Genomic DNA, 113,380 nt, shown 5'->3' on the forward strand with positions numbered 1-113,380 from the left:
ACACCAGCTTAACCCGCGAACAGGCTATCGAAGTGCTTACCGCTCTGAAAGATGACCTGATCCCTTGCGCGAAAATCCATTACTGAGGCAATCATGAACGCATTCCTCACTTACGACCGCATCGAAGATCGGCGATGGGTTGAGCAGAAACTCACCGAAGAGAAAGAGAAGTGGATCGACGACCGGGCGCAGCAAATCATTGACATGATGCCAAAAGAGCCGTCCGGCCTCTTCCACTTCACGGTCCCGATTGATTCCAGCCCATACGAAGGACTTCGCAGCGATAAAGCTGGCGAGGTCTACAACGATTTCATTTCGGCAGTTGCTTACGCCCAGGCGGAGCACGACTGGGAACACCGTACCGGCTGCCCGTTTTAATTTTTGAGGGGATTAACAATGAGCACTGCACTTTCCACCATGGCCGGGAAACTGGCAGCACGCCTCGGAATGGATGCCGGTACAGACCTGATGAATACGCTGAAGAATACAGCGTTTAAAGGTGGCAACGTAACGGACGAACAGTTTACAGCCCTGCTGATCGTCGCCAACCAGTACGGTCTGAACCCATGGACCAAAGAGATTTACGCCTTCCCCGATAAAGGCGGGATTGTCCCGGTAGTCGGCGTCGATGGATGGGCGCGTATTATCAACGAGCACCCGCAGTTTGACGGCATGGAATTCTCTTACGACAAAGAAGAAGGCGCATGCACCTGCAAGATTTACCGCAAAGACCGTAAGCACCCGACCATCGTCACCGAGTACATGGGCGAATGTAAACGTAATACTCAACCCTGGCAGTCCCACCCTACCCGCATGCTTCGCCACAAGACGCTTATCCAGTGCGCGCGCCTGGCCTTTGGTTTCGCTGGCATCTTCGATCAGGACGAGGCAGAGAGAGTTATTGAAGGAACAACGGCAGAGGTTCACGTGGGCCATGAATCAGATAGCCGTCGCCCGGAACTAATCGCAAAAGGTGAGTCTGCCGCGCGTCTTGGTACCGTCAAGTATCAGGAGTTCTGGGTGGCGTTAAGCGGAGAAGAGAAACAGGTGATCGGCGCAGTTGAGAAGCGCCGCATGTATGACATGAGTCTTGCAGTCGACAGTGCCGAACCTGTCAATGTCGCAGAGATGGAGGCTGAATGATGGAACAACGCACCCCTGAATGGTTTGCTGCGCGCTGCGGCAAGGTCACAGCCAGTCGCCTGGCTGATGTCATGGCCCGTACTAAGTCTGGCTACTCCGCCAGCCGCCAGAACTACATGGCAGATCTGATTTGCCAACGGCTGACCGGGAAGATGGAGGAAGGGTTTTCGAATGCCGCGATGATGCGAGGTACCGAACTGGAGCCAGTAGCCCGTGAGATGTATGCGCTAAATGAGTTCGATGCTGAAATCACTGAAGTTGGACTCATCGATCACCCAGCCATCTATGGATTCGCAGCCAGCCCGGACGGACTTGTTAACGACGACGGGCTTATCGAAATCAAATGCCCCAACACTTGGACCCATCTTGAAACGCTGAAAACAGGTGAGCCAAAGCGCCAGTACATGCTGCAAATGCATGCACAGATGATGTGCACCGGGCGGAAATGGTGTGATTTCGTTAGTTTCGATGATCGCTTGCCGCCTGATCTCGCGTATTTCAAGAAGCGTATTAATTTCGATGAAGAACTTGCGCGAGAAATCGAATCTGAAGTTAAGAGCTTTCTTGCGGATCTGGAATCTGAGATCCAGAAAATAAAATGCCATGGTAAAGCGGCATGAGCAGCGTCGCATGGCAACCGTGGGAAAACCTGTTCCTACATGAAGTTGGCAGAACAATGCCGGTTCAGGTTATCGCAGAAAAGCTTGAGCGTTCCGAATCGGCAATCACTCGCCAGGCGTCACGTATTGGCGCACCACTCATCAGCAAGATGACCGGTAAGCCATGGACGGCGGCAGAGCTTCATCTCTTTGGTCGGTTCTCAGAGGAAGAGATAGCCACGGCAACCGGTCGCTCAATTTACTCAGTCAGAAGCAAGCGTAACGCGCTGGCCCGCTCCGGAGGATTAACTATGCGTGAATGGTCAGCTGAAGAGTTAGCGATTCTCATGCGCTACACCAACGCAGAAGTAGCAGAGATTACCGGTAGGAGTATCGAAGAGGTCGGAGATAAGCGGCTTGCTGTGAATATTGAGCGGAATGGATGGGATAACATGGATCCGGAGCGTGAATCATGAAATACGGAAGCGTGTGCAGCGGTATCGAAGCTGCCAGCAAAGCATGGGAGCCTATCGGCTGGAAGCCCGCCTGGTTCTCTGAAATCGAACCATTCCCCTCTGCTGTCCTCGCCCATCACTGGCCGGAAGTAACAAACCTCGGCGACATGACAAAAATCGCGGATGCGGTGCGAGCTGGTGAAGTAGAAGCGCCTGATGTTCTGGTCGGCGGTACGCCTTGCCAGGCATTCAGCATCGCCGGCTTACGTGAAGGCTTGTCTGACGACCGTGGCCAGTTAACCCTCTCTTACGTGGAATTAGCCAATGCAATCGACGCAAATCGCCGCGAACGCGGTGAACCAGAATCAATCATCGTCTGGGAAAACGTCCCCGGCGTACTCAGTAGCAAAGACAATGCCTTCGGGTTCTTTCTGGCAGGACTTGCCGGAGAAAGCAGTGAATTGCAGCCAGCAGGGGGAAAATGGACGCACGCAGGTTGTGTGTCTGGACCAGAAAGGGTTATTGCCTGGCGCGTCCTTGATGCTCAATTTTTCGGAGTGGCCCAACGACGCCGCCGTGTGTTCGTTGTCGCAAGTGCTCGAAAAGGATTCGATCCCGCAGCGGTACTTTTTGAGCTCGACAGCGTGCGCCGGGATTCTGCGCCGCGCCGAGAATCGCAACCGGAAATTGCCAGAAATGCTGGAGAGCGCACTAAAGTCGGTAGTCACTGGGATAACCCAGCAAACCCTCACCCAACCCTAAATCAGTCCAACAATATTGGCGGAATCGGCGCTAGTAATCAGGAATTGTTTAGCCAGCGCGGCTCCGGGCTCGTATCAGATTCTTACTCTGATGTTTCCCGAACTCTTCTTGCAAAAGAAAACGACAGCACTGCCGAGGATTTGGAAACTTATGTCGTTCATGGAACTCAAGATCCAGACATTAACCGAGAACTTGCGCACACACTCGGGCGCAACAACGGGCAAGAAAACGCCTGCATTGCATTTAGCTACAAAGATAATGGAGCTGATGCGACGTCAGATCTGTCACCAACGGTTCGATCAGGCAACCACGATAAAAGCCATGCTAACAGCGGCCAACCCCCTGCCATCTGTATCCAACATGCTTCTATCGGTCGTCACGATGCAGCTGGCCCTCAGGGCAAAGGTTATCAGGAAGATGTGGCTTTCACTCAGGATTCTCTCTCATCCGCTGACGTCGTTCAGTACGGAATGCAGGTTCGCCGCCTAACACCGATTGAGTGCGAGCGCCTTCAGGGCTTTCCTGATAATCACACTCTGATCGGCTGGCGCGGGAAGGATGCTGCTGAATGCCCGGACGGGCCGCGCTACAAAGCGATCGGCAATAGCATGGCAGTACCTGTAATGCGCTGGATAGGTGAGCGCATCGCCGCAACTCTGCCAACTGAGAAGTTGAACGGTGATTATGGCGGAAGTAAAACACCGCTAGACCAGCGAGACCTCTGGCGCACACCACCGGCACTGTTCGCGGCGCTTGATGCTGAATTCTGTTTTCAACTTGACGCAGCCGCCGCACCGCATAACGCGCTGTGTAGGAAGTTCATCACCGCCGAGCAGAACACGCTGGAAACATCCTGGGCTGATTATCTGAATGTACCTGGCTACGTCTGGCTAAATCCACCTTACAGCGACATCACACCTTTCGTGAAAAAGGCGGCCGCCGAGAGCAGAAATCAGATCGGTACGGTGATGCTTGTTCCGGCAGACACTTCGGTTGGCTGGTTCAAGGAAGCTATCCAGACCGCCAGCGAGGTTCGCTTCATCACCGCCGGGCGGCTGGCATTTATCAACCCGGTCACCGGTAAGCCGGTAAGCGGCAACAACAAAGGCTCGATGCTCATCATCTGGCATCCGTACCCGCGTACACACTGCCACTTCGCAACTGTGGAACGGGACGAACTAATGACTTTCGGAGCGAAACTTCTCGCTCGACGGGAGGCCGCATGACGCTAACCAAACGAATCACAAGGTCGCTATGTCGGCCTTTTTATTTTCTCGCGTTCACCTTCAACCGAATTAACCGACATTTCATGGAGCACTGACTATGACACCAGATACCCTTGACGCTGCAAGCGAGCTTACTCAGCAGCGAATAGAAATGGCAGTAGCCGCTCACAGACTCAACCACTCAGCAGTATCAGCAACGCACTGTGAGGAATGCGGAGACAAGTTACTTGATGCGTATCCGGGATGCACGATGTGCGTCAGTTGTCAGCAGGATGAAGAAAATAGGAATAGGAGGATGTGATGTGTGATATGCCAGCAGTATTTGGGCAAGAGCAGCGCAAAGCCCGAAAGCAACACAAGTGCTGCGAGTGTGGATGCAACATTACGCCTGGTGAGAATTACGCCTATTCACACGGCGTGTGGGACGGTTCAGGTCAAAGTTTCAAGCAATGCTTAGACTGCTCTGAGGTATCAAACGCCTCGGCGGCATTTGTTGAAGACCCGGAAGATGGGCCAGCGTTTACTGGCTTGCGTGAATGGTTCATGGGCTATTCATGCCGGGAATTTAAAGGAGAAGAATTGGTTAAAAGCTTCGCCGCCGATCTGAACGTGGAAGAAAACAAAATCCGCAAAGTTTTGCGTATGGAGCCTGCCAATGTTCCAGCTAATTCAACGGGGTCAGATATACGCTGACAGCGCCGGGTGGCCGGTGATAATCCATTCCGTCACATCAGAAATAGTCCGCTACTGGCGACAGGGCCGGATCAACACTGCTTCAATCGACCGATTCAACAATGACTTTGAGCACCTCGCCCCACACGAGGCGGCACAGATACGCGCCGAACTTGAAACGGCAGAACACTTAAAACGCCTCCGCGCTATGCGGGCGGCATGAGGATAGATATGAGCACCATTCAGGATATTCGCAACAAGTTAGCCGAGCTAGTTCCAGAAGCTCATCAGGTAGCTTGCTCTCTCGAAATAGGTGATGAGAGAACTGAAGCCTTCGAATTATATGAGGCGCTACGACGACTTCAACGCCGTGGAGCAGCCAGTGACATGCTATCTGCAACCAATCCGCTTCTCTCTGATTGTCACGAAGGTGATGACGAAGATTGGTGGGACGATGAAGACGACTGACGCAACTTATAGCCAGTTATGAGCTGGCTATTGGGTGCGAATGCACTGCCACGTTATCCCCCATTTTCCCGGTTCACCCGGGATTCTTTTTGCCTGGAGAAAAGCATGCAAACAACAATCAGCATTCAGCCGGTTCTGGTTAACCGTGAGCGAGTTCAGGAGATGCTTGGTGGTATCTCCAGAACCACGTTTTATCGCAAGCGCAAACAGTGGGAAGAATCTGGCACACCATTTCCGCAGGAAGTGGAAGAAATCCACCCTCCGAAAGGTGGCGCTCTCTTCCGCTACGTAGAAGTCATTCAGTTCTGCAAAGATAAAGGGCTATTGGCTGCACACGCCTGAATCTTATCAGCCCACAATTCCGCTGCTGCCTGCTGCTCGGGGATGTAATCATACTGGTCATAAACAGCCAGCATCCCCGTTAACTTATGCCCGAGTATCTTCTCTGATACGTGAGGCGCAACACCAAGCTCAGCCATCTTTGTTTTGCACGTTCTTCGCAGGTCGTGCAGGGACCAGTGTTCCCCACCCATAACCTCTTCCACCTGCCCCGCAATGGAAATCAATGTACTGGCTGACATAGGCCTGTCCACCTGCAGCTTAGCCGGTGGAAACACGATTGACTGATCGGGGTATACATCAAAAACCTTCTGCAGATAATCGGCTGCCAGTTGAGAAATCCCTCGCACAAAGCGCTTGCGCGTTTTAGAGTTCTCTTTCGGTATAACCCATTCCCTCGCCTTCAGGTCAAAGTCACCCTTCCTTGCTAATCTCAATTCAACGCCGCGGCAGCCGGTAAGAGCAACAATGCGGATCAGCATTTTGTTTTGCCATGACATCTTTGTTTTATCGATAGCATTCCAGAACGCGCCTATCTCATCATCATTAAGAAATCTCTCCCCGTCATCCGGGCGGCTACCGACATCATTAATTTCGAGTAACATAAGCGAATTTGAAGTTATACGCTTTCGGCGCAGAGCATAGCGGATCACCTGCTTCATCTTCACCAGAACATTACCGGCCTGAACTGGCGAACCACCTTTCGTTATGCGCAGGAATATCTGCTCCCATTCAACAGGGCTCATCTCATCTGCTATCAGTCGGCCGTAATTGTCGGTAACGTGAAGCTTCAGCATCCGCTTCCAGTATTCGTATTTAACCATCTCTTTTACTGATGGGGTTTCCAGCCACTCATCAACGAGAGTGCTGATGCTCGGCGAACTGGATACGATGTCCCTGGCTTTCTTCCGCTGCATTGCCGGGTCGCGCCCCTCTTCCAGCCAACCTTTGCATTCTTCCATCGCGTCACGGGCTTCTTTGATCGACATCTTGCCGTAGGTGCCAAGTTTTAGCCTGGCCGGTTTACCGTTGAAACGATAGCGGTACTGAAAGGTGATTAGTCCCTTTGGGCTGATCCTGGCAGAAAGTCCACCACCATCAGCAATCTCCTCTGGTCCATCATATGGCTTGCCAGCTATACGTCTGAGCTTGGTATCGTTGAGAGGCATGCTTGTCCCTATTCAGCTTTGTCGGAATTGGTACACGATTTGGTACACAGATTCTACGACACGAACAAGGACAAGATGAACTAAATTGAAACGGGTAAATTAAAGAAAGTGAGATGTAGTGCGGAATTGGTGAAACAGGAAGGAACAGATAGGAATGAGGTGAAATTCCGGATGGTACTTACACGTAAGATCACATACAAAGATTCAATATTTAAAATCATCAAAAAGGTGTGGGCTGATTCCCGCTTCACTCTGCGAAATATGTCACTGGTCGCCTTAATGGCTACACTGGACCTACACCCGCTTTTTGATAACACCGTTTGACAGTGTACACGGCATTACGAGCCGATCAAAGCAACAATCAACGCGCACTCTATGATGTAAATCAATTCACTGACACCCTGACGTTTTTGTTACACTTGTATAAAGTCATCTAACCTGAGCAGGAAAAGGACAATGCCAACAAATCGCTTTGCGAAGAAACACTGGAAGATGGTTGTGATACTGCTCGTTATTTGTGCGGCAATGCTGATGCTACGTTGGGCTGCGATGATCTGGGGTTAAAATACTGGCACACGCTGTCCCGGTTCCGTTGTATTTATCAATTAAATCGAATTCGTCTGAAAATAGCGCGTTATTGATAAGTATTAAAAATAAAACACAGATTTAATATTAAATAAATTTAACGTTAATTGAGAAAAGCCGGGCCAATTATTTGACCCGGCTTGTCATTACATACGATAGCCGAGTGACACAGTAGTACGACGATCGGTATGCTCCGGCGCTGTTGCCGGTGGTTCAGAGTTCCAGGTAACGTTGTAAGCCACCTTTAACCCAAAGTGTTCGTTGATGGCAACGTTCAAGGCCGTTTCAGAATTGAGCGTTGTATCGTCAGCACCAAATACCGACACACCTTGCGTAAACTTAGTATTGTCCGTCATCTGCCACGCATAGGCCCCGGACGCATAGCCCAGCGGCTGTGTTTCGGTGGTGCCATCCGTGTGCTCGTCATAGCGCACACCTGGACCGAATTCAAAACGGAAGCTGTGCACCGGTCCGTTGAGGAACTGACGACCATAACCTGCGGTTAGCACGTCACGCTCGCGATAGCCGTTGTAACGGTCGGTCAGCCAGCTTGCCTGACCAAAGAGATAGTCATAGTCGGTCATGTTGTAACGACTACGGCCACCTACGGCATATTTCTCTGATGAACGCTCATCATTTGAGGAGGTATTGCTGGCATTTCCCCACAAAGACCACGCCGTATTTTGACCGTACCAGGTCATGGTGGTGTCTGCAGTTAAAGAAGAACTTTTTGTGTTGCCTGACTGGGCGAGATATCCCGCGTTCAGGTTACCTTCAAAGGGTTTTTTCGCGCTGGAAGGGTCATCCATGACAGTAAAAACGGAATCATCGGCGGCAGCCTGCATTGACGCAAGCAGGCCACCCGTCAGCAGTAACGCTGCGGGCACTGTCTTCAAAAGCTTCATTTATTAAGAGTCCGTACAACAAAAAAAGAGACCATAACGGTCTCGGAAACTTTCATATGGATCAATGACAAAAGACCCTTGAAAGGTAACAAATTATAAAAAGACTCGAATAACATAGCAATAAATTCTTATTTCATTTTTTGAATAAGAGCGTTCCTAAACCGTTTTTTTATTTATATATCTTTAACGCGATTATTTTAAATAAAGATATGAAAAATCATGTTGTTAATTACTTCACTTTCGGGGGGTTAAGTGCCAGACTGAGGACAGCCTAACAGGAGGTAAAGATGGTACGTATCTATACGTTAACACTTGCGCCCTCTCTCGATAGCGCAACAATCACGCCGCAAATCTACCCGGAAGGTAAGCTTCGCTGTACCTCGCCGGTTTTTGAACCCGGCGGCGGCGGTATCAACGTCGCTCGCGCAATTGCCCATCTTGGCGGCACCGCTACGGCCATCTTCCCTGCGGGTGGCGCCACCGGAGAGCATCTTGTTGCTTTGCTCGCCGACGAAAATGTTCCCGTGTCCACCGTCGAAGCTAAAGACTGGACCCGACAAAATCTCCATGTCCACGTTGAGTCCAGCGGCGAACAGTATCGTTTCGTCATGCCAGGCGCTGCGCTCACCGATGATGAGTTCTACCAACTTCAGGATCAGGTGCTGGAAATTGAGTCTGGCGCACTGCTGGTTATTAGCGGCAGTTTGCCGCCTGGTGTACAGCTTGAGAAGCTGACCCGGCTCATTACCACAGCACAAAAACAAGGGATTCGCTGTATCGTCGATAGTTCTGGCGAAGCGCTGGCAGCAGCATTAACCATCGGCAATATCGAACTGGTCAAACCCAACCTCAAAGAACTGAGCGCGCTGGTGAATCGCGAACTCACGCAGCCCGATGATGTGCGCAACGCCGCGCAGGAAATCGTGCAAAGCGGAAAAGCGCATCGCGTAGTGGTCTCGCTTGGACCACAAGGAGCGCTTGGCGTTGATCGTGAAACCTGTGTCCAGGTGGTTCCGCCACCGGTGAAGAGTCAAAGTACCGTAGGTGCGGGCGACAGTATGGTCGGGGCCATGACGCTTAAACTGGCGGAGAGCGCACCTTTTGCAGATATTGTTCGTTACGGTGTCGCCGCAGGTAGCGCCGCCACCCTGAATCAGGGTACGCGTCTGTGCGCTTTAGACGATACGCAAAAAATATACGCGTATCTGGCTCAGTAATGACGGCTTCCCCTTGTCTAGATACAAGGGGATTTCCCCGTAAAACTGTCGGCATGGGTGTTATACGTCTATGATAAAAAATCACATGATTACAAAGCAGTGAATCATGTGCGACCAGGCGTCTTCACAACGATGCGAGGTGAAGAAGAACGACACACATTAAGTGCCTTTCCAGCGATGACGCGTCCGTGGTGTGCGTCAGTTCGTGTTTTTTAACCGCATTCTTGCGCTAACCTTATGATCTGGCAGACAACATGGGGAGAGACATCATGTGGCAGGCTATCAGTCGTCTTTTAAGCGAGCAATTAGGTGAAGGCGAAATCGAACTGCGTAACGAACTGCCCGGCGGAGAGATCCACGCCGCATGGCATTTACGCTATGCGGGGCGCGATTTTTTCGTTAAATGCGATGAAAGAGAGCTGTTAACCGGCTTTACGGCGGAAGCCGATCAGCTGGAGCTACTTTCTCGCAGTCAAACCGTATCTGTACCGAAAGTCTGGGCGGTAGGCGCAGACAGAGATTACAGCTTTCTGGTGATGGATTTCCTCCCTCCCCGTCCGCTTGATGCGCACAACGCGTTTATCCTCGGCCAACAGTTGGCGCATTTGCATGAATGGAGCGATCAGCCGCAGTTTGGGCTCGACTTCGATAATGCGCTCTCTACCACGCCGCAGCCCAACACCTGGCAACGTCGCTGGTCAACCTTTTTTGCCGAGCAGCGTATTGGCTGGCAGCTGGAACTCGCCGCTGAAAAAGGCATTGCGTTTGGCAATATCGACGCCATTGTCGAGCATGTTCAGCAGCGTCTCTCTTCCCATCAGCCGCAGCCATCTCTTCTGCATGGTGATTTGTGGTCCGGGAACTGCGCCCTCGGCCCGAACGGCCCGTACATCTTTGACCCTGCCTGCTACTGGGGGGACAGAGAGTGTGACCTGGCAATGCTGCCGTTACATACCGATCAGCCGCCGCAACTCTATGACGGTTATCAGTCTGTTTCTCCGCTACCATTGGATTTTCTCGACAGACAGCCTGTCTACCAGCTCTATACGCTGCTGAACAGGGCTATTCTGTTCGGGGGACAGCATCTGGTCGTGGCGCAGAAAGCGCTGGACCGGTTACTGGCGGCTTAGCAAAGTCGCACGTTGCTTATCTGGCCTGGCGTTTCACAACGCGTCAGGCCTGATAGTGCAGCAGTTACAAAAAACCCAGTAATGAAAAGAAGAAGTAGCCAATCACGATAACGATCACCGGCAAAATATAGAGCGGGAAAATTTGTAAAAAGATCGTATGGTGCGGTACCACAATACGCGACTCAAGTTGCTCGCGTGATAACCCTTCACTGCCCTTTGCCTGTTCCAGAATCAACTGGTCCTCAACGCCCTCGCGTAAATAACGCGCCTGACGGCTCATTCTGGCGCCTGAATCCTGCAACGCCAGACCGATAAAAATCAGAATGAAAATCAGCCAAAAAACGAGATTCAGTCCACTTTGAAAATCGGGCGTCGGCGAGTTATACCAAAACACGTTAAGAAAAGGTGTGTTCACACGCATCATGTCGATCATCACATGAGCAAAATCGAGCATGACCGCGTTAATCCCTTCCTGCTTTTCGCTGTGCGCATACATAAACTTCAGTACTGAAACCAGGGTTGAAATCAGCGCGGGAATGAAAATCACCCATCCCACCAGCCTTTTCAAGATGGCAATGCGTCCAGCTTGTTGATACGTCATGAGTTCCCCTTGATTAAGACGTGTCATTTTGGCCTAAGTTTACCCGTTGATTATCGTTTTCGCCTGATCTTTAAAGGCGGTATACTGCTGAATTAGCCATAATGAACGCTCAGAGCCCGTCCAGGCTGGCTCTTAATCCCTTTTATCACCCGTAAAGGAGAGGTTGTGATGTCAACCCCGCGTCAAATTCTTGCTGCAATTTTCGATATGGATGGATTACTGGTCGATTCTGAACCGCTTTGGGATCAGGCCGAACTGGATGTGATAGCAAGTTTAGGCGTTGATATCTCCCGCCGCCATGAACTTCCCGATACACTTGGCTTACGCATCGACATGGTGGTTGATTTGTGGTTTGCACAGCAACCGTGGAACGGTCCCTCACGTCAGGAAGTAACCGAGCGCATCATTACCCGGGCAATTGCGTTAGTTGAAGAAACAAAACCACTGCTGCCGGGCGTGCGTGAGGCCGTGGCATTGTGCAAATCTCAGGGGTTGAAAGTAGGACTGGCATCCGCCTCGCCGCTGCATATGCTGGAAAAAGTGCTAACCATGTTTGATCTGCGCAGCAGCTTCGATGCACTGGCTTCTGCGGAAAAACTGCCCTACAGCAAACCGCATCCGCAGGTTTATCTCGATTGCGCGGCAAAACTGGGCATTGACCCTATAAACTGCGTAGCACTGGAAGACTCGGTGAACGGCATGATTGCTTCGAAAGCCGCCCGTATGCGTTCCATCGTAGTACCTGCGCATGAAAATCAGGACGATCCTCGCTTCGTTCTGGCCGACGTCAAACTGGCCTCGCTCACCGAACTCACTGCCGCTCACCTGCGCGGCTAATCCTGCGACGGGCAATGATCGCATTGCCCGCCTGCCGGACGCTGGGCACGCCTGATGACCTGAAAGGCCCGGTCGTGTTCCTCGCAAGTGCTGCCTCGGACTATATACATGGTTATACGCTAGCCGTGGATGGCAGTTGGCTGGCGCGGTAAAGGCGCACTTGTGACAAAGGGTTACAACGTCACCTCTTCCGCCTACTGTATAAAACCCCTATACTGTATGAATCGACAGTTTATTGGGTTTTATCATGACGGCGGAAGGTCACCTTCTTTTTTCTATTGCCTGTGCGGTATTTGCCAAGAATGCCGAGCTAACGCCCGTTCTTGCGCAGGGTGACTGGTGGCATATTGTTCCTTCAGCCATTTTAACGTGCTTGCTGCCGGATATCGATCATCCCAAATCCCTGCTGGGGCAGCGTCTGAAGTGGGTATCAAAGCCCATTGCCCGGGCATTTGGTCATCGCGGGTTTACGCATAGCCTGCTGGCGGTTTTTGCCCTGCTGGCCACGTTTTACCTGAAAGTCCCTGATACCTGGATAATTCCAGCGGATGCCTTACAAGGTATGGTTCTCGGTTATCTCAGCCACATTCTGGCCGACATGTTGACCCCGGCGGGCGTCCCCCTGCTTTGGCCCTGCCGCTGGCGTTTTCGTCTGCCTATCCTCGTGCCGCAAAAAGGCAACCAACTGGAGCGGTTTCTGTGCATGGCGCTGTTCGCGTGGGCAATCTGGATGCCGCAGACCGTACAAGAGAACAGTGCGGTGCGCTGGTCATCACAAATGATAAATACGCTGCAAATGCAGTTTAATCGTTTTATAACGCACCAGGTTGACTAATAAATCAGCCAAAAAGTTATTTTTGGCATAAACAATTCCATTTGAATATAAGAGGCAAGTCACAGTTCTGCTAATCTTGCGCCAACAGAATCACCGTCACACGGTGATACGCATAATAAGATCAGGAGAACGGGGATGAACTATCCATTAATCGCGAACATTATCGTGTTCGTAGTGCTGCTGTTCGTGCTGGCGCAAGCCCGTCACAAGCAGTGGAGTCTGGCAAAAAAAGTACTGGTCGGTCTGGTCATGGGTGTGGTGTTTGGCCTCGCCCTGCACACCATTTATGGTTCCGACAGCCAGGTTCTTAAAGATTCCGTACAGTGGTTCAACATTGTCGGCAACGGTTACGTCCAACTGCTGCAGATGATTGTCATGCCGCTGGTGTTTGCATCTATTCTCAGCGCCGTTGCGCGTCTGCACAACGCCTCTCAGTTAGGTAAAATCAGCTTCCTGACCATCGGTACACTGCTGTTTACTACGCTGATTGCCGCGCTGGTAGGGGTTCTGGTGACCAACCTGTTCGGCCTGACCGCAGAAGGTCTGGTGCAAGGTGGGGCCGAAACCGCTCGTCTGAACGCGATTGAAACCAACTATGTTGGCAAAGTAGCTGACCTCAGCGTTCCACAGCTGGTGTTGTCGTTTATACCGAAAAACCCGTTTGCCGATCTGACCGGAGCTAACCCGACGTCAATTATCAGCGTGGTTATCTTCGCGGCATTCCTCGGTGTTGCCGCACTGAAGCTGCTGAAAGATGATGCGCCGAAAGGCGAGCGTGTGCTGGTTGCTATCGATACCCTGCAAAGCTGGGTGATGAAGCTGGTTCGTTTGGTGATGCAGTTGACACCATACGGTGTTCTGGCGCTGATGACCAAAGTGGTTGCGGGCTCCAACCTGCAGGACATCATCAAGCTGGGTAGCTTCGTCGTGGCCTCTTATCTCGGTCTGGGCATTATGTTCGTGGTACACGGGATCCTGTTGGGTATTAACGGCGTTAGCCCGCTGAAATACTTCCGCAAGGTGTGGCCGGTGCTGACTTTCGCCTTCACCAGCCGTTCCAGCGCAGCCTCAATTCCGCTGAACGTTGAAGCGCAAACCCGTCGTCTGGGCGTGCCTGAATCCATCGCCTCTTTTGCCGCCTCCTTTGGCGCCACCATTGGCCAGAACGGTTGTGCAGGGCTGTACCCGGCAATGCTGGCAGTAATGGTCGCCCCGACCGTCGGGATCAACCCGCTGGACCCGATGTGGATTGCCACGCTGGTTGGTATCGTAACCGTCAGTTCCGCAGGGGTTGCGGGTGTGGGTGGCGGTGCAACGTTTGCCGCGCTGATCGTCCTGCCAGCTATGGGTCTGCCGGTCACGCTGGTTGCGCTGCTGATTTCCGTTGAGCCGCTGATCGATATGGGTCGTACCGCGCTGAACGTGAGCGGTTCTATGACAGCCGGTACGCTGACCAGCCAATGGCTGAAACAGACCGATAAAACAATTCTGGACAGCGACGATAACGCCGAACTGGCGCATCGCTAAATCTGTTAGATCTGAAAAACAAAAAACCGCCGGAGTGTCATGCTCCGGCGGTTTTTTATATCCATTAATCGCTCAGTTCATTTTCCTGGCGAACCTGATTAGCCCAGCGTTGCGCTGATTCCGGGACCGTAAATGCAGGCGAACGCTGAAACGCCTCCCCTATTAAGACAAAAGCGACATATTTTCCGCGCAGTATCCATACGTCACGATACGCATCCATTTTAACTGCATGCTCTGGTGGGGCTGGCTCCACGCGAGGAACATAGCTAATTACCGGACGATTTTGTTGGCGAAGAGGTTTCATAATCAGTTGCTTCACTAAAGACTAATTCTAAAAATCAGAAAACGGCTATCTTAGCCGATTTTGCCTCCTGACGTCCTGCCTTGCGTGCGCTGTTTGCCTGGTTCATCGCGCTTTACGTCCTCGGTCAGTTCCTGCACCACTGAGCAAGTGGTCTATAGTTAAAGCTTTTGACGGCAACAACGACCTTTAAGCGATGAAAACAGGAGACGAGTTTAATGTCACAGAATGATAAGCACCCACTCCATCACTCAGCGCCGGTTCATGATGCCAGCGAATCCCAACCAGGACTTGACTCACTGGCGCCAGCAGACGGTTCACATCGGCCAACACCTGAACCCACGCCACCAGGCATGCAGCCCACTACGTCCGGCAGCTTAAAAGCGCCTGACACCAGAAGTGACAAACTCAACGCGCTGGAAAGTTTTCGCAAAGGCAGCGAAGATTTTGCTCTGACAACCAATCAGGGAGTGCGCATCGCGGACGATCAAAACTCTCTGCGTGCAGGAAACCGTGGGCCAACTCTGCTGGAAGACTTTATCCTGCGGGAAAAAATCACCCATTTTGATCACGAACGCATCCCGGAGCGGATCGTACATGCCCGAGGTTCGGCCGTTCATGGTTACTTTCAGCCCTATGCCAGTCTCAGCGCGACGACGAAAGCGGACTTTCTGAGTGATGAAAATAAAATCACCCCGGTTTTTGTCCGTTTCTCTACGGTTCAGGGCGGCGCAGGCTCAGCGGATACGGTCAGAGATATTCGAGGATTTGCGACCAAATTTTATACTGAAGAGGGCGTTTTCGATCTGGTGGGAAACAACACGCCAGTCTTCTTCATTCAGGATGCCCATAAATTCCCGGATTTCGTTCATGCGGTAAAACCGGAGCCGCATTGGGCTATCCCACAGGGTCAAAGCGCCCACGATACCTTTTGGGATTATGTCTCGTTACAGCCAGAAACGTTGCACAACGTTATATGGGCAATGTCCGACCGGGGTATTCCACGCAGCTATCGCACGATGGAAGGCTTTGGCATCCACACGTTCCGGTTGATAAATGCGCAAGGGAAAGCCACCTTTGTCCGTTTTCACTGGAAACCGCTGGCGGGCAAAGCTTCGCTGGTATGGGATGAAGCGCAAAAACTTACCGGTCGTGATCCCGATTTTCATCGCCGCGATCTGTGGGAAGCTATTGAAGCAGGCGATTATCCGGAATACGAACTGGGGCTGCAGCTCATTCCTGAAGAAGACGAATTCAAGTTCGATTTTGACCTGCTCGACCCGACCAAGCTGATCCCGGAAGAGCTGGTTCCGGTACAACGCGTTGGTAAAATGGTGCTGAACCGTAATCCGGATAATTTCTTCGCCGAAAATGAACAAGTCGCTTTTCATCCCGGACATATCGTCCCTGGTATCGATTTTACCAACGATCCCTTGCTGCAAGGCCGCTTGTTTTCGTATACCGATACCCAAATCAGCCGCCTGGGCGGGCCCAACTTCCATGAAATCCCGATTAATCGCCCGACCTGCCCGTACCATAACTTCCAGCGTGACGGCATGCATCGTATGGACATCGATACCAACCCGGCCAACTATGAACCTAATTCCATCAATGATAACTGGCCGCGTGAAACGCCGCCGGGGCCAAAACGCGGTGGATTTGAATCGTATCAGGAACGGATTGAAGGAAACAAAATCCGCGAACGTAGCCCCTCTTTTGGCGAATACTATGCGCACCCTCGCCTGTTCTGGCTAAGTCAGATGCCAATTGAACAGCAGCATATTATCGGCGGATTCAGCTTCGAACTCAGCAAAGTTACGCGCCCCTATATTCGGGAAAGAGTGGTCGAACAGTTAGCCCATATTGATACAGCCCTCGCCGAGGCGGTTGCCGATAATCTCGGTTTTGAGCTAACCGAGGAACAGGCCAAAATCGCCCCACCGGCTAACGTGAATGGTTTGAAAAGTGCGCCGTCACTCAGTTTATATGCGGGTGCGCAAGGTGAGATTAAGGGCCGCGTGGTCGCCATTCTACTTAATGACCAGGTGAAATCGGGCGACCTGCTTGCCATCATGCAAGCCTTACAGGCCAAAGGCGTTCACGCCAAACTGCTCTATTCCCGAATGGGTAATGTGGTTGCCGATGATGGTTCCGTCCTGACAATCGCCGGTACCTTTGCGGGTTCACCATCGCTGACCGTCGATGCGGTTATCGTTCCGTGTGGCAATATCGCAGATATCGCTATGAACGGTGATGCCCGATATTACTTACTCGAAGCGTATAAGCACTTAAAACCTATCGCACTGGCAGGCGATGCGCGTCAGTTTAAAGCAACGTTGAATATCAAAAATGAAGGAGAAGAAGGCGTGGTGGAGGCAGACAGTGCAGACGCACAGTTTATGGATACCCTGCTGACGCTAATGACTGCGCACCGCGTCTGGTCACGCGCCGGAAAAATCGACACGATACCTGCCTAAAAAAATGCGGCGCATTATGCGCCGCAAACTCAGGAGTTACACGTTCAGAAAACTGCCAAGACGATAACCGCGCTCCGCAATAGCATATTTCAGTGACGGAGACGTCAGCACGTCAAGCTCAGTTAAGCGGGGGTAACAGTAGGCACTTTGACGAATAATGTCATCGATAAAGGCCGGATGACACATCACTTCCAGCGAGGACTCTCCCCGGTCTGCTGACGCGTCAAGCGTTTGCAAAAACAGGGCTTCAGAAATCGCTTCGCCATAAAACTCGCTGCTGAATCCCTGGGAAGTCCGTAACGTCTGCGGAAAGTCAGACGCCTGGAATACCGCCTGACGATCGATCCGTAACGCAATCCCCCGTTGGGCAGCAAACCCGGCCACGATAGGGAAAATCTGCGGGAACATATGCACATGGTGATGGCTATCCAGATGCGTTGGCTCCCGCCCGAACAGGTCAATAAAACGCTGATACTGCGCGGCCAGTTCCTGAGAAATTTCATCCAACGGCAAGGTGTCTTCTTCAGCCATCTGCCAGATCCATTTTCCCAGTAACCCGTCACGAGTAAGGCCTGGCATTGCCGTCAACGGCCTGCCCAGCGTCAGAACAAAATGCATCCCAACGGCAAGTTCAGGTATGTCGCGACTCAGCTGTACCGCATGGTCAATGGCTGCGCCATTAACCAGTGCAGTTGTCGAGGTGACCACGCCATTGCGACAGGCTTCAACAATGCCGTAGTTTTGTCCTTTACTCAGGCCAAAATCATCCGCATTTACAATCAGTACGCGTTCCATAGCCGACCTCAGTTAGTGTTGTTCGCTTTTGAGTTTCTCGATACACCCGGCGAAGTTTGGCAGCCATTTTTCATGCGCCAGAATTAGCTCACGCGCCAGAATCTCGGCATCGCTGTCAGAATGCACCAGCGGACTCAGGTTCAACGCCAGCAGCACATCATTCAGCTCGCCGCTCAGTGCCGCATTGCTCGCCGCGACTTCAAAGCCTTTAATGGTATAGATAAGGCCGAGCACTTTCTCATCAAAATGGGTAATACGTGGGTGCGGCGTGGCGCCGTTGCGTCCCAGTGTACAGGTCATCTCAACCGCCCAGTCCGCCGGGATATTGTCAACATGCCCATGGTGCGGAACGTTGACATAGTGCTCGGTCTGTTTGTCGTTGTAGATGGCGTTGATCACTTCACAGGCCGCATCGGAGTAATAGGCTCCACCACGCTGTTCCAGCTCTTTCGGTTTCACGTTCAAATCCGGGTTTTTGTAGAGATCAAACAGTTGTTTCTCCACTTTCTGTACCACCTGAGCGCGAGCGCCGCCCTTATAGTATTCACCCATTTCAATCGCCAGCATCTCTTTTGGCTTGAAGTAATAGAGCAAATATGAGCACGGCAGCAGCTTCAGCGAGCGAATCAACCCTTCACTGAACGGCAGATCGAAGATGTTCTTCACGGTGGAGGCTTTCAGTTGACCTGAAGCCACGCCATCCAACAGTTCATCAAAGCGTGATTTACCATTCACCAGTACGTCTTTAATAAAGACCATATGGTTCAGACCGAACAGATCGATGGATAAGTCATCGCTCTCTTTCAGCGCCAGCACATCGCTAATGAACATTTTCATGCCGACGGGGATATTACATACACCGATGAATTTCTTAAAATTCGTATGGCGATAGACCGCTTCCGTCACCATCCCGGCCGGGTTAGTAAAGTTAATCACCCACGCATTCGGGCACAGTTCTTCCACATCTTTGACAATATCAAAGATAACCGGAATAGTACGCAGACCTTTGAACAGCCCACCAGCGCCGTTAGTTTCCTGCCCCAGATACCCGTGGCTCAGCGGAATGCGTTCATCCTTTTCGCGGGCTTTCAGTTGCCCTACGCGCAGCTGGGTGGTAACGAAATCAGCATCTTTCAGCGCTTCACGGCGGTCCAGCGTTTTAAACAACTTCATCGGCACGCCAGCTTTATCGATCATGCGCTGGCAAAGGTCAAAAATAATGTCCAGCTTCTCTTTTCCATCGTCGACATCAACCAGCCACAATTCAGAAACCGGTAATTCATGATAGCGCTTAATAAAGCCTTCAAGTAACTCAGGGGTGTAGCTGCTCCCGCCACCGATAGTGACGACTTTTAATTTCTGGCTCATACTTTCTCCCTTCAGTGTCAAAACACTGACGTGTATTATGCTCAACCCGTTTGTCAGGTATAGCGTGGCTGTCCCGACGCTATTTTGGGCAAGCTATAAAAAATGGGTTATTGGCAAATAATATCTACTGATTAAATTCAGTTAATTTCTTACGATAGCTATTAGGTGTAAATGACGTCAGCTTTTTAAACGTTTTAATAAACAGACTTGGACTACTGTAGCCAGATTCGTAAGCAATATCCGTTACAGAATAGTTAGTCATTTCCAGCTGTTTTTTAGCAAAGTTAATGCGGATTTCATTAATGATCTGCATCGGCGTTTTGCTGTAATAACGCTGGGTTGCGCGGGTCAGATACTCCTGGGATTTCGCGGACAGGTGTACCATGTTTTCCAGCGCATTCTCGCTAAACTGCCGTTTGTCATGCATGGTCTCCACGGTGGTTTTAAGCCACTGCGGAATATCATCCAGCACCTGCTCTTCGCGATGATGGCGCAACCGGTTAATAATATAGAAGGTGACCACTTCTACAAATTCATCCAGTCCGCTCTCGCGAAAGTTTAGTGATGCAATAACCGTTTCAATGTAAGTGAGAAACGAATTATTCGCCCGATAGACCTGCGATGCAACGAAACAAAATGGCAGCAGCGGGTGGTAGTGCTGTTCAAAAAAGCGTTTACTGATACCGACGTTCAGGATCCTTGTCGCCCCAAAATCATAAAAACTCTGGTGGTGCGATCCCAATGGAATAAAAACAAAGTCCCCGCGTTCGAGCAATACGCGTTTACCGTTGATTTCCTGATAATAGCGCCCGGTTAAAACCAGGGTAAATTCGTAGTAGTCATGCTGATGCAGCCCGCTGATGCTCTCAGTTTTGTTATAGATGAACACATGGAAATTTTTGCCATTAAACAGCTGCTGTTCATAGACGGTTTTGATTTCCGGTGCGTTAATCTGTAGCTGCATTATGCACTCCTCGCTATTTCAGCTTTTCGTGAAGCTCAATCAGTTCAGTCACCAGCTCACGCGCCAGCATTGATGTCATCAGATGGTCCTGAGCATGAACCAGCACCAGGCTAACTTTCATTTTACCTTCGCCCTGATCGCCTTCAATCAGTTTCGTTTGCACGAGGTGCGCTTCGTTCAGCGCCAGACGGGACTGGTCCATCATAGCCTTAGCTGACTCGAAATCGCCTTGCTTGGCCATTTTGAGCGCGCCGTACGCCAGGCTACGCGCCTGACCGGAGTTGATGATGAGACCCATCACCACTTCTTCGAGTTCTTCTGCTTCTGACTGCGTGTCGACGATGTTCTCGATATCCAACATACTTTTTTCCTCTGGTTCAGTCCGGCATGACCGTGAAGCCATGCCGGATTAAATTTAGAATTTCAATGCGTTAGCGATATCTTCTTCGCTTTCTTCTTGATCAATAACGTTCTGCGCTTTGTTGGCTACCACCACGAACGGCAGGTAAACCAGCGTGGCGATACCGAGGTTGAACAGCGCGACCAGCAGAGCAGCGACGCTACCGTTGGTGTTAAAGAACGCGCCCAAACCGGTTGGCATGGTCCACGGTGCGATGTTGGTAATCGGTGGAATAATGCCGGAGTAATAAGCTGCCAGCGTAATCGCCGCCAGAATCGGCTGCACCAGAATGAACGGGATAAACATCACCGGGTTCATGATGATCGGCAGACCGAACAGGATAGGTTCGTTAATCTGGAACAGGCCTGACGGCAGTGCCAGTTTAGCAACCTGACGATAATCCGGACGACGCGATGCCAGGAAGATAGCGATAATCAGACCCAGCGTAGCCCCGCTACCCCCGAGGAAAATATAGGAGTCGAGCATCGGTTTAGCCCAGACGTGGAAGGTCTTTCCAGCTTCCAGCGCGGCGTCTACGGAACCAAACTGTTGGTAAATGGAGATGTTTTCCAGCGCCCATGGCGTCATGATACCGCTGTCCAGCGCGGTCAGCGCCAGTGAACCGTGAATACCGAAGAACCACAGCAGCGGAACAAAAATCACGTAGGCCCAACCCACCACGCTGCCCAGCGATGCCAGCGGAGTTGAAATGGAATCCATGATGATCTGGTGGAAGTTCGTACCCCAGGTGTTCAATGCCCAGGCGATGATCCCCATAATGGAGAGGATAAGGAAGCCAGGAATCAGCGCAGAGAAAGAGCGCGACACGGATGTCGGTACGCTATCGGGTAATTTAATTACCCAATTGCGACGGACCACAAAGGTGAACATTTCCGCGACCGCGAGGCCGATAATAATACCGGAAATAATATTGGCACCGCCGAGCCAGTTCGCGCCAACGGCATAGGCTTCACCCACGCTATATGGCGTTACGGTCATAAATGCGGCGACGGATAACAGCCCGGCAGCCAGTGAGTCGACTTTGCGTTCTTCTGCCAGCGCCATACCGATAAAGAACGGCGCCATCAATGACATGATACCCAGCGTACCGTTATAGACGTTTCCACCAATGCCTTTCAAACTATTCAGCGTTTCAATAGTTGAAGCATCAAGTCGAATGCCCATTGAATAAAAAAACGACCCCTCCCCAAAGCTCAGGAAAACGTTATTGATTAATACAAACATGGCCCCTGCGAGGGTTAACGGCATTAAACGAATAAAACCGTTTTTGATTGCATTAACGTGTGGCTGCTTTCCAATTTTTACAGCAAAAGGAAGGAGTACCTTTTCAAGTGAAGCAATAGCGTTACTCATAGAAAAATACCCTTAAATACCGCAATTAATAATTACGGTGAATGTTAATGAAATAACTCTTTGACGGGAAAATTAAAATAAAATAATTAATTTGCTGCGGCTTTTTTAATTGCTGCAACCGCAGCCTTAAGCACGCCTAAACCATCGACTTTGCCATACAGCAGCGAGTCAATCACTTCCACAGGCTTGTTGGGTAACAAACGCTGAATTTCGGGCAACATATAAGCAATTTGTGGACCTAATAATACAACATCGGCCACTGGACCTTTTTCTCCGGCCAGCGTTTCAGGAAACGCTTCAATAATAACCGGTACTTCGTATTTTTCGGCCTGAGCACGCATCTTCGAAACCAACAATGAAGTCGACATGCCCGCAGAACAAAACAGATAAATGTGTTTCTTTTCCATTAAAACGATCCTCATGTGCGATTATCTGTCACCAGACACTCCGCAAGCCCTAACCTGCATCCATGCTCTGGGTAACTTGCGTCAGCTAAATTACTTTTTTAGGTGGCTGAAATGAGTATACGGGATTGCACCAGCGGATGGTATTTCCTTGACCAACTAAATTGTCTCTCCTTGACCTGGCGTTATGACCACCCTCACACTTCAGGTAAATAATTCGCGTCAATAATTAAGATCGTGTGACATAAAAAAACCGGCGCAGTGGCCGGTTTTCCCGAGTGCTCAGGCAATAAACAGTTGTTACTTCTTCGCTGCCTGCGGGTCGGTGTCGTACTCTGCGCAGGTCTGGTAGCCAGAGTTAATCACGTGTCCGGTGTCATCTAAAGCAACAAAATAGGTCTCAGCTTTACCATCTCGTTGACCCAGGATGTAGGTCTGACACGTCCCACGCGCATGGATCATACTGACTTCGGAAGACGGTTTACCGGCAATCTGCGCTACCTGCGCCCGGCTCATCCCTTTCTTCACATCTTTCACCACGGGCTGAACAAATTGGTCTTTCGTACGATCGTAGGCCGTACACCCTGCCAGCATAGTCAAAACAGCCGCTGCGCTCAGAATTCCTGTTAGATTCTTGTTCATATTCCGTCCTCTTGTATTTCAGCGTGTTATATAAGCCTGGAGCACAACAACGCATTTTTCAAGCAATCAGAGGATACTTAGGTGGTTTCGGAAAATTCTATTAAAACAAAATGATGCTATATCAGGCTCGCATCCCTTGTCGTTTGGGCCTCAACGCGTTAGCTTTAACACATCATTTTTTTGATCATTTTATTTTTCGGAGGGGGTTAAATGACTCTGCAGCAAGAGATAATCCAGGCGCTTGGCGCAAAACCGCACATCGATGCAGAAGAAGAAATTCGCCGCAGCGTGGATTTCCTGAAATCGTATCTGCAGACCTACCCCTTTCTGAAATCGCTGGTGTTGGGAATTAGCGGCGGACAGGACTCAACGCTCGCGGGAAAACTGTGCCAGATGGCAATCACCGAGCTGCGAAAAGAAACGGGTAATGACGCACTGCAGTTTATTGCCGTACGCCTACCGTATGGCGTTCAGGCCGATGAGCAGGACTGCCAGGATGCCATCGCCTTTATTCAACCGGACCGCGTACTGACCGTCAATATTAAGGGCGCGGTGCTGGCCAGCGAGCAGGCCCTGCGTGAAGCGGGTATTGAACTGAGCGATTTTGTGCGTGGCAATGAAAAAGCCCGTGAACGTATGAAGGCACAATACAGTATCGCCGGCATGACCAGCGGGGTTGTCGTGGGTACCGATCATGCTGCAGAAGCCATCACCGGATTTTTCACTAAGTACGGCGATGGCGGTACCGACATTAACCCACTATTTCGTCTGAACAAGCGCCAGGGCAAACAACTGCTCGCCGCGCTGGGGTGCCCGGAGCACTTATATAAGAAAGCACCAACTGCTGACCTCGAGGACGATCGCCCTTCTCTGCCGGATGAAGCCGCACTCGGCGTCACTTACGACAACATCGACGACTATCTGGAAGGAAAAACGCTGGATGCCGACGTCGCAAAAAAAATTGAAGGCTGGTACGTGAAAACTGAGCATAAACGTCGCACACCGATCACCGTGTTTGATGATTTCTGGAAAAAAGCGTAATCCTTTTCCCTTCAAAATGCCGGGTAGCGCCAGGATTGGCCCTATCTGGCATTAGCCTGCTGAATCTCATGCCGCTTTTTTAATCGCCCTCAAACTGCTACACTGGATGAATAACCAGCATCTGGAGTCAACAGTGGTACAGCGTCAATCAGCCCCTCGTATGACATTTGAGGCAGCGGCAATCTATGAATATCCCGAGCACCTGCGCCCGTTTTTGAGTGCGCTTCCCACCGCGCCAGGCGTCTATCTGTTTCACAGTGATAGCGACACCATGCCGCTTTATATTGGTAAAAGTGTCAATATTCGCAGCCGTGTGCTGGCGCATCTGCGTACCGCAGACGAAGCGAGTATGCTGCGTCAGGCCAGGCGCATTAGCTGGATTTGTACGGCCGGAGAAATTGGCGCCCTGCTGCTGGAAGCGCGGCTTATCAAAGAACAGCAGCCCCTGTTTAACAAACGGCTGCGACGCAATCGCCAGCTGTGTGCCTTGCAGCTTACCGACCGAACGGTTCAGGTGGTTTACGCACGAGATATTGATTTCTCCCACGCCCCCAATCTGTTTGGCCTGTTTGCCAACCGCCGCGCAGCGCTACAGACGCTGCAAAGCCTCGCCGATGAACAACAGCTATGCTACGGCCTGTTGGGGCTGGAACCCCTGAGCCACGGGCGCGCCTGTTTTCGCTCCGCGCTTAAACGCTGCGCCGGAGCCTGCTGTGGGAAAGAAAGCCCTGAAGCGCATCATGTGCGTCTGGTAGAAGCCCTGGAAAGAGTGCGCGTAATCTGCTGGCCGTGGAGCAATGCCATTGCGCTGCAGGAAACCCGCACTGAAATGACGCAGTACCATATCATCAATAACTGGCTGTGGCTGGGAGCCGTTTCAACGCTGGATGAGGCAGCTACACTGGCGCGAATGCCGGCCGGCTTTGATCAAGATGGCTACAAAATTCTCTGCCGGCCTATTCTGTCTGGTCAATATGACATTATTGAACTGAGTCCGGAGAATGCCCCGGCATCCAGTTGATCTCGCTGAACAGCAGTTTCCCCTCGCGCTCCAGCAGTCGTAACGTGTGTTTACCGTCGTGCCAGCTTGCACCCTGATCGACGGTCAACAACTTATCACCCAGTTGCCAGGCTCCGCTGATAACAAACACTACGCCGCCGCGCGAACCAAAGGTCGTAAAGGTGCGATCGGCAACTCTGACTTTTGCCTGGCAGACATCACGTCGGGTCATGATATTAAAATCCATCGACATCTGCCCTTCCGTCAGCTTCGCTTTTACCACCTTGTCACCGGCAAAGGTAAAAGGCTGATGCTGTTTCAGGGTATGCGTGAAGGTGTTCGGCTCTTCCAGCGTCACTTCTCCACCTTCCAGCAGGGTAATCACGCGTTCTACGCCGGGAAAAAGAGAAAACTCTCCATTCGCTGCGATGGAGGCGATACTCGCCCGCCAGTGAAAATCTCGTGTTGCTGGCGGAAAACAGCAAATCTCACGCGTTTCTCCCGCACCATTTCGCCACAGATTGACCGGCATTTTGCGGATATCAAAGTATTCCATCATCCCTCCAGAAAGGCGCAGCACGGCAGCCCACCGTAAACAGGCAGCCATAAATCATCATTGTTATGTTCACCCTGCAGATTATTGTTATCGGCAGCAGAGTTGATTTGCCTTAGCGATGAACCCGGTGTTTTGCAAAAAAGAACAACGCGCCCTCCAGGTGGAATTTTCGCGGGCTTCAGGAGAATAACGTGTCACAAGCGCGGTGCAAGAGGCAGCAAAGAAAAAACCGCCGATCCTGCCCACCTCGTTAAACGTGTTGTGGACAAGAGCGGCGGTCTTGAGTTTGGTTTCACACTGTGCGGCAATCAGCACACACAGCGTGAATGATATAGTGTAGACGCTGAACGATTACTCAGCAGCTTGCGGCATTTTACCCTTCTGCGCGGCACGTTCTGTCAGACGCTTCTCAAAATTGGCATTAAACTGCTTTTTCTGTTCCGGGGTCAGAATGTTGTAAATCTTGTTCTGGGTTTCCATATGCGCCAGCATGTTGGCTTTGCGCTGTTCTTCCATCTTCGCAATCTGCGCTTCCGCTTTCGCTTTATCGAAGCTATCGCTGGCGATGATGTCGTGCATTGCGCGGCGCTCTTCCAGCGGCGGACGTTTCATCTGATCACGCTGACCTTTCATGATCTCGCGAATCTGCTGTTTCTGCGCATCGGTCAGGTTCAGGTCTTTAAACATCATGTCGTGATGCGGGGCAAACTTACCGTTGTGGTGCATCATTGGTTTGGCATCAGCTGGCGCAGCTGTTGTCGTGTCAGCGGCGTGGGCCAGGTTAGCAGCGCCCAGCGCCAGGGTAGAGGCAACAAACAGAGCAGTCAGTTTACGCATAATTTCTATCCTTTCTTTCAGTTATTTTTACGACACTCATGCGACTCTTATGCAATGTGATGTCGTGTTGACGAGATTAACTTTACCGGCTTAAGCGTCAATTAATCAGAGCAACGGTAAAACAATGAAAGTGTAAAAAACAAACTTTCATCAATTATGGAGAAAAAAAGAATAAATTGCGCAGAGTTGCAATAAAAAATTACAACGGGATGATTTTGAAGGGATTATGAAGAACTATACCTCATCCCTGATTATTAAGAAAGCAATTCACCAGGAATAATCCGTAATAAATAAAAACAGCACGTAAAAATAAGCCCTTAGGGATAAACCAAAAGGGCATATATATTTGTCACAATTTTTCGAGCATCAATCCGGCACGTAAACCACAGGCCACGTTTGGATTTGGAAAGAGAACGTATTCAACATCATGGGTGACGGTAAAACGTTCATCACCGTCCTGCGCCAGCAAGGTGCCCTCTGTAAAAGGGGTAAAGTTGAGCGTCTGGTTATCCATGTGAAGAATGAAATCGTCGCTACGCCGCGTGATTTGCGACACCACGCGGTAACGCAGCGGAGATGTTTCTCCCAGTGACATTCGCTCGCCCTTTAGCAGCTTCGCCAGCGCATCTGCCGTCTGCGCAAACTGAGTCAGATCGTTTTGTCCAAACGGCAGCGCTTTACCCAGTTCCAGCGTGCAGGCCAGCGCGCCAAAATGTTCAGCGCTAAAATGGGTGAACGTGCCGCCAGGTGTCTGATGGAAAACCAGCGCCTCCAGCCCTGCCTCTCCCAGCCATCCCAAAAAATCTTCGTCCCAGGCAACGTTGCGTTGTGGCAACACGCCAAAGCGCAGATGCTGCGAGCCGCGAATCGCGGTGTGCAGATCCAGATGCCAGCGGACTGGCTCTTTCGCCCGCGAATAAAAATCCTCCAGACACAGCTCAAGCTGATGGGCTCGGTGCGTTTCTTCACTCGCGGCAAAAATCTGCCAACGGCCGCCAAACATACGGTTCAGGTCGCTATGACAATAACGTTGTCCCGCCGCCAGCGCCTGCGGGTTCCCCAGAATCACCAGCAGCCGCCATGTCAACGTTAGTTCACCGCTAAACAGCCTGGAGAGAATTGAATCAAGTATCTCTACCGGGGCCGTTTCATTGCCGTGGATCCCCGCAGACAGCACCAGCGAATATTCCGCCGGAGTGTCCGGCGTCAGCTCCAGAATCCCATGACCAATCCACTGCCAGGAAAAGCCGCGAGCTGTGCCCTCGGTTGTCTCGGGGGTTATCCCTGCCAGCGTCTGGGCCAGAAAATTATCCATGGCTGGTCCTCTCCTGCTGGAAGGGATACACAGAGCCGAGGTTGAGCAATTGCGTCAACGTATCCAGCGCTTCACGCCCCTCACGCAACAGCTGCGGGTCGGCAAGGTCGGCGGCGGTAAGACGATCGCGATAGTAACGGTCGACCCAATTATTCAGCGTGTTAAACAGCGTATCGTTCATGATAACCGCCGGATTTACGGCCTGCAGCTCCTGTGGCGTAAGCACCACTCTCAGGCGCAGACATGCCGGACCGCCGCCGTTGGACATACTTTCACGCAGATCGAATACCTGCAGGTCATCGATCGGATTGTCTTCCTCGAGCAGACGGTTCAAATACCGCCACACGCCCGCATGCTCCCGACACTCCTGCGGCAGGACCAGCATCATCGAACCGTCATCACGGCTCAGTAACTGGCTGTTAAACAGATAGGTAGTCACCGCATCCTGCACCGACACTTCCGCAGCCGGGACTTCCAGCGGGGTAAAACCTGCCACCTGACTGCGTAACTGCTCGAACAACGCCTGCTGTCTGACAAACGCCAGCTGATGACAAAACAGTACCTGGCGATTCGACACCGCAATCACATCGTTATGAAACACGCCAAGATCGATAACGTCCGGGTTTTGTTGGGCAAAAATGCGCTGATGCGGGTTAACCTGATTCAGTCGGGCGACCGCCTCGCTGGCCTCACGGGATTGCCTCGCCGGATAGCGCTTCGGATGGGACGCATTCCCTTCTTCACGACCGTAAACAAACAGCTGTACGCCAGGGTCGCCGTAATCCCCGCCGAGGCGGTTATGGTTTGCCGCACCTTCATCACCGAATAGCGCAACCTGGGGTAACGCACCGTGGACCGTAAAACTATTCTCATCACGGAAAATCGCCCGTAGCAACGCTTCGGTGGTCGGCGCTTCCAGCGAACGGTGAAACTTATTATTCAGATTCGCCACCGTCAGATGCACTTTCCCGTCCAGCGCATCGGCTGAAGGGCAGACCGTTGCCGCATTCGCCACCCACATAGACGATGCGGAGCTGGCGCTGGAGAGCCAGTGAGGCGCCTGACGCGCCACGTTCTCCAGTATCTGTTCGTCGCGGCCGGTAAAGCCCAACTGACGCAGCACCGGAATATACGGCCGCTCATGAGGCGGGATCACCGCTTGGGGAAATCCCGCATCCGCCAGCGCTTTCATCTTTAGCAGACCCTGCTTCGCCGCCAGACGCGGGTTCGATACCTGAAAACGATGTTTGGTTGAGGCCTCATTACCAAATGACAGCCCCGCATAGTGGTGGGTCAGCCCCACCAGACCATCAAAATTTACCTCACGGGCTTTCATAGCTTATCCTCGCGAGAAAAATCCAGGCCGGGGCTAAGCGTCGTTGGCAGCGTTAAGGCCGGTGATTCCAGACTTGCCATCGGCCAGGCGCAATAATCTGCGGCATACCACGCGCTGGCGCGATGGTTCCCGGAAGCGCCAACGCCGCCAAACGGCGCTGTACTCGCCGCGCCGGTTAACGGCTTATTCCAGTTGACGATCCCGGCCCGCGCCTCAAGCAGCAGTTGATCAAACTGGCTGCGATCGGGGGAAACCAACCCACACGACAATCCAAAGCGGGTGTTGTTCGCCATACGAATTGCGTCATCAAAGCTGTCATAACGCCAGACGCCAAGCAGCGGTCCAAAGACCTCTTCATCGGGTACGTTCGCCGCCCCGGTCAGTTCGATGATCCCTGGGGTGAGCAGTGACGTTCCGGCTTGCACCAGACGTGGCGCTAACAGCGTCCGGCCCCCTAACGATTCCAGACGCTGCCAGGCATCATAGACATGCCGCGCGGCTTGTTCGGAAATCAGCCCGCCAATAAATGGCTGCGGTTCTGCGTCCCAGTTGCCGGGCATTAAACGCTGGCTGACGTCCACCAGGCGCGTCAGGAACGCATCCCCCTGCGCGCCTTTTTTAACTAACAGGCGACGGGCGCAGGTACAACGCTGTCCGGCGGTGACAAACGCGGACTGAATAGTCAGATGCACTGCGGCATCAATATCTTCCGGGTTCTCAATAATCAGCGGGTTGTTGCCCCCCATCTCCAGAGCGAGGATTTTTTCCGGCTGGCCGGATAGCTGTCGATGCAGTTGATAACCAGTATTGGCACTGCCGGTAAACAGCAGGCCATCGAGATCGTCCTGCCCGCTCAGCGCCTGCCCCGTATCGCGACCGCCCTGCACCAGGTTCAGCACACCCGGCGGCAATCCCGCCTGCTCCCACAGCTTTGTCACGGCTTCACCGGTCCACGGCGTCAGCTCGCTGGGTTTGAAAATCAATGTGTTGCCTGCCAGCAGTGCCGGAACAATATGACCATTGGGTAAATGGCCAGGGAAGTTATACGGGCCAAAAACTGCCAGCACGCCGTGCGGGCGATGGCGCAACGTCGCTGCGCCATCCGGTAATTCGCTGTGATGCTCTCCGGTACGCGCATGCCAGGCTTTCACGGAGATGGCAATTTTATTGATCATCGCCGTCAGTTCTGTAGCGGCTTCCCAACGGGGTTTGCCGGTTTCCCGGGCGATAATCTGTGTGAGTTCGGCTTTATTGCTTTCCAGCAATGAGGCAAATTTTTCAACAATGGCCTGGCGTGCGCCAAAGGGCTGTTTAGCCCAACTGGCAAAGGCTGCGCGCGCGGCCCGGCACGCCTGCGCCACCTGGGCTGCATCTGCATCATTCCCCTGCCACAGTACATCACCGCTTACGGGATTGGTTTTCACCCGACGCTCGCCCAGCCCCGTCAACCAGTCGCCGTTTATCCATAATGTCATGCTGTTTTCTCCTCTGCACAAAGACGCACAAAACGTACATGGTCGCCCGCGTGACATTTCAGGGCGTCCAGTTGCGCCGCCGTCAGTACCAGACGCTGAGTATCCGGGTCGGCACGAACCAACATGACGCGGAAATTTTGATAATTTTCATTGGCAACCAGACAAGCAGGATAGTCGCCCGGCGCAGGCTGCCCTTCAGCCACCTCCACCAGCCTGCTTTTACGGATAGCCCGTACCCGGTCAATATCGCATTCCAGGGTCGGTCCGCCGTCGAAAATATCGACGTAGTTGCGGTAGCGAAATCCTTCTTTCTCCAGCACCGCCCGCGCAGGAGCCGTTTGCGGATGCACCTGACCAATCACGCTCTGCGCTTCGTCAGACAGGAAATGGGTATAAATCGGATGCTTAGGCATCAGTTCAGCAATAAAGGCTTTTTGCCCGGTTCCGCAGAGAAAATCCGCCCGGCTGAACTCCATTGAGAAAAAACGTTTGCCGAGGCTTTGCCAAAACGGAGAGTAGCCGTGTTCATCGATCACGCCGCGCATCTCGGCCACGACCTTCTCATTGAACCGGTCACGAAAGGCCGCCATAAACATAAAGCGCGACTTCGACAACAAATAGCCGTTGCCTTCTTTACGCCAGTCCGGATCGAGAAACAGAGAACAAAGTTCGCTACTGCCCGTGTGATCGTTGCTCAGAAACAGCGTCGGCAGCGCGTTATACACGTTCAGCTCTTTCGAGGCGTGCACCAGAGTACCGACCCGGTAGTTGTACCAGGGATCGTTAAGCCCTACCGCCACCTCAATGGCGCAAATCCCTGCCACGGTTCCGCTGGCGCTGTCTTCAAGCACAAACACATATCCCTGCTCACTTTTGGGCAACTCACCGCGCCAGGTTTGTAGCGAACGTTCGATACGCGCCATCAGCGTAGCTTCATTCGCCGGTAGCGAGGTCAACCCGCCGCCGGTCTTACTGGCAAGCTGCATCAGCGCGGTGATATCAGCGCGTTCAATGGGACGAATCACCATCATGATGAACCTCCTGCTTTAATGCGTTCGCAGGCCAGCGCAAAGCGATCCAGTCCGGTGGCGATTTCTTCTTCGCTGACGTTTAACGCTGGCGCAAACCGCACCACATTAGCGCCAGCAATCAGCACCATCACTCCGGCAACGGCCGCTTCTTGCGAGATGAGTTTTGCTTTCCCGGCAAATTCCGCGTTTAGCACACAGCCAATCAGCAGTCCGAGTCCACGAATTTCACTAAACAGTCCAAAACGTTCGTTAATGGCGTTAATACGCTCCACAAACCAGTCGTGGCGCTGTTTCACTCCGTTAAGCACTTCCGGCGTGTTAACAATTTCCAGCAGTTTTCCCGCCACCGCAGTGGCCAGCGGGTTTCCGCCGTAGGTTGTACCGTGCGTACCGACCGTCATCACACTGGCGCAACGCTCTGTCACCAGCAGTGCGCCGATGGGGAAACCACCGCCCAGCGCTTTTGCTGTCGTCAGCAGGTCCGGCGTAACGCCGTAGTGCATGTAGGCATACAGTTCGCCGGTACGACCAACTCCGGTCTGAACTTCATCAAAAATCAACAGCGCATTATGGCGATCGCATAATTCACGCAGCCCCTGCAAAAAGGCGTTTGTTGCCGGCACTACGCCGCCTTCCCCCTGCACCGGCTCCACAATAACCGCACAGGTGTTGTCATCAATCAGTTGGCTGGCAGAGTCGAGATCGTTATACACGGCATGGCAGATATCCGGCGGCAGCGGCGCGAAGTCCTGTGAATAGGCGGGCTGTCCTCCGGCGCTGACGGTAAACAGCGTGCGACCATGGAAAGCATTTTTAAACGCCACAATGCCGCTCTTCTGGCTACCAAAACTATCGTGGGCATATTTACGTGCCAGTTTTAATGCCGCTTCGTTAGCTTCTGCGCCAGAGTTACAGAAGAAAATACGCTCGGCAAAAGTGGCATCAATCAGCTTTTTCGCCAGGCGCAGCACCGGCTCATTGGTGTAGCCATTTCCCGTATGCCAGAATTTGCTCGCCTGGTCGTTTAATGCCTCGCGCAATGCCGGATGTGCATGACCCAGCGCGTTAACCGCAATGCCTCCCGCGAAATCGATATACTCTTTACCCTGCTGATCCCACAGACGTGAACCTTCGCCACGCACCGGAATAAAAGGGGCCGGAGCGTATACGGGCATCATCCATTCATCAAAATTTTCACGCGTAATTGACAGAGACATAGCGACCTCAACGGTAAATAAAAAGTTATTTATATGTTAATAAATATAGTGTTTGCGGTGTAAATGTAGATTGCAGGCTTCGTGCCAGCCAGCGAAAAAAGTGCATAAACGGAGGGCGGTGACGGAATATCAACGAGTTACAACCTGACGATATTCACTGTATGTGCATATAAAGTGAATATGTTTGCGTACCAGATGACTAAACAGAGGAAAAAACGCAATTTTATTCAGTCGCCAAATATAATTCTGGAATTGTGATCGTATACGAAATTTATCGGAAATTATTGCTCTATTCCGACGCGCTACGCGCCAAAACGGTGCAGTTTTTGCTCCATCGTTAACACCATTAGCAATCATTGTTGGAATCAGGTGACAAGAAGGAGTCAGCCTGCAGAAATTCTGCTACCATCCTTGCACTATTCATCTTGCAAAGTGGCAGCGACTATGAAATTTGTCTCTTTTAATATCAACGGCCTGCGTGCCCGTCCCCATCAACTGGCAGCCATTGTCGAAAAACACCAACCGGATGTTATTGGCTTACAGGAGACAAAAGTCCACGACGATATGTTCCCTCTCGAAGAGGTAGCAAAGCTGGGTTATAACGTCTTTTATCACGGTCAGAAAGGCCACTACGGCGTAGCACTATTAACGAAAGAAACGCCGATTGCGGTGCGTCGTGGCTTCCCGGGTGATGACGAAGAAGCGCAGCGTCGTATCATCATGGCGGAAATTCCGTCCCCTCTGGGCAGCATCACGGTGATCAACGGCTATTTCCCGCAGGGCGAAAGCCGAGACCATGAAACTAAGTTCCCGGCCAAAGCCGCGTTTTATCAGAACCTACAAAACTACCTGGAGACTGAACTGAAGCGCGACAATCCGGTATTGATCATGGGCGATATGAATATCAGCCCAACCGACCTCGATATTGGTATTGGCGAAGAGAACCGTAAACGCTGGCTGCGTACCGGCAAATGTTCCTTCCTGCCAGAAGAGCGCGAGTGGATGGAACGTCTGCTGGGCTGGGGCCTGGTAGATACCTACCGTCACGCCTGGCCTGAAAAGAACGACCAGTTCTCGTGGTTTGATTATCGCTCAAAAGGTTTTGACGATAACCGTGGCCTGCGTATCGATCTGCTGCTGGCGAGCAAACCGCTGGCGGAGCGCTGCGAAGAAACCGGCATCGACTATGAAATCCGCAGCATGGAAAAGCCGTCCGACCATGCGCCTGTATGGGCTAAATTCCGCGTCTGATCGTCTGCGTATTTTCACTCTCCGGGCCTGGCCTGGAGAGTCTGTTTATTCTGTGCAAAATCAATAAAGCCACGGTAATACATTGTTGCGGCCGGAAATTTATTATATCTTCGCGCGCACTTTTCGCTGACGAAAACGCTACATTGCACTCGGTTTTACAGGAGAACCCCCATGAAAAAGAAGTTCGCATAACGCAGAATACCGGCTGCTAATTGTTGCGGTATTGTTCTGCGTTCTGGCGGGAGTTTTCCATCATTACGGTCTGACCGATCTGATCACCAATTTCCATCATTTACAAGATGTCATCGGCCAAAGCGGCCTGTTCGGCTATACCCTTTATATCCTGCTGTTTATAGTTGCCGCGCTGTGTCTGATCCCTGGCAGCATCCTGGTGATCGTCGGCGGTGTGCTGTTTGGCCCGGTGACAGGGACGCTTATCTCGTTAGTGGCGGCAACCATGGCTTCGGCGCTGTCGTTTATGCTGGCTCGCTGGCTTGGCCGGGAATTACTGCTGAAATACGTTGGCCATACGGCAACGTTTCAGGCTATCGAAAAAGGCATTGCCCATAGTGGAGTAGACTTTCTGATCCTGACCCGGCTCGTGCCACTGTTCCCCTATAACATTCAAAACTATGCCTATGGGCTGACGGCCATTCCGTTCTGGTCATTTACCGTGATATCTGCGCTAACCACCTTGCCCGGCATCTTTATCTATACGCTGATGTCGCACGAACTGGCCAGCGAAGGGATTAGCTGGGCATTTATCGGTAAGCTCAGCGTTGCGGGGCTGGCGCTATTCGTCCTCGTTCAGGCCGCCAAAGCCTGGGCGCGACATAAACATGTCGATCCGGCGCCCGGTCACGAGTACGCGGGTAAATGATCAAGATGAATAAAGCGCGGCGGACACGCTATTACCGTATAAGCTTGCTTGCCCTGCTGCTGCTCGCCCTGATGGCGTGGGCGTGGATACCTGGCGTGAGTGATTTTCTTCACGCCAGCCTGGCGGCATTTACCACGCTCGATCAGCATGCTCTTGAGAACTTCATTCGTTCTTACGGAACCCAGGCGGCGGTCGTGTCGTTCTTCCTGATGATCTTACAGGCCATCGTCGCGCCGCTTCCCGCCTTTGTGATCACCTTTGCCAACGCCTCGCTGTTTGGCGCATTTTGGGGCGGCGTACTGTCCTGGAGCAGCGCGATGGCTGGCGCGGCGCTGTGCTTTTTTATTGCCCGCGTTTTAGGTCGCAGCGCGGTGGAAAAACTGACCGGAAAAACGGTGCTGAACAACATGGACTCTTTTTTCGAGCGCTATGGCAAGCACACAATTCTTGTCTGTCGCCTGTTACCTTTTGTGCCGTTCGACCCGGTAAGCTACGCAGCAGGCCTGACCTCGATTCGTTTTCGCCATTTCTTCATCGCCACCGGCATCGGTCAGTTACCGGCCACTATCGTCTATTCATGGGCTGGTAGCCTGTTAACCGGCGGCACATTTTGGTTTGTTACCGGCCTGTTCATCCTGTTCGCTCTGAGCGTGGTGATTGCCGTGGCCAGAAGCCTTTATCTTGAGCATCAACGGAAAAAGACCTGAGTCTTTCCCCCATTTTTAGCAAGGGAGATATTATGCGTTACTGCTTATTGTGCCTGAGTTTGCTGCTCTCTCCGCTGGCGGCTTTCGCCGAGGACGCCAGTTGGCAGCAAATCAAAAATGACGCCCGCGGTCAGACGGTGTGGTTCAACGCCTGGGGTGGCGACAACGCAGTTAACCAGTATCTCGACTGGGTTAGCGGCGAGATGAAAACACACTATGCCATTAACCTGAAAATCGTACGCCTGGCGGATGCCGCCGACGCCGTAAAACGTATCCAGACGGAAGCGGCATCCGGGCGAAAAGCCGGTGGCTCGGTCGATTTACTGTGGGTGAACGGCGAAAATTTCCGCACGCTGAAAGAAGCCGGGCTGCTACAGACCCAGTGGGCACAAACGCTGCCTAACTGGCGCTATGTTGATACCCAGAAACCGGTGAATGAAGACTTTTCCATTCCAACGGAGGGGGCTGAATCACCGTGGGGCGGCGCACAGCTTACATTTATTGCCAGGCACGATCTCACCGCGCAGCCGCCGCAATCCCCGCAGGCACTGCTTGAGTTTGCCCAGGCGCACCCTGGCACGGTGACCTATCCGCGTCCGCCAGACTTTACCGGAACGGCTTTTCTTGAGCAGTTGTTAATTTCGCTCACCAACAAGCCGCAGGCGCTGAAAATAGCGCCAGATGCGTCCACATTCGCCGACGTTACCGCTCCATTGTGGCATTACCTTGATGCTTTGCATCCTGCCCTGTGGCGCGAAGGTAAAGATTTTCCGCCCACGCCCGCGCGAATGGATGCGCTGCTCAACGGTGGCACCCTGCGTTTATCAATGACCTTTAATCCTGCCCACGCGCAGCAAAAAGTGGCCAGCGGTGAATTACCCAAAAGCAGCTATAGTTTTGGTTTCTCACAGGGCATGCTCGGCAACGTGCATTTTGTCACCATTCCAGCGAATGCGCGTGCCAGCGCCGGAGCGAAAGTTGTGGCAAATTTCCTGCTTTCACCCAAAGCGCAGTTGCGTAAAGCCGACCCGTCTGTCTGGGGAGATCCTTCGGTGCTTGATCCACAAAAATTGCCTGTCGACCAGCGTAATGCGCTGCTGGCGCGGATCCCACAAGGGCTCCCTGCCATGCTGCCAGAACCGCATGCTGCATGGGTAAACGCTCTGGAACAAGAATGGCTACGCCGCTACGGTACACATTAATTCTGCTACTCTGGGCCATCATGGCGGGCGTTTATCTGCCGCTGGCGCCAGCGGCTTTTTCTCTGATAACGCCGGCGCTGAACACCAGACACTGGCTGGCGCTATTTAGCGATCCTCAACTCCCGCAGGCGTTACTGGCAACGCTGGTTTCCGTAAGCCTCGCGGCTGGCGGCGCGCTGATCATCGCCCTGCTGGCGATCCTCGCCTTATGGCCCGGCGCAGGCTGGGCGCGTCTGTGCACGCGTCTTCCGTGGCTGCTGGCGATTCCACATGTTGCCTTCACCACCAGCGTGCTGCTGGTTTTTGCCGAAGGCGGCATGCTCTGGCAATGGCTCCCGTTCCTCAGCCCCCAGCCTGATCGCTACGGCATTGGGCTTGGCGTGACGCTGGCGGTAAAAGAGAGTGCCTTTTTGTTATGGATCCTCTCAGCTCTGCTGAGTGAAAAACAGCTTTCGCAGCAGGTTATCGTCCTGGATTCGCTGGGTTACAGCCGACTGCAATGCCTGAACTGGCTGGTTCTGCCCTCTCTCGCCCCCGCGTTAGGCAAAGCCATGCTGGCGATTGTCGCCTGGTCGCTCTCGGTAGTGGATGTAGCAATCGTCCTTGGTCCCGGAAACCCACCAACGCTTGCCGTGTTGAGCTGGCAATGGCTCAGTCAGGGCGATGCCGAGCAACAGGCTAAAGGAGCACTCGCCAGCCTGCTGCTGGTACTGCTGCTACTCATCATCGCGCTGGCGGGGTATCTGCTCTGGCGCGCCTGGCAACGCACTATTCCCGCAGTAAACGGGGAACGCCTGCGTTTTTCATCCTGTACAATCGGACGTTCGCTGGTACAACTTTTGCCCTTTGGCGGTGTGGTGTGCGCGCTGGTTCTGGCGCTGATCGCCAGCTATTCGTCGCTAAATAGTGAGGCGCTCTGCACTAGCCTGCAACTGGGGCTTATCTCCAGCGTGCTGGCGCTGCTGATACTTTTTGCCTGGCTGGAATGGGGTCCGCAAACCGGACACCGTTGGGTCTGGCTACCGCTCATTTTGCCTGCGCTGCCGCTGGTAACTGGACAGTATCTGTTGGCGTTATATGCCGGACAGGATGGGCTGATGATAACCATTGTCTGGGGACACCTGCTGTGGGTGATGCCATGGATGCTGTTTGTGCTCAAACCGGCGTGGCAACGCATTGACCCACGATTGATTTTGATTGCGCAAACGCTGGGTTGGACCCGGGGGCGCATATTCTGGCAAGTAAAATGTCCGCAGCTGGCGCGCCCGGCGCTGGTTGCCTTCACGGTAGGGTTCTCAGTCAGTATCGCCCAGTATATGCCGACGCTGTGGTTAGGCGCCGGGCGCTATCCCACGCTGACCACCGAAGCGGTGGCATTAAGCAGCGGCGGTAGCACCGCCATTCTGGCAACCCAGGCGCTATGGCAGCTTCTGTTACCGCTTATAATTTTCGCACTGGCGGCGTTTCTCGCTGCGTGGATTGGCCGCTTTCGACAAGGACTCCGCTAATGCTCATTGTACAAGGCGTTTGGTTGTACCAGGGTACGACGGCGCTACTGAAGGACGTTAATTTCCAGGTTAATAAAAGTGACATTGTCACCATTATGGGGCCTTCCGGCAGCGGTAAGTCTTCGTTATTTTCGTGGATGATCGGGGCGTTGTCTCCTCAGTTTCAGGCGTCAGGCGAACTGTGGCTCAACGAACAGCGCGTAGACACACTGCCTACTGCGCAGCGCCAGATTGGCATTCTGTTTCAGGATGCGCTGCTGTTTGACCATTTCAGCGTTGGGCAGAATTTACTGCTGGCCTTACCCGCCAGCGTGCAAGGTCCCGCCAGACGCCATGCGGTGGAAAGCGCCCTCGCACGCGCGGGCCTGGCAGGATTTTATTCACGCGATCCGGCTTCGCTCTCCGGCGGGCAACGCTCGCGTGTCGCCCTGCTTCGCGCGCTGCTGGCGCAACCCCAGGCGCTGTTACTCGATGAACCCTTTAGCAGGCTGGATGCGTCGCTGCGCGATACCTTTCGCCAGTGGGTCTTCACCGAAGTACGTAAACTGGGTATTCCGGTGGTCCAGGTTACCCACGATGCGCAGGACGTTCCGCCAGCAGGTCGCGTATTACAGATGGAAAACTGGGCGTGAATGTGGCGATATGCTGCGTTAACGCAAGGTTTTTACTTAACTGGCGGCACAGAATGTCGTCCTCTTTTTCAACGTCGGGCTATTCGATGAAACGTGTTTCTCAAATGACCGCGCTGGCACTGGCTTTAGGGCTCGCTTGCGCTTCTTCCTGGGCTGCTGAAACAGCACAGACGCTCACCCTCAACCAGTTACAGCAAAAGCAAGGCGCGGCGATCGATACCCGTCAGAGCGCTTTTTACAACGGCTGGCCGCAATCGCTTAATGGTCCTTCAGGACACGAGCCTTCCGCACTGAACCTGTCTGCCGCCTGGCTCGACAAGATGAATGATGAACAACTCAGCGCCTGGGTTAAGGCACATCACCTGAAAACCGACGCGCCGGTGGCATTGTATGGCAGCGATACTGACATGCAGGCCGTCAAATCCCGCCTGCAGAAAGTCGGCTTTAACGCTATCTCAACCCTCAGCGATGCGCTTACGGACCCTGCCCGCCTGCAACGTCTGCCGCACTTCGAACAGTTGGTTTACCCGCAGTGGCTGCACGACCTTCAGCAGGGTAAAGAGGTAACCGCCAAACCGGCCGGTGACTGGAAAGTGATTGAAGCCGCCTGGGGCGCGCCGAAGTTGTATCTGCTCAGCCATATCCCTGGCGCGGGCTATATTGATACCAACGAAGTCGAAAGCGAACCGCTGTGGAATAAAGTGTCCGACGCGCAGCTCAAAGCGATGCTGGCGAAACACGGCATCCGCCACGACACCACGGTGATTTTATACGGCCGCGATGTCTACGCCGCCGCGCGCGTGGCGCAAATTATGCTGTATGCAGGTGTGAAAGATGTTCGTCTGCTCGACGGCGGCTGGCAGACCTGGTCTGACTCAGGTTTACCGGTCGAACGCGGTACTGCACCAACGGTGAAGCCTGAACCTGATTTCGGCGTGACGATCCCTGCCCAACCGCAACTGATGCTGGATATGGAACAGGCTCGCGGTCTGCTGCATCGCCAGGATGCGTCTTTGGTGAGCATTCGTTCATGGCCGGAATTTATCGGTACGACCAGTGGCTATAGCTACATTAAGCCAAAAGGTGAGATCGCAGGGGCGCGTTGGGGCCATGCAGGCAGCGACTCCACCCACATGGAAGATTTCCATAATCCGGATGGCACCATGCGCAGCGCCGATGACATCGCCGCCATGTGGAAGCAATGGAATATCCTGCCACAGCAACAGGTCTCATTCTATTGTGGTACCGGCTGGCGTGCTTCGGAAACGTTTATGTATGCCCGCGCAATGGGCTGGAAAAACGTCTCCGTCTACGACGGCGGCTGGTATGAGTGGAGCAGCTCTCCGAAAAACCCGATCGCCAGCGGTGAACGGGGTCCGGACGCCAGCAAGTAAGATTGTCATTTTTGCCGGATGCAGCGAGAACGCTTTACCCAGCCTACATAAACCATCGTTGTAGGCCGAATAAGCGAAGCGCATCCGGCAACGCACTACGTTACGCCTGACGCTGGACCGCTTTCAGCGTCAGATATCCGCTCCAGATCCGGGTGAACGTCGTCATCCAGCACAGCGCGCCAAAGACCCACGCCATTACGGCAAAATATTCCGGGAACAGACATCCCAACACAAACAGCAAAATCGTCTCGGTTCCTTCGGTCAGTCCACCCAGATAATAAAAAGATTTATGCGCATAACCGGGGTTATCAATCTGATGCTTTGCCGCCAACGCGGCGAAGGCCAGGAAGCTGCTGCCGGTGCCAATAAACGCGAACAACAGCCAACCGCCTGCCAGCGCATTTTGCGCCGGCGCAGCAAGAATAAAACCAAACGGCACTAAGGCGTAAAACAGAAAATCGAGCGAGATATCGAGAAATCCTCCCGCGTCCGTTAGCCCTCTGCGCCGTGCCAGCGCCCCATCCAGCCCGTCAAACAGCCGATTGAGCACAATAGCCACCAGCGCCGCCATATACCAGCCTAACGCCAGAAATGGCAACGCCAGCACGCCAATAGCAAAACCGACCAGCGTAAGTCCATCCGGGGTAATCGCCGGTTGATCAACGATGCCCACGCAGCGATGCAAAAGCGGTTTTAATCGCGGATGAAGATGGCGGTCAAGCATGCGGGCGTCCTTTAAAACTGTCGCACAGTCCCTGGGAGGGAATATCGAGAGCGGCATTAAAACGCGCCGAGAGATTTTGAAACGCAATCAGCGCGGTCATTTCAGTAATGGCGTCATCGGTAAAATACTGCTTCATCTGCGTTTTCAGCGCATCGTCAACCTGTGGTGGCGTTGCGGTGACCGCATCAGCATAGGCCAGCCCTACACGTTCTTCTGCGCTAAATAGCGTTGATTCTTGCCAGTTGGCAACCTGTAAGACTTTATCCAGCGCGCCGCAGCGTTCAGCCAGCCGTAAACTGTTGGCGTCAACGCAGAAAGCGCAGTGGCACACCTGAGAAACGCGGGTCATCAACAGCGCGCGCATCACCGGCGACAGGCGCGCCTTTTTACGCTCCAGATACCCGACAAACAGCGCCACCAGCCAGAACAGGAACGGCATCCGCCCCCACCAGCGCGTGGGATGCAGCACATCGCCATAATGTTTTTTCTGCGTAGCAACGAGCGGTTGCAAACTGGAAGGGATACGCGTTAACGGTTTTACCCACGACTGAGGATCGTTCAACGGTGGCTCCTGAATACTTTAGATAAAACAAAGATAACGATAGTATGTCATTTTCTACCGTTAGATCTTGATGAATATAATGAAAACCCTCGACGTGGTCGCCGCTATCATTGAACGTGATGGCAAAATTTTACTGGCTCAACGCCCGGAGCATGCGGATCAGTCAGGTATGTGGGAGTTTGCTGGCGGTAAGGTTGAGCCGGGGGAAAGTCAGCCAAAGGCGCTGGTCCGTGAACTGCGTGAAGAGTTGGGCATCGAGGCGGTCGTTGGGCGCTACATTGCCAGCCATCAACGCGAGGTTTCAGGCCGACTCATTCACTTACATGCCTGGCATGTACCGTCATATCAGGGGGAGCTGAAAGTGTATGAACATCAGGATATCGTCTGGTGTTCACCCGAAGAGGCGCTGCGTTATCCGCTGGCGCCTGCCGATATCCCGCTATTAGAAGCGTTTATCCTTTTACGCGACGCCAGACCAGCGGATTCGTGCTGATCGTTTTATCATCGCGCTGGCACTGAAGCAAAACGCCATCCGCTTTAATCACCGCCCCTTCTGAGTAGTTTTGATCCTGATAAATACAGCACTGACTACAGGGTTGCGCCCGCTGACCGCTGGAACTGAACACCTCCGGTGGGACATTCACCTGCACGTCCGGGCGATAAAGCTGATTTGCCAGCGTCGCGCTGGACACCAGTGCCAACGCTCCTGCCATGATTATACGGCGCATATTCTTTCCTTTTTGACTGACAGTTATGCTCAGTATAACGGTATAAACCGGCAGAAACTTTAGCCCTTGCCATCATCGCTTTTGGTTATGACCCACGCAGCAATATTAATTTACTTAGCGCGGTTAATTTTTTCTTTCGTCCCGTCACACTGCTGATGTTATAGTCAAAAACTGCAAAACACTTAACACAAAAATCAAAAATATAACCATATCAATACATAAGAGGTACTTATATCTATGGATCAGACACGTTCTCTGGAGTCATTCCTTAACCATGTGCAAAAGCGCGACCCGAATCAGACCGAGTTCGCGCAAGCCGTTCGTGAGGTAATGACGACACTGTGGCCCTTCCTCGAGCAAAACCCGCGTTATCGTCAGATGTCGTTGCTGGAACGTCTGGTTGAACCGGAGCGCGTGATCCAGTTCCGCGTCGTCTGGCTGGACGATCGCAATCAGGTGCAGGTCAACCGCGCGTGGCGCGTGCAGTTTAGCTCCGCCATTGGCCCATACAAAGGCGGGATGCGTTTCCACCCTTCCGTGAACCTGTCGATCCTGAAATTCCTTGGCTTCGAGCAAACATTTAAAAACGCCCTCACCACGCTGCCAATGGGCGGGGGTAAAGGCGGGAGCGATTTCGATCCTAAAGGTAAAAGCGAAGGCGAAATCATGCGTTTTTGTCAGGCACTGATGACCGAACTGTTCCGCCATTTAGGACCCGATACCGATGTTCCAGCGGGCGATATCGGCGTAGGCGGTCGTGAAGTCGGCTTTATGGCCGGGATGATGAAAAAACTGTCCAACAACAGCGCCTGTGTCTTTACCGGTAAAGGTCTCTCTTTCGGCGGCAGCCTGATTCGCCCGGAAGCTACCGGCTACGGTCTGGTGTACTTCACCGAAGCGATGCTCAAACGCCATGGCCTGGGCTTTGAAGGCATGCGCGTGGCCGTCTCTGGTTCCGGTAACGTGGCGCAATTCGCCATTGAGAAAGCCATGGAGTTTGGCGCGCGAGTAGTCACCGCCTCCGACTCCAGCGGAACTGTGGTCGACGAAAGCGGATTTACCAAAGAAAAACTGGCGCGTCTGTGCGCGATCAAAGACAGCCGCGACGGCCGCGTGGCGGATTACGCCCGCGAATTTGGCCTGACCTATCTGGAAGGCCAACAGCCGTGGTCGGTTCCGGTTGATATCGCCCTGCCGTGCGCCACCCAGAACGAACTTGATGTCGATGCGGCACGCGTGCTGATCGCCAACGGCGTGAAGGCTGTCGCCGAAGGGGCAAACATGCCTACCACCATCGAGGCCACCGATCTGTTCCTGGAAGCCGGTGTAATGTTCGCGCCGGGTAAAGCGGCCAACGCGGGAGGCGTAGCGACATCCGGTCTGGAAATGGCGCAGAACGCCGCACGTCTGGGCTGGAAAGCGGAGAAAGTGGATGCGCGCCTGCATCACATCATGCTGGATATTCATCATGCCTGCGTCGAGTACGGCGGCGAAAGTAAGCAAACCAACTACGTACGTGGCGCCAACATCGCGGGATTCGTGAAAGTTGCCGACGCGATGTTGGGCCAGGGTGTGATTTAATTCAGATCTGTTGTTCCCGTAGGCTAGATACGGCACACGTGCCTTATCCAGCCTAAGAGCGCACTACAGGCCCGCCTCTTCAGATGGCGGGCTTTTTTTCGCCGTGCGTTTACGCGGCGCGCTCTTTTTCTTGTCACCACCACTACTACCCGGTGCGGCAATTCCACGGAAGCGTCGTACCGGCGTGCTGCGCGCCTGATCGATTAGCTGATACAGCGTCCCCACCAGCGGCTGCATGAAATCCTGATATCGACACTGTTTTTCGCTGATTTGGGTCAGGATCGATTCCCAGTGCGCGGTCATATCCGGGCGCGTCGCCATTTCAGGCAGCGAATGAAACAGCGCTTTTCCGGCATCGGTAGAATGGATATAGCGCCCCTTCTTCACCAGGAAACCACGCTTAAACAGCAGCTCGATAATCCCGGCGCGCGTCGCTTCCGTTCCCAGTCCGTCCGTTGCGCGCAGGATCTTTTTCAGATCTTTATCCTGCACAAAGCGCGCGATTCCGGTCATCGCTGACAGCAGCGTGGCATCGGTAAAGTGCCGCGGAGGCTGGGTCTGTCGTTCAACCACTTCGCCTTTTTCGCACAGCAGCTCGTCGTCTTTTGCCACCACCGGCAGCGGCGTCCCGTCGTTATCTTCGTCGCGCTCTTTGTTGCCAAGCAGCGTACGCCATCCGGCCTCCGCCAGAAAACGGGCTTTGGCGACAAACTTACCTTTCGCGATGTCCAGCTCAATAACGCACTTCCTGAATACCGCATCCGCGCAAAACTGCATCAGATATTGACGGGCAATCAGATTGTATATCTTCGCTTCATTATCGTTCAGGTTGATGGACGAACTGCGCGCGGTTGGAATGATGGCGTGGTGCGCATCCACTTTTTTATCATCCCAACAGCGGTTTCGCGTATCGGGATTGACCGCCGGTTGCGGAAGCAGATCCGGCGCATGGACGCTAATCGCGTTCAGCACCGCGTGACGTCCGGCAAAGTGTTCTTCCGGCAGATAACGGCTATCCGAACGCGGATAGGTGATCAGTTTATGGGTTTCATACAGCTTCTGGCAGATATCCAGAACGTTTTGCGCACTTAAGCCAAAGCGTTTCGCCGCTTCAATCTGCAACGCCGACAGCGAAAACGGCAGCGGCGCGGATTCTGATTCCCGTTTATCGTTATAGCTGGTGACGATCGCCGGCTGACCGTTAATGCGGTTTACCACGTGTTCAGCCAGCGTGCGGTTTAGCAAGCGCCCTTCTTCATCCTGATACGGCTCACACGCTTCGCTCGGCTGCCAGATAGCGGTAAACCGCTCATCGGCGGGCGTCACGATATGCGCCTTTACCTCGAAGAAGTCTTTGGCAACGAAGTTTTCAATCTCTTCATCGCGACGCACAACCAGTCCGAGCACCGGCGTTTGCACGCGCCCAACCGAAAGTACGCCCTGATAGCCCGCGTTACGCCCCAGAATGGTATAAGCGCGCGTCATGTTGATACCGTACAGCCAGTCCGCCCGCGCTCGCGCCAGTGCCGACACGCAAAGGGGGATGAACTCACTGTTGGCGCGCAGACGCTCAATCGCCCGCTCGACGGCCTGCGGGTTGAGGTCGTTAATCAGGCAGCGTTGCACCTGCTGGCGCTTTTCAGGGGCCAGTTGCAGGTAATCCAGCACTTCATCCACCAGCAGTTGTCCTTCACGATCGGGGTCACCTGCGTGAATGACTTCACTGGCCTCATGCAAAAATCGCTTAATAACGTTGAGCTGTTTGGTCACCGAGGGACGCGGCTGCAGTTGCCACTTTTCCGGGACAATCGGCAGATCAACCAGACTCCAGCGAGCATAACGACTGTCGTAGGCATCTGGCTGCGCCTGCTCAAGCAGGTGACCAATACACCAGGTCACCACTTGCCCGTTTCCGCACTCGATAAAACCGTCACCTTTGCGATGCGGCTTCGGCAGCACATCGGCGATAGCGCGCGCCAGACTCGGTTTTTCGGCAATAAACAACCGCATCGAGTTAACGGATCTCAACCATGGCGCGACCGCCACGAGCTTCCACTAACTCACCAATCGCGGTGAGGTCGATGCCAAACTGCGCCGCTGCCGCTTTAACTTCGGCTTCAGCTTGCGGCGTTACCGCTAACAGCAGACCACCGGAAGTTTGCGGATCGCAGAGCAAATCGCGAACCGACTGCGGCATTTCACCCATCAGGTGTCCGTAGCTGGCAAAGTTACGCTGGGTACCGCCCGGCACCGCGCCCTGCGCGATGTATTCTTCAACACCTGGCAGCTTAGGAATAGCCTGGTAGACGATCTGCGCCTGAACGCCGGCCCCCTGACACATCTCGCTCAGATGCCCCAGCAGCCCAAAACCGGTAACGTCGGTCATGGCTTTCACGCCGTCGATATCGGCAAATGCCGCCCCGGCAATGTTCATCCGGCACATCACTTCCGTCGCCAGCCCTTTGTGCTCGTCCTTCAGCAGCGATTTTTTCTCTGCGGTGGTCAGGACACCAATACCCAGAGGCTTGGTCAAAAACAGCTTGCATCCCGCCTCGGCGGTGCTGTTTTTCTTCACGCGTTCGGTTGGAACAACGCCGGTTACCGCAAGACCAAAGATAGGCTCAGGGGCATCGATAGAGTGCCCCCCCGCCAGCGCGATACCCGCCTGACGGCAGGCAAAGCGTCCGCCTTCGGTTACTTCGCGGGCGATTTCCGGCGCCAGCTTATCAAGCGGCCAGCCCAGGATAGCAATTGCCATAATCGGTTTGCCGCCCATGGCGAAAATATCGCTGATGGCGTTGGTGGCGGCGATGCGGCCAAAATCAAACGGATTATCGACAATCGGCATAAAGAAATCGGTGGTGCTGATTACGCTAGTGCCGTTCCCCAGATCGTATACAGCCGCGTCGTCGCGGGTTTCATTACCCACCAGTAAGTTTGGATCAACAAACTTCGCCTGCTCACTGTGCAGGATGGTTTCCAGCACTTTTGGGGAAATTTTACAACCGCAACCGGCTCCGTGGCTGTATTGCGTTAAACGAATAGCTTGCTCGCTCATGGACATCTCCTGTCATTGCAATCCGGATATGGTAGCGCTCATTCCATGATGTGGTAAGAGTGACTGTCTGAATTCGGGTGCCTTTGCTCATAATCCAGACAGTTTTGCCGTTGATATCAGAAATAACGGACGAATGCGCTCGGATCGGCAAGGGTAATCGTCGTGGATGCTTTCAACTGTGGTGTGCCCAGATAGAGAAAACCGACGATTTTATCCTGTGGGCGACAGTCAAACGCTTCGCGGACGACCTCACTTTCGGTTAATGCGCCACTGCGCCAGATACCGCCAAAGCCCTGGGCAATGGCAGCCATCTGCATGGCCATCACCGCACAACCGGCAGACATTTCCTGTTCCCATAACGGAACCTTGTCGTTTGCTTCACATTTCGCCACCACGGTAATAATCAGCGGCGCGCGAAACGGCGCGCTGCGCGCTTTTTCCTGGGCCTTCTCATCGCTGCCAGATGCAATAGCGCCTTTTTCAAGCACGGCGGCAAAGCGTTCACGCCCTTCGCCCTCGATGACAAAGAATTGCCACGGTTGCAGCGTTTTGTGGTCCGGCGCGCGCATTCCCGCACGCAGAATATTTTGCAGTTGTTCTCCTGCCGGGGCCGGTTCGACGAGACGAGAGGCGCTACGACGGGTCATAAGTAATTCGAGTGCATCCATTTGCTTAACTCCAACAATGAAATTTGTTCACAAAATTAACACGTGAGCGGATTTTGTTACAGCACAGGCGGTGATTCCTGCTGACAAGTGCCTGTCGGGTCATTACGATAGCCTCATCTTATCGCCTTTCTCCGGGATTTCGGGGTGGCGTGTTGTTAATTGGTAGGGAGAATACATGCGAACCCTGTGGCGATTTATTGCCGGATTTTTTAAATGGACATGGCGATTACTCAATTTCGTCCGTGAATTTGTGCTTAACCTGTTCTTCATCTTTTTGGTGCTGGTTGGCGTGGGCATCTGGATGCAGGTCAGCAGCAGCAACACCAGCGAACACGCTGAGCGAGGCGCGCTGCTGCTGGATATCTCCGGGGTGATTGTCGATAAGCCTTCGAGCACCAGTCGGTTAAGCGTTATTGGCCGTCAGCTGTTTGGCGCCAGTTCCGATCGTCTGCAGGAAAACTCCCTGTTCGATATCGTGAATACGATTCGCCAGGCAAAAGATGATCGCAACATCACCGGCATCGTGATGGATCTGAAAAATTTTGCCGGGGCAGACCAGCCTTCCATGCAGTATATCGGCAAAGCACTGCGGGAATTCCGCGACAGCGGTAAACCGGTCTTTGCCGTGGGCGATAACTTCAGCCAGGGGCAGTATTACCTCGCCAGTTTTGCTAACAAAATTTACCTCTCTCCGCAGGGTTCCGTTGATCTGCACGGCTTTGCCACCAACGGTCTGTACTACAAGTCCCTGCTCGATAAGCTGAAAGTTTCCACGCACGTATTCCGCGTCGGGACCTATAAGTCTGCCGTAGAACCGTTTATCCGCGATGATATGTCTCCTGCCGCGCGTGAAGCCGACAGTCGCTGGATCGGCGAGCTGTGGCAGAACTATCTCGACACGGTCGCCGCCAACCGCCAGATCCCAGCTCAGCAGGTGTTCCCTGGCGCACAGGCGATGCTGGACGGTTTGACGAAGGTCGATGGAGATACGGCGAAATATGCGCTCGACAACAAACTGGTGGATGCACTCGCCTCCAGCGCCGAAGTCGAAAAAATGCTGACCAAACAGTTTGGCTGGAGCAAAGCGGATAAAAACTATCGCGCCGTCAGCTATTACGATTATTCGCTGAAAACGCCAGCGGATACCGGAGACAGCATTGGCGTTATCTTCGCGAACGGCGCGATTATGGACGGTGAAGAAACCCCAGGAAATGTGGGGGGCGACACCACTGCCGCACAAATCCGCGAAGCACGTCTCGATCCGAAAGTGAAAGCTATTGTTCTGCGCGTGAACAGTCCTGGCGGCAGCGTCAGCGCCTCGGAAGTCATTCGTGCTGAGCTGGCTGCGGCAAAAGCGGCGGGTAAACCGGTTGTCGTGTCTATGGGCGGCATGGCGGCCTCCGGTGGCTACTGGATCTCCACCCCAGCCAGTTACATTGTGGCAAACCCCAGCACTTTAACCGGTTCAATCGGGATCTTTGGTGTGATCAACACCGTAGAAAACAGCCTGGGTTCCATTGGTGTACATACCGATGGCGTGGCCACTTCCCCGCTGGCGGATATCTCCATCACCAAAGCGTTACCGCCTGAAGTGCAGCAAATGATGCAATTGAGCATTGAAAATGGCTATAAGCGCTTTATCACGCTGGTCGCGGATGCACGTAAGACAACCCCTGAGCAGATTGACAAAATCGCGCAGGGTCACGTCTGGACCGGTCAGGATGCGAAAGCCAACGGACTGGTAGACAGCCTCGGTGATTTTGACGACGCCATCGCGAAAGCGGCTGAGCTTGCCAAGCTGAAACAGTGGCACATTGCGTATTATCAGGATGAACCGACATTCGTCGATATGGTAATGGACAGCATGTCAGGCTCCGTTCGCGCCATGCTGCCCGAAGCTATTCAGGCCATGCTCCCGGCGCCGCTTGCTTCTGCGGCCAGTGCAGTTAAAGCGGAAAGCGATAAGCTGGCCGCGTTTAACGATCCGCAAAACCGATATGCGTTTTGCCTGACCTGCGCCAACGTTCGCTAACAATTGCCCCCTCTTCGGGATGAAGAGGGGTTTTCATTGAGACAGAAGAAAAGTCATGCAAAAGAAATCGATTTACGTTGCCTATACCGGCGGTACCATTGGTATGCAGCGCTCAGAACAGGGTTATATTCCTGTTTCTGGTCATCTCCAGCGTCAACTGGCATTGATGCCTGAATTCCACCGCCCGGAGATGCCAGACTTCACCATCCACGAATACGTCCCGTTGATGGATTCCTCCGACATGACGCCGGAAGACTGGCAGCATATTGCGGAAGACATTAAAGCACACTACGACGATTACGATGGTTTTGTCATTCTGCACGGCACCGACACCATGGCGTTTACGGCTTCAGCGCTCTCTTTTATGTTGGAGAACCTGGGTAAACCGGTAATTGTGACAGGGTCACAAATTCCGCTGGCAGAGCTACGTTCAGACGGGCAAATCAACCTGCTCAATGCGCTGTACGTTGCGGCAAATTATCCGATCAATGAAGTCACCCTGTTTTTCAACAATCGACTGTTTCGCGGCAACCGTACCACTAAAGCGCACGCCGATGGCTTTGACGCCTTTGCCTCACCCAACCTTGCGCCGCTACTGGAAGCCGGGATCCACATCCGTCGACTGGGAACACCGCCAGCACCGCACGGCGCAGGTGAACTGCTTGTTCATCCTATTACTCCACAACCGATTGGCGTGGTCACCATTTACCCAGGTATCTCCGCTGATGTGGTGCGTAACTTCCTGCGCCAGCCGGTAAAAGCGTTAATTTTGCGCTCCTACGGCGTGGGCAATGCACCGCAAAATAAAGAGTTTCTGCAAGAACTTGAAGATGCGAGCTCACGTGGCATTGTGGTGGTGAACCTGACCCAGTGTATGTCCGGCAAGGTAAACATGGGTGGCTACGCGACGGGTAATGCCCTCGCCCACGCTGGCGTGATTGGCGGCGCGGATATGACCGTCGAAGCCACGCTCACCAAATTGCACTATTTACTGAGTCAGGGACTGGATGTGCAGAGCATTCGTGAAGCTATGACGCAAAATCTACGCGGCGAGCTCACCCCGGACGAATAAAGGAGTCTATGCCCATGGCCCGAGCCTTACTGTTGGTCGATTTACAAAATGACTTTTGTGCCGGCGGCGCTCTCGCTGTTCCGCAAGGCGACAGCACAATCGAGATTGCCAACCGTCTGATTGACTGGTGCGCCCTACGCGGCGACACGGTTGTTGCCAGTCTGGACTGGCATCCGGCTAATCACGGTAGTTTTGCCAGCCAGCATCAGGTCGCCCCCTACAGTCAGGGACAACTGGATGGTCTGGCGCAAACGTTCTGGCCCGATCATTGCGTGCAAAACAGCGAAGGGGCGGCCCTGCATCCGCTGCTGAACCAGCGTGCAATAGCGAAAACCTTCACCAAGGGCGAGAACCCGCTGGTCGACAGTTACAGTGCGTTTTTTGATAACGGTCGTCGTCAGGCAACCGCGCTGAACGCCTGGCTGCTCGAACACCGTATTGCTGAGCTTATTATCATGGGTCTGGCTAGCGACTATTGCGTTAAATTCACCGTTCTGGATGCGCTCGATCTTGGTTATACCGTCAGCGTTATTACCGACGGCTGCCGTGGCGTCAATATTCAACCCCAGGATAGTGCAGAGGCGTTTATGGAAATGGCCGCAGCGGGCGCGACGCTGTATACGCTTGATGACTGGCTGGAAACCCAGCGCTAATTGATGTCGACAGGATCCCCCCTGTCGGCACGTTATCTCAAGCCAGTGTCGAAATCTCTTCCAGCGAAACTTTGCGTGTTTCGATGCCAAAGCAAAAAAGAATCAGCGCGCACAGCACCAGCATTATGCCTAGCACGATAAAGACCGTAATCGAGCCGTAGCGGGTCAACAAGATAGCGACGCCATAGGGCGTAAATACTGCGACAATTCTTCCCACGGCATTCACAAAGCCCGATCCCCGCAATCTAAGGTGTGTGGGCCACAGTTCGGGGACATATACCGCAGAGGCAAAGCACACGTACATATACAAAAAAAAGATCATCACCAGCCCGTAGCTCAAAATAGCCCACTCTTCGGTTTGAATCGAATAGAAATATCCGAGCAGCGCGATAATAATCAACAAGAATGAACCAAACAATCGACGTGGAAAACGATCAATAATCAGTGTGGCAATAAATATCCCAACGGGTGCGCCAATCATAATTATCGCGGTCATAAAAATAGATTTCGTCACATCGATTCCCGAATTAACAAAAATCGTCGGGATCCATACCGTAATGGTATAGAGCGAAATATTCATCGCGATAAGCACGGTGATTGCCACCAGCGTACAACGCAACATCGGCCCTTTGAACAAGAGCCAGAATGAATCACTTTCCGTGCTTATATCCGCCGTTAGGCAATCGCTATGGCAGGGAGGTAAAGTGATGTTTTTTTCTTTCTGAATTTGCAGTTCCACCTGCAGAAGATGTTTTTCAGCTTCGTTTCTCTTTCCTTTGCCAGCCAGCCAACGAGGAGATTCAATATAATACTTTCCCGACAGATACCATGCTAAGAGCATCGCCATGCCACCGAGTAAAAACATCATCCGCCAGCTTAGAAAGGCGATAATCACAACGCCAATCGCCGCTGAAAGCATCGGCGACCAGTTGCCGACAAACGACAGGCGAGCAGACCACTTCCCACGCACCCCGGGCGGAATAAATTCAGTAAATGAGGCATAGCCCACCATAATCAGCGCTCCCATTCCGCTCCCCATTAGGAAGCGGAAAAAGATAAGCCAATACATGTTAGGCACAAACGTTGCCGCACAGGCAGAGACCCCGACGATCAGCAAATTGAAGCGGAACGCTTTGCGTCGACCAAGATAATCACCAATAAAGCCACCGGTTAGTGAGCCAATAAAATAGCCAAACATCAGAGCCGAGGTAAACGCGGCGTTGAGGTAATTATTTGACCAACCGGTACTGACTAATTTTGCCAACACCACATTCCCGGAATAGCTGAGAAAACCGGTGACTAATAAACTAAAACTGATAATGCCGAAAATACGAAAATGAAATCGAGATAAAGGTAAGCGATCTAATCTTGCACCGATAGGGTCACATTGTTCCATCTGGATGCCTCAAATTAAGCTAAATAGAAAGTATGGCGATCGCGGCAGAAAAAATCTCACCGCGCCATCCATCATCATTAGATTCTTATGGCATTTTCCAGGTGCAAACTAAAATAATATCGACACGACCCACGTTAAAATTAATATACGAGTTGAATATTATTTTCTTTGCAAAATGCAATCCACTCTGCACCCGGTGCCTTATTGGTAATTAGGTAATTAATATGGCTAAAGTCCACGAGCTGGACGAACGCTTTACGATCGAACTTCGAATGATCAACCAACAGAGCCACCTCGGTCGCCTGGCGGATCATCGTCTTTTTGATTTCCGCTTCCGCTTCGTTAGAGTCAAGCGCTCCGCTCTGCATATCCAGACCTTTGCAGCTCATCACCAGGATATCAACATGATAGCGGCTGATAATCTCCTTGGTGATCCTTCCCTGAAGCGACAGCGTATTCTTATTTAATTCACCGCCAGTAGAAACAACGTTAATTTCTGACTGTGCAAGTTCATGAAAAGCTTCAGCCGAGTTGGTCAGTAGCGTCAGATCGTTTCTTTCCTTCAACAGTTTCAATAATTCCATCACGGTACTACTGGCGTCGGCAGCCATGGTGGTCTTATTTTTAATAAATGGTAATGCATTACGGGCAATGATCTGCTTTTCTTCAAAAAAAGATTTTGCACGCTTATAAAAATGGATATTGTCGGACAACGCGGTTGTATTGAGTACAGCACCGCCATATGTTCGGGTCAAAAACCCTTCATCTTCCAGTTTTTCCAGATCGCGGCGAATCGTTTCTTCAGTCACCTGAAAGATCGAACTTAAATTAGATACCACTACTTTCTTATCATTCACCACCATTTGCTTAATGGCCTGAATCCTGTCTTTTGCCGCCACGATGACACCTCTGTTTCCTGCAAAGTAATAATAAGAGGCAAGTATCTCACAGGCCATGTTTATTTTCAAAATAACATGTCTGAATCACAGATTTTAGTGCTATTTTACACAGAAACAGAGGTGAACCCCATTTGGCTTATTTTGTATCCAGCGCCTCAGCCATTCGCCTCATCAATAAAGAATCATCATCGGTCAGGGGAATCGTTAACGCCTGAACATTATCACGGACCTGTTCAGGCGCGGTTGCGCCGCTCAGCAAGGTGATTAAATCGCTTTGCTTTAAAATCCACGCCAGTGCCAGCGCGGGGATTGTGCAGCGGTATTTTTCGCACAACGGCCGCCATTGCTCAAGCATGTCAATCACCCGTAGCATATTGTCTCGTTGGAACCAGACTTTGTTGGCCCGCGCCCCGCCAGGGACATAATCGCGATCAATAGTTCCGGTCAGTAGACCCTGCTCAAGCGGTGAATATACCTGCACCACGATGCCATGCTGCTGACATAACGGCAGCAGTTCAGCTTCCAGTGCCCGGTCAAGGATGCTGTACTTGGCCTGGATGATATCCAGCTCACCGTGTTTGAGATACTCCCTGATATGTTCCGCATCGACGTTAGCCGCACCGATAGAACGAATTTTCCCCTCTTTCTTGAGTGCGTTTAGTGTATCGACGGTTTCCGCAATCGGCGTAAAACAGGGTTCGACCGACTGCCAGTGGGTCATGTAGATATCAATGCTCTCAATACCCAGTCTTTGCAGACTGGCATCCACCTCTTCGCGAATCGACTCGGGTGTGAGATTTTTATACAACTGCCGGTCGCCCACTTTGTTAAACAAACTTCCTGTTCGCTCCCAGACGATGCCGCATTTGGTTTCAACAACGATATCGTTACGCGGCAGTTTTTTCAGCGCCTGCCCGACAATCACTTCACTATTGCCGAAGTTGTAACCTGGCGCGGTATCAATCAAATTAATACCGCAGCGATGCGCCTCAACAATGGTATCAATACAGACCTGCAGATCGAGATCGCCGTTCCACGCCGGACCGCCGCCAATCGCCCATGTGCCTAATCCCATGCGGGAAAGCGTAATATCCGTACTGCCTAAAGGAATCATTTTCATCTGCCGCTATTATCCTTCATATTCATCGAGAAGTTGTTCAACCAGCTTTCTGTTCTTCACACCCGTCGTGGCCCCTACGCTCAAAACCGATATGGCCGCCGTTGCATTAGCAAACAGCGCGCACTCACGCAGTGTTTTGCCTTCAAGCAGCGCGGAAATAAATCCCGAGGCAAAATTGTCTCCCGCGCCGATAGTGTCGATGGCGGTAATTCCCGAAACGGCTGGAACCTCGATTTTCATATCGACACGTTTGATAAAGCAGCCTCTCTTGCCGGTCTTAATCACGACTGTTTTCACGCCGCAGTTCAGGAAACTGTCGGCAATGTCATCCAGCGTCTCTTTCCCGGTGAGCAGTTTGGCCTCCTCAAAATTAGGAAACAGATAATCCACGTAGCTCAATGCCTGTCGAATATCTTTCAGTGTTTCATTAAGCCGCGGTTTTATCATATCCGCACAGATAATTAACCGATGCGCTTTCGCCTGAGCGAAAATTGCCGTCAGTGCATCGCTATCCAGTAACGGGCTATTAAAAATACTCGCCAGCGACAGCAGCTTTGCTTGAGAGAAGCGGTCAAAATCAACATCGCTGATATTCAGCTTCCACAGGCTGCCGTTACGGTTAGTCACGAAAGTACGCTCGCCATCGGCGGTGACTAATCCCACGTTAATAGATGTATCAATTGCGGCATCCTGCTTCAGGCTCTGAATATCTATATTCTCCCGACGACAGTGGTCGAGAATAAAATGACCTGCTGCATCAGCACCTACCCGGCTCATTAACGCTGTACGATGACCGAGACGAGAAATAATAGTCGCTTCATTAATTGCGTCGCCGCCGGTTGTCATCGCTATTCTTTCTAACGGATAAGAATCAACATCAAAAATATTTTTACTCACCGGCTGTAAGGGAATATCAACAATAGCTGCCCCTATACAAATAACCTCGATATTATCCATGTTGTCATTCCGCTTTACCGTCAGAACCAAACAATTTAATTTTCTCCAGCGCGCGCTCTTTTACCGCTTTGCGAACTTCACGTTCAACGTGCAGGAAGGGCTGATTCTGGTTCTCCTGCACTGCCACCATGGCAGCCTGGCACAGTTCGGTATGAATGTTGATTTTAGAGATACCTAATGAAATGGCTTTTTTGATATCCGCATCGCTGATACCCGACGCACCATGCAACACCAGTGGCACGGATACGGCTTCCCGCACGCGTTTAACAACGTCGAAATTCAGTTTCGGCTCTGAGGTATAGACGCCATGCTGGTTACCAATCGCCACCGCCAGAGAATCGCAGCCGGTACGCTCGACAAATTCCGCCGCCTGGTTCGGATCGGTATAGTGATAACCCGCCAGCGCTTCTTCGTACACCGTTTCATTGCCCACATGGCCCAGCTCAGCTTCGACCGGCACACCCAGCGGATGGAAAAAATCCACGGCCTCTTTTGTCAGACGAATATTCTCTTCGAAATCAAAGGAAGAGGCATCACGCATCAGCGAATTCATACCATGAGTCCAGGCGTTATGGATAATCTCCATGCTACGTCCGTGATCCCAGTGGGTAATAACTGGAACCGAGGCCTTTTTAGCCATTGAAACCATCATGTGCGAAAAATCTTCGAACGAGGTATTACCCACAAAACCAGTACCGAAAGAGATAATCACCGGCGATTTCGATTCTTCCGCCGCATCAATCACCCCCATTAGCATTTCCGCATTCCACACGTTAAAGTGAGCAATCGCATAATGTTTATTTTGGGCATCATTTTCCCAATATTTAATATCTGCCAGCATAGTTATTTCTCCCTTTCCGATAAATTAATGATTTACTTTAATTACGCCTTTAATAATTTCGCTTTTGTTATTAACGGATTCATCAAACGCGCGCTGAACATCTGCATAATCGTAAATATGCGTCACCATCGATTTCACATCGAACCGACCGGAGGATATGGCTTCAATAGTAACCGGATAGCGGTTGGCGTAACGGAAAACGGTCTGAATAGACACTTCACGGTTAATTTTGAGGAAATTAATTGCGGAATCACCAGGTACTGTACCAACGATCATGATTTTCCCGCCGCGCATCACCAGATACGGCGCCTGCTTAACGGTTATGGCTGAACCGGCAGTTTCGAAAACAATGTCCGCGCCCATATCGCCAGAGAACTGCTGGCAGCGGACAATGGTGTCCTCTTTTGCACCGTTTATAACGGTTGTCGCCCCGAGTTGTTCAGCCATCGCCAGACGTTTTTCCAGCACATCAACCACCGCGATCTCGGTTGCGCCCAAACATTTACACGCCTGCAAAGTCATTAAACCAATACACCCCGCCCCAAGAATGACGATTTTCTTACCCGGTTTAACGTCTGCCAGCATTGCAGCATGCATACCCACCGCCGCTGGTTCCACCAGCGCACCTTCCAGGGTGTCCATGTTATCGGGCAATTTGTAAGTGAAACTCTCCGGATGACACAGATAGTGGGTTAGCGCGCCGCGGTAGTTGGGCTGCGTAGCCATAAAATCGACGTCCGGGCAGATATTATATTTCCCTTCCAGGCAGTAGCGGCAGTGACCGCACGGTACACCGGGTTCAATATTCACCCGATCACCCGGTTTAAATTTGGTTACACGGTTCCCTACCGCCACCACCGTACCGGCGCATTCATGCCCCAAACCAATTTCCTGATTAGGATCTTTCGGCGGAATAAAAGGACCTGATTCAAAACCGTGAACATCTGAACCGCAAATACCAACGTATTCAACTTTGATCAGCACTTCATGCTCATTGGGCACCGGAATATCGGCGGCGATGATTTTCATCGTGCCCGGCGTTTTTAATATCGCTTTCGAGTTTTTCATTTTATTTCCCGTCAATATTATTTGCTGGTAACTGCATCAATCCCGAGACTTTCGACAGAGACGCCTTTGGTTTCAATTCCGATGGTAGCAATGGCAATGGCGACAATAATGGAGACCGCACCTAGCAGTACAAACACCCCTGTCACGCCGTAACCATTAAGTAATACTGCGACTGCATAAGGTGCGGCGATACCACTGACACGCCCGACAGCGTTGGCCAGTCCCGAACCGCGAAGTTTCGCTTCGGTCGGCCATATTTCCGGAACGTATACAGCGGAGGCATAACAAACATACATATAAACAAAAGTAATCAGGAAAAAACCGATTAATGTAATTAGCAGCATACTGGTTTGCAGCGAATAGATATAACCCAGAACAGCAATTAACACTAATAACCCCACCCCCATTGTTTTTCTCGGAATTTTATCCATTACCAGCATGGCGATAAAAATCCCAAATGGCGCACCGAACATGCTCATGGTATTTAAGACAATGGAGTCTTTCAGATTAATACCCTGGGTCATAAATATTGTCGGTAGCCAGTTAATTAAGGTGTACTGAACGACGTTCATGGCAATCAGAACAAAAGAACCCAAAATAACCCGCTTCAGCAATACACCTGTTAATAAGGCGGAGTACGGTACAGAACGAGGTTGTTTGCCATCATCCTTTATCACGACTGGCGGAAGAGGCTTACCGGTCTGTCGAATGACACCTTCTTCAATTGCCCGCATCACCTTTTCGGCTTCCTGGTAGCGCCCGCGAGACTCCAGCCAGCGAGGCGACTCAGGGAAACTGCGCCAGGCAATAACAGTTGCTATGAGCGACAGCACCGCAGGAATCAACAGCTGTACGCGCCAGTTCCATTCCGCGCTGATAAGTGGCGTCAGCCCCATCGCGATCAGTGAACAGAGCGGATAAGACCAGTTGCCGATAAACGAGACCCGACTCGACCAGGTACCACGATTTCTGCCAGGCATATATTCGGTAAACCCGGCAAATAAGGTGACCAGCAGCGCGCCTAATCCAACTCCCATCACGAAACGACAGGCGATCAGGAAGGTCATATTGGGTGAAAACGCACCAACGATCATAGAAATAATATGAATCGCTTCATAAAGAATAAATGCATTTTTACGCCCGATCTTATCGCCAATAATTCCCCCACCGAGCGCACCGAGAAACATTCCAGCCGTCGTAATGGCAGAGAATGTGGCGGTGGTGGAATTATCAGTCCAGCCAAGTTCTTTTAATTGCGCGAGAATTAATCCGCCGACGGCATTACTCCAGCAAACCAGTAATCCGAAGGCAACCATGGCAAACATAGACGTATGCCAGCGACAGTCAGGCAGCCTGTCCAACCTCGCGCCGCAGTGCGGTTTTGCTATCTGTTCCATCCGGGAACCTTCCTTTAATAAATGGGGTTATTCATCAAAGTCGTAGGTCATGATGACCTTAATCGCGGTCTTATCGACCATCGCGTCAAAACCTTCTCGCCATTGCGATAAGCCGATACGGTGAGTGATCATCGGTTTGACTTTTATCGCACCGCTAGCGAGCAGGCGAATAGCATTGCGCCAGGAAGTGGAATCGTAGGCCATATGACCAATGATGCTTTTATTCCACGCAGTGATGTCGTTAATAGAAAAATCGAGAGGTTTGAAGCCCATCCCCACGCGGACGACTTCACCGTTAGGACGCAGCATTTCGATAGATTGTTTCAGGGCAATATTGGCACCGGAACATTCGATGACCAGTCCCAGATTGTCTTTCCCGCAGATCTCCTGACAACGTGCGACCACATCTTCGGTTGAACCGTTGACGACAGCCGTGGCCCCCATTTCTTTGGCTATCGGGAAACGTACCGCGACATCGTCTTCCAGCCCAACCATCACGATATTAACGGCCCCCATAATGCGCGCCATTTGTACCGAAAAAAGTCCCAGCGGGCCGGTACCAAAAACCACCACATCCTGACCCGGAAGAAATTTGGATTGCTGGGCGATAGATTTGTAGGCATTGCAGATGGGATCGAGTACAGCCGCCTCTTCATAATCAACGCCTGTTGGGATTTCCCACAGCGCATGACGGTGAATTTTGAGGATCTCTCCAGGGACCAGACAGTATTTCGAAAACCCCCCTCCCCAGGTATTGTTATCCAGACCTAAATTCACCTTTTCTGTACAACAAAGAAAATCACCTTGTTCGCAAGACGGACAAACGCCGCAGACGTGCCCGCTGTTGTCAGAAACCACTCGCTGACCGACTTTCCAGTCCTTAACCTTATCGCCAACCTGCACAATTTGGCCGGCAAATTCGTGACCACGAATCGAATTGAACTGGTCGGACCCACTGTCGACATTGTAGTGTTTCATGTCCGCGCCGCAGATAGCTGCCGCCTTGATTTCAATCACTACGTCATCCGGGCCGCATATCGGTTCCGGGACATTAATCATCTTGTAGCCGCCAAAGCTCTTGCCAAATCTTGCCAGTGCTTTCATTGAATTTTCCTTTGTGTTTAGTTTTGCATCACCTAGCATCATACTTATCCATATAATTTTTGAGGTCAACACAAAATCTTTAAAACACAGATTACAATCTGCATTTCGCAACTTAGATCACAAATAAGTGCCAAGATGAATTGAAAGCCAAAGACACAGCAGCCGCTTGGTTAAAATGACGTGAACACCTTCGCATTTTTCCTGTTATGAAACTGTTAACCTGCAGGTGCTGTTTTTTTCGCCACGCCATTTCCGTGGCGTGTTTGCTTGTTTAAATGTCAAAGAGGAACACCGATGAAACCATTGCCTTTGTTGGCAGCATTACCCCTGCTTTGCGCCAGCTTTGTTTCCGCCAGTTCACTGATGTCAGTTGGCTACTTCAATGGTGGCGGCGACGTCACTGCCGGTCCTGGTGGCGACATCAATAAACTGGATGTTCGTCAGATAACCCATCTCAACTATTCGTTTGGCCTTGTCTACAACAACGAAAAAGACGAGACCAATGACGCCTTAAAAGACGCCAGTAAGCTGCATCAGATTTGGCTTTCACCGAAAGTGCAGGATGATTTACTGAAAATTCCACAGCTGCGTAAACAGAATCCGAACCTGAAAGTATTGCTTTCCGTCGGTGGTTGGGGGGCTCGTGGATTCTCCGGCGCGGCAGCAACGAAAGAATCGCGCGCGGTGTTTATTCAGTCTGCTCAGGAGATAATTGCGAAATATGGCCTTGATGGCATCGACCTCGACTGGGAATATCCGGTCAACGGCGCCTGGGGACTGGTCGAAAGTCAACCGGCCGACCGAGCTAACTTTACCGCACTGTTAAAAGAGCTCCGCGCCGCATTGGGGCATAAAAAACTGCTGACTATCGCCGTGGGCGCAAATGCGGAAAGCCCGAAAAGCTGGGTGGATGTGAAAGCCATTGCGCCATCGCTCGACTACATAAACCTGATGACCTATGACATGGCTTACGGTACGCAGTATTTCAACTCGAACCTGTACGATTCGACACAATGGCCGACAGTCGCCGCGGCGGATAAGTACAGCGCTGATTTTGTGGTCAACAACTATCTTGCTGCCGGTCTAAAAGCGAGTCAGATGAACCTGGGCATTGGTTTTTATGGTCGCGTACCGAAACGCGCTGTTGAGCCAGGCATTGACTGGAGCAAACCTGACGCACAGAAAAATCCTGTTACCCAACCCTATTTCGAGCCCGCGCAAATTGAATTGTTCAAATCACTGGGCGTCGATCTGAGCAAAGATACCTATGTGAAGTACAACGATATCGTGGCGAAATTGATCAACGATCCGCAGAAGCGCTTTAGCCAGCATTGGGATGATGAAGCAAAAGTGCCGTGGCTGTCAGTGCAGTCTGTGGATGGAAAAGCGCTCTTTGCCCTCTCCTATGAAAATCCTCGCTCGGTAGCGATCAAGGCTGACTATATCAAGAGCAAGGGGCTGGGAGGCGCCATGTTCTGGGAATACGGTGCGGATGACCAAAACCAGTTGGCGAAGCAGTTAGCCGATTCGTTAGGCATCAAACACTGATCCCAACGCCTGACACAATAGGTTATGATTATCGCATTCTGCTGCGCCAGCTTTTGGCGCAGCTTTTCATTTTCTACTGGAGGCATGAGCTTTATGGCTTTTATCCCTAAAAATTACGCCCGTCTGGAAGTCGGTTACCGGGAAAAGGCGCTTAAACTCTTCCCCTGGGTCTGCGGACGTTGTTCCCGTGAGTTCGTGTATTCAAATTTGCGCGAATTGACGGTACACCATATCGATCACGATCACTCCAATAACCCGGAAGATGGTAGCAACTGGGAAATGTTGTGCCTGTACTGCCACGATCACGAACATTCCAAATATACGGAAGCGGACCAGTATGGTTCAACGGTGGTTGCAGGCGAAGATGCACAGAAAGCGGTGGGCGAAGCGAAATATAATCCGTTCGCCGATCTGAAGGCGATGATGAACAAGAAATAACTTCAACTGCGGGCCCGACATAGATGTTTGCCGGGCCTGAGTAATCAGGATTTAAACGTCGCAATGGGTTCGGGCGTAATACCAAACTCCACTTTCAACTGCTGCTTACTCTTCATCACCATCTCACCGTTGGTATCAATCGTCATATGCTGCGCGTCAATATTGTTTCGCGCCTGCCATAACATCACCAGCTGTAAGCAGTTCTCTTTTTGTTCTGCCGTTAGCGCCACGCCATCCGGCCATTTTCCGAGTTCAACGGCAGTTGATAAGCGCTGATAAACTTCCGGCGTCATGCTGTTGATCATCTCATCAAGATTCATGTTAAATCCACTCTCCGTAGAATAATTTGCTGAATCGTTTCTTCAGCCTTTGGTCTGCTCACCGTTTTCACCATCGGTGAAGTTCAAAGACGCTGAGTTAACGCAGTAACGTTCACCTGTAGGTTGCGGACCATCCGGGAAGACATGCCCCAGGTGCGCATCACAGTTACCACAGCGGATTTCAATGCGCTGCATACCGTGTGAAGTATCTTTAATGTAACGGATAGCCTCTGCGCTGACAGGCTCGTAAAAGCTGGGCCAGCCGCAGCCAGAGTCATATTTTGTCTCGGAACGAAATAGCGGTTTGTCACAGACCAAACAGTGGTAGATTCCGTCACGCTTGTTGTGCAGCAAACGCCCGGTAAATGGCGGTTCTGTCCCGTGATTCTGCGTCACGTAGAACTGCATTTCGGTTAAATTTTTTTTTAGTTCTTCTGGTGAAGGTTGATTAGCCATTTGCTCACATCTCGCTTTATCTAAACTCACATCGCGAGACAGATTCTAACAAAACATTAACACCAGAGTGCGAACTTTTGTTCTAAACTTGATCCGTGCGAAATGGCAGCCTGCAATTCGTGATCACAATCACGTTTTTATCTTGATTGCCCTTTAAAATTCGGGCCGCCGACCCCATGTGGTTTCAAGCCCAAAGGAAGAGTGAGGCGAGTCAGTTGCGCAAAGCTTAAGCAGCAGATTGATTTGTCGCAATGATTGACACGATTCCGCTTGACGCTGCGTAAGGTTTTTGTAATTTTACAGGCAACCTTTTATTCACTAACAAATAGCTGGTGGAATATATGACTATCAAAGTAGGTATCAACGGTTTTGGCCGTATCGGTCGCATTGTTTTCCGTGCTGCTCAAGAACGCTCTGACATCGAGATCGTTGCAATCAACGACCTGTTAGACGCTGACTACATGGCTTACATGCTGAAATATGACTCCACTCACGGCCGTTTCAACGGTACCGTTGAAGTGAAAGACGGTCATCTGATCGTAAACGGTAAAAAAATCCGTGTTACCGCTGAACGTGATCCGGCTAACCTGAAATGGGACGAAGTTGGTGTTGACGTAGTAGCTGAAGCTACTGGCCTGTTCCTGACAGATGAAACCGCTCGTAAGCACATCACTGCTGGCGCGAAAAAAGTGGTTCTGACTGGTCCGTCCAAAGATAACACTCCGATGTTTGTTAAAGGCGCTAACTTTGACAAATACGAAGGTCAGGACATCGTTTCTAACGCTTCCTGCACCACTAACTGCCTGGCTCCGCTGGCTAAAGTTATCAACGACAACTTCGGCATCATCGAAGGTCTGATGACTACTGTTCACGCGACCACCGCTACTCAGAAAACCGTTGATGGCCCGTCTCACAAAGACTGGCGCGGCGGCCGCGGCGCATCCCAGAACATCATCCCGTCCTCTACCGGTGCTGCTAAAGCTGTAGGTAAAGTACTGCCAGAACTGAACGGCAAACTGACTGGTATGGCGTTCCGCGTTCCTACCCCGAACGTATCTGTTGTTGACCTGACCGTTCGTCTGGAAAAAGCTGCTTCTTACGAAGAAATTAAGAAAGCAATCAAAGCTGCTTCCGAAGGCCCAATGAAAGGCGTTCTGGGTTACACCGAAGACGACGTAGTATCTACCGATTTCAACGGTGAAGTTTGCACTTCCGTGTTCGATGCTAAAGCTGGTATCGCACTGAACGACAACTTCGTGAAACTGGTATCCTGGTACGACAACGAAACCGGCTACTCCAACAAAGTTCTGGACCTGATTGCTCACATCTCCAAATAAGTTGAGATGAAACAGTAATCTGTAAGAGCGACTCAGGTCGCTCTTTTTTTTGCCTGAAGATACCCGTCATACTTCAAGTTACCGGTGTGTTGGCAATGCTCTCTCACCCGAATCACTTACTTCTGTAAGCTCATCGGGATCGTTCACTTGCCGCCGTCCTGCAACTCGAATTATTTAGGGTAAAAAAAAGGATTGCATAATGATTAATAAAATTTTTGCACTTCCGGTAATCGAACAAATTACCCCGGTCCTCTCCCGCCGCCAGCTTGATGAACTCGAGATTCTTGTGGTCGATCATCCACAGGTTAAAGCATCTTTCGCACTGCAGGGCGCACATCTTCTTTCCTGGAAACCCAACGGCGAAGAGGAAGTCCTGTGGCTAAGTAACAATACCCCGTTTAAAACCGGCGTAGCGCTGCGTGGCGGCGTACCAATTTGCTGGCCGTGGTTTGGTCCGGCTGCTCAGCAGGGCCTGCCTTCTCATGGTTTTGCCCGCAACCTGCCATGGACGCTGAAAGCGCACAATGAAGACGACAATGGCGTGGTGCTGACGTTTGAATTGCAAAGCAACGCTGAAACGCGTCAGCTATGGCCGCACGAGTTCTGCCTGCTGGCCCGTTTCAAAGTAGGTGCCACCTGTGAAATGGAACTGGAAGCCCACGGTGAATTTGAAACCACCTCTGCGCTGCATACCTATTTCAACGTCGGTGACATTGCGGCAGTAAAAGTCAGTGGACTTGGCGATCGCCTGATCGACAAAGTGAATGATGCTAAAGAAGATGTGCTGGCTGATGGTATCCAGACCTTCCCGGACCGCACCGATCGTGTCTATCTGAATCCGCAAGCGTGCAGCGTTATCCATGATGATGCGCTCAACCGCAATATCGACGTCGTCCATCATCACCATCTGAATGTCGTGGGCTGGAACCCGGGTCCGGCGCTGTCCGTTAGCATGGGCGACATGCCGGATGACGGCTATAAAACGTTTGTTTGCGTAGAGACGGCTTACGCGACCGCGCCGCAGAAAACCCGCGAAGAAAAACCATCACGCCTGGCACAAACTATCCGCGTTGCTAAACGCTAAAATTGTGTCTGTAGCCTGACGGAACTTGCGCCTTATCCGGCCTACCAAACATTGCGTTGGCCGGATAAGAAGCGTGAGCATCGCCATTCGGCAAATCAGGCCATATCCAGCGCCGTTTTACCCTTTGGCGCTGGATATGCCTTATCTAACTGCTTCAGCTCATCAACAGAGAGCGTTATCTCCAGCGCGGCGGCATTTTGTTCGACATGCGCTATGCTTGCCGCTTTTGGAATCGCCATCACGCCCGGCAGACGGATCACCCATGCCAGCAAAATCTGCGCAGCACTAACATTGTGCGCGTGCGCGATGTCGTTCACCACAGAATGAGAAAGCAAGTCACCGCGCAATCGCCCCGCCTGAGCCAGCGGACTGTAAGCCATGACCGGCATCTGCTGCTGCTGGCACCACGGCAGTAAATCATATTCAATACCGCGCGATGCTAAATGATAAAGCACCTGGTTAGTGGCACATTCCCGCCCACCTGTGACTTGCCATAACGCCTGCATGTCATCGTAATCGAGATTAGAGACGCCCCAGCGGCGGATTTTCCCCTGCGCAATGAGTGCTTCCATGGCATCAACGGTCTCAGCAAATGAAAAACTGCCCGTCCAGTGGAGCAAATAGAGATCCAGATAATCGGTTTTTAGTCGACGCAGGCTCGCTTCACAGGCGGCAATGGCTTTCTGACCACCGGCATTCCAGGGATATACTTTCGAGACTAAAAAAGCGCTATCACGACGCCCGGTTAATGCTTCACCCACTACCTCTTCCGCTGCACCATCTGCATACATTTCGGCGGTATCGATCAACCGCAGACCGAGATCCAGACCAGCCCGCAGCGCTGAAACCTCTTCCCGGCGTCGGCCAGGATCCTCGCCCATGTACCATGTTCCCTGCCCAATAGCAGGCAGCGATACCTGCTTTGTAAACATCACCTGTTTCGCTGTCATAGCGCCCTCCTGTGTTAATGCACCACAGTAAAGCAAAACAACTGGCATGTGTCCTGTTAGGGTGCACAAATTGCACCTTCTAAGATTGGAAGTTGACCGCTATGGCAACGGCAATAAAAAACCCGGGAACAAACAATGCTCCCGGGCCGAATGACAGAAAATCTTAACTGCACTGCGGTTATTTTAAGCGACCTAAATATTTCCCCTCTTTCATCGCGTTAATTTTCCCGTTTTTATAGACGATGACGGAAATCAAGCCCGCGCTATAAGACTGAGCGTCTGCATTGTTCTCATCATTTGCCGCCGCTTTGCCATTAATATAAGCAATACCATCAGCGCCACGTTTAAAGTCTACACCCAGTTTATTCACATGCACGGGTGTGATTTTACTGGCGTGCACCGGAGCATTAGCATCGCTGACCATCGTTTTATGTTCATGCTGTAACTGCTGACGGTAAGCCTCGCTGATGGCATAGGCTGGTGCAGCCGCAGATGTTGCGACCAGTGCAGCGATAATTATTAATTTCTTCATAAGTTACACCTTAATAATTATTGTGTTTGTGGTGATGACTGGAATTAGTATCATTTGAGTTATATACGTTTTGCGCGTTCTCCATAGCTTGTTTTTCAGCTACGGCATTGATTGTCGCCTGACGGTTTTGCTCAGCGATATAGCAGGCATCGCGGCTCACGCCCTTGCTTTCGCAAGCACTCATGCGTGAAGCCTCGGTGGAACATCCCGTCAGAATCCCACCCATCACTGCTATCATGATTAACTTTTTCATTATCTCTACCAGGTTTATTCGCAAGAAAACCACATGACATTTAATATCTGAGCCATGCAGCGTTACTGTCTTTACTTATTAAGTTGGAGTAATATCTGCAATCGCTTATTTAATGTCAATTTTAATTTTTTCAGATAAATACCTAAAAGATGTAAAATAAAAATTAACTTAATGATTTTATTTTTTCAAATGAAAGTTAACTTTCATCGTCTCACAAAAATAATAAAATAGTTATCTTGCTATTTTTAGTGGCGAGAGTTTCACGATAAAATTATACCGTGATTATAAAATAGAATATTATCAATATATTGCGAAACCAAAAATCACTCTCCCAGAACAATAATTCGTGAAACTGTACAGATACTCTTCCATTCACAAACGAATAGATTTCAGTCTCATCAAACAACAGGTTTAATTTTGGTAATTGCGGCAGGAAAAATACGTTAACTATTTGTTGCGGCCGATGTAATGCCAAAACAGCACAAAAAATCAAATCACATGTTTTGGATCAATATTCATCTCTGATATGCACAAAAAAGCCCGCATCTCTGCGGGCGAGTGTTTGACACACAGTGGTATCAGAACTTGTAGGTAACACCCGTTGAAATCAGACCCGTCCAGGATTTGTCCACCATCGGGCTGTCTGTCACTTCATCAGACAGGCGGGTATAACGCGCAGTACCGTATACGCTCCAGTTGCCCAGGAAGTTATAGTTTGCGCTGAGCTCCAGATACGGGTTCCAGGAGCTTTCAGGATCGTAGCTACGCAAGCCGCTACGGGCAGATTCATGGCGTGAAACACCATAATAGTATTCATTCTGGTTTTCACTGTTCCACTCGACACCAATCCCCGGAGTCAACGTCAAACCGCCATTGGTATAGCGGTATAACCACGCCAGATCCCATACAATACCATTGCTGTTATCCAGCGTGTCCCCTGCAAGGCTGGTACGCAGGAAACCGTATTGCGTGTTGTGAATGTAAGAAAGGCCAGCCATCATGGTGCTCTTACGTTTATCCAGACTACGCAGACGGTTGTCGTCGCTGTCACCCGGTTTGAAGTACATTGGCGACCAATAGGCCATCACCGACAGCTTATCGGTATCGTCATTCCACAGGTAGTAACCACCGCCCAGACCACGGAACCAGAAGTTATCGCTTTCATAAGTCACAACCGGGACCGGGTAAACGTCACTATCGTAATCTTTGTAAGGGTGCTCAACCACACCAACGCCTGCGCCCAGCGTCAGGTTGCTCTCTGCCTGTGCGACGTTAGCGGAAGTGGCAATAAGCACGCTAAGTGCCAGAAGTTTGAGTTTGGTCACAGTCAATAATTCCTTATTTAAATGTGTAGCGGTCAAAGTTTAACCGTCAATACGCTTCAGCCCAACTATTTTACGGATTCGCCCCAGAATGTAACCCCCTAATTTCTCAGCGAGTGATGACATTTTGCTTGCAGGACAGTGAACACCGCATGAATCCTGCCCCATATATTTACAAAAGATATGCTTTTTTTGCTGATGAGTTATTGATATGCCATTGAAATTCATTTGCGCACACAGGCAAGTTTTGCAAATGCCATCTACGCTTAATTTTAGAAGGTGTATCACCGAATACGTTGATCTCCTGACCACCACAATGGCATGAGAGTTGCTTATTTCTTCAGCAGCGACGTCGTTCAGTTTACCTCTTCAGGGGCCTCTACTATTCATATGAACGGCTCTTAACATGTGCTAAAAAAACGAAAGGACGGCATACCATGAATATATTCGATCACTATCGCCAGCGTTATGAAGCTGCCAAGGACGAAGAGTTCACGCTGCAGGAGTTTCTTACCACTTGTCGGCAAGATCGCAGCGCTTATGCCAATGCGGCAGAGCGGCTATTAATGGCTATTGGTGAGCCTGTCATGGTCGACACTGCCCACGAACCTCGTCTTTCTCGACTCTTTTCGAATCGGGTGATTGCACGATACCCTGCTTTTGAAGAGTTTTATGGCATGGAAGAGGCCATTGAGCAGATTGTTTCTTATTTGAAGCATGCGGCTCAGGGTCTGGAAGAGAAGAAGCAGATTCTGTATCTGCTGGGGCCTGTGGGAGGGGGGAAATCATCTCTTGCTGAGCGGCTGAAGTCGCTGATGCAGCGAGTACCGATTTATGTCCTGAGCGCCAACGGCGAGCGTAGCCCGGTAAACGATCATCCGTTATGCCTGTTTAACCCGCAGGAAGACGCCCAGATCCTGGAAAAAGAGTATGGGATCCCACGTCGTTATCTCGGTACGATCATGTCGCCCTGGGCTGCAAAACGTCTGCATGATTTTGGCGGGGACATTACAAAATTCCGCGTTGTCAAAGTCTGGCCGTCTATTCTGGAGCAGATCGCTATTGCCAAAACGGAGCCTGGTGATGAAAACAACCAGGATATCTCTGCGCTGGTCGGGAAAGTGGATATTCGTAAACTCGAACACCACGCCCAGAACGATCCTGATGCCTACGGTTATTCGGGCGCACTGTGCCGCTCAAACCAGGGGATTATGGAGTTCGTTGAGATGTTTAAAGCACCGATTAAAGTGCTGCATCCTCTGCTGACCGCAACCCAGGAAGGAAACTACAACGGGACAGAAGGTATCTCTGCCCTGCCGTTTAACGGAATTATTCTTGCCCACTCGAACGAGTCCGAATGGGTGACGTTCCGTAATAATAAAAACAATGAGGCGTTCCTTGACCGTGTTTACATCGTCAAAGTGCCTTATTGCCTGCGGATCTCCGAAGAGATCAAAATTTACGAAAAACTGCTTAACCACAGTGAGCTGACCCATGCGCCTTGCGCACCGGGCACGCTGGAAACGCTCTCTCGCTTTACCATTCTTTCTCGCCTGAAAGAGCCTGAGAACTCGAGCATTTACTCGAAGATGCGTGTTTACGATGGGGAAAGCCTGAAAGATACCGATCCAAAAGCGAAGTCCTATCAAGAATATCGGGATTACGCCGGGGTCGATGAGGGAATGAACGGTCTTTCGACGCGTTTCGCGTTTAAGATCCTCTCACGCGTCTTTAACTTTGACCACGCCGAAGTGGCAGCTAACCCGGTGCATCTGTTCTACGTACTGGAGCAGCAAATCGAGCGCGAACAGTTCCCGCAGGAGCTGGCAGAACGTTACCTTGAGTTCCTGAAAGGCTATCTGATCCCGAAATATGCTGAGTTCATTGGCAAAGAGATCCAGACGGCTTATCTCGAATCCTATTCCGAATATGGACAAAACATTTTCGACCGTTATGTCACTTATGCGGATTTCTGGATTCAGGATCAGGAGTATCGCGACCCGGATACCGGTCAGTTGTTTGACCGCGAGTCGTTGAACTCAGAACTGGAGAAAATTGAGAAACCGGCGGGTATCAGTAACCCCAAAGATTTCCGTAACGAGATCGTCAACTTTGTTCTGCGTGCCAGAGCGAATAACAGCGGTCGCAATCCAAACTGGACCAGTTACGAAAAACTGCGCACGGTCATTGAGAAGAAAATGTTCTCCAATACCGAGGAGTTGCTGCCGGTCATTTCGTTCAACGCCAAAACCTCAACTGACGAGCAGAAAAAACACGACGATTTTGTCGACCGGATGATGGAAAAAGGCTACACGCGTAAGCAGGTACGTTTACTGTGCGAATGGTATTTGCGCGTACGTAAATCGTCTTAAAATAAGTGCCCGGAGGCGCGTACGCTTGCCGGGCCTACAATACACATCCGTAGGCCGGATATGCTCAGCGCATCCGGCGTTACTGATGTAGCATAAAGTTGGCAAATGCAGTACGGGGGGCTTATGACCTGGTTTATTGACCGGCGTCTTAACGGCAAAAACAAGAGCACGGTAAACCGCCAGCGCTTCTTACGCCGTTATAAATCGCAAATTAAACAGTCGATCTCCGAGGCCATTAACAAGCGTTCGGTGACTGATGTGGATAGCGGCGAATCTGTCTCTATTCCGACTGATGATATTAGCGAACCGATGTTCCATCAGGGGCGTGGCGGCTTGCGCCATCGCGTGCATCCGGGTAACGACCATTTTGTGCAGAACGACCGCATTGAACGCCCGCAGGGCGGCGGCGGTGGTTCAGGAAGCGGACAAGGCCAGGCCAGCCAGGATGGCGAGGGTCAGGATGAGTTCGTCTTCCAGATCTCTAAAGATGAATATCTCGATCTGTTGTTCGAAGATTTAGCACTTCCTAACCTGAAGCAGAATCAGCAGCGTCAGTTAACGGAGTACAAAACGCACCGGGCAGGTTTCACCTCTAACGGCGTGCCTGCCAACATTAGCGTGGTTCGCTCCCTGCAAAACTCACTGGCGCGCCGCACAGCGATGACGGCAGGTAAGCGTCGCGAATTGCATGCGCTCGAAGCGGATCTGGAAACCATCGCAAAAAGTGAACCAGCGCAGTTGCTGGAAGAGGAACGGTTACGCAAAGAGATTGCCGAACTACGGGCAAAAATCGAACGCGTGCCGTTTATCGACACCTTTGATTTACGCTACAAGAATTATGAAAAACGGCCCGATCCTTCCAGCCAGGCAGTGATGTTCTGTCTGATGGACGTCTCCGGTTCAATGGATCAGTCGACCAAAGATATGGCCAAGCGTTTTTATATCTTGCTGTATCTGTTCTTGAGTCGGACCTACAAAAACGTGGAAGTGGTTTATATTCGCCACCATACCCAGGCGAAAGAGGTGGATGAGCACGAGTTCTTCTACTCTCAGGAAACCGGGGGAACTATTGTCTCCAGCGCGCTGAAGTTAATGGATGAAGTGGTAAAAGACCGTTACGACCCGGCTCAGTGGAACATCTATGCCGCACAGGCCTCGGACGGTGATAACTGGGCGGATGATTCCCCGTTGTGTCATGAGATTCTGGCGAAAAAACTGCTGCCGATGGTGCGATATTATAGCTATATCGAAATCACCCGTCGCGCGCACCAGACCTTGTGGCGTGAATACGAACATCTGCAATCAACGTTTGAAAACTTTGCGATGCAGCATATCCGCGACCAGGATGATATTTATCCGGTCTTTCGCGAACTGTTTCATAAGCAAAGTACAACCAGCAATAGCTAACCACATACATAAATCAGCCAGAGGTTATCTCCTCTGGTTGATTTTTATGACCTCGCGTTTCGACCACATGTTATGTCATTTAGCATTTTGTCTCAGGCTAGCCACTTCCACTTCGAGCGCGGAAATATCGCCAGAAGACAACAGCGGTTGCATTTTCACGAGCGACTCTTCCGGAAGTTGATACAAATTAAGAGCCAGTATTCGTTCAATATCCCCCACCGGCAGGCGATATTTTATTATTTTTGCCGGATTGCCGCCGACTACCGCATACGGTGGCACATCTTTAGTCACCACTGCACCTGCTGCGACAACAGCGCCTTCCCCGAGCGTAACGCCTGGCATGATCATGGCGCGCATGCCTAACCAGCAACCATCATGCAACACCGTGTCACCCCGAAACTCGTAGGCATCTTTGATCGACGCCATAAAGGGATAAAGACTGATCCAGTCAAGCCGATGCGTACTATTTCCCCCCATCAGAATAACGCTCTCAGCGCCAATGCAGACGAAATTCCCAATAATCAACTTATCCAAATGCCCAAGCGGTTCCCAATCCCGGCTGATCTCATCACCGAGTAAATACCGCACCACCGAACGTTCGAATCCTTGATCCCAGCAGTCACTGTAATAGCTATGCGTACCCTTAATAACTATATTAGGGTTGGTCACTGTCTGATGAAGGTACTCCATTCTCGACCAGTGTTTTTCTGACACTTCGCCATCCTTTTATCATTGTGTTTTAAAACACCCTACATCCTTTCCACCAGCGGATAGAAGTCTTTATTTTCTTTTTGCATACGCTCATACACTTTGCGTAGAACATTGTTGGCATCACGTCTGAATGCCTCATCATTACCTTTTAATTTACTGGCAATATTCCAGCGCCGGGAAAAAACTTCATATTCGCTGACGATATCCGTCATTTCACGTTGAAATTTTGAGCTAACCTGTCTGAGCGTACTATTTCCATCCTGCTCAATATGAGGATAAAGGAACTGATCTTCAGCAAACAAATGTGTTTTTATAATGGCACTCATGCTAACGATCGCAGTTGCAATTTCCTGGGCATTGGATGATACGCCTGCATGGCTCAACGTACGTAGAAATGATATTTTCTCCAGAATTTCAACATGCTGATTTTTCATTTTATCAATATTCATCCGTTTATCCTTTTTATTTTCCCTTTACGGAGCAGCAGGCAATGTAGTTTAGCTGGTGACGTTGCGAACGGAAGAAGCGAAACATTTTCAGGAACCGGCGACGATTTTCGCGTGTGCGTAAGCCGTTAAATACAATTTTAACCGCCCCAGTCAGCCCTTCATCACGAATTAATCCTCGCGGCGACATCAGCGACATATCACCATTCTGCTGCAAGACCTGTGCAAACCCACCGTTCAGAAATAAATCGCGCCAGCCTTGTCTGGTCATCGGGCTAACGTTTGATTTCACTACCTCTACAAGCTGGCCCTGCTCGCCCGCGCCCAGTTTTTGTGCGGTGAACATAATGTCGTGAGTTAACAGACGCCCGCCGGGCTTCAATACGCGATAATACTCGGCAATTAACTTCGCCTTCGCTTTATCGGCATACATTGTCAGCATGGCTTCGTTGATCACAACGTCGAAACTGTTATCCGCAAATGGAAGGGTGTTAGCGTTAGCTGCCATAACGTGAATGTGATTTTCCAGACCATTTGCCGTCACGTTATTTCTGGCGTTTGCCAGTGCGATTTTATCCATATCAATGGCGTATACCGTACAACCAAAACGTTGAACTAACTCTATCGCCGTCGTGGCCATGTTGCACGCCACTTCCAGCACCTGGCTGTCGGGCGTCAGCTGTGACTGGCTGAACAACCACTCTGTTGCTTCAACGCCCCCCGGACGCAGACGGGTTTTGCCCAGGCTGGCTAAGAACGTATGGCCCGCTTTATCAGTCGCGCTCATCTGCTTGTCTCCTTCCTTATAAGTTGCATTATAAATACAACAATAAGAGTTAAAGGTGAAGCACGCGAATGATTTTTATTACAAAATGCCCTTCCCAGTAGCGTTAGAGCGGATGTATGCCGTGTGATAGACTGAAGTATCAGACTTACAGGGCTGTACATCATTATGCAATTGCATCATAAAGCGCTCAGGCTCTTTATCTCCGTCAACGTAGTTGTTTTGACGTTTTCTTTTTTGGTTTATGAGCTCATTGCCAGCGATAAAGCAATGAATGCGTACATGCGCTATATCAATGAGAAAGCCGACTCATCGTTTCTCTATGATAAGTATACTAATCAAAGTATTGCAGCCCATCTGATGCGCACATTTTCATCCCCCCAGGTACCCGCTTCTATCGAGCAACAAAAAGCACTTTGCAACGCTTTCGACAGCGTTAACGGCACTCATGGGCTCAACCTCACCCAGCATAACTACCTGCCATTACACGGTACGTTGCAAACCCCCACTACAAAATGTAGCGAGAAACTTGAAGACATATTTCTACTGCCCTCTTTTGACCGGGCGGTAAACGTTAATCGTGAACAGAAAGATTACGGTCATGGTTTAGGTATGCAGGAGTATAAATTTCGATATTACGTCGATCTCAAAAATAACTACGTCTATTTCTTTGATCTGGTCGACTCGCGGAAATTTGCGATACACAACTGGTCGTTTTTGCAAAAAGGAAACCTGGGTATCAACCAGAATGATATTGACGGTATTTTCACTGGCCGCACGGTAATCTCCCGTATTTATGAAGATAACCTGACCGAGAAAAAAGTGATGAGCTTTTTAACACCGGTCTACTATGCCGGTAAGTTAAAAGGCGTGGTGATGGTGGATATTAACAAAGAGAATTTAAAGAATATTTTCTATACCAGCGACCGCCCTCTCGTCTGGCGCTATCTTAACGTGACGCTTTCGGACATCAACTCAGGTAAAGAGATACTCGTTCACCAAAGTGAGAACAACCTGTTTAGCTATGTTCACTACCAGGAGGACATGCCCGGCGGTATACGCATCACCTTATCGCTTGATTTTATGTACTTTATTGTCTCCTCCTGGAAAGTATTCGCCTTCTATCTGCTGGCGACAATACTGTTGCTGAATATGGTCAGAACGCATTTTCGGCTGTATCACAACGTCACGCGTGAAAATATTAGTGACGCAATGACCGGGCTCTACAACCGCAAAATTTTAACGCCGACGCTCGAACAGCGTTTACAGCAGTTAGTAAACGCGGGAACCCTCGTGACCTTTATCGCCATTGATTGCGATAAACTAAAAGTCATTAATGATACGCTGGGGCATAAGGAAGGCGATCGCATTATCACCATTCTGGCTAGAGCCATTCAAACCTCGATTCGCAAAAACGACTATGCCATCCGCCTCGGTGGGGATGAGTTTTGCATTATCCTCATTGATTACCCCGCTGAATTAACGCCTCGTCTGCTGGAGAGGATTCGCTATAACTTACAAATTATTGCGCAAGATAGAGCAATCAGCTTCTCCGCAGGGATTTATAATATGCAGCCAAACGACACCATTGATGATGCCTACAAAGCATCCGATGCACAGCTCTACCTGAGCAAACAGAAAAAACGCGCGGATGCGTAATCATTTTTCTGACAGGATTTTCATTGTTGTACCAGGAGTAAGTCATGACGGAAGTGAACAAAGGTAACGCAACGCATCAGCGTTTAATTTCGCTGTTGTCAGAACAAGGCGCGACGTATCGCGTGGTAAGCCATGAAGCGGTCGGCAAATGTGAAGCGGTTTCTGAAATTCGCGGTACCGCACTGGGCCAGGGAGCAAAAGCGCTGGTTTGTAAGGTCAAAGGCAACGGCGTTAATCAGCATGTCCTGGCGATTCTTTCTGCCGACCAGCAGGCCGACCTGAGCCTGTTAGCCAGTCATATCGGCGGGTTAAGAGCATCACTTGCCAGCCCGGCGGAAGTCGATGCGCTGACAGGCTGCGTATTCGGCGCTATTCCACCGTTTAGCTTCCATCCAAATCTTAAGCTGGTCGCCGATCCGCTATTGTTTGAGCGTTTTAATGAAATTGCGTTCAATGCCGGAGTGCTGGAAAAATCCGTGATCATGGATACCGCAGATTACCTGCGTATCGCGCAACCGGAATTACTCCCGTTCCGCCGCGTACAATAGCCGTCCGAGTCAGGAGTAAAAAGCGTAGCATCGTGCATTAGCCCAAAAAAAATCATAATCATTAAAAAAAGCCTGTTCCGTCACGCGTTTACGCGTACAGTAAGCAGGCTTATTTTTTCTTTTGGCAAGGAAACTACGATGTTTGATGTCACTCTGCTGATCCTGCTCGGACTGGCAGCTCTGGGCTTTGTCAGCCACAACACCACTGTCGCTGTTTCAATTCTGGTGCTGATCATTGTCCGTGTTACCCCTCTGAATACGTTCTTTCCATGGATAGAAAAACAGGGCCTGACCGTCGGGATTATAATTCTAACCATTGGCGTCATGGCGCCGATCGCCAGCGGAACGCTCCCCCCCTCCACGCTCATCCACTCCTTTGTGAATTGGAAATCACTGGTCGCTATTGCCATCGGGGTATTCGTCTCCTGGCTTGGCGGGCGCGGTGTCACGCTCATGGGTAGCCAGCCTCAGCTTGTGGCCGGTTTACTGGTGGGTACGGTACTGGGCGTGGCGCTATTTCGCGGTGTGCCGGTGGGACCGCTCATTGCGGCAGGTCTGGTGTCATTGATTGTTGGTAAGCAGTAGCCAGTCCAGCCAGATAACGGCCTGGCGTCTGTCCCAGGCCTTTTTTGAACATGGTGATAAATGCCGTGGTCGAATCGTAACCGAGCATTTGCGCAACCTGTTGCACGTTATGGCCATCTATCAGCGCCTGCAGCGCCAGAATCAATTGAAGCTGGTGACGCCAGCGGCGAAAACTCAACCCCGTCTCTTTAACGACCAGACGGGCGAGGTTCCGCTCACTCATCGCAAATACGCTGGCCCACTGTCCCAGCGTCTGCCACTGCGCGGGCTCCCGCGCCATCGTCGCGACCATTCTGCGGATTTTCGGGTGATCGGAAACCGGCAACTGCATTTGCTCCTGCGGCTGCTGCGGGAGTTCATCAAATAACACTTGCGTCAGCCGCTGGGTAGACGGCTCCAGCCGTTGATCATCCGTTTTGGACGCCAGCGCCAGAATGAGCTCCCGACATAACGGGGCGATTTTCAGGGTGCAGCAGCGTTCAGGCATCACTACTGCCTGCGGCTCAATAAACAAAAAGCACAGTTGCGCCCCAACGGTAACGTGGTTGCTGTGTGGAATTTCACCGGGGATCCATACCGCATATTGTGGAGGCACCATCCACATAGCATTTTCAACCTCACAGGTGATCGCGCCATGCAAGGCCAGAATCAACTGCCCCTTACGGTGCTGATGCAGCGGACTGAAGAGTTCATCTTCCCGGGCCTGTATACAAAACGCCACCGCCGCATCGTGGTAAAGGTCGGGCTCATACCCATCCAGCCTCAGTCCTAACATAAAAATGTCCGTTTTTAGCGATAAACTGTCATTTTAGCTTGATTCATCCATTGAGTAAAAACGCTAAAGTATCGCCTCGCCTGACGATATGAGAAAAAAATGACAAATATGCCTTCCTCCCGCGGCAAAAACGCAGCCTGGCTGATCGCGGGGATCCTGATGATTGCCACCACGCTGCGCGTCACCTTTACCGGAGCCGCCCCGTTGCTGGATGCAATTCGCACCGACTACGGCCTGAGTACCGCCCAGACGGGACTTCTGACCACCCTGCCGCTGCTGGCCTTCGCACTGGTATCGCCTCTGGCCGCCGCCGTTGCACGCCGTTGGGGTATCGAACGCAGCCTGTTTGCCGCAATGCTACTGATTTGCGCAGGTATTGCGATACGTTCCCTGCCCACGACAGGTTTCCTGTTTAGCGGCACCGCTATCATTGGTTGCGGAATCGCGCTGGGAAATGTGCTGTTACCTGGGCTGATTAAGCGTGATTTTGCTCAGCATGTGGCAAAACTCACTGGCGCATACTCGCTGACTATGGGCGCAGCGGCGGCACTGGGTTCAGCTATTGTGGTTCCGCTGGCGCTGAACGGGTTTGGCTGGCGCGGTGCGCTGATGGTACTGATGGTCTTTCCGCTGCTGGCGCTGATTATCTGGTTACCCCAATGTCGCCAGACGGCCAATGCCAGTTTGAGCAACTCGCGCGCTTTGCATTCCCGCGCGATCTGGCGCTCGAGCCTCGCCTGGCAGGTGACGCTGTTTCTCGGGATCAATTCACTTATCTACTACGTGATCATTGGCTGGCTACCCGCCATTTTAATCAGCCACGGCTACAGCGAAGCGCAGGCCGGTTCGTTGCATGGTTTACTGCAACTGGCAACCGCCGCGCCGGGGTTATTGATCCCTCTCGTCCTGAACAGATTTAAGGATCAGCGCGCCATCGCCGCACTGGTTTCGTTAATGTGCGCCATCGGCGCAGCGGGATTCGCGGTAATGCCCGGGCAGGCTTTGCTGTGGACCATACTGTTTGGCTTTGGCTCAGGCGCCACGATGATCCTTGGTTTGACCTTTATTGGCCTGCGCGCAAGCTCAGCGCATCAGGCCGCGGCCCTGTCCGGCATGGCACAATCCGTCGGGTATTTACTGGCTGCCTGTGGGCCACCGCTGATGGGTAAGATTCACGACCTCAATGGTAGCTGGCTGATTCCATTAGCTGGGGTCGCCGTGTTAGCGATACTGATGGCGGTGTTTGGTTTGTGCGCAGGGCGTAATCGGGAGATCGCAAGCGCATAAAGCAGCGGGCAGGTTTGAGTATAACCTGCCCGTTTTTTATCCTCGCGCAGCGCGCAGCATTGCCTGAACTAACGGCACGGGTTTTCCCGCCAGCGCTCCACGTTCATGCTGAAAGAGTGTGCCGACAAAAAAAGGATGCGTCACCAGCTCAATGGCACGGATATCACCAGCCTCATCCCAGCCAGTCACACGAAGATCACCGCTCTCAAGCTCGGCGGCAAAATCTTCCGATACGCCATAGTTGCAGTGATACCCCTCGGAGATAACACCCCGTCCGTAGGCTTTGGCAATCAGCGTATTGGCCCTCAGTTCAATATCATCCGTTTTTTCTACCAGCGAGCAGGTCAACGGTGCGATGACCATCCGCCCCGTGGTATCCGTTTCCGCATGGGCAGCATCACTCCAGCCCAGCACGTTGCGGGCATACTCCAGAATCGCATGTTGAAAACCGCCACAGGTCCCGAGGAATGGGATGCTGTTTTCACGCGCGTAGCGTATCGCGATCAGTGCGCCTTCCAGGTGCCGATATGGACTGCCAGGAACGACCCAAATAGCATCATAGCCAATCAGATCTTCACTGCTGCTAATATCAGAGGTGGTTAGCCAGTCATAATCAGCCACTAATTCCAGGACGGCAGCGGCATCATCGATAGCAAGAGGAATGGCCTGATGCGCCACAATATCAGGGCTGTAATCACCCACCAGCGCAATGCGAAGCGTATCTTTAAACGGGGAAATTTCCATTAAGCTTTCCTTATGTCCAGACAATGAGGGACAATATAAGGAGCCTCAGCCTACCGATTTTTTGTTGGTACCACAATCCCTTAAATTGGGAGTCAGGACGGGCAGAATGTTACAATTGTCACGTTTTACGATCTTATTTAACCGTAATAAAGGTGTCGAAATATATCAAAGCAGTGGATTAATGGAGCGGATGAAAAGATGAAAATTCAATGTAAACGCGTATATGACCCAGCAGAAAAAAATGATGGTTATCGCGTACTGGTCGACAGGTTGTGGCCTCGCGGGGTAAAAAAGACCGACCTTATTTTTAACGAATGGAATAAAGCGCTTACGCCGTCATCTGATTTACGCAAGGCGTTCCACGCAGAATTGATTGATTTCACACACTTTTCCGAGCAATATCGCGCTGAACTCGCCCAACAGCAGCAGGAAGGAAAGCGTCTCGCAGAGATTGCCCGACAGCAAACCTTAACGCTACTGTATGCGGCGAAAAACACCCAGCAAAACCACGCGCTGGTGCTGGCTGAATGGATACGTCAATGCTAACCGGATTTCATTTGCCCGTTGTCGGATGATCTCTGCGCCAGAGCGCCCATTCATCAATCACTTCCCCGCCCGGTAATTTGCAGTCCGACCTTACGCCTTGCGGGGTCTGCACCGCAATTAGCGAACCGCCCTTTTGTTCGCAATACACCGATGCCGGATTCGCCAGACCAATCTTCGGCGGTTTGGGGGCTTCGGGCTGAGTGGTACATCCCGCTAGCACCAACAAGCCAGGCAAAATAATAGACGCCAGTTTCATATCGACTCCTGTTAAAAACCTTATCCCGGCAGGTTACCCCGACTTTCCATCTATCTCCATGTTTTACTGTCAGCTTTCAATTTAATGTTTAAGTTTTGAGCGGGATGGCGTGTTTCATCTTTCATCTTGATGTTCTATCATGCGGGCCACGTCAGCCCAGTCATTACTCAGGAGCATTTACACCTCATGTCGGACATGATCCTTGCCAGAGTCTCACAATCCTTAGCCACGGAGCAGTCAGTTGAGAGCCTGGTTCGGCAACTTCTGGAGATGCTGGAAGTGGTGACTGAGATGGAATCCACCTATTTAACCAAGGTCGATTTAGATGCCCGCCTGCAGCATATTTTGTATGCGCGCAATAGCAAGCAGATGCAGATCCCTGAAGGGCTGTCCGTACCCTGGGATGAGACGCTATGCAAACGCGCCATAGACGAAAACTGTCTGTACAGCGACAACGTCCCCGCTCGCTGGCCGGAGTGTACCGCCGCCCGCGCGCTGGAGATAACCACTTTCCTGAGCACGCCGGTTCATCTTCCCGACGGAACGTTTTACGGTACGCTCTGCGCCACCAGTCGCCACCAGCACGCATTAAGCCAACGTGGCGAACAGGTGTTACATCTGTTTGCAGGCCTGATCGCCCAGTCAATTCAAAAAGAGTCGCTGGTTGCTCAGCTACGCGAAGCGAATGCCGCGCTGATTGCGCACTCTTACACCGATGCCCTGACCGGATTACCGAATCGGCGCGCCATTTTTGAAAATGTTGAGACTCTTTTTTCCCTTGCCCGACATCTCAGGCAGAAGATTATTTTTGCCTATATTGATTTGGATGATTTCAAATTGATCAATGACCGCTTTGGCCACGAGGTTGGCGACCAGTTTCTGATCCAGATTGGTCAGCGTCTGCTTCGCGAATGCGGTGACAATGATATCCTTGGGCGACTGGGTGGTGACGAATTTTTAGTCGTGAGCCTGTCACCGGAAGATGACAGGGATCCGCGGGACCGCCTGCAGCAGGTGAAAAATCAGCTACAACAGCAAATTTGCGGTGACTACCACCTGGGTGACATTCATCTATTTTATCCTGGCGCCAGTCTGGGCGTGGTGGAAATTAATCCGTTGGAGACTGATGTAAACTGCGCGCTTCACCTCGCAGACAGCGCAATGTACAAGGATAAAAAGCGTCAGGATAAAACCACTTTTGTCGTACATTAAGCCCTGCTATGCTAACCCGTCTTTAAATAACTCTGGCAGATAATCGTATGCGACTCGGTATTATTTTCCCCGTCATCATTTTCATTTCCGCTGTCGTTTTCTTATCCTGGTTTTTTATTGGCGGCTACGCTGCGCCGGGAGCATAACGATGAAAAAAACAACGCTTATTATGATTGGCGTGGCTATCATCGTCGTTCTGGGAACAGAATTCGGCTGGTGGTGACCTAAGAAAAAGGCCACATATTAGTGGCCTCTATTATCTGTATGTTTACTTAGCTTTTGATTTTTCTGTAGATAAACAACACCACAATCGCACCGATCACCGCCACGGCGAAACTGCCGAAGTTGAAACCATCGACTTTACCAAAACCAAAGAAGGTGCTGATCCAGCCACCCACTACCGCACCGACAACCCCTAAGATAATGGTCATAAAGAATCCGCCGCCATCTTTACCCGGCATAATCCATTTTGCCAAAATCCCAGCAATAAGACCGAAAACCACCCATGAAATAATGCCCATAATTTCCCTCACTTATGTTTTTAAATTAACGATTCACTCGTCGTATAAAAGCATAGCATAGCGCTGAAAAATTAAAATTTGTGATCGCTATCACTTCTGTTTTTCATCTTTTTCCGATGTTTCATAAGGTTACACCGCTGACTGGCAGACTAATTTTGTCGCGCCTCGTCATTAATGTCGAATCGTCAGTCATTCTGCTTAACGCTTTGGCCGTCAGCCCCTGCTATTGCTGGGTTTTCACTTCTGGCACACTTTATGCTTAAACAGCCCGTCACTACGACACATCGTAGTCCGCGATGCGTATCGCGTGACTGCGTCTACAATTCGCGCTATTTCAGCATTTAACAGGTCTGTTATTGATGAAAAAAATCACCAGTGTATGCCCATACTGTGGGGCCGGGTGCAAGCTCAAGCTTGTTGTTGAGAATAACAAAATCATCCGCGCTGAGGCCGCAGAGGGTGTAACGAACCAAAATCAGTTATGCCTGAAAGGCTATTATGGTTGGGACTTTCTTAACGACACTCGCCTTCTGACTCCCCGTCTGACCCGCCCGATGATCCGTTATGAAAAAGGTGGAAAATTCACTCCCGTTAGCTGGGATGAAGCCATTCGCTACACCGCAAAACGCTTAACTGAAATCAAAAATACCTATGGCCCTCGTGCCATCATGACCACCGGATCTTCCCGTGGAACAGGGAATGAGACCAACTACGTGATGCAAAAATTCGCACGTGGCGTGCTCCATACCAACAATGTCGATTGCTGTGCCCGCGTCTGTCACGGCCCTTCCGTGGCCGGGTTACAGGAAACGTTAGGCAATGGCGCCATGAGCAATTCCATCAGCGACATTGAAAACTCAAAATGCCTGCTGATCTTTGGTTATAACTGTGCCGATTCACACCCAATTGTGGCCCGCCGGGTAATTAAAGCTCGCCAGAACGGCGCAAAAATCATTGTCTGCGACCCACGCCGGATTGAAACTGCCCGTATCGCTGACCAACATTTGCAGTTGAAAAACGGTTGCAATATGGCGCTGGTCAACGCGTTTGGCCATGTTCTCATCGAGGAGCAACTCTACGATCGCGAGTATGTACAAAAGCATGCGGAAGGACTGGAAACATACTGGGAAACCGTTAAGGAGTATGCGCCTGAAGACGTTGAACATTTAACCGGTGTTCCCGCACAGCAGGTTCGTCAGGCGATGCGTACATTTGCTGCGGCGCCATCGGCCACCGTGATGTGGGGGATGGGCGTCACCCAGTTTGGTCAGGCCGTTGACGTGGTTCGTGGTTTGTCGAGCCTGGCCTTGCTAACCGGAAATCTGGGACGCCCTAACGTCGGTGTTGGCCCGGTGCGCGGGCAAAATAACGTGCAGGGCGCGTGCGATATGGGGGTGCTGCCTAACCAGTTTCCAGGGTATCAGGACGTAACCGATTTCGCCGTCAGGGAGAAATTTGCCGCCGCATGGGGTATTGACGTTAATCAGATGGATGACAAGGTTGGAACCCGCATCACCGAAGTTCCGCATCTGGCTATCGAAGGCAAAATCAAAGCCTACTACATCATGGGAGAAGATCCGCTGCAAACCGAGGCCGATTTGGGTCTGGTCCGCGAAGGATTTAACGCGCTCGATTTTATCGTCGTGCAGGATATCTTCATGACCAAGACGGCGGAAATGGCCGATGTCCTCCTGCCTGCCACCTCATGGGGTGAACACGGTGGCGTCTTTACCTGCGCCGATCGCGGTTTCCAGCGTTTTGAGAAAGCGATTGAACCCACTGGTGATGTAAAGCGTGACTGGGAGATTATCAGCCTGCTGGCCAGCGAAATGGGCTATCCAATGCAGTATCAAAATAACCAGCAAATCTGGGATGAGATGCGCGAGCTGTGTCCACTGTTCTACGGCGTGACCTATGAGAAAATGGGTGAGATGGGTCATGTTCAGTGGCCATGTCCGGATCTCGATAGTCCTGGTACACCCTACCTTTACGCGCGCAGCCAGTTTGATACCGCCAATGGCAAAGGCAAACTGTTTGCCGCACCGTGGCGAGCGCCAGCAGAAGTTCCTGATGAACAATATCCGCTGGTGCTGTGTACCGTGCGTGAGGTTGGGCACTACTCCTGCCGTTCGATGACCGGCAACTGCGCAGCGTTGCAAGCGCTGGCAGACGAGCCTGGGTATGTGCAAATCAATACCCATGATGCTGAAAAATTGGGTATTCGTCATCGCGATCTGGTATGGGTCAGCTCGCGCCGCGGTAAGGTTATCAGCCGCGCGGATGTCTCCGAGCGCATCAATGTCGGAACGGTCTATATGACTTATCAATGGTGGATTGGCGCGTGTAACGAGTTAACCCAGGACAATCTCGATCCTATTTCGAAAACGCCGGAAACCAAATATTGCGCCGTAAATATTGAACACATTACCGATCAGGGGTGGGCAGAAAAATATGCCGCACAAACGTATAGCGATATGAAGTCACGTCTGTGTGAGGCTATTGCGTAAATCACCGCCATCATCGCCTGAGTCTGGCTTTCCAGACTCAGGCCTTATCTCATGACTTCGCCAGCTGTGGTTCACTGAAGCGGATGGATGCAGCTTCCTCCTGCTTATCCCGCCGCATAAAGCCGAGGTTCATCAGAAACAATCCCGCCATAAACGGTAGTTCGTACAGTTCTTCAATCAGATCGCCATACTGAGCATTGTGCAGAAAGATGGGAGCCAGCAGACGATGATGCTCTACCGTATCGGAGATCAAAAATGCACAGGTGGTGATCGCTAACAGCCACAGAGGTAGCGGTTCATTGCGAAAGCGACGGGCAATATCCTGGCGTAAGCGCTTCGAAATCAGCACTGGCAGAATAATCATGGCAATCAATACCACTGAGATAGCCCGGAACAGTAGTTTAGGATGCTCAGGAAAATAATCGCGGCCCCAACTTGTGCTTCGGCCCAGTAATACCAGCCACCACGCTGCCGCCCAAAGCCAAAATTGCTTCTCGCCTTCGGGACGTGATAAGGGCCTGATGTAGCTGAGTGTAAATATGGCACCAAACAGCAGCCATAGCGCCTGGCCATTTTCAATCCAGCTGACGACAGTACCGTTGAGTAGCGGGAGATGCCAGTTCGCGGCGAACGGGATCGCCACGATGGCTAATCCGAGAATGATTGTGGGTAATGTAAGTCGGGTATTGAGTTTCATAAGCGCGATGTTCTGTTTTATATCTGGTTCGCGATCATAACCCCTGTGAATGATCAACTATTAGCAATCAATGCGAATCTCTTACGGTATTCTTAAGGAATCCTTTCAGGATATTTCCCTGTTTCGCCCAGAAAAAAAACGCACTGCGCCGTCAAAGCGCAGTGCAGTTTTTAGATTAAAAACTAATATACTCAATCAGTAGCAGTGAATAATGCCTACCACCCGCAGACTTCGTGCTCATTTTCGGTATCGTACGAACGCACGGTATTGACCAGATCTTTGACCACTTCAGCTGCCACATCCGGCACCAGTAATGTCATTGGCGCCTCTGTTTCATAATCAACAGAAACACCGTTGCTGTTATTGGTCACGGTTACGGTATAGGTTGCTTTACCCATGATTTACTCCTTGCCGGTGCGCACGACTTTTCGTTGATTTGCACTCTCCATCAGAACTTCCGGGGCGACGAAAAAATCGATATTAAAGTAAGTGTCGTCGGTCATCACTTCGATGTTATGCCATTTTTCCGGTGGAAAAACGCCAAACTGACCGGCTTCAATAATCATCACCTCTACTGGCTCCGGACTGTGTTCGTCTGCGTATCCGAGATATTTGACCGCCCCCTGCATAACCGAAAGTCGAGGATAAACCCCGGCTCGGGTCCCTTTATCAAGGTGGCGTTCGAAAATTCCGGCAGGCGCCGTTTCTTTGTTCCAGAATGGCGTAGAGCGTGTATGGATATGATTCTGTGGAATTTGAAGCATTTTTCTTCCCTTTTCCAGTCGACAACCAGCGAGTCATATTGAACCGCTGCTGTACACAGGGTACGCCTCAAAATATACATTTAAAATACCATTTATTGGTTACAACCCTACGATTATAAATGAAAAGCAGAGCTCAATATTAAAGGCCCGCCGCAATCAGCGGGCCGATGGCATCACGATTGAAGCGTGGCCAGACGGGCGGCAAAACCAACGAAAATCAGGCCGATAAGGGAATTCCCCACTTTCGCCAGTTTCTTCTTCGTACGGATATATTGCGTCACAAACGCGCCGGAGAAAATAAGGAAGCTCAAATAGAAAAAGCTCACTATCTCAAGCGTAATAGCCAGAATAAAGAATGACAGCCCTGAATGCGGCGCATTGACATCAATAAACTGCACGAAGAACGACACATAAAACAGAATAGCTTTGGGGTTGGTCAGGCTCAGGATTAATGCGCGCTTAAAAATAGCGCCAAACGGGACTTCCTCGGGCGCGGCGTCGCTTGCTTTCGATTTCAGTGTTGCATACAGGATCTTCGCGCCAAGATACAGTAAATAGAAAGCGCCAAGATAACGAACGATATTGAACAAAACAGGCGTTGTTTTAATCAATGCAGCAACACCGGCATAGGCCAAAAACATCAACACGGCATCACCAATAAACACACCGCTGGCGGCGAGATACCCCCCCTTTACTCCCCTACCGACGCTGTTCTTCAGCACAAATATCGTATTTGGCCCCGGTACCAGCACGATAAAAATAGCCCCCACCAGATACGTCCAGTAATTCAGAACTCCATACTCTGCGAACACGTTAACCTCTTCCTGAAAAAACACATGCACTTGCTGCGATACAATATGCTAACGAATGCGACAGGTGATGGAAAGAGCAGGTTATTAATTAAAAAAACCCGCCACTGGTGGCGGGTGTGTACAGATAAGGTTAGCCCGGATTAATGGTGCAGCATTTCATCCACTACTTCTTCGCCCTTCAGCTGATAAGGGTAGTAGGTAGGCCAGTTTTCCATCTCCTCAAACAAGGCAGCCTGCGAGGTATTTCCCATAAAGATATGGAAGTGGCTCGATTTACGCGGCGCGATAATATGATCGCTGAATTGCACGTATTTAGGCGCTTTGCTGTCAGCGGCTTTACACTCAAACAGATACCGTACACCTTTCTTGCCTGATTTATAGTGCAAGATTTTATACCCGGCATAATCGTATTTGCACGATGCGACCTGATTACCGGTGTGAAATTCCATCACGCCATCTTCGATGCCGATGGTGTCTACATTGGTTGCATAGCCTGTACGGTAATAAGCTTTAATTTGTTCTGCCGTTTTGCTTTTATCTTTCTCCGCTTTCTTTTTGAAAACCGGATCAAGTTCGCCACTGACCAGATACGGATAGACAGATTGCCACATGCCATCCCAGTCGGACAGCGCCCGGTTTTGCACCTGGTTATCATCAAATACCCCTTCCGACGCCTTTTGTTCTGCTTCACTCATCGGCGCACCATGGGAATGATGACCATGCGCCAAAACCTGCCCACAGACTAAAAGCATCCCCAGAGCGATTGTCAGTTTGTTAAAACGAATAGCCAAAATTTCACCCTCAAATCGTTTGTGAGTGAATTGTTATAATATAACGTAACAATTTAATCAATAGACATTACTGCACGTTATTGCCTCACGCTTCAATGAGTTTTCTGAAGCAGATCTGATCAAGCAGAGCCTGCTGATGGCTGATAATGAGCATACCTAATGGCCGACGCTGGCACTCTTCAAGCAGCAATACCCAGATATCTTTTTGAATGGAAGGATCGAGCTGGGCGGTAATTTCATCGGCAATAAGAAAACGTGTCCGCGGATCCAGCGCGCGAAGTAAAGCAATTCGCGCCAGTTCACCGCCAGAAAGCTGTCCGGGACGGCGGGTTAACCACTCAGGGTTGATGTGAAGACGGGTAAGCAGTTCAGCATCAGGTCGCCAGGCATCATAAACCGCATCGCCGGTGCTACGCCGCGGGTTAAAGGTTAATTCCGGATGCTGTGGCACCAGTTGCACCGGGCAATACTGGTGCATTGGCAGCGGTTGGTCATCAACCAGAATGTCACCCGAGGTCGGTTTTTGCCAGCCCGCCAGTACGCGTCCCAGCGTTGTTTTGCCGGTTCCGCTGGGTGCACAAACCCCAATGCGTTCTCCGGGGCGCAGAGAGAAGTTCAGATTTTGCCATAGCACCTTTCCTCCCTGACAAATCGTCACCTCACGACAGCACAGCATCGCGCTCTCCAAAAAGTTGATTTCTTTCAGGCAGCGCCCGCCATTGGCGTTGCAGATGCTCGCTGATCTCTCCGCGTAACAACTGTTCCCGGCTGACGTTATCCGACACCCTTCCCTGGTGCAGCGCGACAATGCGGTCCGCGTGGCGAGCGGCCAGCGTGAGGTCGTGCGTTACCCATAAAACGCCAGCCCCTTGCTCACATTGCTCACGTAGCTGTTCAAGCAGTTGATTAGCCAGCGGTGCATCAAGCCAGGCGGTAATTTCATCAGCCAGAATATAGCGAGCCTGGCTCAGCGACGCGTGACAGGCCAGAACACGTTTCGCCATCCCCCCCGAAAGCTGGCGTGGGAAGGCATCTAATACGCGACTTTCCAGTTGGCTACGCTGGAGCAATCGTTCAATTTTTCCGGCATTCCAGGCCTGGCCGGAGAGCTGACTTGCCCTGCGCAGATGTTTTTCAATCGAGAGCAGCGGGTTAAGCGCCTGAACGCCTTGCGGGACATAGCTGAAAGTATTACCACGACATTTGCGAATATCATCACTGTCCAGCGTTTTCCCCTCCAGGGTGATGGAGCCGTTGAAGCGCAAATTGTCCGGTAAGAGATCAAGCAGACATTGCAGCAACAGGCTTTTACCTTCCCCACTTCCCCCGACTAACGCCACCATCTGACCAGGCGCTACGTCGAAAGAGATATCCTGCAACAGCGAAGACCAGTTTCTCGCGCCGTACCAGCGATAACGCGCCACGTCCAGCGAGACCTGTCTTAAACTCAACATGCGTCACCTCGTAACCATAAACGATGCACTGCCCTTGCGAGCTGATCGAATAACATAACCAGACTGAATAGCATCAGCCCGGGAAACAGCACTAACCACCAGTCGCCATGACTGATAAACCTCAGCGCATCAGCCAGCAACAGGCCCAGCGATGGTTCATGCGGCGCCAGCCCAAAACCGAGGAAGCTCAACGCCGCGCTGTGCAACACCGCGTGGGGAAACATCAGCAAGGTTCCCGTTAACCACTGGGGTAACAATGCCGGGAGATAGTGATGCCGCCAGCAGTAAAAATGTCCGTGTCCCAGACGCCAGGTTAACGTCAGATAGTCACTGTGGGCCACGCGCTGCGCTTCGGCACGCAGGATTAGCGCCAGACGCGGCCAGTGGGTCAACGCAACCGCCATAATCACCCCATTTTTTCCGCCGCCCAGCGTGAAACAGATCAATATGAGCAACAGCAGATGCGGCATTGACAGCATGGCATCGGTAATCAGACGCATTAGTACATCCAGACGCGGATGTATACGTGAAACCGCTGCCATCAGTAATGCGATGAAGCCGCTGCACAACGCCGCGCCAATACCAATTTGCAGACTGGTTAACGCGCCCTGAAAGCAACGAATCCACAGATCGCGACCGAGGTTATCGGTGCCAAACCAATACAGCGCATCAGGCGGTAAATGACGGGCAAGCAGATTAACGCTCAATGGGTTATCCAGCGTCGCTGCGCCATACACCGCAATGCCTAGCAGGCAGCTAAAAGAGAGCAGAAGACGAATCAGCGTCGGCGTCGGATTATAGAGCATCAGGTCGCTCCAGAGCACGGTTCAACACATAGACAAGCCAGGTAGACAACGAGTTGCCAATGAACACCAGTACGGTACTGAACAACACAATCCCCATCAGTAACGGCAGATCGCCGCGTAATCCGGCATCAATAGTGGCCTGTCCCAGTCCCGGATAAGCAAAAACTTTTTCCGCCAGCAATGCGCCGCCCAGCAGTTCTCCCAGCGAGGCGAACTGCAGGCACAGCGCGGGCGTGATAGCGTGGCGCAGAACCTGATGACGCAGCAGCGACCAGCCTTTATCTCCCTGAGAACGCGCAAAACGGACAAAATCGCTTTTCATCACGCTGGCGATACTTTCCCGTGTATGAAGTGTAATTTGGCCAAGTCCCAATAAACTTAGCGCGCAAACGGGCAGCACTAAATGGCGCAGACGCTCAGCCAGCGTGGCCATATCACCACTGTTGCCCGGCTCCCACGCGCAGCAGACCGGAAATACCGGCCAGCGCACGGCAAATAACGCCAGCAGCAGCATGCCAATCCAGAAGGTCGGCAACGACGAAAGCAGATAGCTGAGTCGACAGATTGCTTTATCCGGCCAGCGATTCAGATAACGACCCGCGACAAACCCCATTGCCGTTCCCAGTATGCCGGAGAGCAGCCACGCGCCGCCAAGCAAGGCAAACGAAGTTGCAAAGCGCTCCTTGATTACGCTGGCAACCGGTGCATTAAACAACATTGAGTAGCCGAGATCGCCCTGCAATACACGTATAAACCAGTGACTAAAACGCTCCCATAACGGCTGGTCTAATCCCCAGCGAGCAGCGATACGCGCATATTGTTCCGGCGGCACGTGCAGGAGATCGTTGCCAATATAGGCGCGAATCGGATCGACAGGAGAAAAGCTGAGCAGCATAAAAGTGCCAGCCGCAACCAGCACTAATAACACTATCAGCCGTAGAAAATGGCCTACAACAGACTTCATCAACGGCAGGTCCAGGTCCATTCATCCAGATTATTGAGCAGGGACCAGCTACCGTGGATCTCCGGCGCGCCTTTGCCTAAGTCAATACACGGATTTGCCAGATAAGTGTGCTGAATGTTCAGCAGCCATGCCCAGGCGGCATCGCCCTGCACCCCAGCCCCTTGCTTGCCATCCCACTCCACCTGTTGCCAGAAAGGCAACGCTTTTTGCCAGTCCGGAGCATCAATGGCCTGTTTAAGATGTTGTTCAACGACGGGATTGCTGTAATAGCCTGGATTGTAGTATTCCACGCCCGCGGCCTGATTGCTGTAGTGATGGAAAAGCTCCATCGGATCCAGGCTTCCCCAGCCAAACAGCGTCGGATTCGAATGCATATGCCGCTCAACGGTTTCCCAGCTTCCGGATTGCAGCGAGACCTGAATACCCACGGGCTCCAGCATCGCACGTACGGCCTCGGCTAAATCCCGGCGCGTACTGTCACCGCTGGCGTACCATAGAGTCAGGCGAGCCTCTTTACCGTCTTTCACACGTACGCCGTCTTTCCCCACCTTCCAGCCGGCTTCTTCCAGAATCGTCCGTGCTTTTTCGCTGTCGCCATCTTTGAACGCAACTGACTGTCCCTGCCATGGCAGGCCCTGAACCGCGCTATACGCCGGAATCGCATGACCTTCCATGACCTGATCGGCAAGTTGTTTACGATCGATGGCGTAGTTGATGGCGCGTCTGATGGCGATATCAGCCGTGATATCGTTGCCGACCGGATAACCATTGGCGTCTTTTTTACCCGCAGGGACCATCGGGAACACAATGCCACGGTTTTCCACGCTGTCGCGTACCCAAAGCTTCAAATTCTGCTGTTGAGGAGCGACCGCCATTGAAGGCGCAATACGCACGAGTCCCAGTTGACCACTGCGCGCTGCGGCATAAGCGTTATCTTCATCAAGGAAGACAAACACCAGCTTACTGAAATCATTTTTCTTACCGGCATACCAGGGGTTCGCCTCCACGATCAGCTGTTGCCCCGGCTGAAAACTCACCAACCGATAAGGGCCCGCGCCAATCGGATTTTTGGCGAATGTTTTTTCGTCATACCGTTTTTCCGGAACAATACCCAAAGAGCCCAGCACGTTCACAAAGGTGCTCTGCGGGCTGCGCAGCGTGATTTCTACCGTGCGGTTATCTTTCAGGCTGGCATGAGTAAAGTTACCCATGTCGATTTTGCCGCCGCTCTTTGCGGCTTTATTATAGGTGAACACCACATCTTCAGCGGTTAGCGGGGAACCATCGGAGAATTTAAGGTCGGGTTTTAACGTCAACGTCCAGGTTTTGCCGTCAGCGCTGGTTTCAACTTTTTCCGTCAGCAGGTTACCCCAGCTCATATCTGCGTTTTGTTTTAATAATGGTGCATGCAAAAGCAAATAGCTGCCATGACTCCAGCCCAGCATCGGGTCAAACCCTTCCGTTGGCTCAGGTCCAATTGCCAGCTTCAACGTCTGCCCCTCGCTCACATTTTGCGCGGCGAGAAGTGGTGAGGTTAATGCGAGAGTCAATGCGCACGTAAGCAGTGCCAGCTTGCCTTTAATCATTATGTTATCCAGATTTGCGTTATTTTTATGCCGCTCAACGATTCAATGCCGTTAAACGGTCTCCTGGGGAAGGGATTATGGCGGACTGAAATGACGAAAAAAATGATGCGGCGCAGAAAAGTATGACGATTCTCTGAAATTATCATACTTTTTTCTGATACTCCTAATTGAGTACCCTCTGAATCACCGAAAATAGATTAAATGTTAGCCATTCAATTAATGGCAAATTAATTACAAGCTAATGATTACAAATACTAATTATTGGTCATTTCCGCTATTTACTTAGCTATAATTAATGACAATTTATGTATATTTATTCAAGAATAACACCAGAAGTGATAAGTTATGTAAACATATAATGATAATTATTTTTATTATCATTCCCATCAATTATCTTACTTCCTTTGAATTTTTAACAAAGGAAGTTTGACTATGCGCTTAAAACCTGTTGCTTCTGTTGTTCTGTCCTGTTTAGGATTTTCCAGTCCCCTGGCCTTCGCTGAAGATGTTATGGTGGTAACCGCTTCCGGTTACGAAAAGAAAATCACCAACGCTGCCGCCAGCGTCTCCGTTATTTCACAGCAAGAGTTACAAACCAATAAATATAATGATTTAGGCGAAGCCCTGCGTTCTGTTGAAGGGGTGGATGTTGAAAGCAGCACCGGTAAAACCGGTGGCCTGGAGATCAGCATTCGTGGCATGCCCGCCAGTTATACCCTGATCCTGATTGACGGTATTCGTCAAAACGGCAGCAGCGATGTGACGCCAAACGGCTTCTCAGCTATGAATACCAGCTTTATGCCTCCACTGGCGGCAATCGATCATATTGAGGTGATCCGCGGCCCGATGTCGACGCTTTATGGCTCCGACGCAATCGGTGGCGTGGTGAATATCATCACCAAAAAAAGCACCGATAAATGGAGCACCTCCATCAATACCGGCGTTAACCTGCAAGAGAGTAATAAATGGGGTAACAGCACGGTCGCCAACTTCTGGTCAAGCGGCCCGTTAATCGCTGGCGTACTGGATATGCAGGTTCGGGGTAGCACCACCCAACGTCAGGGTTCCAGCGTTACCTCCCTGAGCGATACCTCCTCCACCCGCGTACCTTATCCTACCGAGTCAGAAAACTATAACATCGGCACGCGACTCGACTGGAAAACGAATGAAAGCAATACGCTATGGTTAGATCTCGACTCCGCCAGACAGCGCTATGATAACGATGACGGTCAGTTGGGTAACCTGACGGGGGGTTACGATAAAACGCTGCGCTATGAGCGTAACAAAGTCACCCTCGGCCACGATACCGCCTTAACGTTCGGCACCTGGAAATCCTCACTCGGCTGGAATGAAACTGAGAACAAAGGACGACAACTGGTCTCCTCCGCACTCACGCCAGAGAACGCAGGCCGGGCCGGTGACGCACGTGAACTGAAGAACACTAACGTCATTCTGGACTCAGTACTGCTGACGCCATTAGGTGATTCGCACCTCTTAACCCTCGGCGGGGAATATTGGGATGCGCGCATGAAAGACGGTGTGGTGCTGGCCAATACCGGCGAAACGTTCCATCAAAAAACGTGGGCAGCCTATGTAGAAGATGAATGGCATATTCTCGACTCGTTGGCCTTAACCGCAGGGACACGCTACGAGCATAACGATGTCTTTGGCGGTCATCTCAGCCCACGCGCGTATATGGTTTGGGACGTATCCGACGAATGGACGCTCAAAGGCGGCGTGACGACAGGTTATAAAGTGCCATCACTGAGCCAGTTACATAACGGGATCAGCGGCGTAACCGCGCAAGGAACCGTGAATACGGTCGGTAATCCGAACCTAAAACCTGAGGAAAGTATCAGCTACGAAACCGGGCTGTATTACGAGAACGACACCGGGCTGAACGCCAACATTACCGGCTTCTATACCGAATACAAAAATAAAATTGTCTCGTATTCTATCGATGATAATACCAACAGCTATACCAACAGCGGCAAGGCAAGGACCGATGGCGTTGAATTTGCCAGCACCTTCCCTCTGTGGTCGGATGTGCTGACTTTATCCCTCAACTACACCTACACCCAGAGCAAGCAAAAAGATGGTGACAATAAAGGCGCGCCGTTAAGCTACACGCCAAAACATATGGCTAACGCTCGCCTGAACTGGCAGGCAACGGAAGATATGAATGCCTGGCTGAGCGCACGTTATCGCGGTAAAGCTCCACGCTTTACCGAAAATTACAACAACCTCAGCGCAGTACAAAAGGCCGTCTATGACGATAAAGGCGCTGATTTAAAAGCCTGGACCGTTCTCGACATGGGAATGTCTTATAAGCTGACCAAAGATCTGACGCTGAATACGGCGGTCAATAACGTGCTGGATAAAGACTTTAGCGAGGTTAAACTTTACCAGGTGGGCCGTAATAGCACCTACGCAGGAGATTACTATCAGACTGCACAATCCACTACCGGATACGTAAACCCGGGCCGTAACTATTGGGTATCATTAAACTACCAGTTCTGATTTAGTTTTTTCCTACCAGACGGGCTGTCAATGATAGCCCGTCTACCACTGGGTTTCATCAAATGCCTGGCACTGTTCTTTTTGGCAGCCAGCGGGGCTCTAATGTTTTTACCAGAGATAAAGCGACAAGGAATATTTTCGTTCCCGGCAGAGAAAAATGACGGAATGAGAGGTAAAGCTGAACTGGGACAGAATAGTCTGGGCGAGGCTTTAATCGATAGCTTTAAATAGCCATTATGTTTTATGAGTCACGGAGCAACGAGTGCCCCGTGACAGTCATTAACTTACTTCAAATACTCTCCGCTGCGCAGCGCTTCAATACGTTTATCCAACGGCGGGTGAGTCATAAACAGCTCACTCAACGACTTGGATTTACCGTTGATGCAGAACGCCATCATGCTGGTCGCTTCCTGCGGCTCATAGCTGGTTTTCAGACGCTGCAGCGCGGCGATCATTTTCTCACGCCCCACCAGTTTTGCTGAACCGGCATCCGCATGGAATTCACGATGACGTGAGAACCACATGGTAATAATGCTCGCCAGAATACCAAACACCAGTTCCAGCACCGTCGCCACTGCGAAGTAGATCAATGGGTTGCCGTTACTGCCCTCACCCTCATCGCGGTTTCCGCCCATAAAGCCAGCGGCAATTTGCGCCAGAATACGTGAGATAAAGATAACGAAGGTGTTCACCACACCCTGAATGAGCGTCATGGTAACCATATCGCCATTAGCAATGTGGCTGATTTCATGCGCGATAACGGCTTCGGCTTCGTCCGGGCTCATGTTTTGCAACAGGCCTGTACTCACAGCCACCAGCGAAGCATCCCGGCGCGCACCGGTAGCAAACGCGTTAATATCTGGCGCATGGTAGATTGCAACCTGCGGCATAGCGATCCCAGCCTGGCGAGCCTGATTCGCTACCGTATTCATCAGCCAGCGTTCTCTTTCATTGCGAGGCTGTTCGATCACTTCCCCACCAACGGATTTTAACGCCATCCATTTGGACATCAGCAGCGAAATGAAGGAACCACCAAAACCAAACAGCAGTGCCATGATCAACAAGCCTTGAACGCTGCTTGACTGAATCCCTGTCAGGCTCAATACCAGCCCGAAAACGACCATCACAGCCAGGTTCGTCAGCAGGAAGAGCGCGATTCGCATCATAATTTTCTTTTAACCTCAATTTAACAAAACGCACTATGCGATTACCCATATCGTATGGGTCTTATGGCTATTTTCAAGCATCCATAGGTGCTAAGTCACCAGAAAGACACAACTTTACATTTTATCGTATCACACTGACGTCTTCATGCGTTTGTTAAAAAAACAGGCACAATTTCTTGTGCCTGTTGGAGGTTATTTACTGGTTGCGGGCTGTTCCGCTGGCTTTTCTTTTTCAAGATGCGCCAGGTCAAGCGCAATTTTTACCGTTTCATCCAGGTAGGGATCTGGTTCCTGGTAATCCTTCGGTAAATCGTCCAGTTTCTTCAGCGGCGGCTTACCTTCTCGCTTAAACCGATCGTTGATACGCGCCAGACGCATTGCGTCATCTTCGTTATTCTCTTTCTCACGCTGAGCGTAATTGAGAGAAGCGATGTTGCGTTTATCCTTCATTGCATTGAAACGCGCAATATCCTTCATGATGTACTGGAACTCAGGATCGTTGGCAATACGTGCATTGTGCTCTTTTAACAATTCAGGTCCGAACGGCGTCAGATTCTCTGATTTGGTGTAAGTCGCAGCATCAATGCTATCCCATGGCAGCGCGTTATCTTCAAACTTCTCACCGGTTTCCGTTTCTTCATTACCTGTCGGCATGATGATGTCCGGCGTAACGCCCTTACGCTGTGTACTGCCACCGTTTACACGGTAGAATTTCTGGATCGTATACTGAACAGAACCCAGCGCCGGCCATTCCGGACGCAGCATCTGATCATAAATACGGTTCAGAGAGCGATACTGCTGTACAGTGCCTTTCCCGAAAGTCGGTTCACCAACGATCAGCGCACGACCATAATCCTGCATTGCCGCAGCAAAAATCTCTGATGCCGAAGCACTGAAGCGATCGACTAACACTACCAGCGGGCCTTTGTAGTACACAACGCCGTCGGTATCGCTGTCTTCACGCACTTTACCGTTATTGTCACGAACCTGAACCACCGGGCCGGAAGGAATGAACAGACCGGAGAGCGAAACGGCTTCGGTCAGCGCGCCGCCACCGTTAGTGCGCAGATCGATAATGATGCTGCTGACGTTCTGTTTTTCCAGCTTCTGCAACTGAACTTTGACATCATCCGTCAGGCCAACATAGAAGCCAGGGATATCCAGTACGCCGACTTTTTCTTTGCCAACGGTTTTCACGGACATTTTCACGGCGCGGTCTTCGAGACGAATACGTTCACGCGTTAACGTGACGGTGCGCGTCTTGGTTCCTTTACCGGCAGGCAGGATTTCAAGGCGAACTTTGCTGCCTTTGGGTCCTTTGATCAGCGCAACAACGTCATCCAGACGCCAGCCAATCACGTCGACCATTCCCTTACCGGTCTGACCCACGCCGACAATACGGTCGCCAACGCTTATTGCTTTGCTCTTGGCTGCCGGGCCGCCCGCCACCATGGAGTTAATGACGGTGTAGTCATCATCCATTTGCAAAACCGCGCCAATACCTTCCAGAGACAGGCTCATTTCAGTATTGAACTGTTCGGTATTGCGTGGAGAGAGATAGTTAGTATGCGGGTCGATCTCACGGGCGAAAGCCGTCATCGCCAGAGAGAACACATCTTCGCTGTTGGTCTGCGCCAGACGGCGAATCGCAAACTTGTAGCGACGCGTCAGCGTTTCACGAATTTCCGCATCGGTTTTGCCGGTCAGCTTCAGGCTGAGTTCGTCAAATTTAACCTTGCCGTCCCACAGCGCGTTAAGCTCTGCTTCGCTCTTCGGCCATGGCGCTTTGCTCCGGTCGAGGTTAAAGGTGTCGGTACCGGTGAAATCCATTGGACGTGCCAGTACGCTTAAAGCGTACTGATAACGTTCAAATCGGCGTTTTTGCGCCAGATTATAGAGATCGTAAAAGACATCCAGCTTGCCGGTACGCAGTTCATCGCCGAGGACCGTTTTCTTTTTTGCATACTGTTCGATATCGCTCGCCAACAGCACGTTGTGGCTGTAGTCGAGCAGATTCAAATAGCGGTCAAAAATTTTTGCCGAAAACGCCTGATCCAGATCGAACTGGCGATAGTGCGAACGCGTAAAACGCGATGTCACACGTTCACTTACCGTCGCATGCTGGGTTTCTTCCTTTAAAACGGGGATTTGATCGGCACGCGTGATGTCTTCCACAGCAAGTGCCTGGCCTGCTAATGCAAGCAGACCAGCTAACGCAGTAAGCCTAAAAAAAGTGTTCATGCCAGGCCTGGCCTCCGTTTCAGAACACCAGGTGTTCTGCGCGTACAATCAAAGACATACCCGAATTCAGCTGTACACGGACGCCATCTTTGGTGATTTCTAATACGGTGGCATCCATCGCATTATTACCTGCTTTCACCTTCAGAGACTGCCCTACCGTCAGTACTGAAATATCAGATACCGGGGTATGCTGTTCTTCACGAGGAGCACGCGGTGCTTTTGCTGCTGGTTTCTCAGCGCGAGGTTTACGCTCAGCGCCTTCTTTACGACGCGGTGCAGGACGCGGCTTACGCTCGCGACGCGGTGCGTCTTCTTTTTCACCAGCAGCAGCGGCTGCTTCGCGTTTTTTCGCCTGTTGCTCTGCACGTTGCGCCTGAACGCGGGCTTTAGCTTCTTCCAGCTGTTTGCGAGCATGTTCAACGTGCTGCTCATCCAGCTCACCACAAGGGTTGCCGTCGAGATCAACACGCGTTGCGCCCAATTTAACGCCATACAGATAGCGCCAGCTTGAAGTATAGAGACGTAAGGCAGAGCGGAGCTGCGTCTTGCTGAGGTTCATTTCGCCCTCAACACGCTCTACCAGATCCTGAAAAATGCCAATTTTCAGTGGGCGTGCTTCGCCTTCCGCACTAAAACACTGCGGGAAGCGTTCGGCCAGAAACGCGATGACTTCTTTACTGCTATTCAACTTAGGTTGATTTTCCATGAAATTTCCTGATTACAACGGACGTAGCCAACAAGCGCAGGCATGAACAGGCGACATTATAATGACGTCATCAGTAATTGCTACGTTATCCGTTGATTATCCTGCGACGCGCGCAAAGAATTTTTTGTAATCCGTCGTTGCAAGCACGGTTTCAAGCTGTGCCACCAGCGTTCGCAGCCCCTGTTCATCCTCGTCAGTAAAGCGGCCAAACGCCGTGCTATCGATATCCAGCACGCCGATTATCTGATTTTCGACGGTGATTGGCAGGACGATTTCAGCGTTGCTGGCGGCATCACATGCGATGTGTCCGTCAAAAGCATGAACGTCCTCAATGCGCTGAACCTGGTTCTGCGCTACTGCGGTCCCACACACCCCACGTCCTACCGGGATCCGCACGCAGGCGATTTTTCCCTGGAAAGGTCCCAGCACCAGCGTATCGTTTTCGAGCAGATAAAAACCGGCCCAGTTTACTTCTGCAAGACGTTCGTACAACAACGCGCTGGTATTTGCCAGCGTTGCCAGAAAACTGGTTTCACCTGCCATTAATGCCTGAAAGTCACGGTTCAGATCCGTGTATAGCTCTGTTTTGTTCATTATGTAATCACTTAGTTGTCTTACTTAAAGCTGCAGCCTACTAAAATAAACATTAAATGCGTTAATGCTCAAGATCATTCCCGTCATGAGTTAAGATAACATTACTTCAACAATTTGATTCGCGATACATGGCCTTAACGACACCACGCATCACGCCGACTAAAAAAATAGCCATCAGGTCCATTGGTGATGCACTCCCTCGTGCGCATTACCATCGTTGCCCTGAATGTGACCTGATCTTTAGCTTGCCTAAAATGCGTTCGCACCAAAGTGCATTTTGCCCACGCTGTCAGGCAAAAATTCGTGACGGACGCGACTGGTCATTAACACGACTGGCGGCTATGGCTTTCACCATGCTGCTGCTGATGCCCTTTGCCTGGGGAGAACCGCTCCTGCACATCTATTTATTAGGTGTGCGCATTGACGCCAATGTGCTGCAAGGCATCTGGCAAATGACCCGACAAGGCGACCCACTCACCGCATCCTTCGTACTCTTTTGCGTTGCCGGTGCGCCCATCATTCTCGTGACCTCAATCGCTTATCTGTGGTTTGGCAATATTCTTGGGATGAACCTGCGCCCAGTGCTGCTGATGCTGGAAAGGCTCAAAGAGTGGGTGATGCTTGATATCTATCTGGTGGGCATTGGCGTCGCATCAATCAAAGTTCAGGACTATGCTTTTTTGCAACCCGGTGTAGGTCTGTTTGCTTTTATTGCGCTGGTGATCCTCAGTGTTTTGACGCTGTCGCACCTTAACGTTGAGCAGCTTTGGGACCGTTTCTACCCGCAAAGACCAGCCCGACGGCCCGATGAAAAACTCCGCGTCTGCCTCGGCTGCCACTTTACAGGTTATCCGGACGCCCGAGGTCGCTGCCCTCGCTGTCATATCCCGTTGCGCTGGCGCAGGAATCAAAGTATCCAAAAGTGTTGGGCTGCTCTGCTGGCCTCGATCGTCCTGCTTTTGCCTGCTAATCTGCTGCCCATCTCGGTAATTTATGTCAATGGCGGCCGCCAGGAAGACACGATCCTGTCAGGCATAATGTCCCTGGCGAACAGCAACGTTGGCGTAGCGGCGATTGTTTTTATCGCCAGTATTCTGGTTCCATTCACCAAAGTGATTGTGATGTTTACGTTGCTCATCAGCATCCATTTTAGATGTGAACAAGGATTGCGTACCCGCATCAAACTGCTGCGTATGGTGACCTGGATTGGTCGCTGGTCGATGCTGGATCTCTTTGTTATCGCTTTAACCATGTCGCTGATTAATCGCGATCAGATACTTGCTTTTACTATGGGGCCAGCTGCGTTTTATTTCGGCGCAGCGGTAATATTGACTATTCTTGCTGTGGAATGGCTGGACAGCCGCTTACTTTGGGATGCACATGAGTCAGGAAACGCCCGCTTCGCAGACTGAAGCGCAGATTAAAACTAAACGCCGTATCTCTCCGTTCTGGCTGCTGCCTTTCATCGCGCTGATGATTGCAGGATGGCTTATCTGGGGAAGCTATGAAGATCGCGGCAATACCGTAACCATTGACTTTATGTCTGCTGACGGCATTGTGCCGGGCCGTACTCCCGTTCGCTATCAGGGCGTTGAAGTGGGCACCGTGCATGATATCAACCTCAGCGAAGATCTACGCAAAATTGAAGTACGCGTCAGCATCAAATCGACCATGAAAGATGCTCTGCGCAAAGATACCCAGTTCTGGTTGGTCACGCCGAAAGCGTCGCTGGCGGGGGTTTCTGGCCTGGATGCGTTGGTTGGCGGCAACTATATCGGCATGATGCCCGGAACCGGCGAGCCGGAAGATCATTTCGTCGCCCTCGATACGCAGCCCAAATATCGTCTGGATAATGGCGATTTGATGCTGCACCTGCGCGCCCCTGACCTCGGGTCGCTCAATAGCGGTTCGCTGGTTTATTTCCGCAAGATTCCGGTGGGCCGGGTGTATGACTACACCATCAACCCAAATCATCAGGGCGTAACCATCGACGTGCTGATCGAACGTCGCTTTACCAACCTGGTGAAAAAAGGCAGCCGTTTCTGGAACGTGTCCGGTGTGAATGCGGATGTCAGCCTCAGCGGAGCGAAGATCAAGCTGGAGAGTCTGGCGGCGCTGGTCAATGGCGCCATTGCTTTTGATTCGCCCGAAGACTCTAAACCCGCGGTGGCCGATGACACGTTTGGTTTGTATCAGGATCTCGCGCACAGCCAGCGGGGAGTGATCGTCAAGCTTGATTTACCCAGCGGCGATGGACTCAAGGCCGGCTCAACGTCGCTGATGTATCAAGGATTAGAAGTCGGGCAACTGACCAAACTGGATTTAAATCCGGGCGGTAAAGTGACCGGCGAAATGACGGTCGATCCCAGCGTCGTAACGCTGCTGCGCGACAATACGCGGATTGAATTACACAGCCCTAAATTATCGTTAAACGATGCCAATATCAGTTCGCTACTGACTGGCAAAACTTTCGAGCTGGTACCTGGCGAGGGCGAGCCGCGTAACCAGTTTGCGGTTATTCCTGCTGAGAAGTCGTTGTTACACGATCCGGGCGTCATGACGCTTACGCTGACCGCGCCGGAGAGTTACGGTATTGATGCCGGTCAGCCGCTGATTCTTCACGGCGTACAGGTCGGTCAGGTGATTGATCGCACGCTCTCTGGCAAAGGTGTCTCATTTACCGTTGCCATCGAACCACAGCATCGCGCCCTGGTGCAAGGTGACAGTAAGTTTGTGGTCAACAGCCGCGTTGACGTCAAGGTCGGGCTTGATGGCGTGGAATTCCTTGGCGCCAGCGCCAGCGAATGGCTCAGCGGCGGCATTCGTATTTTGCCCGGTACCAAGGGTGAAATGAAAAAAAGCTACCCGTTGTATGCCAACCTGGAAAAAGCGATTGAAAACAGCCTGAGCGATCTGCCAACTACCACGCTCAGCCTGAGCGCCGAAACGCTGCCTGATGTGCAGGCCGGTTCGGTGGTCTTATACCGCAAATTCGAGGTCGGTGAAGTGATTAGCGTTCGCCCACGCGCCGATGCGTTTGATATCGATCTGCATATCAAACCGGAATATCGCAACCTGCTGACCAGCAACAGCGTATTCTGGGCCGAAGGCGGGGCAAAGGTTCAGCTTAACGGTAGCGGATTGACCGTACAGGCATCTCCCCTGTCGCGAGCGCTCAAAGGGGCGATTAGCTTCGATAACCTAAGCGGCGCCAGCGCCAGCCAACGCAAAGGCGACAAGCGTATTCTGTATGCTTCCGAAACCGCTGCACGTGCAGTGGGCGGCCAGATAACCCTGCACGCGTTCGATGCCGGTAAACTCGCGGCCGGCATGCCAATTCGCTACCTGGGGATCGATATCGGCCAGATCCAGACGCTTGAGCTGATCACCGCCCGTAACGAAGTTCAGGCAAAAGCAGTTTTGTATCCGGAATACGTGCAGACTTTTGCCCGTAGCGGTACCCGCTTCTCCGTGATCACACCGCAAATCTCAGCGGCAGGCGTCGAGCATCTGGATACGATCTTACAGCCGTATATTAACGTTGAACCAGGACGCGGTAACCCGCGCCGTGATTTTGAACTGCAGGAAGCCACCATTACCGACTCTCGTTACCTCGATGGTCTGAGTATTGTGGTAGAAGCGCCGGAAGCAGGTTCGCTGAATATCGGTACGCCTGTCCTGTTCAGAGGCATTGAAGTGGGGACCGTCACCGGGCTGACGCTGGGCTCGCTTTCTGACCGCGTGATGGTGGCGATGCGCATTAGCCAGCGCTATCAGCATCTGGTGCGGAACAACTCAGTGTTCTGGCTGGCATCCGGATACAATCTCGACTTTGGTTTGACCGGCGGCGTCGTGAAGACCGGTACCTTCAATCAGTTCATTCGCGGCGGAATCGCCTTCGCTACGCCACCGGGTACGCCGCTGGCCCCGAAAGCGCAGGCAGGTAAACACTTCCTGCTGCTCGAAAGCGAACCAAAAGAGTGGCGTGAATGGGGAACCGCCCTGCCACGTTAATCTCTCCCCTTGCTCCGGCGTACATACTCGCGCCGGAGCACTTATGCTACACTGCGCACCTGTTTTTTTGCCGGTGGTACCAAGTGGCTTATTTTCCCGACGCCTTTCTAAACCAAATGCGTGAAGCAATGCCTTCCACGCTCTCATTTGATGATTTTCTCGCTGCCTGCCAGCGTCCGCTTCGTCGCAGCATCCGCGTCAATACGCTGAAAATCTCCGTTGCCGACTTCCTCACTCTGACAGCACCTTACAACTGGTCGCTCACTCCGATACCCTGGTGCGCTGAAGGTTTCTGGATCGAACGCGATGATGAAAAGTCAGTACCGCTCGGCAGTACCGCGGAACATTTAAGCGGCCTGTTTTATATTCAGGAAGCCAGCTCAATGCTGCCGGTCGCCGCGCTGTTTGCCGATGGCAATACCCCGGATCGCGTGATGGATGTCGCGGCAGCCCCCGGCTCCAAAACCACGCAAATTGCCGCAAAAATGAAAAATCAGGGCGCGATTCTGGCAAATGAGTTTTCCGCCAGTCGCGTCAAAGTCCTGCATGCCAATATCAGCCGATGCGGGATAGTCAATGTCGCGCTAACCCATTTTGACGGGCGGGTATTTGGCGCAGCGTTGCCAGAAGCCTTCGATGCCATTTTGCTGGACGCGCCGTGTTCCGGTGAAGGCGTGGTGCGTAAAGATCCCGATGCGCTAAAAAACTGGTCGCCAGAAAGTAATCTGGAAATTGCCGCAACCCAGCGCGAACTTCTCGACAGCGCCTTTCATGCCTTGCGTCCCGGCGGCACGTTGGTTTACTCGACCTGCACGCTGAACCGTGACGAAAATGAAGACATTATGCAGTGGTTGATTGAGGCCTACCCGGACGCCGTCGAGTTTTTACCACTGGGCGATTTATTCCCGCAGGCTGAACGCGCCCTGACCCCGGAAGGATTCCTGCATGTGTTCCCGCAGATCTACGATTGTGAAGGTTTTTTCGTCGCGCGTCTGCGCAAAACCGCCGCGATCCCTGCACTACCGACGCCAAAATACAAAGTCGGTAACTTCCCGTTCAGCCCGCTTAAAGGGCGTGAATCCGCGCTTGTCACTCAGGCCGCTAACGCCTGTGGATTGCAGTGGGAAGACACTCTGCGCCTGTGGCAGCGTGATAAAGAGATTTGGCTATTCCCAACCGAGATTGAACCCCTGATCGGCAAAGTCCGCTTTTCCCGACTCGGCATCAAACTCGCTGAAACGCACAATAAAGGGTACCGCTGGCAGCATGAAGCCATCATTGCTCTCGCCAGCACAAATCACAGCCATGCGTTCGAACTGACCCTTGCCGAAGCCGAAGAGTGGTACCGTGGACGGGATGTCTACCCGCAGACCGCACCGACCACCGACGATGTGCTGGTTACGTTCCAGCATCAGCCGATTGGCCTGGCGAAACGTATTGGATCGCGATTAAAGAATAGCTACCCGCGCGATCTTGTCCGGGATGGCAAACTCTTTACAGGATAACGCACGTTTTTACTGGCGCTTTTGCTAACGTTGACTACGCTGAAAAATGGACGGCCTAACTGGTCGTACCACAACCAGCAAATAAACGGAGAGCACGATGATGAAAACCAGTGTGCGCATTGGCGCTTTTGAAATCGACGACGCCGAGTTACATGGCGAATCGCCAGGGGACCGAACGTTAACCATTCCGTGTAAATCCGATCCGGATTTATGCATGCAACTTGATGCCTGGGATGCCGACACCAGCGTCCCGGCTCTTCTTAACGGAGAACATTCAGTTCTATTTCGCGAGCACTACGATCGTAAGTCAGATGCCTGGATCATGCGCCTTGCCTGATTCAAAAAGAACCCGTCGCCAGACGGGTTATTTCTTGGTTAATTTCCCTCATCTATCAACATCTTCTACACTACAGGTATGGCTTTACCATTTGAGGATGGAATGTTCACGCTGGTTCTTTTTGTGTGCTACCTGGGTGGCGGTTGTGAAGATATCGTTGTTGATGTCTACAAAACTGAGCAGCAGTGCCTGATATCGATGGACGATCAGCGTATTCGTAACGGCGGATGTTTACCCGCGGATGACTACATCGACAGCTTCTGGCGTCCGGCCCAGGAATACAGCGATTTTTGATTATTGCAGTTGCACCAGCGTCAACTCGCCACCAAACACCGCACCGGTATCAATATAGTGCAGATTCTCGTGATCCAGCCGCTGACGCAGAGGCGTATGGCCAAACCAAAAGTGATCCGCGCCGCGAATGCCGTTGCCTTTATTCATCAGCCTTGTGCGATCCCACAGTACCCGCTGTAAATCGACCTCTTTTTGCCACTGATAATTATCATCAGGGTAATCTGCGTGAGCAATAACGTGTATGCCGTTCTGGCAACGCAGCTCCAGAATCCAGGGTAATTGCCGACACGTTTCAAGAGCGGTTGTCGCCGCTGGCTGCTCCGCCTGCGCAAACCACGAACCGCCATTCATAAACCACAGGAATTGCTCCCCGGTTGCCAGCGCGTCCAGCCCCATCTGTTCATGATTCCCTCTGACCGCGATAATCCAGCGTTTACGCAGTAGTTTCAGGCAACGCAAACTGTCAGGTCCGCGGTCGATAACATCCCCCACTGAAACCAGCAGGTCCTGCCACGGATCAAAATGACACAGGCGCAATTTCGCCATCAATAATGAGAAGCAACCGTGGATATCCCCGACCACCCAAACATGTCGCCAGCGCGTCGCTTCCACTCTTTGATAAGCATTGTCAGGTAGTCCCATTTGACCTCCTGTACACAAATATTGCCCTGTTCTAAATTAAACCATAGCAGTAAAAAACAGAGCGACCGAATCATACATCACGATCCTACGCTATCCGCGCGTCGACGAGGTACTAACGCAACAGCTTCCAGTTCTGCTTCCAGTTCAGCTACTATAGATTGCAGGTCATAAGTGGGTGCATTACGCGCACGAGCTCTTTCTTCTCTTTTCTGTTTACAACACAATTCCTGATAGAAATCATTAACCGCAGGGATATCCCCGGTAATTTTTATCACATCATGTTCATGATAAAACAGAAACGGCGGCCCGCCTTTGGTATCAAATGCAACGGCCTTAAGCGGCGTGAGCTCCATCGCCTCAATAAAACCTTTGTCACAAGTCAATATTCCAGGGAAAAAATATCGCTCATCATTTCCTGTATTGAAGGTAAGTGCTTGCTCTAAATACCGACAATGAGTCAGATCCCAGGCCATACCATGTAATGCCGACCACATATTTTTCGACTTTTTATGTATTTTGTTAAAAAACCTAAATTCTGTCCCTCGTATAAAAAACTCACTCGCTAGAATTAACTCTCTTGTCGCCAAAAAGCATACTTTGGTGTGAGCAAAACTTAATAGATCGATCAATTTATTTTTGAGCGATCTGGCAGGCGATTTGATTTGGATGATACTCATCATAAGAACATAAGCGTAAATACTATCGTGCCTGTCTCTTAACGCACGCCTGAACTCAGAGTCTTTGTTTTTGGTGAGCAGTGAGCTAAAATGTCTGTCGGTATTAAGAAAAAGCTCACCTTGCGATATTTTTGAGGTCAATACTCCGCTGGTTCCTGACTTAACGAGATCAACATCTTTTATAAATTCGTAACCCATCAACTTATCGAATATTTTATGGTGATTCTCTTTCTCATCCAGATTTTTAAGGTTCTCCAGCTCATATAACACAGAGTCTACCTGCGTATTCTGATGAGAAATAAATTTAAATATTTCTTCGATGTCATCATCCAGACCAGAAACTTTACCATTGATATATGGTCTGAGATAACTTAATGCCTGGCTATCAAGAGATATTGAGTAATCTATTTTAAATGTGGAGTGTCCTTTATCGCTGAACATTTCCTCTATGGTTTGAGGATCCATAACGAAAACATTTTCATCATTGAATAAAGAGCGTATAGACGCCCCATGCTTGAATTTCTTGTTAGTTTGAAACCCCGGATATGGCCCTTTAGGCGATGAAAAGACAAATTTATACTCTGGGATTAATAGATAGAAACTGGTGTATAGTTTTAATGCTGCAGAGAGATCTTCAGCATTACCAATCTCCATCACGAGTCTTTCTTTTAACTTTTCCATTTCTTATATCTCGTTATTGAGAAACTGAGTCCATGTATCAGGGGCCAGAACGGCATCAATTGATGGATAATTATACCGCTATTGATACAAGTGAGTCTAAACCTCTCGGCACTAGTGACAACTGAAATGCTGGCGCATAAGCAGACCATACGCCTGGAGCACAGGAAAAAATGGGCATCACGATCTGATCTTTTTCTGCGCAAATGAAGTGTAAATGTTAAAAGCAGTGTGGTATAAGGAAGAAATCCCGAATTGTGATATGCGGACAAATTTCGGAAACTTTCGGACATGATGTCCTAAGTGATTGAAATAAAATCCACATAAAAAGAGACCGAATACGATTCCTGTTTACAACTCAAAACGCAATAACCTATAAACTTCAATAGGTTAGCATAAAAAGCCCACTAAAAAACACCTCCTGATACTTACTATTGCACCCGTTCAAGATCAATCAGTTGCTATTGGTTTCGTGGCGTCGTCGGGAAAAATTCGGGATCGCTTTCAACGAGCGCCCATCCATTTTTAAGAATTCATCAATTCACAAAACCATCATTTCGATTTACCTTACAAATTCCTTTTAAATCATTACCGGGCGCACCACTTTTTCTTCCTGCCCTATACTTTCAGTCTGACATATGGCTGGAGGTTTCTATGTGTGGCCGTTTTTCACAGTCAATGACACGAGAGGACTATCTTGCCCTGCTCGCTGAAGAAGCCGAACTAGACATTCCATATGACCCGGAACCCATCGGAAGATTCAACGTAGCGCCTGGCACCAAAGTCCTGCTTCTGAGCGAACGTGATGAGCAACTGCACCTTGACCCTGTCATTTGGGGATATGCCCCTGGGTGGTGGGATAAGCCACCGCTAATTAATGCTCGATCTGAAACTGCGGCCACCAGCAGAATGTTTAAACCGCTCTGGCAGCACGGTCGTGCAATTTGCTTTGCTGATGGCTGGTACGAATGGAAAAAGGAAGGTGACACGAAGCAGCCTTACTTCATTCATCGGGCCGACGGACAGCCGATATTTATGGCGGCGATTGGCAGCACGCCATTCGATCGAGGAGATGAAGCAGAAGGTTTCATGATAGTTACAGCTGCAGCTGACAAAGGACTGGTAAATATTCACGACAGGCGGCCGCTGGTACTGTCACCAGAAGCCGCTCGCGAATGGATGAGGCAGGACATTGGAGGAAAAGAAGCTGCGGAAATTGCGGCTGACGGTTCCGTTCCGGCTGATAAATTTATATGGCATGCCGTAACGAGTGCCGTTGGAAATGTGAAAAATCAAGGTGCCCAGTTAATCCTGCCAATGTAACGCAGCATTACATCGCCACAACTCTCATAACACTATAATAAATATTAAATTATAATGTTTACATTTTGCAAAATGTACCATATCTACCTTTTTCAACTCATTGATTATCCGAGCTATGTTTTTTGTTTTGGGGAGAGTTTTCACCAAGAATCCAAGTTTTTCACGCCGGCACATTCAACACGCTACCATTACTGGCAAACCTCGATGGTACAGATTTTACAGTCGCTGCAATCCACTATGAGCAATTAGCGGAAATTAAAGATTTTGAACATTACATAAATTGTTATTCTGCCCGCTTCTTTTAATCAAATATGATCAATTAACAGTCAGTCGCAATGCTAAATCTTGCGGGTAGGGATCAAAGTAATTCTGCGTCAGCAGATAACCGTCCGGGTATTCCGCCAGATAATGTTTCAGCAGCGTCATAGGAGCCAGTATGGGCAGTAGTCCTGCTCGGTAATTAAGGATCACCTCGCGCAACTCGCCGCGCTGACGCATTGTTAACTGATTACGGAAATATCCCTGAATGTGCATCAGCACGTTAGTGTGGTTTTTACGTGAGGCGGGTTTCTTCAGAAGCGTCATTAATTTATCCCGGTAGACCGCAAAGAAAGCTTCCAGATCCTCCCATTCATGCAGTGATGCGACGAATGGGCCAATTTCCCGGTATCCGGCCTGATGGTGAGCCAGCAATTGCAATTTATAACGGCTATGAAAATCCAGTAGAGCCCGACGCGTCAGGCCATTTTTGCGCAGCATATTTAGCTCATGTAGCGCGAAAACCCTTTCGACGAAGTTTTCGCGCAGGACCGGATCGTGCAGCCGCCCGTCCTCTTCTACCGGTAGCCACGGATATTTCTCCATAAGCGTGGCGGTAAACAGTCCCACCCCGTCTTTGCGCCCGCGATTGCCTTTCTCGTCATATAAGCGCACGCGTTCCATACCACAACTGGGTGATTTGGCGCAGACGATAAACCCGGACAGAGTGTCCAACCCGGCCAGATACCGCTGGCAAAAGTCAGCCATTTTGTCGGTCACGTCTTCGTGAGGTGCGTGGCTAAATCGCATGCGAATATCGCCGACAGCCGTTTGTACCAAGCGCAACGCCGGTCTTGGGACAGGCAAGCCAATCGCCATCTCCGGGCAAATGGGCCGGAATGTCACCCACTGTGCCAGCCTGTCCATCACAAACTGCGCCCGCTTATGCCCGCCGTCAAAGCGGACGGCAGACCCCGTTAAACAGCCGCTGATCCCAACGATGGGTTGCATTTTCATTGCGTCTTCCTCGCTAGTGCGTTTTACGGGAGAAGAAGAGTGTCACCGTGCCGACGGTGACGCCAAATTTCTTCATCTCAGTTTTATTAAACAGATGATTGGCATCCTGCAGGTACATCCAGTCATCAAAATTTAGCAACCAGGTTCTGCCGCTGGCTTTCACATTCATGCTGTAATTCCAGTTGAACGCGTTGCCCGCCGCCTGTCCCTTCGCAACACCTTCAATGTCGCCGGCGGTGCCTTCGTAACGATCGGCGCTAACTTTACGGATATGCCACACACGCTGCTGTTTCTCGCCATCGTCGTACACAAAGCGTTCGTTGAGGGTCAATGTGTCCCCCACCACATCGCCGTTAATGTCGACGTGGAAGCGACGAAGCTGTTTACCGCTGCGGTCCTGAACCATCCCCCATGCTTGCGTTTCTCCCTGAAAATACTGAAAGATATCCAGCGTCGGCTGTTGTTGTCGATAGTCGGCAATTTCAGCGCTACAACCAGCCAACTGCATCAGCAAGGGCAGGCTCAGGGTCAATAAACGTTTCATTTTTCACCTCCAGTAAGCTGCTGACGCAGCTCAGGATATTGCGTGCGGGAACCCAGCCAGACAGCAAGAAAGTTTTCGCTGAACGCCGCCGACTGCGGTGGGCCAAGCGGGATAAATTGCCTTTGTGTCGCTGACATGCGATACCAGAACTGCCCCTGCTTATCTTGCAATACAAAAGCCAGTTGCGTACCCGGCGCGACGTCTGGCCATAGCTCACCCAACATGCGAAGCCAGGTCTCGCTCTGCGCTTCCCGCGCCAGAATCCCCTGCGCTCGCCACTGATCGCGGGTGGCATCCACCAGTTCTTGCCGTTCAATTTTGCGCTGATAGGTGATAATTAGCGCCTGATCCTCTTTTAGCCCGCGATAAAGCCCATCCGGCGTGCGCAGTTGTGAGGTATAGATCGTGAATGGCCCCCAGGTGAGCGTTGCATCGCCGACTTTATGCCAGCTTAACCAGTCTGTAGCCCCTGCAAACGGCGCAATCGCCATGACGCCCAGCAGTATCAGTAAGGCAGGTTTCATTGGCGTTTCCCCATGAAAATATGAAAAAACAGCATCAACACCAGCCAGCCCGCCGCCATTAAACCGACAACGATAAATGCCGGTTCCAGAAAAGTAATAGACCCCAAACGCTCTCCTATCACATAGGCGACCGGGCCACCACCGGTGGCCATGATTGCCAGCAGCCATCCCGGCAAAGTGGTCGAGCAGGTAAGGTGCGTCCACAGGGCGGCGAACATGAGCCAGAGCGCGACCATCCATAACGGTAACAATGCTTCACCGTGAAAATCGATCAACCCCGTCAACGCCCACAGCGCATCCAGACCACTGCCCGCTGCTGCCAGCATCAACGCGTACAGACGTTGTGCAGGCGGCAGCAAGAAGCAGGCCAGAATAGCCAGCCCAAGCCATAACACCAAGCCGCGCTCACGAAATAACACCACCATGAGCCAGTACAGATCGAACCCGACAGCCAGGATAAAGACCTGTAAATGGCGGTTCATAGACGTTCCGCCGTCAGTTGCACCACACTGATAGTGCGCGCATTAAAACCGGCTTCGCAGTAGCCGAAGTAATACAGCCACATGCGACGAAAACGCTCATCAAAGCCCAGCTTTTCAATATCATGCCAGGCGTGAACAAATCGTTGTCGCCAGTGCGCAAGCGTCCGGGCGTAGTCAGGCCCCATATCGAACAGATTGCGAACCACAAAGTCGGTGTGCTTTGTCATCAGACCGCTCATCGCGGTGATACTGGGTAAAAAGCCTCCCGGAAAGATATAACGCTGAATAAAATCCACGCCTTTGCTGTAATCGCGATAGCGCTGATCCTGAATGGTAATGGCCTGAATCGCCATTTTCCCTCCAGGGCGCAGGCGCGCCTGACAGGTGCGGAAAAACGTCGGCAGATAACGCTGACCCACCGCCTCGATCATTTCAACCGACACCAGTTTGTCGAATTCCCCGGTCAGGTCGCGGTAGTCGCACAGCAGTACATTGACTCTGTCCTGTAAACCTGCGCGGGCAATGCGCGCGTTCGCCCAGGCGAACTGTTCCTGCGACAGGGTCGTGGTGGTCACCCGGCAGCCGTAATGACGCGCGGCGTATTCCGCCATCGCTCCCCAGCCGGTACCGATTTCCAGCAGATGATCATTCGCGGTGAGCGCCAGCTGTTCGCAAAGCCGCGCCATTTTGGCCTGCTGAGCCTGCGCTAACGACTGCTCGGGGCAGGTGAACAAGGCACTGGAATAGAGTAAATCCTCATCAAGAAAGTGCGCGTAAAACGCATTGCCGAGGTCGTAATGCGCGGCAATGTTTTCTCTCGCCTGTTGCCGATGGTTGCGACGTGTCCAGTGACGCAAACGCTCGACGGGTCGTCCAAGCAGGCGAAATCCGCTTTCCAGCCGTCCCAACAGGGTGGTGTTAAGCGCAAATATTTGCAATAACGGCGT

The 113,380-nt window shown here is 51.4% G+C and carries 118 protein-coding genes and 2 pseudogenes (1 of these 120 cut by a window edge); 54 read left to right on the forward strand and 66 right to left on the reverse strand.

All coding sequences use genetic code 11. The annotated features are described in order from the left end of the window. Positions 1-93 precede the first annotated feature (93 nt). The 10 genes and pseudogenes from gamL to OGW44_RS04225 all read left to right on the forward strand — a co-directional run bounded on the left by gamL (position 94) and on the right by OGW44_RS04225 (position 5,667). The gene (gene gamL / locus OGW44_RS04185) at positions 94-378 is read left to right on the forward strand and encodes a host nuclease inhibitor GamL (protein ID WP_069219607.1); all 285 of its coding nucleotides are present in this window, start codon (positions 94-96) and stop codon (positions 376-378) included. Positions 379-396: 18 nt separating this feature from the next. Beyond that, positions 397-1,143, forward strand: coding sequence for a phage recombination protein Bet (gene bet, locus OGW44_RS04190; protein WP_069219606.1), 747 nt, complete (start codon positions 397-399; stop codon positions 1,141-1,143). Next, positions 1,140-1,763, forward strand: a complete 624-nt coding sequence (locus tag OGW44_RS04195) for a lambda exonuclease family protein (RefSeq protein ID WP_069219605.1) — start codon at positions 1,140-1,142, stop codon at positions 1,761-1,763. Before bet ends, OGW44_RS04195 begins: the two co-directional genes overlap by 4 nt. Continuing rightward, positions 1,760-2,218, forward strand: a complete 459-nt coding sequence (locus tag OGW44_RS04200) for a hypothetical protein (protein WP_260490247.1) — start codon at positions 1,760-1,762, stop codon at positions 2,216-2,218. Before OGW44_RS04195 ends, OGW44_RS04200 begins: the two co-directional genes overlap by 4 nt. Continuing rightward, a pseudogene (locus OGW44_RS04205) lies at positions 2,215-3,630 on the forward strand (DNA cytosine methyltransferase); the annotation flags it as partial. The gene OGW44_RS04200 and the pseudogene OGW44_RS04205, both read left to right, overlap by 4 nt. Next, positions 3,631-4,185, forward strand: a complete 555-nt coding sequence (locus OGW44_RS25630) for a phage N-6-adenine-methyltransferase (RefSeq protein WP_502873892.1) — start codon at positions 3,631-3,633, stop codon at positions 4,183-4,185. It abuts the pseudogene before it with no gap. A 300-nt stretch (positions 4,186-4,485) separates the two neighbouring features. Continuing rightward, complete coding sequence (locus tag OGW44_RS04210; RefSeq protein ID WP_185654400.1) at positions 4,486-4,878, forward strand: hypothetical protein; 393 nt, start codon at positions 4,486-4,488, stop codon at positions 4,876-4,878. Next, positions 4,841-5,080 carry a DUF4222 domain-containing protein gene (locus OGW44_RS04215; RefSeq protein ID WP_185654399.1) on the forward strand — a complete coding sequence of 80 codons (240 nt, stop codon included), beginning with the start codon at positions 4,841-4,843 and terminating at the stop codon, positions 5,078-5,080. The genes OGW44_RS04210 and OGW44_RS04215 overlap by 38 nt, the downstream gene beginning before the upstream one ends. Positions 5,081-5,088: 8 nt before the next feature. Continuing rightward, complete coding sequence (locus OGW44_RS04220) at positions 5,089-5,325, forward strand: hypothetical protein (RefSeq protein ID WP_149911443.1); 237 nt, start codon at positions 5,089-5,091, stop codon at positions 5,323-5,325. 105 nt (positions 5,326-5,430) lie between these two features. Further along, positions 5,431-5,667: a hypothetical protein gene (locus tag OGW44_RS04225; RefSeq protein WP_032936075.1), complete on the forward strand. Its 237-nt coding sequence runs from the start codon at positions 5,431-5,433 to the stop codon at positions 5,665-5,667. Here OGW44_RS04225 and OGW44_RS04230 read toward each other — a convergent pair. Then, positions 5,625-6,833 carry a tyrosine-type recombinase/integrase gene (locus OGW44_RS04230; RefSeq protein WP_185654397.1) on the reverse strand — a complete coding sequence of 403 codons (1,209 nt, stop codon included), beginning with the start codon at positions 6,831-6,833 and terminating at the stop codon, positions 5,625-5,627. The two genes, OGW44_RS04225 and OGW44_RS04230, sit on opposite strands and share 43 nt — an antisense overlap. Positions 6,834-7,289: 456 nt before the next feature. Here OGW44_RS04230 and yniD point away from each other — a divergent pair, with 456 nt between their 5' ends. Further along, positions 7,290-7,397: a small membrane protein YniD gene (yniD, locus tag OGW44_RS04235; RefSeq protein WP_003030590.1), complete on the forward strand. Its 108-nt coding sequence runs from the start codon at positions 7,290-7,292 to the stop codon at positions 7,395-7,397. Between the two features lie 167 nt (positions 7,398-7,564). On the opposite strand, the gene OGW44_RS04240 is transcribed toward yniD, so the two are convergent. Next, positions 7,565-8,323, reverse strand: a complete 759-nt coding sequence (locus OGW44_RS04240) for a DUF481 domain-containing protein (RefSeq protein ID WP_016156337.1) — start codon at positions 8,321-8,323, stop codon at positions 7,565-7,567. 287 nt (positions 8,324-8,610) lie between these two features. Here OGW44_RS04240 and pfkB point away from each other — a divergent pair, with 287 nt between their 5' ends. Together pfkB and OGW44_RS04250 are read left to right on the forward strand one after the other, a co-directional pair. After that, the gene (gene pfkB / locus OGW44_RS04245; RefSeq protein ID WP_016156336.1) at positions 8,611-9,540 is read left to right on the forward strand and encodes a 6-phosphofructokinase II; all 930 of its coding nucleotides are present in this window, start codon (positions 8,611-8,613) and stop codon (positions 9,538-9,540) included. Positions 9,541-9,809: 269 nt separating this feature from the next. Further along, positions 9,810-10,670 carry a fructosamine kinase family protein gene (locus OGW44_RS04250; protein ID WP_016152861.1) on the forward strand — a complete coding sequence of 287 codons (861 nt, stop codon included), beginning with the start codon at positions 9,810-9,812 and terminating at the stop codon, positions 10,668-10,670. A gap of 64 nt (positions 10,671-10,734) precedes the next feature. Here the strand turns inward: OGW44_RS04250 and OGW44_RS04255 are convergent, their stop codons facing one another. After that, positions 10,735-11,271 carry a YniB family protein gene (locus tag OGW44_RS04255; protein WP_019076635.1) on the reverse strand — a complete coding sequence of 179 codons (537 nt, stop codon included), beginning with the start codon at positions 11,269-11,271 and terminating at the stop codon, positions 10,735-10,737. A 168-nt stretch (positions 11,272-11,439) separates the two neighbouring features. Between OGW44_RS04255 and hxpB the strand changes: the two genes are divergently transcribed. The 4 genes and pseudogenes from hxpB to tcyP all read left to right on the forward strand — a co-directional run bounded on the left by hxpB (position 11,440) and on the right by tcyP (position 14,470). Then, entirely contained in the window at positions 11,440-12,108 is a 669-nt protein-coding gene (gene hxpB, locus OGW44_RS04260) for a hexitol phosphatase HxpB (RefSeq protein ID WP_016156335.1), read from the forward strand. A 30-nt stretch (positions 12,109-12,138) separates the two neighbouring features. After that, positions 12,139-12,260 (forward strand): annotated as a pseudogene (locus OGW44_RS04265) (2-deoxy-D-gluconate 3-dehydrogenase); the annotation flags it as partial. An 83-nt stretch (positions 12,261-12,343) separates the two neighbouring features. Next, the gene (locus OGW44_RS04270) at positions 12,344-12,943 is read left to right on the forward strand and encodes a metal-dependent hydrolase (protein ID WP_087121839.1); all 600 of its coding nucleotides are present in this window, start codon (positions 12,344-12,346) and stop codon (positions 12,941-12,943) included. A 135-nt stretch (positions 12,944-13,078) separates the two neighbouring features. Beyond that, positions 13,079-14,470, forward strand: coding sequence for a cystine/sulfocysteine:cation symporter (tcyP, locus tag OGW44_RS04275; protein ID WP_016156334.1), 1,392 nt, complete (start codon positions 13,079-13,081; stop codon positions 14,468-14,470). Positions 14,471-14,534: 64 nt separating this feature from the next. Here the strand turns inward: tcyP and cedA are convergent, their stop codons facing one another. Then, on the reverse strand, positions 14,535-14,780 hold the full coding sequence (gene cedA / locus OGW44_RS04280; RefSeq protein WP_255346055.1) for a cell division activator CedA: 246 nt from the start codon (positions 14,778-14,780) through the stop codon (positions 14,535-14,537). Positions 14,781-14,989: 209 nt separating this feature from the next. Between cedA and katE the strand changes: the two genes are divergently transcribed. After that, positions 14,990-17,248: a catalase HPII gene (gene katE, locus OGW44_RS04285; protein WP_016156333.1), complete on the forward strand. Its 2,259-nt coding sequence runs from the start codon at positions 14,990-14,992 to the stop codon at positions 17,246-17,248. Positions 17,249-17,284: 36 nt separating this feature from the next. Here katE and chbG read toward each other — a convergent pair whose 3' ends face one another. The 7 genes from chbG to osmE all read right to left on the reverse strand — a co-directional run bounded on the left by chbG (position 17,285) and on the right by osmE (position 23,195). Then, on the reverse strand, positions 17,285-18,043 hold the full coding sequence (gene chbG / locus OGW44_RS04290; RefSeq protein WP_016152855.1) for a chitin disaccharide deacetylase: 759 nt from the start codon (positions 18,041-18,043) through the stop codon (positions 17,285-17,287). Between the two features lie 12 nt (positions 18,044-18,055). After that, positions 18,056-19,411, reverse strand: a complete 1,356-nt coding sequence (locus OGW44_RS04295; RefSeq protein ID WP_016152854.1) for a 6-phospho-beta-glucosidase — start codon at positions 19,409-19,411, stop codon at positions 18,056-18,058. A 124-nt stretch (positions 19,412-19,535) separates the two neighbouring features. Next, complete coding sequence (gene chbR / locus OGW44_RS04300; RefSeq protein ID WP_085951046.1) at positions 19,536-20,378, reverse strand: transcriptional regulator ChbR; 843 nt, start codon at positions 20,376-20,378, stop codon at positions 19,536-19,538. Positions 20,379-20,388: 10 nt separating this feature from the next. Beyond that, positions 20,389-20,736, reverse strand: coding sequence for a PTS N,N'-diacetylchitobiose transporter subunit IIA (gene chbA / locus OGW44_RS04305; RefSeq protein WP_003030618.1), 348 nt, complete (start codon positions 20,734-20,736; stop codon positions 20,389-20,391). Positions 20,737-20,790: 54 nt separating this feature from the next. After that, positions 20,791-22,149 carry a PTS N,N'-diacetylchitobiose transporter subunit IIC gene (gene chbC / locus OGW44_RS04310; RefSeq protein ID WP_003030619.1) on the reverse strand — a complete coding sequence of 453 codons (1,359 nt, stop codon included), beginning with the start codon at positions 22,147-22,149 and terminating at the stop codon, positions 20,791-20,793. 86 nt (positions 22,150-22,235) lie between these two features. Then, a complete protein-coding gene (gene chbB, locus OGW44_RS04315) occupies positions 22,236-22,556 on the reverse strand; it encodes a PTS N,N'-diacetylchitobiose transporter subunit IIB (RefSeq protein WP_003832547.1) in 321 nt (106 codons plus the stop codon). 297 nt (positions 22,557-22,853) lie between these two features. Then, entirely contained in the window at positions 22,854-23,195 is a 342-nt protein-coding gene (osmE, locus tag OGW44_RS04320; RefSeq protein ID WP_003030621.1) for an osmotically-inducible lipoprotein OsmE, read from the reverse strand. A gap of 210 nt (positions 23,196-23,405) precedes the next feature. Between osmE and nadE the strand changes: the two genes are divergently transcribed. Further along, positions 23,406-24,236 carry an NAD(+) synthase gene (gene nadE / locus OGW44_RS04325; RefSeq protein WP_047498859.1) on the forward strand — a complete coding sequence of 277 codons (831 nt, stop codon included), beginning with the start codon at positions 23,406-23,408 and terminating at the stop codon, positions 24,234-24,236. A gap of 106 nt (positions 24,237-24,342) precedes the next feature. After that, positions 24,343-25,257 carry an excinuclease Cho gene (gene cho, locus OGW44_RS04330; RefSeq protein WP_185654396.1) on the forward strand — a complete coding sequence of 305 codons (915 nt, stop codon included), beginning with the start codon at positions 24,343-24,345 and terminating at the stop codon, positions 25,255-25,257. Here the strand turns inward: cho and ves are convergent. The 7 genes from ves to astC form a co-directional block, all read right to left on the reverse strand. Then, positions 25,217-25,792, reverse strand: a complete 576-nt coding sequence (gene ves, locus OGW44_RS04335) for an environmental stress-induced protein Ves (protein WP_016152850.1) — start codon at positions 25,790-25,792, stop codon at positions 25,217-25,219. The genes cho and ves overlap by 41 nt on opposite strands. A 351-nt stretch (positions 25,793-26,143) precedes the next feature. Next, on the reverse strand, positions 26,144-26,629 hold the full coding sequence (gene spy / locus OGW44_RS04340; RefSeq protein WP_003030629.1) for an ATP-independent periplasmic protein-refolding chaperone Spy: 486 nt from the start codon (positions 26,627-26,629) through the stop codon (positions 26,144-26,146). A gap of 349 nt (positions 26,630-26,978) precedes the next feature. Continuing rightward, positions 26,979-27,944: a succinylglutamate desuccinylase gene (gene astE, locus OGW44_RS04345; protein WP_047358615.1), complete on the reverse strand. Its 966-nt coding sequence runs from the start codon at positions 27,942-27,944 to the stop codon at positions 26,979-26,981. After that, positions 27,937-29,280, reverse strand: coding sequence for an N-succinylarginine dihydrolase (gene astB / locus OGW44_RS04350; protein ID WP_075847319.1), 1,344 nt, complete (start codon positions 29,278-29,280; stop codon positions 27,937-27,939). Before astB ends, astE begins: the two co-directional genes overlap by 8 nt. Further along, positions 29,277-30,755 (reverse strand): succinylglutamate-semialdehyde dehydrogenase, encoded by a 1,479-nt coding sequence (gene astD, locus OGW44_RS04355; RefSeq protein ID WP_181634806.1) that lies wholly within the window; start codon positions 30,753-30,755, stop codon positions 29,277-29,279. The genes astB and astD overlap by 4 nt, the downstream gene beginning before the upstream one ends. Continuing rightward, entirely contained in the window at positions 30,752-31,786 is a 1,035-nt protein-coding gene (astA, locus tag OGW44_RS04360; RefSeq protein ID WP_016152846.1) for an arginine N-succinyltransferase, read from the reverse strand. Before astA ends, astD begins: the two co-directional genes overlap by 4 nt. Continuing rightward, a complete protein-coding gene (gene astC, locus OGW44_RS04365; RefSeq protein ID WP_185654395.1) occupies positions 31,783-33,003 on the reverse strand; it encodes a succinylornithine/acetylornithine transaminase in 1,221 nt (406 codons plus the stop codon). The genes astA and astC overlap by 4 nt, the downstream gene beginning before the upstream one ends. A gap of 444 nt (positions 33,004-33,447) precedes the next feature. Here astC and xthA point away from each other — a divergent pair, with 444 nt between their 5' ends. The 7 genes from xthA to OGW44_RS04400 all read left to right on the forward strand — a co-directional run bounded on the left by xthA (position 33,448) and on the right by OGW44_RS04400 (position 40,577). Continuing rightward, positions 33,448-34,254: an exodeoxyribonuclease III gene (xthA, locus tag OGW44_RS04370; RefSeq protein ID WP_016152844.1), complete on the forward strand. Its 807-nt coding sequence runs from the start codon at positions 33,448-33,450 to the stop codon at positions 34,252-34,254. Positions 34,255-34,477: 223 nt separating this feature from the next. After that, entirely contained in the window at positions 34,478-35,134 is a 657-nt protein-coding gene (locus OGW44_RS04375; RefSeq protein ID WP_170975115.1) for a TVP38/TMEM64 family protein, read from the forward strand. Then, entirely contained in the window at positions 35,131-35,841 is a 711-nt protein-coding gene (locus tag OGW44_RS04380; RefSeq protein WP_103283887.1) for a TVP38/TMEM64 family protein, read from the forward strand. Before OGW44_RS04375 ends, OGW44_RS04380 begins: the two co-directional genes overlap by 4 nt. Positions 35,842-35,873: 32 nt before the next feature. After that, on the forward strand, positions 35,874-37,043 hold the full coding sequence (locus tag OGW44_RS04385; RefSeq protein ID WP_185654394.1) for an ABC transporter substrate-binding protein: 1,170 nt from the start codon (positions 35,874-35,876) through the stop codon (positions 37,041-37,043). Beyond that, the gene (locus tag OGW44_RS04390; RefSeq protein WP_185654393.1) at positions 37,016-38,551 is read left to right on the forward strand and encodes an ABC transporter permease family protein; all 1,536 of its coding nucleotides are present in this window, start codon (positions 37,016-37,018) and stop codon (positions 38,549-38,551) included. Before OGW44_RS04385 ends, OGW44_RS04390 begins: the two co-directional genes overlap by 28 nt. Then, a complete protein-coding gene (locus OGW44_RS04395) occupies positions 38,551-39,183 on the forward strand; it encodes an ATP-binding cassette domain-containing protein (RefSeq protein ID WP_019076622.1) in 633 nt (210 codons plus the stop codon). The genes OGW44_RS04390 and OGW44_RS04395 overlap by 1 nt, the downstream gene beginning before the upstream one ends. Before the next feature lie 86 nt (positions 39,184-39,269). Beyond that, positions 39,270-40,577 carry a sulfurtransferase gene (locus OGW44_RS04400; RefSeq protein ID WP_049040435.1) on the forward strand — a complete coding sequence of 436 codons (1,308 nt, stop codon included), beginning with the start codon at positions 39,270-39,272 and terminating at the stop codon, positions 40,575-40,577. Positions 40,578-40,677: 100 nt separating this feature from the next. Here the strand turns inward: OGW44_RS04400 and OGW44_RS04405 are convergent, their stop codons facing one another. Continuing rightward, positions 40,678-41,301, reverse strand: coding sequence for a CDP-alcohol phosphatidyltransferase family protein (locus OGW44_RS04405; RefSeq protein ID WP_049040424.1), 624 nt, complete (start codon positions 41,299-41,301; stop codon positions 40,678-40,680). Next, positions 41,294-41,863, reverse strand: coding sequence for a carboxymuconolactone decarboxylase family protein (locus tag OGW44_RS04410; RefSeq protein ID WP_185654392.1), 570 nt, complete (start codon positions 41,861-41,863; stop codon positions 41,294-41,296). Before OGW44_RS04410 ends, OGW44_RS04405 begins: the two co-directional genes overlap by 8 nt. Positions 41,864-41,942: 79 nt before the next feature. Here OGW44_RS04410 and OGW44_RS04415 point away from each other — a divergent pair, with 79 nt between their 5' ends. Next, entirely contained in the window at positions 41,943-42,356 is a 414-nt protein-coding gene (locus OGW44_RS04415) for a pyrimidine (deoxy)nucleoside triphosphate diphosphatase (RefSeq protein WP_104652143.1), read from the forward strand. Here OGW44_RS04415 and OGW44_RS04420 read toward each other — a convergent pair. After that, on the reverse strand, positions 42,316-42,591 hold the full coding sequence (locus OGW44_RS04420; RefSeq protein WP_016152834.1) for a YnjH family protein: 276 nt from the start codon (positions 42,589-42,591) through the stop codon (positions 42,316-42,318). The two genes, OGW44_RS04415 and OGW44_RS04420, sit on opposite strands and share 41 nt — an antisense overlap. A gap of 237 nt (positions 42,592-42,828) precedes the next feature. On the opposite strand from OGW44_RS04420, the gene gdhA reads away from it, so the two are divergent. Next, positions 42,829-44,172, forward strand: coding sequence for an NADP-specific glutamate dehydrogenase (gene gdhA / locus OGW44_RS04425; protein WP_137380470.1), 1,344 nt, complete (start codon positions 42,829-42,831; stop codon positions 44,170-44,172). A gap of 63 nt (positions 44,173-44,235) precedes the next feature. Here the strand turns inward: gdhA and topB are convergent, their stop codons facing one another. The 3 genes from topB to OGW44_RS04440 form a co-directional block, all read right to left on the reverse strand. Next, a complete protein-coding gene (topB, locus tag OGW44_RS04430; RefSeq protein ID WP_019076618.1) occupies positions 44,236-46,182 on the reverse strand; it encodes a DNA topoisomerase III in 1,947 nt (648 codons plus the stop codon). A 4-nt stretch (positions 46,183-46,186) separates the two neighbouring features. Further along, entirely contained in the window at positions 46,187-47,230 is a 1,044-nt protein-coding gene (gene selD, locus OGW44_RS04435) for a selenide, water dikinase SelD (RefSeq protein WP_103283893.1), read from the reverse strand. Between the two features lie 116 nt (positions 47,231-47,346). Beyond that, positions 47,347-47,898, reverse strand: a complete 552-nt coding sequence (locus OGW44_RS04440; RefSeq protein ID WP_016152830.1) for an NAD(P)H nitroreductase — start codon at positions 47,896-47,898, stop codon at positions 47,347-47,349. 175 nt (positions 47,899-48,073) lie between these two features. On the opposite strand from OGW44_RS04440, the gene sppA reads away from it, so the two are divergent. The 3 genes from sppA to pncA are packed head-to-tail and all read left to right on the forward strand — an operon-like array spanning position 48,074 to position 51,655. Continuing rightward, positions 48,074-49,930 (forward strand): signal peptide peptidase SppA, encoded by a 1,857-nt coding sequence (gene sppA / locus OGW44_RS04445; protein ID WP_016152829.1) that lies wholly within the window; start codon positions 48,074-48,076, stop codon positions 49,928-49,930. A gap of 55 nt (positions 49,931-49,985) precedes the next feature. Beyond that, complete coding sequence (ansA, locus tag OGW44_RS04450) at positions 49,986-51,002, forward strand: asparaginase (RefSeq protein ID WP_016152828.1); 1,017 nt, start codon at positions 49,986-49,988, stop codon at positions 51,000-51,002. Between the two features lie 14 nt (positions 51,003-51,016). Next, positions 51,017-51,655, forward strand: coding sequence for a bifunctional nicotinamidase/pyrazinamidase (pncA, locus tag OGW44_RS04455; protein WP_016152827.1), 639 nt, complete (start codon positions 51,017-51,019; stop codon positions 51,653-51,655). 37 nt (positions 51,656-51,692) lie between these two features. Here the strand turns inward: pncA and OGW44_RS04460 are convergent, their stop codons facing one another. The 8 genes from OGW44_RS04460 to OGW44_RS04495 form a co-directional block, all read right to left on the reverse strand. Continuing rightward, complete coding sequence (locus OGW44_RS04460) at positions 51,693-53,051, reverse strand: MFS transporter (protein WP_094761838.1); 1,359 nt, start codon at positions 53,049-53,051, stop codon at positions 51,693-51,695. Positions 53,052-53,191: 140 nt separating this feature from the next. Next, the gene (locus OGW44_RS04465; RefSeq protein ID WP_185654391.1) at positions 53,192-53,950 is read right to left on the reverse strand and encodes a DeoR/GlpR family DNA-binding transcription regulator; all 759 of its coding nucleotides are present in this window, start codon (positions 53,948-53,950) and stop codon (positions 53,192-53,194) included. Between the two features lie 136 nt (positions 53,951-54,086). Next, on the reverse strand, positions 54,087-55,070 hold the full coding sequence (gene ydjG, locus OGW44_RS04470) for an NADH-dependent methylglyoxal reductase (RefSeq protein ID WP_016152824.1): 984 nt from the start codon (positions 55,068-55,070) through the stop codon (positions 54,087-54,089). A 9-nt stretch (positions 55,071-55,079) separates the two neighbouring features. Beyond that, on the reverse strand, positions 55,080-56,027 hold the full coding sequence (locus OGW44_RS04475) for a carbohydrate kinase family protein (RefSeq protein ID WP_047358601.1): 948 nt from the start codon (positions 56,025-56,027) through the stop codon (positions 55,080-55,082). Between the two features lie 4 nt (positions 56,028-56,031). Continuing rightward, entirely contained in the window at positions 56,032-56,868 is an 837-nt protein-coding gene (locus OGW44_RS04480) for a ketose-bisphosphate aldolase (RefSeq protein ID WP_185654390.1), read from the reverse strand. A gap of 24 nt (positions 56,869-56,892) precedes the next feature. Continuing rightward, positions 56,893-57,936, reverse strand: coding sequence for an NAD(P)-dependent alcohol dehydrogenase (locus OGW44_RS04485; protein ID WP_047498905.1), 1,044 nt, complete (start codon positions 57,934-57,936; stop codon positions 56,893-56,895). Between the two features lie 17 nt (positions 57,937-57,953). Then, on the reverse strand, positions 57,954-59,333 hold the full coding sequence (locus OGW44_RS04490) for an MFS transporter (RefSeq protein ID WP_047498907.1): 1,380 nt from the start codon (positions 59,331-59,333) through the stop codon (positions 57,954-57,956). 27 nt (positions 59,334-59,360) lie between these two features. After that, positions 59,361-60,437, reverse strand: a complete 1,077-nt coding sequence (locus OGW44_RS04495) for a zinc-binding dehydrogenase (protein ID WP_185654389.1) — start codon at positions 60,435-60,437, stop codon at positions 59,361-59,363. Positions 60,438-60,731: 294 nt separating this feature from the next. Here OGW44_RS04495 and chiD point away from each other — a divergent pair, with 294 nt between their 5' ends. Both chiD and yajD read left to right on the forward strand, forming a co-directional pair. Further along, positions 60,732-61,985 carry a chitinase ChiD gene (chiD, locus tag OGW44_RS04500; RefSeq protein WP_185654388.1) on the forward strand — a complete coding sequence of 418 codons (1,254 nt, stop codon included), beginning with the start codon at positions 60,732-60,734 and terminating at the stop codon, positions 61,983-61,985. Positions 61,986-62,078: 93 nt separating this feature from the next. Further along, entirely contained in the window at positions 62,079-62,423 is a 345-nt protein-coding gene (gene yajD, locus OGW44_RS04505; RefSeq protein ID WP_003832478.1) for an HNH nuclease YajD, read from the forward strand. A 44-nt stretch (positions 62,424-62,467) separates the two neighbouring features. Here the strand turns inward: yajD and OGW44_RS04510 are convergent, their stop codons facing one another. Further along, positions 62,468-62,743 (reverse strand): YeaC family protein, encoded by a 276-nt coding sequence (locus tag OGW44_RS04510; RefSeq protein ID WP_016152817.1) that lies wholly within the window; start codon positions 62,741-62,743, stop codon positions 62,468-62,470. A 42-nt stretch (positions 62,744-62,785) separates the two neighbouring features. Continuing rightward, positions 62,786-63,199, reverse strand: a complete 414-nt coding sequence (gene msrB, locus OGW44_RS04515; RefSeq protein WP_016152816.1) for a peptide-methionine (R)-S-oxide reductase MsrB — start codon at positions 63,197-63,199, stop codon at positions 62,786-62,788. Positions 63,200-63,540: 341 nt separating this feature from the next. On the opposite strand from msrB, the gene gapA reads away from it, so the two are divergent. Beyond that, positions 63,541-64,536, forward strand: coding sequence for a glyceraldehyde-3-phosphate dehydrogenase (gene gapA / locus OGW44_RS04520; RefSeq protein ID WP_003030697.1), 996 nt, complete (start codon positions 63,541-63,543; stop codon positions 64,534-64,536). Between the two features lie 199 nt (positions 64,537-64,735). Then, positions 64,736-65,620 carry a D-hexose-6-phosphate mutarotase gene (locus tag OGW44_RS04525; protein ID WP_016156308.1) on the forward strand — a complete coding sequence of 295 codons (885 nt, stop codon included), beginning with the start codon at positions 64,736-64,738 and terminating at the stop codon, positions 65,618-65,620. Between the two features lie 95 nt (positions 65,621-65,715). Here the strand turns inward: OGW44_RS04525 and OGW44_RS04530 are convergent, their stop codons facing one another. The 4 genes from OGW44_RS04530 to OGW44_RS04545 all read right to left on the reverse strand — a co-directional run bounded on the left by OGW44_RS04530 (position 65,716) and on the right by OGW44_RS04545 (position 68,680). Next, entirely contained in the window at positions 65,716-66,570 is an 855-nt protein-coding gene (locus tag OGW44_RS04530) for an aldo/keto reductase (protein WP_016156307.1), read from the reverse strand. A 178-nt stretch (positions 66,571-66,748) separates the two neighbouring features. Next, entirely contained in the window at positions 66,749-67,102 is a 354-nt protein-coding gene (locus OGW44_RS04535) for a hypothetical protein (protein ID WP_016156306.1), read from the reverse strand. Between the two features lie 10 nt (positions 67,103-67,112). Continuing rightward, positions 67,113-67,355: a hypothetical protein gene (locus tag OGW44_RS04540; protein WP_019076610.1), complete on the reverse strand. Its 243-nt coding sequence runs from the start codon at positions 67,353-67,355 to the stop codon at positions 67,113-67,115. A 578-nt stretch (positions 67,356-67,933) separates the two neighbouring features. Continuing rightward, positions 67,934-68,680, reverse strand: a complete 747-nt coding sequence (locus OGW44_RS04545; protein ID WP_016152811.1) for a MipA/OmpV family protein — start codon at positions 68,678-68,680, stop codon at positions 67,934-67,936. Positions 68,681-69,114: 434 nt separating this feature from the next. On the opposite strand from OGW44_RS04545, the gene yeaG reads away from it, so the two are divergent. Beyond that, complete coding sequence (gene yeaG, locus OGW44_RS04550) at positions 69,115-71,049, forward strand: protein kinase YeaG (RefSeq protein ID WP_016152810.1); 1,935 nt, start codon at positions 69,115-69,117, stop codon at positions 71,047-71,049. A 123-nt stretch (positions 71,050-71,172) separates the two neighbouring features. Then, complete coding sequence (locus tag OGW44_RS04555; RefSeq protein ID WP_016152809.1) at positions 71,173-72,456, forward strand: YeaH/YhbH family protein; 1,284 nt, start codon at positions 71,173-71,175, stop codon at positions 72,454-72,456. Positions 72,457-72,531: 75 nt separating this feature from the next. On the opposite strand, the gene OGW44_RS04560 is transcribed toward OGW44_RS04555, so the two are convergent. Genes OGW44_RS04560 through OGW44_RS04570 form a run of 3 tightly spaced genes read right to left on the reverse strand, consistent with a single transcriptional unit; the run spans position 72,532 to position 74,400 of the window. Further along, a complete protein-coding gene (locus OGW44_RS04560) occupies positions 72,532-73,170 on the reverse strand; it encodes a CatB-related O-acetyltransferase (RefSeq protein ID WP_170973730.1) in 639 nt (212 codons plus the stop codon). A gap of 35 nt (positions 73,171-73,205) precedes the next feature. Next, on the reverse strand, positions 73,206-73,616 hold the full coding sequence (locus OGW44_RS04565; RefSeq protein WP_016156304.1) for a hemerythrin domain-containing protein: 411 nt from the start codon (positions 73,614-73,616) through the stop codon (positions 73,206-73,208). A 13-nt stretch (positions 73,617-73,629) separates the two neighbouring features. Then, complete coding sequence (locus OGW44_RS04570; RefSeq protein WP_047417927.1) at positions 73,630-74,400, reverse strand: class I SAM-dependent methyltransferase; 771 nt, start codon at positions 74,398-74,400, stop codon at positions 73,630-73,632. Between the two features lie 165 nt (positions 74,401-74,565). On the opposite strand from OGW44_RS04570, the gene dgcJ reads away from it, so the two are divergent. From dgcJ to OGW44_RS04585, 3 genes are all read left to right on the forward strand, one after another. Further along, positions 74,566-76,056, forward strand: coding sequence for a diguanylate cyclase DgcJ (gene dgcJ / locus OGW44_RS04575; protein WP_185654387.1), 1,491 nt, complete (start codon positions 74,566-74,568; stop codon positions 76,054-76,056). Positions 76,057-76,100: 44 nt separating this feature from the next. Next, a complete protein-coding gene (locus tag OGW44_RS04580) occupies positions 76,101-76,604 on the forward strand; it encodes a YbaK/prolyl-tRNA synthetase associated domain-containing protein (protein ID WP_016152804.1) in 504 nt (167 codons plus the stop codon). Between the two features lie 138 nt (positions 76,605-76,742). Continuing rightward, positions 76,743-77,189 (forward strand): DUF441 domain-containing protein, encoded by a 447-nt coding sequence (locus OGW44_RS04585; protein ID WP_016152803.1) that lies wholly within the window; start codon positions 76,743-76,745, stop codon positions 77,187-77,189. Here OGW44_RS04585 and OGW44_RS04590 read toward each other — a convergent pair. Continuing rightward, positions 77,146-77,964, reverse strand: a complete 819-nt coding sequence (locus tag OGW44_RS04590) for an AraC family transcriptional regulator (RefSeq protein ID WP_016156301.1) — start codon at positions 77,962-77,964, stop codon at positions 77,146-77,148. The genes OGW44_RS04585 and OGW44_RS04590 overlap by 44 nt on opposite strands. A 99-nt stretch (positions 77,965-78,063) precedes the next feature. Here OGW44_RS04590 and OGW44_RS04595 point away from each other — a divergent pair, with 99 nt between their 5' ends. Next, positions 78,064-79,251: a CynX/NimT family MFS transporter gene (locus OGW44_RS04595; protein ID WP_016156300.1), complete on the forward strand. Its 1,188-nt coding sequence runs from the start codon at positions 78,064-78,066 to the stop codon at positions 79,249-79,251. Positions 79,252-79,287: 36 nt separating this feature from the next. On the opposite strand, the gene OGW44_RS04600 is transcribed toward OGW44_RS04595, so the two are convergent. Then, on the reverse strand, positions 79,288-79,995 hold the full coding sequence (locus tag OGW44_RS04600) for a CTP synthase C-terminal region-related (seleno)protein (protein WP_016156299.1): 708 nt from the start codon (positions 79,993-79,995) through the stop codon (positions 79,288-79,290). Between the two features lie 198 nt (positions 79,996-80,193). Between OGW44_RS04600 and OGW44_RS04605 the strand changes: the two genes are divergently transcribed. Beyond that, complete coding sequence (locus tag OGW44_RS04605) at positions 80,194-80,541, forward strand: DUF488 domain-containing protein (RefSeq protein ID WP_019076603.1); 348 nt, start codon at positions 80,194-80,196, stop codon at positions 80,539-80,541. Positions 80,542-80,548: 7 nt separating this feature from the next. Here the strand turns inward: OGW44_RS04605 and OGW44_RS04610 are convergent, their stop codons facing one another. After that, the gene (locus OGW44_RS04610; RefSeq protein ID WP_016152798.1) at positions 80,549-80,797 is read right to left on the reverse strand and encodes a putative hemolysin; all 249 of its coding nucleotides are present in this window, start codon (positions 80,795-80,797) and stop codon (positions 80,549-80,551) included. A gap of 186 nt (positions 80,798-80,983) precedes the next feature. Between OGW44_RS04610 and OGW44_RS04615 the strand changes: the two genes are divergently transcribed. From OGW44_RS04615 to yoaJ, 3 genes are read left to right on the forward strand one after another with little or no spacing between them, the layout of a single operon-like run. Next, a complete protein-coding gene (locus OGW44_RS04615; RefSeq protein WP_131381123.1) occupies positions 80,984-82,009 on the forward strand; it encodes a sensor domain-containing diguanylate cyclase in 1,026 nt (341 codons plus the stop codon). A 47-nt stretch (positions 82,010-82,056) separates the two neighbouring features. Then, on the forward strand, positions 82,057-82,155 hold the full coding sequence (locus OGW44_RS04620) for a YoaK family small membrane protein (protein WP_032941789.1): 99 nt from the start codon (positions 82,057-82,059) through the stop codon (positions 82,153-82,155). Positions 82,156-82,157: 2 nt separating this feature from the next. Further along, positions 82,158-82,232 carry a protein YoaJ gene (gene yoaJ / locus OGW44_RS04625; RefSeq protein WP_101700011.1) on the forward strand — a complete coding sequence of 25 codons (75 nt, stop codon included), beginning with the start codon at positions 82,158-82,160 and terminating at the stop codon, positions 82,230-82,232. 49 nt (positions 82,233-82,281) lie between these two features. Here the strand turns inward: yoaJ and OGW44_RS04630 are convergent, their stop codons facing one another. Beyond that, complete coding sequence (locus OGW44_RS04630) at positions 82,282-82,530, reverse strand: GlsB/YeaQ/YmgE family stress response membrane protein (RefSeq protein WP_016152796.1); 249 nt, start codon at positions 82,528-82,530, stop codon at positions 82,282-82,284. 359 nt (positions 82,531-82,889) lie between these two features. Here OGW44_RS04630 and fdhF point away from each other — a divergent pair, with 359 nt between their 5' ends. After that, positions 82,890-85,037, forward strand: a complete 2,148-nt coding sequence (gene fdhF, locus OGW44_RS04635) for a formate dehydrogenase subunit alpha (RefSeq protein ID WP_185654386.1) — start codon at positions 82,890-82,892, stop codon at positions 85,035-85,037. Between the two features lie 49 nt (positions 85,038-85,086). Here the strand turns inward: fdhF and OGW44_RS04640 are convergent, their stop codons facing one another. From OGW44_RS04640 to OGW44_RS04685, 10 genes are all read right to left on the reverse strand, one after another. Beyond that, complete coding sequence (locus tag OGW44_RS04640) at positions 85,087-85,734, reverse strand: hypothetical protein (RefSeq protein ID WP_016156293.1); 648 nt, start codon at positions 85,732-85,734, stop codon at positions 85,087-85,089. A 215-nt stretch (positions 85,735-85,949) separates the two neighbouring features. Further along, positions 85,950-86,132 (reverse strand): DUF1869 domain-containing protein, encoded by a 183-nt coding sequence (locus tag OGW44_RS04645; RefSeq protein WP_003832433.1) that lies wholly within the window; start codon positions 86,130-86,132, stop codon positions 85,950-85,952. Positions 86,133-86,135: 3 nt separating this feature from the next. Next, positions 86,136-86,498, reverse strand: a complete 363-nt coding sequence (gene yeaR, locus OGW44_RS04650) for a DUF1971 domain-containing protein YeaR (protein WP_005120376.1) — start codon at positions 86,496-86,498, stop codon at positions 86,136-86,138. 173 nt (positions 86,499-86,671) lie between these two features. Continuing rightward, positions 86,672-87,310, reverse strand: coding sequence for a leucine efflux protein LeuE (leuE, locus tag OGW44_RS04655; RefSeq protein ID WP_016152793.1), 639 nt, complete (start codon positions 87,308-87,310; stop codon positions 86,672-86,674). A 140-nt stretch (positions 87,311-87,450) separates the two neighbouring features. Further along, positions 87,451-88,101 carry a metal-binding protein ZinT gene (gene zinT, locus OGW44_RS04660; RefSeq protein WP_137352132.1) on the reverse strand — a complete coding sequence of 217 codons (651 nt, stop codon included), beginning with the start codon at positions 88,099-88,101 and terminating at the stop codon, positions 87,451-87,453. A gap of 85 nt (positions 88,102-88,186) precedes the next feature. Next, positions 88,187-88,777 (reverse strand): ATP-binding cassette domain-containing protein, encoded by a 591-nt coding sequence (locus OGW44_RS04665; RefSeq protein WP_181545996.1) that lies wholly within the window; start codon positions 88,775-88,777, stop codon positions 88,187-88,189. Beyond that, positions 88,761-89,555, reverse strand: coding sequence for an ATP-binding cassette domain-containing protein (locus tag OGW44_RS04670; protein ID WP_016152790.1), 795 nt, complete (start codon positions 89,553-89,555; stop codon positions 88,761-88,763). Before OGW44_RS04670 ends, OGW44_RS04665 begins: the two co-directional genes overlap by 17 nt. Continuing rightward, positions 89,549-90,361 carry an ABC transporter permease gene (locus OGW44_RS04675; RefSeq protein ID WP_046275919.1) on the reverse strand — a complete coding sequence of 271 codons (813 nt, stop codon included), beginning with the start codon at positions 90,359-90,361 and terminating at the stop codon, positions 89,549-89,551. Before OGW44_RS04675 ends, OGW44_RS04670 begins: the two co-directional genes overlap by 7 nt. Beyond that, positions 90,351-91,325 (reverse strand): ABC transporter permease, encoded by a 975-nt coding sequence (locus tag OGW44_RS04680; RefSeq protein ID WP_185654385.1) that lies wholly within the window; start codon positions 91,323-91,325, stop codon positions 90,351-90,353. Before OGW44_RS04680 ends, OGW44_RS04675 begins: the two co-directional genes overlap by 11 nt. After that, positions 91,325-92,911 (reverse strand): ABC transporter substrate-binding protein, encoded by a 1,587-nt coding sequence (locus tag OGW44_RS04685; RefSeq protein WP_185654384.1) that lies wholly within the window; start codon positions 92,909-92,911, stop codon positions 91,325-91,327. Before OGW44_RS04685 ends, OGW44_RS04680 begins: the two co-directional genes overlap by 1 nt. A 432-nt stretch (positions 92,912-93,343) precedes the next feature. On the opposite strand from OGW44_RS04685, the gene OGW44_RS04690 reads away from it, so the two are divergent. Then, positions 93,344-95,431, forward strand: a complete 2,088-nt coding sequence (locus OGW44_RS04690) for a TonB-dependent receptor (RefSeq protein WP_137381113.1) — start codon at positions 93,344-93,346, stop codon at positions 95,429-95,431. A 284-nt stretch (positions 95,432-95,715) separates the two neighbouring features. Here the strand turns inward: OGW44_RS04690 and htpX are convergent, their stop codons facing one another. From htpX to msrC, 4 genes are all read right to left on the reverse strand, one after another. Beyond that, positions 95,716-96,597 carry a protease HtpX gene (gene htpX / locus OGW44_RS04695; RefSeq protein WP_003034964.1) on the reverse strand — a complete coding sequence of 294 codons (882 nt, stop codon included), beginning with the start codon at positions 96,595-96,597 and terminating at the stop codon, positions 95,716-95,718. 192 nt (positions 96,598-96,789) lie between these two features. Continuing rightward, complete coding sequence (gene prc, locus OGW44_RS04700) at positions 96,790-98,838, reverse strand: carboxy terminal-processing peptidase (RefSeq protein ID WP_029139508.1); 2,049 nt, start codon at positions 98,836-98,838, stop codon at positions 96,790-96,792. A 19-nt stretch (positions 98,839-98,857) separates the two neighbouring features. Then, positions 98,858-99,544 (reverse strand): RNA chaperone ProQ, encoded by a 687-nt coding sequence (gene proQ, locus OGW44_RS04705; protein WP_003833781.1) that lies wholly within the window; start codon positions 99,542-99,544, stop codon positions 98,858-98,860. Between the two features lie 96 nt (positions 99,545-99,640). Continuing rightward, complete coding sequence (gene msrC / locus OGW44_RS04710; RefSeq protein ID WP_016152783.1) at positions 99,641-100,138, reverse strand: free L-methionine (R)-S-oxide reductase MsrC; 498 nt, start codon at positions 100,136-100,138, stop codon at positions 99,641-99,643. Between the two features lie 128 nt (positions 100,139-100,266). On the opposite strand from msrC, the gene yebS reads away from it, so the two are divergent. From yebS to OGW44_RS04735, 5 genes are all read left to right on the forward strand, one after another. Next, positions 100,267-101,550, forward strand: coding sequence for a membrane integrity lipid transport subunit YebS (yebS, locus tag OGW44_RS04715; protein WP_016152782.1), 1,284 nt, complete (start codon positions 100,267-100,269; stop codon positions 101,548-101,550). Next, complete coding sequence (locus OGW44_RS04720; protein ID WP_080858676.1) at positions 101,519-104,152, forward strand: PqiB family protein; 2,634 nt, start codon at positions 101,519-101,521, stop codon at positions 104,150-104,152. The genes yebS and OGW44_RS04720 overlap by 32 nt, the downstream gene beginning before the upstream one ends. Positions 104,153-104,235: 83 nt before the next feature. After that, positions 104,236-105,657 (forward strand): 16S rRNA (cytosine(1407)-C(5))-methyltransferase RsmF, encoded by a 1,422-nt coding sequence (rsmF, locus tag OGW44_RS04725; protein WP_256374434.1) that lies wholly within the window; start codon positions 104,236-104,238, stop codon positions 105,655-105,657. 100 nt (positions 105,658-105,757) lie between these two features. Beyond that, positions 105,758-105,994 (forward strand): YebV family protein, encoded by a 237-nt coding sequence (locus OGW44_RS04730; RefSeq protein ID WP_029139506.1) that lies wholly within the window; start codon positions 105,758-105,760, stop codon positions 105,992-105,994. A 102-nt stretch (positions 105,995-106,096) separates the two neighbouring features. Then, positions 106,097-106,288: a YdfD/YebW family protein gene (locus tag OGW44_RS04735; RefSeq protein WP_016152779.1), complete on the forward strand. Its 192-nt coding sequence runs from the start codon at positions 106,097-106,099 to the stop codon at positions 106,286-106,288. Here the strand turns inward: OGW44_RS04735 and pphA are convergent, their stop codons facing one another. Together pphA and OGW44_RS04745 are read right to left on the reverse strand one after the other, a co-directional pair. Further along, on the reverse strand, positions 106,289-106,930 hold the full coding sequence (gene pphA / locus OGW44_RS04740) for a protein-serine/threonine phosphatase (RefSeq protein WP_047358581.1): 642 nt from the start codon (positions 106,928-106,930) through the stop codon (positions 106,289-106,291). It lies immediately after the preceding gene. Positions 106,931-107,007: 77 nt separating this feature from the next. Beyond that, positions 107,008-108,288: a hypothetical protein gene (locus OGW44_RS04745; RefSeq protein WP_185654383.1), complete on the reverse strand. Its 1,281-nt coding sequence runs from the start codon at positions 108,286-108,288 to the stop codon at positions 107,008-107,010. A 651-nt stretch (positions 108,289-108,939) separates the two neighbouring features. On the opposite strand from OGW44_RS04745, the gene OGW44_RS04750 reads away from it, so the two are divergent. Further along, the gene (locus tag OGW44_RS04750; RefSeq protein WP_185654382.1) at positions 108,940-109,608 is read left to right on the forward strand and encodes an SOS response-associated peptidase; all 669 of its coding nucleotides are present in this window, start codon (positions 108,940-108,942) and stop codon (positions 109,606-109,608) included. Positions 109,609-109,923: 315 nt separating this feature from the next. Here OGW44_RS04750 and OGW44_RS04755 read toward each other — a convergent pair whose 3' ends face one another. The 5 genes in view from OGW44_RS04755 to OGW44_RS04775 are tightly spaced (at most 13 nt apart) and all read right to left on the reverse strand, a layout consistent with a single transcriptional unit that may run on beyond the window. Further along, positions 109,924-110,883 carry a YbgA family protein gene (locus OGW44_RS04755; RefSeq protein WP_101699977.1) on the reverse strand — a complete coding sequence of 320 codons (960 nt, stop codon included), beginning with the start codon at positions 110,881-110,883 and terminating at the stop codon, positions 109,924-109,926. A gap of 13 nt (positions 110,884-110,896) precedes the next feature. Next, positions 110,897-111,427 carry a DUF3833 domain-containing protein gene (locus OGW44_RS04760; RefSeq protein WP_049281527.1) on the reverse strand — a complete coding sequence of 177 codons (531 nt, stop codon included), beginning with the start codon at positions 111,425-111,427 and terminating at the stop codon, positions 110,897-110,899. Further along, positions 111,424-111,951, reverse strand: a complete 528-nt coding sequence (locus tag OGW44_RS04765) for a hypothetical protein (protein WP_185654381.1) — start codon at positions 111,949-111,951, stop codon at positions 111,424-111,426. The genes OGW44_RS04760 and OGW44_RS04765 overlap by 4 nt, the downstream gene beginning before the upstream one ends. After that, a complete protein-coding gene (locus OGW44_RS04770) occupies positions 111,948-112,433 on the reverse strand; it encodes a DUF2878 domain-containing protein (RefSeq protein WP_049281529.1) in 486 nt (161 codons plus the stop codon). The genes OGW44_RS04765 and OGW44_RS04770 overlap by 4 nt, the downstream gene beginning before the upstream one ends. Then, positions 112,430-113,380 carry the 3' portion of an SAM-dependent methyltransferase gene (locus OGW44_RS04775; protein ID WP_049281530.1) on the reverse strand. Its footprint extends 270 nt past the window's final position, so 951 of the gene's 1,221 nt are visible here — the last part of the coding sequence; its start codon lies beyond the right edge, outside the window — the gene reads right to left on this strand; the stop codon is at positions 112,430-112,432. Before OGW44_RS04775 ends, OGW44_RS04770 begins: the two co-directional genes overlap by 4 nt.

It is taken from the genome of Citrobacter sp. Cb023, from assembly GCF_030336805.1.
Taxonomy (GTDB): domain Bacteria; phylum Pseudomonadota; class Gammaproteobacteria; order Enterobacterales; family Enterobacteriaceae; genus Citrobacter; species Citrobacter braakii.

Excerpts from the sequence above, each read along its gene's own strand:
- ansA (WP_016152828.1), top strand. The coding sequence starts at position 49,986 with ATGCAAAAGAAATCGATTTACGTTGCCTATACCGGCGGTACCATTGGT.
- OGW44_RS04585 (WP_016152803.1), top strand. The coding sequence starts at position 76,743 with ATGTTTGATGTCACTCTGCTGATCCTGCTCGGACTGGCAGCTCTGGGC.
- OGW44_RS04745 (WP_185654383.1), bottom strand. The coding sequence starts at position 108,288 with ATGGAAAAGTTAAAAGAAAGACTCGTGATGGAGATTGGTAATGCTGAA.
- OGW44_RS04440 (WP_016152830.1), bottom strand. The coding sequence starts at position 47,898 with ATGGATGCACTCGAATTACTTATGACCCGTCGTAGCGCCTCTCGTCTC.
- pphA (WP_047358581.1), bottom strand. The coding sequence starts at position 106,930 with ATGGGACTACCTGACAATGCTTATCAAAGAGTGGAAGCGACGCGCTGG.
- msrB (WP_016152816.1), bottom strand. The coding sequence starts at position 63,199 with ATGGCTAATCAACCTTCACCAGAAGAACTAAAAAAAAATTTAACCGAA.
- astE (WP_047358615.1), bottom strand. The coding sequence starts at position 27,944 with ATGGATAATTTTCTGGCCCAGACGCTGGCAGGGATAACCCCCGAGACA.
- astD (WP_181634806.1), bottom strand. The coding sequence starts at position 30,755 with ATGACATTATGGATAAACGGCGACTGGTTGACGGGGCTGGGCGAGCGT.
- hxpB (WP_016156335.1), top strand. The coding sequence starts at position 11,440 with ATGTCAACCCCGCGTCAAATTCTTGCTGCAATTTTCGATATGGATGGA.
- ydjG (WP_016152824.1), bottom strand. The coding sequence starts at position 55,070 with ATGAAAATGATTCCTTTAGGCAGTACGGATATTACGCTTTCCCGCATG.
- cho (WP_185654396.1), top strand. The coding sequence starts at position 24,343 with ATGAATAACCAGCATCTGGAGTCAACAGTGGTACAGCGTCAATCAGCC.
- OGW44_RS04295 (WP_016152854.1), bottom strand. The coding sequence starts at position 19,411 with ATGAGCCAGAAATTAAAAGTCGTCACTATCGGTGGCGGGAGCAGCTAC.
- chbB (WP_003832547.1), bottom strand. The coding sequence starts at position 22,556 with ATGGAAAAGAAACACATTTATCTGTTTTGTTCTGCGGGCATGTCGACT.
- OGW44_RS04755 (WP_101699977.1), bottom strand. The coding sequence starts at position 110,883 with ATGAAAATGCAACCCATCGTTGGGATCAGCGGCTGTTTAACGGGGTCT.
- OGW44_RS04480 (WP_185654390.1), bottom strand. The coding sequence starts at position 56,868 with ATGCTGGCAGATATTAAATATTGGGAAAATGATGCCCAAAATAAACAT.
- OGW44_RS04200 (WP_260490247.1), top strand. The coding sequence starts at position 1,760 with ATGAGCAGCGTCGCATGGCAACCGTGGGAAAACCTGTTCCTACATGAA.
- gapA (WP_003030697.1), top strand. The coding sequence starts at position 63,541 with ATGACTATCAAAGTAGGTATCAACGGTTTTGGCCGTATCGGTCGCATT.
- OGW44_RS04385 (WP_185654394.1), top strand. The coding sequence starts at position 35,874 with ATGCGTTACTGCTTATTGTGCCTGAGTTTGCTGCTCTCTCCGCTGGCG.
- OGW44_RS04240 (WP_016156337.1), bottom strand. The coding sequence starts at position 8,323 with ATGAAGCTTTTGAAGACAGTGCCCGCAGCGTTACTGCTGACGGGTGGC.
- OGW44_RS04680 (WP_185654385.1), bottom strand. The coding sequence starts at position 91,325 with ATGAAGTCTGTTGTAGGCCATTTTCTACGGCTGATAGTGTTATTAGTG.
- OGW44_RS04640 (WP_016156293.1), bottom strand. The coding sequence starts at position 85,734 with ATGAAACTCAATACCCGACTTACATTACCCACAATCATTCTCGGATTA.
- OGW44_RS04765 (WP_185654381.1), bottom strand. The coding sequence starts at position 111,951 with ATGAAACCTGCCTTACTGATACTGCTGGGCGTCATGGCGATTGCGCCG.
- OGW44_RS04490 (WP_047498907.1), bottom strand. The coding sequence starts at position 59,333 with ATGGAACAGATAGCAAAACCGCACTGCGGCGCGAGGTTGGACAGGCTG.
- chbG (WP_016152855.1), bottom strand. The coding sequence starts at position 18,043 with ATGGAACGCGTACTGATTGTAAATGCGGATGATTTTGGCCTGAGTAAA.
- OGW44_RS04475 (WP_047358601.1), bottom strand. The coding sequence starts at position 56,027 with ATGGATAATATCGAGGTTATTTGTATAGGGGCAGCTATTGTTGATATT.
- OGW44_RS04610 (WP_016152798.1), bottom strand. The coding sequence starts at position 80,797 with ATGAAACTGGCGTCTATTATTTTGCCTGGCTTGTTGGTGCTAGCGGGA.
- nadE (WP_047498859.1), top strand. The coding sequence starts at position 23,406 with ATGACTCTGCAGCAAGAGATAATCCAGGCGCTTGGCGCAAAACCGCAC.
- yeaG (WP_016152810.1), top strand. The coding sequence starts at position 69,115 with ATGAATATATTCGATCACTATCGCCAGCGTTATGAAGCTGCCAAGGAC.
- astB (WP_075847319.1), bottom strand. The coding sequence starts at position 29,280 with ATGAAAGCCCGTGAGGTAAATTTTGATGGTCTGGTGGGGCTGACCCAC.
- yeaR (WP_005120376.1), bottom strand. The coding sequence starts at position 86,498 with ATGCTTCAAATTCCACAGAATCATATCCATACACGCTCTACGCCATTC.
- spy (WP_003030629.1), bottom strand. The coding sequence starts at position 26,629 with ATGCGTAAACTGACTGCTCTGTTTGTTGCCTCTACCCTGGCGCTGGGC.
- OGW44_RS04760 (WP_049281527.1), bottom strand. The coding sequence starts at position 111,427 with ATGAAACGTTTATTGACCCTGAGCCTGCCCTTGCTGATGCAGTTGGCT.
- yebS (WP_016152782.1), top strand. The coding sequence starts at position 100,267 with ATGGCCTTAACGACACCACGCATCACGCCGACTAAAAAAATAGCCATC.
- OGW44_RS04400 (WP_049040435.1), top strand. The coding sequence starts at position 39,270 with ATGAAACGTGTTTCTCAAATGACCGCGCTGGCACTGGCTTTAGGGCTC.
- htpX (WP_003034964.1), bottom strand. The coding sequence starts at position 96,597 with ATGATGCGAATCGCGCTCTTCCTGCTGACGAACCTGGCTGTGATGGTC.
- OGW44_RS04730 (WP_029139506.1), top strand. The coding sequence starts at position 105,758 with ATGAAAACCAGTGTGCGCATTGGCGCTTTTGAAATCGACGACGCCGAG.
- yajD (WP_003832478.1), top strand. The coding sequence starts at position 62,079 with ATGGCTTTTATCCCTAAAAATTACGCCCGTCTGGAAGTCGGTTACCGG.
- OGW44_RS04535 (WP_016156306.1), bottom strand. The coding sequence starts at position 67,102 with ATGAAGAAATTAATAATTATCGCTGCACTGGTCGCAACATCTGCGGCT.
- pfkB (WP_016156336.1), top strand. The coding sequence starts at position 8,611 with ATGGTACGTATCTATACGTTAACACTTGCGCCCTCTCTCGATAGCGCA.
- katE (WP_016156333.1), top strand. The coding sequence starts at position 14,990 with ATGTCACAGAATGATAAGCACCCACTCCATCACTCAGCGCCGGTTCAT.
- OGW44_RS04415 (WP_104652143.1), top strand. The coding sequence starts at position 41,943 with ATGAAAACCCTCGACGTGGTCGCCGCTATCATTGAACGTGATGGCAAA.
- msrC (WP_016152783.1), bottom strand. The coding sequence starts at position 100,138 with ATGAACAAAACAGAGCTATACACGGATCTGAACCGTGACTTTCAGGCA.
- OGW44_RS04620 (WP_032941789.1), top strand. The coding sequence starts at position 82,057 with ATGCGACTCGGTATTATTTTCCCCGTCATCATTTTCATTTCCGCTGTC.
- pncA (WP_016152827.1), top strand. The coding sequence starts at position 51,017 with ATGGCCCGAGCCTTACTGTTGGTCGATTTACAAAATGACTTTTGTGCC.
- chbA (WP_003030618.1), bottom strand. The coding sequence starts at position 20,736 with ATGTTGGATATCGAGAACATCGTCGACACGCAGTCAGAAGCAGAAGAA.
- OGW44_RS04665 (WP_181545996.1), bottom strand. The coding sequence starts at position 88,777 with ATGCTGTGCTGTCGTGAGGTGACGATTTGTCAGGGAGGAAAGGTGCTA.
- OGW44_RS04485 (WP_047498905.1), bottom strand. The coding sequence starts at position 57,936 with ATGAAAAACTCGAAAGCGATATTAAAAACGCCGGGCACGATGAAAATC.
- ves (WP_016152850.1), bottom strand. The coding sequence starts at position 25,792 with ATGGAATACTTTGATATCCGCAAAATGCCGGTCAATCTGTGGCGAAAT.
- OGW44_RS04395 (WP_019076622.1), top strand. The coding sequence starts at position 38,551 with ATGCTCATTGTACAAGGCGTTTGGTTGTACCAGGGTACGACGGCGCTA.
- OGW44_RS04615 (WP_131381123.1), top strand. The coding sequence starts at position 80,984 with ATGTCGGACATGATCCTTGCCAGAGTCTCACAATCCTTAGCCACGGAG.
- OGW44_RS04250 (WP_016152861.1), top strand. The coding sequence starts at position 9,810 with ATGTGGCAGGCTATCAGTCGTCTTTTAAGCGAGCAATTAGGTGAAGGC.
- OGW44_RS04380 (WP_103283887.1), top strand. The coding sequence starts at position 35,131 with ATGATCAAGATGAATAAAGCGCGGCGGACACGCTATTACCGTATAAGC.
- OGW44_RS04600 (WP_016156299.1), bottom strand. The coding sequence starts at position 79,995 with ATGGAAATTTCCCCGTTTAAAGATACGCTTCGCATTGCGCTGGTGGGT.
- OGW44_RS04595 (WP_016156300.1), top strand. The coding sequence starts at position 78,064 with ATGACAAATATGCCTTCCTCCCGCGGCAAAAACGCAGCCTGGCTGATC.
- OGW44_RS04525 (WP_016156308.1), top strand. The coding sequence starts at position 64,736 with ATGATTAATAAAATTTTTGCACTTCCGGTAATCGAACAAATTACCCCG.
- chiD (WP_185654388.1), top strand. The coding sequence starts at position 60,732 with ATGAAACCATTGCCTTTGTTGGCAGCATTACCCCTGCTTTGCGCCAGC.
- OGW44_RS04220 (WP_149911443.1), top strand. The coding sequence starts at position 5,089 with ATGAGCACCATTCAGGATATTCGCAACAAGTTAGCCGAGCTAGTTCCA.
- OGW44_RS04405 (WP_049040424.1), bottom strand. The coding sequence starts at position 41,301 with ATGCTTGACCGCCATCTTCATCCGCGATTAAAACCGCTTTTGCATCGC.
- OGW44_RS04690 (WP_137381113.1), top strand. The coding sequence starts at position 93,344 with ATGCGCTTAAAACCTGTTGCTTCTGTTGTTCTGTCCTGTTTAGGATTT.
- OGW44_RS04530 (WP_016156307.1), bottom strand. The coding sequence starts at position 66,570 with ATGACAGCGAAACAGGTGATGTTTACAAAGCAGGTATCGCTGCCTGCT.
- OGW44_RS04420 (WP_016152834.1), bottom strand. The coding sequence starts at position 42,591 with ATGCGCCGTATAATCATGGCAGGAGCGTTGGCACTGGTGTCCAGCGCG.
- xthA (WP_016152844.1), top strand. The coding sequence starts at position 33,448 with ATGAAATTTGTCTCTTTTAATATCAACGGCCTGCGTGCCCGTCCCCAT.
- OGW44_RS04390 (WP_185654393.1), top strand. The coding sequence starts at position 37,016 with ATGGCTACGCCGCTACGGTACACATTAATTCTGCTACTCTGGGCCATC.
- OGW44_RS04215 (WP_185654399.1), top strand. The coding sequence starts at position 4,841 with ATGTTCCAGCTAATTCAACGGGGTCAGATATACGCTGACAGCGCCGGG.
- prc (WP_029139508.1), bottom strand. The coding sequence starts at position 98,838 with ATGAACACTTTTTTTAGGCTTACTGCGTTAGCTGGTCTGCTTGCATTA.
- OGW44_RS04675 (WP_046275919.1), bottom strand. The coding sequence starts at position 90,361 with ATGCTCTATAATCCGACGCCGACGCTGATTCGTCTTCTGCTCTCTTTT.
- astA (WP_016152846.1), bottom strand. The coding sequence starts at position 31,786 with ATGATGGTGATTCGTCCCATTGAACGCGCTGATATCACCGCGCTGATG.
- OGW44_RS04590 (WP_016156301.1), bottom strand. The coding sequence starts at position 77,964 with ATGTTAGGACTGAGGCTGGATGGGTATGAGCCCGACCTTTACCACGAT.
- OGW44_RS04540 (WP_019076610.1), bottom strand. The coding sequence starts at position 67,355 with ATGAAAAAGTTAATCATGATAGCAGTGATGGGTGGGATTCTGACGGGA.
- topB (WP_019076618.1), bottom strand. The coding sequence starts at position 46,182 with ATGCGGTTGTTTATTGCCGAAAAACCGAGTCTGGCGCGCGCTATCGCC.
- OGW44_RS04510 (WP_016152817.1), bottom strand. The coding sequence starts at position 62,743 with ATGAATCTTGATGAGATGATCAACAGCATGACGCCGGAAGTTTATCAG.
- proQ (WP_003833781.1), bottom strand. The coding sequence starts at position 99,544 with ATGGAAAATCAACCTAAGTTGAATAGCAGTAAAGAAGTCATCGCGTTT.
- OGW44_RS04770 (WP_049281529.1), bottom strand. The coding sequence starts at position 112,433 with ATGAACCGCCATTTACAGGTCTTTATCCTGGCTGTCGGGTTCGATCTG.
- bet (WP_069219606.1), top strand. The coding sequence starts at position 397 with ATGAGCACTGCACTTTCCACCATGGCCGGGAAACTGGCAGCACGCCTC.
- OGW44_RS04670 (WP_016152790.1), bottom strand. The coding sequence starts at position 89,555 with ATGTTGAGTTTAAGACAGGTCTCGCTGGACGTGGCGCGTTATCGCTGG.
- OGW44_RS04685 (WP_185654384.1), bottom strand. The coding sequence starts at position 92,911 with ATGATTAAAGGCAAGCTGGCACTGCTTACGTGCGCATTGACTCTCGCA.
- gamL (WP_069219607.1), top strand. The coding sequence starts at position 94 with ATGAACGCATTCCTCACTTACGACCGCATCGAAGATCGGCGATGGGTT.
- astC (WP_185654395.1), bottom strand. The coding sequence starts at position 33,003 with ATGTCTCTGTCAATTACGCGTGAAAATTTTGATGAATGGATGATGCCC.
- OGW44_RS04565 (WP_016156304.1), bottom strand. The coding sequence starts at position 73,616 with ATGAATATTGATAAAATGAAAAATCAGCATGTTGAAATTCTGGAGAAA.
- gdhA (WP_137380470.1), top strand. The coding sequence starts at position 42,829 with ATGGATCAGACACGTTCTCTGGAGTCATTCCTTAACCATGTGCAAAAG.
- OGW44_RS04720 (WP_080858676.1), top strand. The coding sequence starts at position 101,519 with ATGAGTCAGGAAACGCCCGCTTCGCAGACTGAAGCGCAGATTAAAACT.
- OGW44_RS04460 (WP_094761838.1), bottom strand. The coding sequence starts at position 53,051 with ATGGAACAATGTGACCCTATCGGTGCAAGATTAGATCGCTTACCTTTA.
- OGW44_RS04495 (WP_185654389.1), bottom strand. The coding sequence starts at position 60,437 with ATGAAAGCACTGGCAAGATTTGGCAAGAGCTTTGGCGGCTACAAGATG.
- OGW44_RS04645 (WP_003832433.1), bottom strand. The coding sequence starts at position 86,132 with ATGGGTAAAGCAACCTATACCGTAACCGTGACCAATAACAGCAACGGT.
- OGW44_RS04210 (WP_185654400.1), top strand. The coding sequence starts at position 4,486 with ATGTGTGATATGCCAGCAGTATTTGGGCAAGAGCAGCGCAAAGCCCGA.
- osmE (WP_003030621.1), bottom strand. The coding sequence starts at position 23,195 with ATGAACAAGAATCTAACAGGAATTCTGAGCGCAGCGGCTGTTTTGACT.
- OGW44_RS04580 (WP_016152804.1), top strand. The coding sequence starts at position 76,101 with ATGACGGAAGTGAACAAAGGTAACGCAACGCATCAGCGTTTAATTTCG.
- OGW44_RS04605 (WP_019076603.1), top strand. The coding sequence starts at position 80,194 with ATGAAAATTCAATGTAAACGCGTATATGACCCAGCAGAAAAAAATGAT.
- dgcJ (WP_185654387.1), top strand. The coding sequence starts at position 74,566 with ATGCAATTGCATCATAAAGCGCTCAGGCTCTTTATCTCCGTCAACGTA.
- OGW44_RS04570 (WP_047417927.1), bottom strand. The coding sequence starts at position 74,400 with ATGAGCGCGACTGATAAAGCGGGCCATACGTTCTTAGCCAGCCTGGGC.
- sppA (WP_016152829.1), top strand. The coding sequence starts at position 48,074 with ATGCGAACCCTGTGGCGATTTATTGCCGGATTTTTTAAATGGACATGG.
- fdhF (WP_185654386.1), top strand. The coding sequence starts at position 82,890 with ATGAAAAAAATCACCAGTGTATGCCCATACTGTGGGGCCGGGTGCAAG.
- OGW44_RS04750 (WP_185654382.1), top strand. The coding sequence starts at position 108,940 with ATGTGTGGCCGTTTTTCACAGTCAATGACACGAGAGGACTATCTTGCC.
- OGW44_RS04555 (WP_016152809.1), top strand. The coding sequence starts at position 71,173 with ATGACCTGGTTTATTGACCGGCGTCTTAACGGCAAAAACAAGAGCACG.
- selD (WP_103283893.1), bottom strand. The coding sequence starts at position 47,230 with ATGAGCGAGCAAGCTATTCGTTTAACGCAATACAGCCACGGAGCCGGT.
- OGW44_RS04630 (WP_016152796.1), bottom strand. The coding sequence starts at position 82,530 with ATGGGCATTATTTCATGGGTGGTTTTCGGTCTTATTGCTGGGATTTTG.
- OGW44_RS04735 (WP_016152779.1), top strand. The coding sequence starts at position 106,097 with ATGTTCACGCTGGTTCTTTTTGTGTGCTACCTGGGTGGCGGTTGTGAA.
- tcyP (WP_016156334.1), top strand. The coding sequence starts at position 13,079 with ATGAACTATCCATTAATCGCGAACATTATCGTGTTCGTAGTGCTGCTG.
- OGW44_RS04195 (WP_069219605.1), top strand. The coding sequence starts at position 1,140 with ATGATGGAACAACGCACCCCTGAATGGTTTGCTGCGCGCTGCGGCAAG.
- OGW44_RS04230 (WP_185654397.1), bottom strand. The coding sequence starts at position 6,833 with ATGCCTCTCAACGATACCAAGCTCAGACGTATAGCTGGCAAGCCATAT.
- yniD (WP_003030590.1), top strand. The coding sequence starts at position 7,290 with ATGCCAACAAATCGCTTTGCGAAGAAACACTGGAAGATGGTTGTGATA.
- chbC (WP_003030619.1), bottom strand. The coding sequence starts at position 22,149 with ATGAGTAACGCTATTGCTTCACTTGAAAAGGTACTCCTTCCTTTTGCT.
- OGW44_RS04255 (WP_019076635.1), bottom strand. The coding sequence starts at position 11,271 with ATGACGTATCAACAAGCTGGACGCATTGCCATCTTGAAAAGGCTGGTG.
- OGW44_RS04225 (WP_032936075.1), top strand. The coding sequence starts at position 5,431 with ATGCAAACAACAATCAGCATTCAGCCGGTTCTGGTTAACCGTGAGCGA.